Here is a 115343-nt window from a genome sequence, read left to right on the forward strand (position 1 = left end):
CTACGGGCCAATGACGATCCGCAATAGGAGTTGCCATCGTGAAGAGCCTGAGTCTCGCTGTGCCTGAGGAATTGATCGAGTGCGTGTCGGCAGGTTCGCCCCCCACGACGCAGCAACTCACAGCGCTCGCGGCACGAATTTGGCGTGACGCCGGGCAGTATCGATCGGCGTTTTCCTGGGGCGACCTTGCGCCAGAAGCATGTGACCGGGTTTTTGCCCTCCGCTCGGCTGCATTGGCGCTAAACGGCAATTGAAAGCATCAGGTCAGACATATGCCTCGAGATACCCCGGCTGGGCTGTCTTGCTCCATCCGGTAGGCCTGTTGCACATCGCGGAACTAGAGCCGCTAGTCGGCCACTCCTGATACCCCGCGACGGCACACGATGTGGTCGATTTTTGGCGCACAGCGCGGCGATCGGCGCCATCAAGAGATCGGGGGTTATCGACAACGGTAGGAGCGTTCGCGCGGTCCCGGCCATGAGAAGCAGCGGGATGCCCGGCTTCCTTGTCAGGTCAGCCTAATGCCGCGCTCCGGGGAACTGCGGTTACCACCCTGTTTCGACCCGTTTGCTTCGCCCGGCGTAGCGCCGCGTCAGCGGTTTGCAGAAGCTTGTCGGGGGTCACCTGCTCCGGTGCGCTTGCAACGCCCAGCGATACCGTGATCGGGCCAAGATCCCTTCCCTCCCCGCGCACACGAAGCGCTGCAATCCTACCTCGAATTTCCTCAGCACGGCGAACGACTTCGTCGGCGGGAATGCCCGGAATGAAGAGCGCGAACTCCTCGCCTCCATAGCGAAAGGCCGTGGTACCGTTTCGGCTCGACGCTTTCAGCACGGCGCCCACCTCACGAAGGACTGTGTCACCCGCATCGTGGCCGAATTCATCGTTGAAATGCTTGAAGTGATCGACGTCGAGCATGATGCAGCTGATTGGCGCACGTTGCGAGATCGCTTCGGCGAGAAGGCTCTCCACGACCGCGTCCAGCCGGCGCCGGTTTGCCAAGCCCGTCAGCGCGTCGGTCATCGCCAGGTCGCGAAGCGCATCGCGCAGTTGGAGGTTTGCGATCGCCAGGCCTACATTCTCAGCGAGCATCTTCAGGTAGACTTCTGATGGTGCCGACTGCGCAGCCTCCGTATCGCTGAGCGCCTCCAGGTAGATCAGCCCAAGGGTCTCGCGCTGGGCTACCAGCGGTAGACAGATCGTATCGATCGGGTCGTCGGCGGTAGTCAGCAAATGGTCACAAGGGACGTCGATATAGTGGCCGGCGGGCCGATGAAGTGTTCCACGTCCTAATGCCCAGCACGACAACGGGGAAAATTCGCGCTTGGAATGCGTGGGACTATGCCACTCGCTCGCCTCCACCATGATCCTGCGGACTGGGTCGAGAAGATACAGGCTCCCGGCATACCCAGGGGCGATTTCCGGCATGAAGCGTTCGACGACAGCCCGCAGCTCCGCCATCGCTTCGCAGCCCTGCATGCGCTGGGTCATACGCGACAACAGATCGCGCATGATCCGATCAACGTCCCGCTCATTCTCCAGCCGCTGCCGCTCGATCCCGTTTTCCCGAAAGACGCGCAACGCCTGAGCCATGTCACCGATCTCGTCGATCTGGTCGAACTCGGGCGGCTCGGCCGCATAATCCTGAGCGGCCAAGCGTCCAATAACGTCGCTAAGCCTGACTACCGGGTGAAGCACGCGACGTCTGAACACGAAAAAGAGCACGCAGAGGAACAGGAGACCGGTAAGGCCGAGCACAATCTCCGACGTCCGGCGCCATATCTGCGCCAGGCTCCTTGCGGCGGCGACGTCGGTCTCGGTTCTCTGGTCGAGACGGTATTGGAACCGTTCGATCAGTCCTTCGGCACGGTTGAGTTCCCGCTCATATTCGGGACCGAATATGATCTGCTGCGCACGTGCCGCGTCGCCGGACTGTCGCGCGGCGATCGCAATCTTCTGCTCATCATGCAGAGCGTCGACCCAGTGGATCCCTTCTTTTAGCGCGTTCAGCTCGTCGGCTTCGGCGCCGAGGTCCCGTACTCCAGCGATGCGGCGCTCGGCGGAACCCAAGGCCTTTTGCTCGCTTGCATAGAGAGAGGCATAGGACTGATCGCCCGTGATCGCGAACTGCCGCACATAACCTGTCAGGGCATAGATCTCGGACGCAAGCTTCGAGGTGGCCTGATCCAGAGCGTAGCGGCGCTCGACGGCCGCATGTTCTTTTCCCTGCGCGTTCGAGGCGAGGATCATCGTCGTACCCGACGCCAGGGTCAGGGCAACGGTCGCCCCGTAAGCCCAGTTGGTGATGGTCGCCAAACGCATGCGGCCGCATAGCAGCGAACACGTTAAGATGCCGTTGCCTACGATCGGGTGGGCTCGGATCCTTGGAACAACGTAGATGATAAACGCCGGCGTTCGCGACCGTGCTGGCATACACGAGCAGTTCCACGCGTCTTCCTTGACGGTTGATCACCCTACCCCCTCGCAACTCAAGTCGACAAGGACAGGTACCGCATCGCTCGGTCAGGTGCTGCGCGGCTCCTCTCGACACGCTAATTGATCATTCCCTCGCCTTCTGCACCGCGGGCGAGGATCGCGCCCATCGCCTCAAACAGCGCATCCATTGCAACAGGCTTGAAGATCACGTCGTCTCCGCCCGCCGCTAGGCAGCGTTCGCGCAAGTCTGGCGCGCTGTCCGCGGTGACGACGATGATCGGGACCTTCGCTTTGGCATCCCTACGAGAGCGAATATGCTCGATCGCCGTCAAGCCATCCATGCCGGGCATGCGGAGATCGACGAGCACCATCATGAAATCCTGCTCATCAAGGATCTTGAGCCCGCGCTCTGCGCTTTCTGCCTCGACCATGGTCACGCCGGCGACATCGAGCATGTCCTTGACGACCCGCCGGTTCATAGGGTCATCCTCCATAAACAGGACCTTCACAACGGTCTCCGCGATAGTTCGGCAAGCAGGAGTGGATAATGCCACGACCAAGCGTACGCGTCACGCGGCAGGCGATAAAAGGAAACGACGGTGGCAACCTGCATCCAGGCGCAAGTCGTGGCGGATGCCGGTACTGAGGAACGGGGTGACTGCCTAAGGCAGAATATGATTGTAGACTCAGACTACCTCGAGATCTGGGCGTCTAAGTTGTTATTAAGACTCAGTCTCTATTCGTTCGCACTAGGGGAAAGGGGCCGGAATGAGCGAAGAAGGTTGGCTGCACCGCGTTACGGCTCATGCCCTAGGCCTTGGGGGCAAGATACGTTCTCCGGACGATGATGATCGTGCAGCCGCGATAGCCTCCGACGCGCTCGAAAAGATGCCTGATCGATATGTCTATCTGGCCGAGTTTGGGCCGATCATCCCCTGGATGGCGCTCCCGAACGGCACGATAGTGGATGTGGGACCGCGCGGGCTCCAGAAGCTCGGTTTTGCTACGACCGAGGTGTTGCGCGCGCAGTGGAGCAGCGCCATCCACACCGCCGACCGTGAGGCTTTGCAGCGGGCGTGGCGGGCGGCGAACGAGGGTGACTGTGTCCTCGACATCGAATGTCGTATCCGTCTTGCGGATGGCCAGCACCGCTGGTTCCACGTTCGTGCCACCGCGCAACGCGATCCGCATGGCCAGATAACATGTTGGTGCGGGACAGCCGAGGATTGTAACGAGAGGCGTTGTGCGACGGACAAGTTGCGCGCGAGCGAGGAACGCTATCGCCTCGCAACGAAGGCGACAAACGATGTGGTGTGGGACTGGGATTTCGAAACGGGTCAGCTGACCTGGGGCGAGGCGATGTACAGCCAACTGGGCCATGCCCTCAGCCGCCAAACAAACCATGGGGATTGGTGGAAGGCGCAGATCCATCCTGACGACCGAGTCCGTGTCACCGCTAGCATCGAAGCCACGATCAAAAGCGGCTCACCAGAGAGATGGCGCGAAACCTACCGCTTTCTGCGTGGCGATGGACAGTATGCTGATATCGTCGATTGCGGCTTCGTGGTCACAGACGAGAATGGCAAAGCCACTCGCATGGTGGGGGCAATGATGGACCTGACCGAGCGCAACCGCGCCGCAGCTGCGCTTCACCTGAGCGAGGAGCGCTATCGCTATACGATCGAACTAAGCGAGCAAATCGCGTGGGCAGCGTCGCCAGACGGCACGTTGAGGGAGGTCGGACTGGCATGGTCGCGAATGACCGGGCGGCCGCTTGCCGAAGCGCTTGGAACACGCTTCATCCGCGCCGTCCACCCCGACGACGTGACCCAGCTCCGGCGGTGTTGGGAGCGTAGCGTTTCGACCGGCGAGCCCCTCGACTGCATCTACCGTCTCATGCTGCACGACGGATCGTACAGATGGATGCGCTCGCGCGGCGCGCCGTTGCGCGACGACGCGGGCGCAATCCTGCGCTGGTATGGCACGACTGAAGACGTCCACGAGCAGCGCCTGGCGGAGCTGGACGTGGCGTGGCGTGCAAGCCACGACGTACTGACTGAATTGGCCAATCGCGAGACGTTCCAGAACTGCCTAGAGGGCGCATTGCAGCAGGCTGCCGCGCACGGCGGTACGTCGGCGGTGATCATTTTCGACATCGATCGGTTCAAGCTCATCAACGACCGATACGGTCATGCTGCCGGCGACACCGTTCTGCGCTGGATCGCAGAACGATTAGCGGCACTTCAGTTCGGCACGCCTGCGCGATTAGGCGGTGATGAGTTTGCCGTTCTCCTTCAAGACGTTGATCCGGCTAGGGTTGAACAGAAAGCCCATGACGTATTCTCCGCGCTACGTGGTGAGGTGACGGTCGACGATATCGGGGTCGAATGCCAGGTGAGCGCAGGGATCGCGATCTACCCGTGCCATGGCGCGACGGCGGAGGAATTACTCAGAAGTGCCGACCTCGCGCTTTACGATGCAAAGGCCAGCGGTCGCAATTGCCTGCGCCCGTTCAGGCCTGAACTGCGCGCTGAGCTTCAGCGCCAACTGTCCATGCTCGCGGTGGGCCGGGAAGCACTCGGCGCCGAGCTTATCCGGCCCTTTTATCAGCCCAAGATAGATCTTGTCACAGGTGAGGTCGTCGGCTTCGAAGCGCTGCTGCGCTGGGACCATCCCACCCGGGGCGTGCAGACGCCAGATACGTTGGCCGCCGCATTCGACGATCGCGATCTTGGCTGTCAGATCAGCTCTGTCATGCAGCGCCAGGTGATCGGCGACATGCGAGATTGGCTGCAGTCGGGGGTCGCATTCGGCCATGTCGCGCTGAACGCGTCTGGGGTGGACTTACGCCGCCCCGGCTTTGCCGACGAGCTACTGGAGCGTTTGGTGTTAGCGGGCGTACCTGCCACCATGGTCGAGATCGAGATTGTAGAGTCGGTGTTCCTAGGACGCGATTTGGACATTGTGGAGGAGGCTTTTGCAACCCTGAGTCGGGCCGGCATCTCCCTCTCCCTCGACGACTTCGGCACCGGCTATGCCTCGCTGTCACACCTCCAGCGCTTTCCAGTTTCAGTCCTGAAGATCGACCGGTCCTTCGTCGCGCCGCTGCAGTCGGACTGCAGCGATGCGCCGATCGTGAACGCGGTGATCGGCCTCGCAAAGAGCTTCCGAATGAAGACTGTGGCCGAAGGTGTCGAGACGGCAGAGCAAGCGCTACTGTTACGCCGCGCCGGCTGCGATGTCGGCCAGGGCTTCTTGTTCAGCGCCGCACGCCCGGCGGCCGACATCCCCGAACTGACGCGACAGCGCTTCCTGCGCAGCTGCACCAGTGTAGCGGAGCCTGATCGCTGACGAGATCGGCTGCCATGAGTCGATGTCCGCGGCCAGCTACCGAGCTCCCGCACCTCCGCGAACAGATTGGGCTTGATAAGCGTCGAGGTTCGCTCCCGCCCCCCGCCAGCCATCTCATCATAGCAGGCTCAAGGAACAGCACAGCGGGATGAGTGGATTGTCAGCCTGAAACCTGTCGGCCACAATGCTGTGGCAGCTTTCGGCTATAGGCGTAGGGAATAACCAGGGAGGGCCCCATGAGTAATCCATGGACCATGAAGATGGAGCAGTTCACGCCCTTCACCAACGAGCAGCGCGAGCGGCTCGATAGCCTCGTTTCATTGCGCCAGCAGGACTATGCCCGCGGCGAGGATATTCTGAACGAGGGACAAAAGATCGACGAGTGCCACGTGCTCCTGTCAGGGCTGGCAGCTCGATATAAGCTGCTGCCCGATGGAGAACGGCAGATCATGGCTTTTCTCATCCCCGGCGATCTCTGCGATGCTGAAGTCTTTATTCTGGACGAAATGGACCACAGCGTTGCGGCGATCAGCCCCACCAGGTGTGCTGTCATCCCGGCCGGCACGATGCGGGAGTTGCTGCGCGAAATATCACCTATGTCCGAGGCGCTGTGGTGGGGTACAATGACGGACCTGGCCGTGCTGCGCGAGCGCATCGTCGACCTTGGCCGCAGGGAAGCCAGAGAGCGGATTGCCCACCTGATCTACGAGATGCTGGTGCGCTATCGTATCGTCGGCGCGACAGACGATGACGTAATGCCGTGGCCAATCACCCAGGACGAGCTTGCCGATGCGACGGGTCTCTCCCCGCTGCATGTGAACCGCACCTTGAAGCAAATGCGCGAGGAGGGGCTCATCGAGTTCGACAGAAGGACGCTCAAGGTGGTGAATCCTGGCCAACTGCGGGGGGTGGCGAGCTTCAACCCCAACTATCTACATCTCAAACGGACGGCAGAGAGGGACGGTCTCGTTTCGGAGCGAGCCGGCGATCTCGTCTGAATTTCGTTGGAGGCGGCATGGCTTGCTATTTCTTCCACCTCCAGGATCGTAGCGGCCGAACCGAGGATCAGCTTGGGCGTGAGATAGCCGACCTTGACGAGGCCAGCAGGCGAGCGATCAAGGCCGCTCGCTCCATCATCCGGGCGGACGTGGACAGCGGGATCATCGACCTGACCGCGCGGATTGAAGTAACAGATGCAACGGGCAAGCTCGTCCTGACGCTCCCTTTTCACGAAGCAGTCGAACTGATCACCGGCCGTCCCGGCTCATAGCCTGCCGCTGAGAGCGGCTGCAGGGCAAGCAGGTGAGGAAGAATGGTCTTAACATACCATCCTATCATAGAGTTTTCAGGCTTAACCTGAGCTAGGCTGCGCCCATCATCGAACCTCTTCCGGCGTCTCGATGACTGTGAGCCCCGTGCTCTCCGCCAACGGAGAGCCGAGCCATGCAACATCCAGATCAGCCAGCCCTTGCCCCTATGTTGCCGAAATTGGAACGGTGGGCGAAACTCGACGATGCTGACCGCGGGGCATTGCTGGCGCTGCCGCACCGCCTCCGCAGCATAGGCCCGACGCAATATGTTGTTAGGGAGGGAGACGAACCGGAGCATTGTGCCCTCCTTCTTTCGGGGTTCGCGTTTCGCTCCAAGATCGTCGGCGATGGCGGCAGGCAGATTGTCGCCCTTCACATGAAGGGCGACATGGTCGATCTTCAGAACGCGGTCCTCGGCATTGCCGATCACAACGTCCAGGCGCTGACCACGATCGAAGTGGCGCTTATCCCTCGTGCTGCAATCCTTGAGATCACGGCCAGGCTCCCCAACGTCGGTAGGGCCATGTGGCACGACACGCTGGTCGACGGATCGGTGGCGCGTGAGTGGGTTGCCAACGTCGGCCGTCGCAATGCGCGCGCGCGGGTGGCGCATCTTCTCTGCGAGTTTGCGCTCAGGCTGCAAACCGCGGGTTTGGGCGAACAATGCAATTACGAGCTGCCGATGACCCAGGAACAGCTTGCCGACTGCGTAGGCCTGACGCCGGTACATGTGAACCGCACCCTCAAGACACTCGACACCGACAAGCTCATCACGAGGACGATGCGATCTGTGAAGATCGACGATTGGGAAAGCCTCGCAGATGCCGGCGACTTCAACAGCACCTACCTTCATATAGACATGAAGGGCCGGTCCATCGATCCCGTGGTGCCCCGTAGCTAGCGGCTCAGCGGGCTACCCGTTTAGACGCGCGCTTCATTATGCCGCTTCCATAAAGTGGACGGAGAGCTAACCGCTAGGTTCCGCAGAAGGTCGCTAGTACCCGTTCATGCGCTTCCGGCGGGCCAGCGAACTCCGTGAAGTCGGGCTGGTCTTGATACGGACGGGAGAGCAGCTCGAGCATCGTCTCGAACGGGCCGAAATCGTCTCGCTCGACGGCCGCGACGATCATGGCCTCAACGCGGTGGTTGCGGGGAATAAAGGCCGGATTCACCGCTTCCATTGCGGCACGGCGGATGTCCGCGTCCTGCGGTTCCTCCGCCAGCCGAACACGCCAGTCGACCGCCCAGGCATCGAACGCGGTCGGATCGATGAACAACGCCCTAACCGGCTCATCTTCGCCCGCAACGGCCACCCCCAAGCGGCGAAAGAACAGCGTAAAATCCACCTGGTTAACGGCCATCGCATCGAGGATCGTGGCGGCGAGGGCCACATCGCCCTCCCGCGCATCCCGCAGCCCGAGCTTGTGCGCGAGGCCGCCGTGATAAGCGCGTTCGAACCGGGCCGCGAACGCGCTAAGCGCGACCTGCGCCAGCTCCATCGCCTCGGCCTCATCTTCGCTGAGGAGCGGCAGCATCCCTTCCGCCAGACGCGTTAGGTTCCAGTGCGCAATCCTTGGCTGGTTGCCGTACGCATAGCGACTCATGCGATCGATCGAGCTGAACACGGTCCCGGGATCGTAGGCGTCCATGAAGGCGCACGGACCATAATCGATCGTCTCGCCGGCGACGGACATGTTGTCGGTGTTCATGACGCCATGGATGAAACCGACGAGCAGCCACCGCGCGACGAGATCCGCCTGCGCCGCGACAATAGCGTCGAGCAGAGCGACATAGGGGCGCTCCGCCGTCGCAGCCGCGGGATAGTGGCGGTCGATGACATAGTCCGCGAGCAGACGCAGCGCCTGCACGTCACCGCGCGCGGCGAAAAATTGAAACGTGCCGACACGGACATGGCTGGCGGCGACGCGCGTGACGATCGCGCCCGGCAGCGGAGTTTCGCGCATGACCGTTTCGCCCGTCGTCACTGCCGCCAACGCACGGGTGGTTGGGATACCGAGCGCCGCCATCGCCTCGCTGACCAGATACTCGCGCAGGACGGGGCCAAGCGCCGCCCGACCATCGCCGCCACGCGAGAAGGGCGTGCGCCCCGCCCCCTTCAGCTGGATGTCGCGGCGCCTTCCATGTCGATCGACGACGTCGCCGAGCAGGATGGCACGCCCGTCGCCGAGTTGGGGCACGAAGTTGCCGAACTGATGCCCGGCATAGGCAAGCGCGATGGGATCCGCCCCCTCGAGCATTTTAAGGCCTGCGAAGATTGCGGCCCCGTTCTCGCCCGCCAGATGGTCGGGATTGAAGCCGAGTTCGGCCGCAAGCAGCCGGTTGAGCTTCAAGAGCCTGGGCGCGGGGAAAGTCGCGGGTTGAACGCGCCGGAAGAACCGGTCCGGCAGACCTGCATAGCTGTTATCGAGCATCGGAAGACATCTCAATCCTGACTAATTAACCGCGATTGACGGCAACCCTGATGAACACATTCCCGAGTGAAGCGACCATTCGCATCTGAAGGTGCGCCGCTGCGACTTCCGTCGAGGCGCTGGCCGCTTGCGGACGCACTAGACCAACCAATCGAACGCGCGCTGCAACTGCTCAGCAGCTTGCCTGTCGAAGAAGCGTCCGTGAGCGAAAATAGCACGTTCGGGCGCCATTGCTATGAGTTCTCTAATTGCCTGCTTTGCCTTCGGTCCGCCGAGCCGAACGATTGGCCGGAGATAGCGCGCAGTTGTTCCGTTGGTTGCAGCGGAAGCTCGCATCACCAATCTCGCGAGCGGCGGCAGCTTTGCGGGTTCCAAATTCTCGATCAGGTCGACAAGCAATAGCGTGCGGCTGGATCGGTGGAAGAACCAGATTTCATAGAAGCCTGCCCCACCGGCTACCACGCCCTGCGTAATCTCGTCCGCCCAGGCCGGCGGCGCTTCGTCGCCCAACACTGCGTCGATGCGCAAACCGGAGGCGCGGACCTGTGGCCGGTCTCCCAGGCCTGGAGCGGCCCAGACGGTCGTTTCCGGGAAGCGCGCTGCCACTCGGTCAGGAACGTCCAGTGTGCCACGTTGGGCGCAACGAGATGACGTACCGTGCCGAGCGCAGCGACAGCCGCGGCGACGGCGGGGGAGAACTCCGTCGGGGAATGAAGGACGAGGTCGCCGCTCGCCAGCCGGATGATCGTCATGCGGACCGGGAGTTGAAGACCCATTGCGCTAATCGGGCCACTATCGATGATCCAGATGTCCTCGGCCACCGGCTTCGGCGTGTCGAGGGGCGGGTAGGTAGCTTGATCTCGATCCGTCGGATCGTCCGACCGCGCCATCCACCAAAGGCCAGCGGCTGCGATCGCACCGCCAGCGATTAGCAGGTTGCGTGCACGTACGTCGTCTAATCGCGTGGGTTGCAAGGGGTTTCTGAGATGCCGTTGCCGGGAGCATGGTCGTCTTCGCGGTCGACATAAGCCGCCGCATGATGGGGCTTCGCGGGCGACCCTTCCAAGGTTCATCACGCACTTCAATGCCATGAAGGCATAAGGTGCAACGAACGTCGCGGAATGAATCAGCCTACGTCCCGGCAGGACGTCTCGTGGCGCCTTGCGACGCGGACGAGCTCGGGAACTCAAGCTGCGGCGGATTTCTCCCTGAACGGTTCACCGGTGATCAGCATACTGTGCATGATGACGGCGAGCTTGCGGGCGACTGCGACCGTGGCGCGTTTGAAGCCGAGCCTTTCTCGCAGCTGCAGCCCCCATTTGCGTAGATCGCATTCGGATCGGCTGCGCGTGAGCAGGACTGTTGCGGCCTCGTAAAGCAGCCCGCGCAGGTGGCTGTCGCCGCGCCTGGAGATATGCCCGTCATAGTCGATCTCGCCAGACTGATAGCGCCGCGTCGTCAGCCCGACGAACGCTCCCACTGACCTCGAATGCTTGAAGTTGGCAGGCTCCTCGATTGCGCTAACGAACGACGTGGCGGTCACGACACCGACACCGGGGATCGACATCAGCAGCTGGCAGGCGGCGCTACGACGTGCGTCCGCGAGAAGCTTGCGTCCGAGCTCTGCGGCGCGGAGGCGAACTGCGTGCCAGGCTTCAAGCAGCGGACGGATGATCTGGCCCAGATCTCTATTGTGGGAGAGCAGCGCATGAACATGATGTTCGAACTTGCTACCCATCGCAGCGGAAACGACGAGACCAAACGTCTTCATCAGGCCCCGGATCTGGTTCGACAGCTCCGTGCCAATCCGCACGAGGCGAGTCCGTGCCGCTACCAGCGTGCGCGTGAGCATGCTGTCGAAGCTCTTGACCCGCACTTCCTTGTAGAACCCTACCTCAGCCAGATGCGCCAATCCGTCGGCATCGTTGGCATCGTTGGCATCGGTCTTGTTCGCTGCCATGTCGAGAGCGGCTTTGGCATGGCGTGCGTCGATACAGATCGCCGGCACCCCCTCGGCCGCCAGCGCGTGAAAGAACCAGACCGAGAGCGGGCCAGTCTCGAATACTACCCGCTTGGGTGCCGGCGCATGCTTGCGGATCAATGCCGCCAGAAGCTGTGGATCCGAGGGACACTTACCACGCCAAACACGCTTGCCGTCACGCCGAATGGATACGGCAGTCTCTTTCAAGGAAACGTCTAGTCCGATATACTCGTCCATGGCTGTTCTCCATCAGATGCTTGGGCCCGGCTTCCGGTCGTGAGCCCGTACTTCCATCTTATCGGGGAACAGCCACCAGCTTCCATCATGAACGCTAAGGCTTCGCTCCCGCGATTACCCCATGTTCATCGACGGCTTCCTTCCTGTATTCCAGCCTGCGCAGCAGGGCGTGGCCTCTGTGGGTTCCAGCCGGGCAGATACCCGTTGCTGTTGCCCGCACGCCCCTGCCCATCTTTCTAGTGGTTCAGGGCGCCGTGGCGCTGGCGCTATCCTGAATCGCGGCCTCGCAAGTGTCATGGGATTAGCGCAGGGCGACAGCTGAAGTTCCGAGTGAAAGGAGGGAATCCAGGATAACCATGAGCGATGATCGTTACTTCCCCGCGGCGTTGACAGCCGTCCTGCTGACGACCGCAGGAGTTTTCTTCCTACTGGGCGGATGGTTTGTGCTCGCACCCGCCACGGGCGCTCGCATATATGGATTAAGTACGGAAACAGAGTCGGCGTTACTCTATGTCCGGGCAATCGGTTTGCGCGATCTCGCGCTTGCCAGCTATATCGCCGGCCTGACGGTTGGCCGGCACCGACGGGCGTTGGTGATCCTGCTGACGCTGACGACGATGATTCCGGCCGGGGACCTGTTCCTGCTCAGCACGACCAAGACCGCCTCCGCCGTCCACTATCTGCTGCATTCAATCAGCCTTATTGGCTTCGCTAGCATTGCGTGGTGGACGCGTCACTCGGCAACCATAGAAGCTTGATCGCATATTCTGCGGCCCAGCAACCAAGTGACTCGCGGCAGCTTCCGGAGGTTGGCGCGACAGCGAAAGACGTGGATCAACGTTGAAGCAAACTCCGTGAATGATGTGTAAGCTACTACAGGGTAATCAGACTTTGCTCGGCCCGGGTCGAAACAGGCACCGATCCGGGCCCCGATTACAAGGTGGCATTGCGAGCTGGATCAATACGTTGCGCTCCAGTCAGGTGGGGTCCCCGCTCCAACGCCGATCCTCCATGATTACCGGTTAGTCCAGAACTGCATACCGACCCAACGGTGGGGCGCCGTCGAACGGTTCCACCAGATGGTCATATCTTGCACATGGGATTCCCGAGGCACCACGGCGCCGTGATGTACTCGAGTTGAGGATCAGGAGCAGTTCGCCTCGCCAGTGCGGCTACAGCTTTCTCACCTCGTAGGAGCGGATGAGGAGTTCTTCCTGATCAAGAACTTCCTCCAAAGTGCGTCGATAACGTGATCGTGTCCCACCGCGTGGTGTAGCTTCAGCGGCGTAGCCGCTTTGATCTCCGGGCAGGGCCGGGTCAATCACGCCGCCATGGACGACAACGTGACTGCGGGATCATCGCTCAATTGCGTCACGCTTTCCAGCGTCATGTAACGTCCTCGCTGGACCGCCCACTCGTCGTTCTGCTCGAGCAGCAAGGCGCCGACGAGGCGGGTGATGGCATCCTCGTTGGGGAAGATGCCGACCACGCCGGTGCGCCGCTTGATCTCGCCGTTCAGGCGTTCGAGTGGATTGGTGCTGTGCAGCTTGGTGCGATGCTGCGGCGGGAACGACATGTAGGCGAGCACGTCCTCCTCCGCCGTATCCATCAGCTTGGCGAGCTTCGGGACGGTGGGTCTGAGCTGGTCGGCAACCTTTCGCCATTGCCCCTTGGCAGCCTCGGGCGTTTCCTGGGCATAAGCCGTGGCGATAAAAGCTGAGACAACGCGGCGACCGCTCTTTCCAGCATGGGCTGTGGCGTTGCGCGCGAAGTGGACTCGACACCGTTGCCACGTTGCGCTGAACACCCGCGATACGGCTGCTTTGATACCCTCATGTGCATCCGAGATGACGAGTTTCACGCCACGTAAGCCTCGCCGTGCGAGGCCGCGCAGGAAGTCTGTCCAGAATGTCTCGGCCTCCGACGCACCAATCGCCATGCCGAGCACCTCGCGCCTGCCGTCGCAGTTCACGCCGACCGCAATGGTAACCGCGACCGAGACGATCCGGCCGGCTTGGCGGACCTTCAGGTACGTCGCGTCGACCCACACGTATGGCCAGTCGCCCTCGATAGGCCGCTCGAGGAACGCCTTCACGCGGATGTCGATCTCCTCGCACAGCCGGCTCACCTGGCTCTTCGAGATGCCCGACATTCCCATGGCCTTCACCAGGTCGTCGACCGAGCGGGTCGAGATGCCCTGGATGTACGCCTCCTGGACGACCGCGGTCAGCGCTTTTTCTGAAAGGCGCCGGGGCTCCAGGAAGGCGGGAAAGTAGCTGCCCGTCCTCAGCTTGGGGATCCGCAACTCCACCGTGCCGGCCCGCGTCTCCCAGTCCCGCTCGCGGTAACCGTTACGTTGGGCAAGCCGGTCGCTGCTCTTCTCGCCATATCCAGCGCCGGTCAGATTGCCGACCTCCAGGTCCATCAGCCGCTGCGCGGCAAAGCCTATCATCTCGCGCAGAAAATCTGCATCCGCGCTCTTTCCCACCAGCGCCTGCAGGTTCATCGTATCGTCGGTCATCGAAGGTCTCCGTTGGTTGAGTTTCGCAACCCACACCTATCCGAAGATCTTCGATGGCCACCCGTGAACCTGACCGGCCGCTACAGCGCTCGGGGATAGCGCGCGGCCGGTCAGCTTCACTACCGCCGAGCTACACCACCACCCGGGACACGACCCTGGCTTTCGAAGCGTTGGTCGACGATCTGCGCGCGGTGTTGCGCCGGGCGGCAGGCCGCAAGGCCGAGCCGACCGCCGCAATCATCGATAGTCGGACGTTGCGTTCCACGCCCGAGAGCGGCGAGCGTGCCGGCTATGACGGTGGGAAACGTAAGAAGGGCTCGAAGATCCACATGGCCGTCGATACGCTGGGCCATCTGCTGGCGCTTCATGTCACACCGGCCAGCGCAGAAGACCGCGGCGAGGTGGAGCGGCTCACGCGTACCGTGCAGGCCGTCACCAACGACACCGTCGAACTTGCTTGGGTAGACCAGGGCTATACCGGCGAGCGAGCCGCCAACGCCGCAGCCATACACGGCATCACACTTGAGGTCGTCAAATTGCCCGAGGCCAAGCGCGGCTTCGTCCTCTTGCCGCGACGCTGGGTTGTCGAACGGTCATTCGCATGGGCGACCCGTTTTCGACGCCTCGTCAAAGACTACGAACGCTACGCCGAAACACTCGCAGGACTTCATGTCGTCGCCTTCGCCTGCCTCATGATGAAGCAGGCCGTTGCCCTCGCCGCAGGTTCATAACAGCCTCTAGATGCGCGAATTGCTCAGTTACGATCACGAGCAATTAGTCGCAGCAGCATAACGTCGCATCAACAATGCCATCGACCTGCTCATGGGAGCGAGATGGTTACATGGCTCCGACGCAACTACACATTCGCTATGGCCGGCTTCCGAGCGTACAATCCGTATGCCAGGATCAGCGCGTAGCAGATTGCCGGGAGCAGCAGCGCGAAGTGCAGGCTGCCCGACTTGTCCGCGAGCATCCCCGTCAGATACGGGACGATCGCGCCGCCGACGATTGCTGTGGCGATCACGCCCGAGCCTTCCGCCGCGCGCTTGCCGAGACCTTCGGAGGCCAGCGAGAAGATCGTCGGGAACATCACCGCGTTCATCAGGCCGATCGCCAGCAACGCCCAGCCCGACAGCGCGCCCTCGGTGTTCGCCGAGATCAGGATTAGCGCCAGCGTGCCCGTCGCGACGCCCGCGAGGACCTTGCCCGGCGACACCTTGTTCAGCACGTACGCGCCGATGAACCGGCCGACCAGCGCGCCGCCCCAGTAGAACGGCACGTGCTTGCCCGCGGCGACGTCGCTCAGCCCCATCACGCTCGGCTGCATCAGGTAATTGACGATCAGCGAGCCGACCGCGACTTCGGCGCCGACGTACAGGAAGATGCACGCCGTCCCCATCGCGAAGCGCGGGCGCTTGAGCAGCGTGAACGCGTGGAAGATGCTGCCGGTCTGGTCCTGCTCCTCGTTGAGCCGGTTGCGACGGGTCCACACCACCGCGGCGACGATCAGCAGCGCGATCGCGAGGCCGATATAGGTGTGCACGACGGTCCGCGACGATTCGGTCCGGTAGGCGTCGAGCGCGGCGCCGGTGAGGGTCGAGGAGTCGACCGTCGCCAGCCCGCCCAGGATCAGCGCGGAGCCGACATACGGGAAAATGGTGGTGCCGAGCGAGTTGAACGCCTGCGCGAAGGTCAGCCGGCTCGAGGCGGACTTGGGGTGGCCGAGCGCCGAGATCAGCGGGTTGGCGACGACCTGCACCACGGTAATGCCCGCGCCGAGCACGAACAGCGCGAACAGAAACATGCCGAAGCTCGCCTGCCCTGCGGCGGGGATGAACAGCAGGCAGCCCGCGGTCATCGTCACGAGTCCGATCGACGCGGTCCGCATATAGCCCGCTTTGCGCACGATCGCGGCGGCGGGGATCGAGAACAGCGCATAGGCGAGGAAGAACGCCGACTGGACCAGCATCGCGGTCGCGTGGTCGAGCGTGAAGAGCTCCTTCATCTTCGGGATAATGATGTCGTTCAGCGAGGTGATGCCGCCGAAGATGAAGAACAGCGCGAACACGAACACGCGCAGATCGGGCGCGTCGTAGCCGTGGCTGGCATCGCCTCCGGCTGCTGCTGTGGATTTGGTATCGACGTGCATCGTGGTGCGCCCTCTCGCGGTATTATCTGCGCGGCATATGCTGGCGCAGCCGCGCGTGGTAATGCCGAGCGTTCGCTCGGCCTTTGGTGCTAGCGGTAACACCGGATGTGGCGAAGCCGCAGGTCTTCGATGAAGACGGAACTAGCTGTGCGATCGGTGAACGTAACCCAACCGGGTACGGCCGATCAGCGTAGAGACGCGGAGGCGATCCGAGATCAACCGTACCTAAGTGTTGGGTAATTCAAAGACGTAACTCGACTGGCAATCCAAGTCAGTTTCGATCGTGCAAGAGCTACCTCACGCCGCTTTTGTACCTCGCCAGCCGTCGAATGGTCTGCTGCCGATCGCGATTGTTGGTCGAAGCCGCCGACTCACCTGAACAACCTTCCAGTCGCATCGCGCGGCTGCAGCGACACCCTATCGTCGGCGTCGTTCGCCGGATCAGAGCAGCGGGAAACAGCATGGGACGGTGGGTTCGACACGCCGCTCTGCATAGGTCCAAACGATCCAGCCGTATTTTTGATCGAGCCAAACGGTGACGATCACGTCTTTAATTAAGAAAATTGCATTTGCCATCCGGCGGAGGTTGCGGTACCGAGAAAACGCCTTTCAGGCATCCTCTCCTAAATCACTTTACGGGTCGCTTCTGCGACCCTTTTTTTTGGTTCATGGATGGTGTTGGTGCACGATTCCTAGTTTCTTCAGGTCCGAACCGACACGGTCAACTTCCTACGCACAGTGTTCAAGCCGGCACCTCGGTCACCACTTTGGCAACTCGTCCTTGGTGACGTAGCGCTCCGACCGATAGTATTCGCGTAACAATGCGGGCGCGTTCTGCTGGGGATCTTGCAGCCAACGCGTGTGCCACGTCATGAACCACGCCCAGTCCGCCTCGGGACCCAGCGTGGCGGGATCTGGGATCGGCCCGTTCTCGTGCAGGCAGATCGGGATGGTATCCCCAACGATGCGCTTCACCTGCGCGAACAGCCCTGCTTGATTGCTGTGATCGTCGACGTAGATGTCGGCGCCAGCGACATCAACGCAGTCACGGCCGGGATAGTATGCGGGGTCGATGTTCTGCCCTGCCCAGCCGAGCACCCAGATCAGATTGTGCAGTCCGCGGTCCACGACGAAGAAGTCGTACATGGTCCGCCACAGCGCCTTGAAAGCTTTCGGTCCGTGCTTTCCCCACCAGAACCAGTCGCCGCCGAACTCGTGGAACGGCCGCCACAACACGGGTATCCTACGATCACGAAGAACTGCGAGCAGATCGGCGACGTGCGCCATCTGCGCCATCAAGGCGACGTTCTGCGGGGTGCCGGCGATCAGCGCGCGGGCGACGTCGAAGTCCTTCTTGGAATTCTCGTACCCGGTGCCGATATCCGGCGCACCCCAGTGCCAGCAGAGACTGACGATCCCCCCCGAACGATACCACGCCGTTGCGCGCTCGTTCACCGCGACTTGATCCTTCGGTTCGATGTAGTCGAGACCCAGCAACGCAGGCTGACGTCCGGTGACCCTCTGAATAAAGTCCAGTTCGACGCGCGCGCCGGCCGGAGTGAAGTTCTGCTCCTGTTGCCCGGTAAGCGTCTTTGTGCCGTAGATCGACCAGATGTACCGATAGAGCGCCCGCGCTTCCGCCGACGCGCGCGGGTCGCTGAGCGCCCGCGCCGGCACCGCCGCGCCGACCGTCCTAGCGATGGCCGCGTACGGCATCAGTGCGAATGCCGTAGCGCTCGCCACCACTTCACGCCTGTTCACGTGCATCGATTACCCCCTTCTAAGGTCAGCGGACACCGCAGCTGACGGGACCTGGCGGTGCACTGGCGATCCGGATGCTCGAGACATCGATGCCGAGCGCGCCCGTCGTCGCCAGCGTCACGGGCTTGCTGACCTGCGCCATCTCCACCCCGCCCTCGGCAAAGCAACGAAGCGGAACAGCGATCTGCCGCCAGTCACTGCCAGGCAGCTTCATCGCGCCGGTGATCGGGACCGTGGCAGTCTTGCCGCCCGTCATCCCCAGCGTCACCTCGCCAGTTGGTGCGGTCGTGACGCGGTAGTCCATGAGCAGACTCAGCTGACCGTTTGATTCGCGGGTGACGTCGATCGACTTGGCTTCTTCGATCGATGCGCTTCCAGCACCGCCGAAGGTGAACCGCAACGTATCCTCCTGCGCCACCCGGTCGACCCGAGTCTGCCGAACCGCGCCCGCCACGTCGAGCCGGCCGCCAGCAACGATGCGACCACGTACGAACAGCGCGTTCTGATCGGTCACCACGCCCTTTGGCCGTGTCTCGTCCAGTTCGCCAATCGTCCTGGGCGCGGCATAGGTCAGGCCGTACCCGATCGGAAACAGCGGATCGTAGCCGGCGTCGCGTCGGTTCAAGACGTACTGATCGAGGCGCTTGGGCCACGAGAAGCTGAGCGTGCCGCGGAAATCATGCGCCGGCTTGCGGTCCTTGCCCGCAATCAGCACGTCCGCAACGCCGCCGCCTTCGGTACCCGGCAGGAAGGCCGCGACGAACGCGTCGGCCGCGTTCAGTTCCGGGTTCACCCATAGCGGTCGCCCCGACAGGAAGACTGCGACGGTCGGCACCCCGGCAGCCTTGAACCTGCGGAGCAGCGCCAGATCGGACTTGTCGTCGGGGCTGTATTCAAGCGTCGGTCGATCTCCCGTGAACTCGGCATAGGGGGCCTCGCCAAAGACCACGACCGCGACGTCCGGCTTCGCCTGATACTGGCCATCAACGGACAGCGTCGCCTTGCCGCCGCCGGCGCGCATGGTCTGTTCGATGCCGGCGAAGATCGACTCTCCGTTGGGGAAGCTGGCATTGGTCACGCCCGTTCCCTGCCAGGTGATCGACCAGCCCCCCGACTGTCGGCCGATATCGTCCGCGCCGCGCCCGGCGACCAGGATGTTCGCTGACGACCTGAGCGGCAGGACGGCATTGTTGTTCTTGAGGAGGACCAGCGACTCACGGACCGCCTGACGTGCCACCGCGCGATGCGCAGGTGCGCCGAGCAGGTCGAACTTGCCCGCGAGCGGTCGCGTCGACGGCCGACCGGCCTCGAACGTGCCGGCCAGCACCTTCACGCGCAGGATGCGGCGCACCGCATCGTCCAGTCGCGCAGCGGAAATCGTGCCGTCCTTCGCTTCGCGCAGCGTATTCGCGTACAACTGCTTCCAGCCCGGTCCCGAATACATGAACATGTCGAGACCGGCGTTGATCGCCGGCGCACAATCCTCGTTGGTGCACCCCGGTACCTGCCCGTGCGCATTCCAGTCGCCGATCGTGAATCCGTCAAAGCCCCAGCGATCCTTTAGCACCCCTGTCAGCAGACTCTTGTTGCCCGTCATCTTGGTGCCGTTCCAACTCGAAAAGCTGGGCATCACCGTAAGCGCACCGTCGACCAGCCCACTGCGATAGCCCGCAGCATGGACGTCCCGCAGTACGGCCTCGCTGGCGCGCGTGTCCCCCTGGTCGCGACCACCGGTGCCGCCGTCGCCGAGGAAATGCTTGATCGACGCGATGACGTGGCCGGGCTTCATGAAGTCGCCGCCGATGCTGCCCTGTATGCCCTGGACCATCTGCCCGGCATAGGATTCGACGATGGCCGGATCCTCCGAATAGCTTTCGTAGGTGCGCCCCCAGCGATCGTCCTGCACGACCGCGACCGTGGGCGCGAAGCTCCAGTCGATCCCGGTCGCAGCGGTTTCGGCGGCAGTCGCCGCACCGATCCGGCGGATCAGTGCCGGGTCGCGCATGGCGCCCAGCCCGATGTTATGCGGGAACAGCGTCGCACCGACGATGTTGTTGGCGCCGTGCACCGCATCGGTTCCCCAGATCACCGGTACGACCGGCCGGCCGTCGGAGCGTTTGACCGACGCATCGTAGAAGGCGTCGAACAGTTTGAGCCACTCGCCTGCTGGCGCGAACTCGTCATTATTCGGCGCTGAATTCCCGCCGTTCAGGATCGATCCAAGCTTGTAGGTTTCCAAATCCTTCGGCGTAATCGAGGCAATGTCGACCTGCAGCAGTTGACCGACCTTGTCGTCGATCGTCATGCGCTTCAGCATCGCATCCACTCTCGCTTCAACGCGTGGATCCCGGTGACGCTTCAATGGCAGCACGGGCCAGCTCTCTGGGTGCGCCACGGCCGAGAGGGAGGGGACTTTGGTGGACGACACCTGCGCGTGCCCTGCGGTACCGATGGCGACCGACGCCACGGCTGCTGCCGACATAATCTGCTTGATGCGCATATCTCTCTCCCGTTCGCCTACCGCGCTTTTCCAGTCGGTCTGCCGGCCAGAAGGCTCAGCTGTCAACATTCATCTTTCAAATTGCTTTTCTACGGTCGGGCGGCTTACTTCCCTTGGCGACGCCTTACCGGCGCGCGGAGGGGATTGCATGAGCAAGCGCCGAACAATGAAGACCGTGGCACCGCGGGTGCTTCGCAGGATGTTTCTCGCGGCGTGCGCTGTCGTCGCGAGCCAAGCTGCGTTAGCACAATCGTCGCCGCCGCCGACCGTCACGTCTCCTGATGGTCGTGTCGCGGTGACCCTCGGGACGAATCCGCAGGACCAGCCGAGCTATGCCGTCGCCGTCGACGGCCGGTCGGTGATCGCACCCTCCACGCTCGGTTTCGAGTTCGAACGGTATGCAAAGCTAGCCGACGGCCTGCGAGTCGAACGGATCGAGTCCAGCCTGGGGGAGGACCGCTACACGCTTCCGGCCGGCAAGGTTGCGAAGGTCGCACAGGGCTATCGTCAGATCGTAGTGCATTACGTCGAGCGAACAGGTGCGTACCGCAGGCTTGATCTGATCGTCCGTGCCTATGACAGCGGAATCGCGCTTCGATATGCCGTGCCGAAGCAGCCGGGACTGTCCACCTTGCGGATCGTCAACGAACTGACGCAGTTCGCCTTCCCGTCCGACTACGCCTGCACCGGGCTGAACCTTGGCGGAGCCGGTACCAGCCACGAGGGCGAGTATGATCCGGTGCGGGCGTCCGGGATCCGCCCCCACAACTCATACGAACTGCCACTGGTCTGCGATACTGGTGGCGGCCCTGCCGTCGCGATCGCCGAGGCAGCGGTCGAGAACTGGCCTGCGATGTCCCTGACGGGCACCGAAACGGGCGATCTCGGCGTAGCCGCAAGGCTTACACGGCGGATCGACGATCCCTTGGTGGCCGTCGTGGCCGAGGTCGGCGCCGGCATCATGTCGCCCTGGCGCGTCGTGATGATCGCGGCGAACCCGGGCGCACTGATCGAGAACACGCTGCTGACCAGCCTCAACCCCGCACCGGTGGGGGACTTCAGCTGGGTCAAGCCCGGCAAGACCGCGTGGGACTGGTGGTCGGGCCCTTTGCTGCGAGGCGTTCCCGTGGCCGGGTCGAACGACGCGACCGAGCGCGCCTTCATCGATTTCGCCGCGTCGCAGAAGCTCGCCTACACGATGGTGGATGAGGGCTGGTACGTGAACAGCGGCGGTGGTCCCATCCTGTTCCCCGGCGCCGATCCCACACGAACCGTTCCGGAGATCGATCTCCCGGGCCTCGTCCGCTACGGCAGGATCCGAGGTGTAGGCCTTATCGTCTGGATGCACTGGGCTCTGCTTGATCGGGACATGGAGCGCATCCTCGGCTTCCTCGAGCGGACCGGCGTGAAGGGAATCAAGATCGATTTCATGAACCGCGACGATCAGGAGATGATCGCCTTCTATCACCGCGTCGCGGCGGCAACCGCCGGGCATCACCTTCTGCTCGACCTGCATGGCGCGACGCATCCGTGGGGCATGACGCGAACCTGGCCCAACTTCCTGACGCAGGAAGGCGTTCTCGGCGCGGAATACGGCAAGTGGACGAAGCGGATCACCGCCCGCCACAACATCACGCTCGCCTATACGCGGATGCTGGCCGGCCCGATGGACTACACGCCGGGCGGCTATCGCAACGCCACGCCAGCGACGTTCGCCATCGCCGCTACCGGCCCGCAGACGCAGACGACGCGCGCCGCCGAACTCGCCAAATACGTCGTGTTCGAAAGCCCGCTCCAGTCCGTTGCGGACAGCCCCGACGCCTATCGCGGCCAGAAGGGCCTCGATTTCCTGAGCGCGGTGCCGGCCAGCTGGGACGAAACGCGGTTCCTGCAAGGCACGCTCGGTCGGGACATCGCGGTCGCACGCCGTCATGGCACCCGCTGGTATGTCGGGGCGATGACCGACGCACCGCGCACGTTCGCTCTTCCGCTCTCGTTCCTGGGTGCCGGCCGATATACGGTGCGGACGTGGCAGGACGGCGTCGCGCCCACCGATCTCGTCACCGAGACGCATACCGTCGTCCCGAGCGACACGTTGTCGCTCGTCCTGTCCTCATCCGGCGGTGCCGCCGTCATACTGGAGCCCAAACCGTGATCCGCTCGACGACCCTCCCGTCAATGATCGCCATGCTGCTCATGGCGTGCGCCACCCCCGCTTCCGCTCAGGCCGACGATGCCGCCAAACAGCGTGCTGCGGCGGAGGCGGAGGAGCGGCTGCATCAGGACTGGCCGTGGCTCGGTCGCTATCAAGCGGCAAACGCAGCTCTCGAGCCGGCGACGGCCCCGCGTATCGTCTTCATGGGCGACTCGATCACGCAGGGCTGGATCGACAAGGTGCCCGGCTTCTTCAGTGCCGGTCGGCTGGATCGGGGGATCGGCGGACAGACCACGCCCCAGATGCTGCTCCGTTTCCGGCAGGACGTGATCGCGCTGAAGCCCGCGATCGTACAGATCATGGGGGGCACGAACGACATCGCGGGCAACACGGGACCGATGACTCCCGAACAGACCCAGGCGAACATCATGTCGATGACCGAGCTCGCCCAGTCGCATGGAATCCGCGTCATCCTCGCGTCGATCCCGCCGGCTGCGGGTTTTCCATGGCGCCCCGGCCTTGCCACCATCCCGCAAATCACGGCGATGAACGCGTGGCTGAAGACCTATGCGGCCAGCGTCGGCGCGACCTATGCCGACTACTGGGGCGCGTTGCACGACGGCGACGCACTGCGTCGGGAATGGACCTATGACGGCGTGCATCCCAACGAGGCGGGCTATGCGGTGATGGCACCCGTCGCCGAGAGGGCCATTCGCGCCGCAATGGCCGCGTCCCCGAGGAGCCGTCGGTCGTGATCGCCGCGCTGCTGATCGCGCTGGCCGCTGCCGGGAACGAGCCGGTCGTGGGGGATCCGGTCGCGCGGGACCGGGTTGCCGGGGGACCGGTCGTCGTTACCGACGCGGGGCCGGTCCGCGGCGAGGCGCTTCCCACCGGGGGCGGCATCTTTCGCGGTATCCGGTTCGCCGAGCCGCCAATTGGCCCCCTCCGCTGGCGACCCCCGACGCCGCCGAGGTCGCATACCGCGATCGTCGGTGCCGTAGCCGATCACGCCGCTTGCCCACAGCCCGTCTACGGAGACTGGAACCGCGCAGCGTCCGCAGCGGGAGCCGAAGACTGCCTGTTCCTGGACGTCCGGACGCCGCGGATCGCGACGACCGCGTTGCTGCCGGTACTGGTATGGATCCACGGCGGTGGAAATCGTGGTGGAGCCGGCAGCGGCACGGTGGAATCGCACATCACCGACGGCGGCGTCGTGCTGGTGTCGATCCAGTATCGACTGGGCGCTCTCGGTTTCCTTTCGCATTCTGCGCTGTCGGTCGAACAGGGCGGCATATCGGGCAATTACGGTCTGATGGACCAGCAGGCGGCGTTGCGATGGGTGCGTGGCAACATCGCCCGGTTCGGTGGTGACCCGATACGCGTCACGATAGCCGGGGAATCCGCCGGCGCGCAGGACGTGGGACTGCATATGCTCGCACCGGCATCGCGCGGACTGTTCGCGCAGGCGATCGCCGAAAGCGGCACGGCGGGCTTCGGCGTCGCGCCGCGATCGCTTGCTCAGAACGAGGCGTTGGGCGGCATCATCGTGACGCGTGCGGGACTGGCGCCCAAAGCAACCACGGTCCAGTTGCGGGCACTCCCCGTGCCGGCCATACTCGCGGCGCAGGAGGTCGACGCCAAGGACCTGGCGCCGGGGATCGACCCGAGCTTCATCTGGTTGCAGGCCGTCGCCGATGGCCGCGTGCTACGCGAAACGCCCGCGATCGCGCTCGCAGCCGGGCACGTTGCGCGTGTCCCGACGATCATCGGGGTGAACGCGAAGGAGTTCACGGGCTATTCCGGCACGGACCCCCGCCCCGTCATAGTCCGCGAGTTTCCGAACACCACGTCCCGAGTCCTTGCCGCCTACGGACTGACGGGGCCCGGTATGCCAGCGGCCGACCCGCGCTTGGGCGACGTCGCGATGCAGCTCGGCACGGACGTCGTCTTCCGCTGCCCGACGATCGCGGTGTCGAAGGTGCTGGCCAGCCGCGGTGCCCCGGTCTGGCAATATCAGTTCGACTATGCGGCACCCGGTGGCGAAGTCAGCCATGCCAGCGAGGTCCGCTATGTGTTCGACCGCCCCACCGTAGGGCAACCTCCACTTCAGGCCTATTGGCTCGAATTCGTCAGAAGCGGCGATCCGAACGGTGGCCGCCTACCTCGCTGGCCTCGCTACGATCTCGCGCAACGAGCATACCTGCACTTCGCGCAGTCCGGCCCGACGGTTAGGACCGACCTCAGGGGCACCGTCTGCGAGGGACGCGACACTCCCTGACGGCACTATCCGAAGGTATGGGTCCCGCTCATGTCGCATCGAGATCGATGACGAACACGGGACCCAGATCGATGACGGCCTTGGCGCCGGCGAGATGGACGACGACGGTGGCTGCATCGGCGGCCAAATCGGACGGTGCGACGCCCTTGACGTCGTACAGCTTCCACGCCGCTCTGACTTGGGCCGGTCCACTGGCGACGGTCGCATAGCCCGGCGCAGGGCCGATGACGCCGAAGAACGGGATCGGCGTCGTCGCGTCACCGATCAGTTTAGGCGCGCGGGCCCAAACCGCCACGACGATGCGGTGGCCCTTCACGATCGGCTTGCTCAGCGGGGAGACCGCCTGCACTGAGTAGTTTTCGGGGCCCTTCTCGTTAACCTGCACGCGCAGCGCCTGCCCGCCAACGACCCCGGAGTCCTTGATGCGCTTGGTGGTCTGCGCCGCTCCGCTGACGTTGTAGTTTAATCCCGGCTGGTTGATTGCTCTCTTCAGTATGTCGTCCTGCGCCGGCGCAGCGCTGGCTGCGAAAATACCCAAAGCGATCGAGATCGTACGTATCATTTTTCCCCTCCTCATCTTGCGCGTCGGCTTGCCCGACTACGCCGAAACGTTCACGCACCCGCTCAGCCGGAACATGCCGGACGCGGTGGTCAAAAGCCTAAGGCGACGCTTGGCACCCGCAATCAGCAGGCCCGCCATTCCGACTATGACGATAGGTTCGGCTAAGTACGCGCGTTGGCTTGATAAAGACGAACATGATTGCGCGAAATCTGACTAGACAGATGCAAATGTCAAATTGAATTATGTAGTCGCCGGGTTGCCGCCGAGGGGGAAATGCCGGTAGCGTGATGATATGATCATTTACGCAACGAGGGGCGTACCGGCGTGACAAAATCGCGGACCGAGCGCGATTCCCTAAACGCCGCCCCGATGGAGACCAAGGTCGCACGCCTCTCCCGCAGCCTTTCAGGAACAAATCTAGCGCGTGCTGGGGATTATAACCTTCGAACCGTCCTGCAGGCGGTGCGTCTGGCACCCGGTACGACCCGGATCGCGATATCGCAACAGACTGGACTGACCGCACCGACTATCGCCAACATAACTGGGCGTCTCGTCGACATGGGGCTCGTGCGTGTGACCGGGCGTACACAAGGAAATCGGGGCCAGCCGGCGATGCAGCTCGAAGTCGAGCCAGACGGCGCGTTCGCCATTGGATTAAACATTGATCGCGATCACCTAACCCTCGTAACGCTCGATCTCGCAGGAACAATCCGCAGCCGCGTCACCTGCGAAAAATCCTTTGCGCTGCCGGAGGACGTCTTAGGTTTCGTCCGGTCCAACCTTGAGCAGGCTATTCTGGACGGCGATATCAACCGATCGCGTATTCTGGGGATCGGTGTGGCCATTCCCGACGATCTCGGTCGCATACCGTTGCCGCATCGGCCCGCTGCCTACGATCGCTGGAACGACGTTGACCTGACGAAGATGCTCGCGGCCGAATGGCCTTGGCCGATCCACTGCGACAATGACGCGGCCGCCGCTGCCCTGGGCGAGGCCGAATATGGGACGGCGTACGACAACCCCAGCTTTTTCTACATCCTGATCAGTGCAGGACTCGGCGGCAGCGTTGTGATCGATCGAAGCTATCACCGCGGCGCCACCGCACGCTCCGGAGAACTGGGGCTCATGCCCGATCCGGAAGCCGGGGTCGGTGCGATCGTCCAGGATACGGTATCGCTGTCCGCTCTAAACGACAGGCTCGAGGCGGCGGGACACCCGATCGCGGGCGTCGATGAGCTGGAGCATCTAAATGCGGATGCGATGGGTGTCGTCGACGATTGGCTTGCTGACGCAGTGCGATCGCTGACCCAACCGTTGACGGCGGTGAACTGCCTGCTCAATCCTGATGCCGTCCTGATCGGCGGACGCCTGCCGATGGCGCTCATCGAACGGCTGGCGGACGAACTGACGCGGTCGATGAGCGCGTTGCCGTTACCGTCGCAGGCGAAGATCATGCCCGCGGTACTGGCCCGGGACGGACCTGCTGTCGGAGCGGCAATCCTTCCGTTCCTCGACGCGTTGCTGCCTTCGGACGCGATCCTGATCCAGGCGGGTCGGTGAACCCGCTCCCGTCCCGGATAGCATACGCGCTCATTTGCGCATCAAAGGGAGATATCAGGCGATGACGACCATGTTGGTGAACGTCTTGGACAGGGGATCAGCACGGCCGGGCGGCTCCTCGACAAGAACGTCTTGGTGATCACTCGGCATTCGGGGGTCATACGGATCACCCCGCTTCCCGACTGGAAAGGGCAGAGCGATCGGCGGGTCGCTGCAACGACTTCTCCAGGCGTAAAACTATGAACCGAAAGACCATGTTCGGCGCCATTGTTCTGGCGATTGCCGCTCCCGGTTCTGCGCAACGCATTCCGCCGCCTGCCACTACGTGCATCGATAGCGAGAGGATCGTTTCGCGACGCGCGCAGGTCCCTGACGCGATCGACTTCACGCTGACGAGGGGGAAGATCTATCGCAGTCGGATCGGTCCGTCGTGTGCGCATCTGGCCGAACTCGACCGGACGTACCTGCTCGTCCTGGAGGAACAGCAGGGTCGCAGAATATGCGGTGGCGACCGGTTCCGACTGATCGATGCCGTTGCAGCGCGATCAAGCGGCGGCGGTGGCTTCCCCTATTGCCGGTTCGGACCATTCGAACGTGTGACGCCGTCGCGCTAGCCGTTGTCCAGCATGCGCTTCAGAAAGCCGCGTATCGAGCGTGTACGTTGCGGCGACGGTGGACCCAACACGCCGCGCGCCGACGCCGGCAGGTGGTCGGCGACATGGGACGCACCTTCGTCGAACACGTAATAATCGAACCAGCTGCGAACCGCGGCGCGTTCAGCTGGCGGCAGGTCCCGAACTGCCAGGACGGCGTGCATCAGCGCGCCGAACGGAGAGACCTCCGGCTGCCCCCACCAGTAGTTGACCAGCACGTTCAGCGGACCGCTGGCCTTCACGTCGTGCCACCAGAACGCTGGAATGAACAGCGCGTCTCCCGGTTCGAGTTCGGCGACGACCATTGACTCCATCGCCTGCGCGAAGCGGGGATAGCGATCGAGGTCGGGTGCCTCGATGTCGACCATGCTGGTGGGTTGACCCGCGATCGTGTTCTCCAACGGTCCGACGTACAGGTTCGCCGTCTGGTCCGGGGGGAACAGCGCGAAACGCCTGGCCCCGGCGACGACGGCGGCGATGTTGTGCGAACCGTCATAGTGCGTCGACGCCCGGCTCGCATTGCCGATCCACAGGCGCGGCGTCGCATCGGCCAGTACGAACGGCAGCGGGTTGGCTTCCGCCCAGCCGGGATAGTTGTCGGGTGCGGAGGCAGATCCGGCGTACAGCGCGGGCGCGTTCGGATTGCCAGCTTCGGCCACGAGGGCATCGAGCAGCAATGGCAGCATGACCTGCGCATTCCTGAAATTGTAGCCGCTGTGGTCGTCGCTGTAGAAGAACCGACCGGCGACCTGCGGCGAAGCGGCGAACACCTTGGCGGGGCGTCCGCCATCGAAACGCCGGATGTAATCGGCGGTGGCCCGCGGCCCGTGTGACGAGGCGGCTACGGCTGGCCAATCCGAAACGAGACCACGCAGCACCACCGGGCGGTACGCGGGCACGATCTCGCTTTCAAAACGCGCGGGGGTCATGTGTTGGACCTCCTCGACACGGTTGGCACCCGCCAGAACGTCCATCGCCATCACCACCATCGCAATCGTCCTCGGTCCGTCGCTGCAATACCGGGCAGACCGCTGCGTGTCGACGATCGCGCCGTCCTCGTGCGACGTCTGCCGTTCGACGGTGCAGTGCCAATTACGCCGCCAGGCAATGTACCGGCATGAGCGATCCGCCGATGGACCGCCCATGCCGCGTGCATCAGTAGGTCAGGCGCACGCTGAACTGGAACTGCCGGTCGCTCTTGAACGCGGTCCGCGGTGCGGTCAGTCCATCCGCGTTCAACAGGAACCGGGTCTTCGTGGTCGCATCCAGGATGTTGTTTCCCTGGATACCGATCTTGAAGTTCTTGTTCACGGTGTAGAACAGCGACGCGTCGACCTGTCCGGTAGGCTCGCTGTATACGGGAAGGAACGGGAACAGTTCGTCACGGTTGTTCAGCAGGAACTTCGACCGCCAGCTATATGCAACGCGCGCGTAGATGCCATACTTGTCGTAGAAACCCGCCACGTTGAAGTTGTGCTTCGACAGCAGTGCCAGCGGCAGGTTGTTGTACAGACCCGTGATGTCGGTCGGTGGCTGGTTGCCATCGCCCTCGAACGGAGTCGGATCGCTAGAGGCCCGGAAGGCAGGCGGCGAGGTCTGGACGGTACCGGCGTCGATGTACGTGTAGGTCGCCTGCATACCCAGACCGCTCAAGGCGCCCGGTAGGAACTCGTAGGTCTGCTGATACGAGACTTCCGCACCCTTGACGTCGGTCGATCCCTCGGCGTTCGCCGGCCCCGTCAGAGCCAGATCGTAGCTCGACCCGTTGTTCGCGAACGTGCGGACGAAGCCGCTGTTGTTGACGATGACGTCGGTCAGCTTCTTGTAGAAGAGCGTACCAGTCAGCTGTCCGACCTTTGCGAAGTACCATTCCGCGGTGAAGTCGAACTGGTCGGCCTTGATGGGTTTCAGGTACGGGTTCGCCGCCCGGGCCTCGAACACGCCGTTCGAGCCGTTGAAGTTCAACGAGACGAAATTCCGCAGGTCGCCGAAGTTCGGCCGCGTGATCGCCTTCGAACCCGCGAAGCGGACCAGGAACTTCGGTGTGATGTCCAGGCGCAGATTCAGACTCGGCAACCAGTTGTCGAACTTGTTCACCGCGTTCTGCGCGACGGACTGCCCGTTCGCGAATGCGACTGCCGCACCTTGTTGCCCGGCAGTGACCCCTGGGCGGCACAGTGCGGGAACCTGCGAAGCGTTCGGAAGAGTGCCGTCGTCGCGAGGACCGGTCTGCTGCGCGCAATACGCGGCGAAACTGCCGAAACCGGACGGTAGTACCTGCGATGTCTGCGGGAAGTTCACCGCGCCGGCGGCGATGTCCTTGGTGTTGATGTACCGGAGACCGATGTTGCCGACGAGGCGCATTCCCGAGCTTCCGAAATCGGTTCCGAAATCGGCGCGGACGTAGGCCGCACGCGTCTCTTCGGAATTGTCGTAGATCTCGTTCGAGAAGAAATAGCCGTTGATCAGGTTCGGGTTCTGCGTCGTCCGACCGTTGACGACCGCACCGCCACGATCCTCGATCGGCGTGTAGCTGAAACCGTTGAGCGGATCGCGGACGCTGCGCAGAAGCGCGGTCAGCGCATCATGGTTGGTGATGACGGCATCGGACAGGAACAGGGCCGGCGGAACCGAAGAGCCGCCACGGAAGAAGTTGGGGAAGCTGGCCGCTTCCGTGCTGTTCGGCGAGGCGCCCAAGGGGACGGGTCCCTCGTCCGTCCAGGTCGCCGACAAGGAGCCCCAATTGTTGTAGTCGTTGGTCCGCACGGTCTGCGAGCGCTTCGACCAGCGGCCACCGGCACGTACGCCGCGCAGGAAGCTGTCGTCCGACATGTCGTACTGGATGTCGCCACGAAAGGCATATTCATGTCCGTCGTTGATCGCGCGATTGTTGTAGGAATCGTTGAAGAAGACGTTGTTCGGAGCGGTGAAGTACGTCGACGCGTCGAAGCCCGGCGTCACGAACGCGATCTGCGGAGTCTTGCCCGTCAGGTCCAGCGACAGGTTCGAGAACGTATAGCCGTCGACGATGTCGTCGATGCTGCGGGACTTGGCCTCGGTGTACTGACCGTCCAGGTTGATGTGAAGACGATCGGAAGGCGACCACTTCAGATTTAGCGCGAAGTCCTGGGTCTTGGTTCGGGTATCGTTGAAGCGGTTCGTCACGAACGTGTTGTTGCCGTTCGGATTCACGAACTGGCTGTAGTCGCAATAGGTGCTGGTGTAGGGGAAGCCGTTGTTCGGAATCACACAGGCCTGACTGGCAGGCACGTTATGCGCCTGACGGTTGTTGAGCCGCGTGATGGTACCGCTGGTGAACACGCCGTCATCGTCGAACGTGTAGTTGGTGCCTGCGAGCGGGAACGTCTGCCCGATGTCGTTGTAGTAGACCGAGGATTCGATGGATCGGTCGATCCACGACGTGCGCGACTCGGCGCGAAGATACTGCGCCGTCGCGAGGAAGCTGCGATCGGCGCTCTCGAACTGGCCGGACGCCGTGATGCTGTTGCGACGGGTGTTGAACCGCTGCGAACGTACGCCGCCACCGCTCGGAGTGTAGACGGTGTCGACCCCGGGAGGCGTCTGGAAACTGTCGCAGATGCGGATCGCGTAGGGCTGGCCGGCATTGATGATGCGGCCTTCGTTGGGGTTGTTGCCGTCGCAGGTTACGCCGTCGAACTGCGACCCCTGGAAATTGCCGTTGACCGCGTAGCCATCGACCCCGTCGGACGGCGCGTTGAAGCGCGGAAGGAACCCCGAGGTGAAGATCGAGTCTGCGCGGCTGTACTGCTGGAAGTAGCTGCCCCCGACGAGAAGACCGAAGCGACTGCCGCCGCTCGTATCCCACTGCTTGCTGAACAGGCCGACGACCGACGGCGCGGACCGCTCGGCCAGATCGCCATAGCTCGTTCCACCCGCCAGGTAGATCAGCGTATCCTTGCTGTCGAACGGCTTGCGCGTGTTGATGCTGACGGTGCCCGAGATGCCGCCTTCGATCATGTCGGCGGTCAGGTTCTTGAACACCTCAATCGATCCGGCGAGCTCGGCCGGAACGTCATTGTAGCCAATTTCGCGCCCCGCGCTGACCGCGAACGCGTCGCGGCCGTTGAACTCGCCACGCGAATAGGTGAGACCGCGGATCTGGACGCTCGATCCCTCCACGGAGAAGTGCTGCGCGTCTGCGGCGGACGCAAACCGCGTGATCGCCACACCCGGCACACGCTGCAGCGCTTCGTTGATCGAGCGATCGGGAAGTGCGCCGATGTCCTCCGCAGTGATCGCGTCGACGACGGTGTCGGCGTTGCGCTTGAGCGTCTGCGCATTAGCCAGGGACTGTCGGATGCCGGTGACGACGATGTCGTTGCCCTCGCCTTCCGCGGTTGCGGCAGGGGTGCTGATATCGGCCGGCGTCACCGACGACTGGTCGGTCTGGCCCTGAACTGCGATGTTGGTCGAGCCCGAGACGGGCTTCTTGACGCCGCTGCCAGCGGCGGACTGCCCGACGGTCGCCTGCTGTGCGACCTGAACGTCCATCTCGCCTGCCGTTCCGCTGGCCGACTGTGCCAGAGCCGCCTGCGAAGCGCACGTCAGCGCGATCACCGATGCGGTAAGCGCCAGACGTTGGATATTGCGGCCCTCGACCGCACGTACTGCAAAGCTCGACATCACCCCTTCAGTCCCCTCTTCCCGTCCGCCCCCCTACTTGGAGGGTCTGGGTCTTGTCCATTTAACAACGTCTTGGCTCTCCGCTACTGAAGCGTTAAGTCGGGCTCAAGAGAAATATCCCAACTTGAAATAATTAATGGGCGGGGTGGCAAGATTGCAACATCATGACAGCAGCGCGACGATGTTAGGCACTCGTGCCGAGCCGATCCGCGTCGTCGTGCTTGGTGGCGGCACGGCGGGCTGGATGACCGCGGCCGCGCTGGTCGGGCTCGTCGGATCCGCGTGCACGGTCGAGGTCGTCGAGTCGGCGGAGATCGGTGTCGTCGGCGTTGGCGAGGCGACGCTGCCGCACCTGCGTGCCTTCCTGAAGACGCTGGGCATCGTCGAAGCGGAGTTCATGGCAGCCACGCACGCGACCTACAAACTGGGCATTGAATTCCACGACTTCGCCAAGCTCGGCGATCGCTACGTACATCCCTTCGGCACGTTCGGACGACAGCTCGGAGGCGTCGACTTCCACCATTACTGGCTGCGACGACATCATCAGCCTTCCGCATTGCCGTCGAGTCGGACTCCCGCATTCCCGATCGGAGACTATTGCCTGGGCGTGGTAGCGGCGGAGCAGCGCCGGTTCGCCCATCCGGAGGGCGACGCGGACGATCCGACCGCCAGCTACGGCTACGCCTATCAGTTCGATGCCACCCGTTTCGCACCCTTTATGAGCGCATGGGCGCAGACCCGTGGTGTAAAACGAACCGAAGGGATCGTCACGACCGTCGAACGCGACGACGTCGGCGATGTCGCGGCGTTGGTGCTCGCCGACGGGCGCCACGTGGAAGGCGATCTGTTCATCGACTGCTCGGGCTTCCGGTCGCTGATGCTCGGGGGTACGATGGCCGAGCCCTGGGAGGACTGGTCACATTGGTTGCCTTGCGATCGCGCCGTCGCGGTGCCCAGCACAAGCCCGGACGGCCCGATCGAACCGTTCACGCAGGCGACGGCGATGCCCGCGGGGTGGCGGTGGCGGATCCCGCTGCGCCACCGCATCGGCAACGGCTATGTATATGCGAGCGGTTTTCTGGACGATGAGGGCGCACGGGACGCGTTGCTGGCGGCACTGGATACGCCACCACTGGCCGAACCGCGCCTGCTGCGCTTCAGCGCCGGCCGCCGTCGGCGCAGTTGGGTTGGCAACGTCGTTGCCATCGGGCTGGCCTCGGGCTTTCTCGAACCCCTGGAGTCCACCAGCATCCATCTGGTGCAGATGGCGATCACGCAGTTGATCGAGCGTTTCCCCGAGCGTGTCGTCGAGGCCATGGATCGCGACGGATTCAACGCCGCGGTCGATGCGGACTACGACCGGATCCGAGACTTCCTGATCCTGCACTATCACGCGACGACAAGGAACGATTCGCCCTTCTGGAACCACATGCGGACGATGCCGATACCGGACACTCTGGCCGATCGGATCGCCCTGTGGCGGCGCTCGGCGCACGTGCCGCGATATGGGTTCGGCCTTTTTCTCGAGCCGAGCTGGGTCGCCGTTCTGCTCGGCCAGGGCATCGTTCCCGAAAGCTGGGACCAGCGTGCCGATCTGTCCGACGGCGCCGCGCTGGATCGGGCGTTGGACGCGCTACGCCGTTCGATCGACGATCGGGTCGCAGCGATGCCCGATCATGCGGCCTACCTGCAGAGGGCGACGGCATGAGCGATGGAACCGGGTTGCGTTCCATCGCCGTCTTCGGTGGCGGCGTGACCGCGCTGGGGGCGGCGATCGCCTTCGCCCGCGCGCTGCCGCGCTCGACCGTGACGCTGGTGGCGATGCCGATCGAAGCCGCGGCGTTCGCTGATACCATGCCGACGGCGTGGCACGCCGTGCTGCCGATCCTCGATCGCCTGGGGATCGACGACCAGACGATGATCGCCACCGGCAACGCGATCCCCTTGCTTGCATGGCGGTTCGACGACTGGAGTCTGGACGGCCGTTCCTGGTCGACCGTCAACGGACCGCCGATACCCGTTCCCGGTCCCGGCGCCCTGCATCAGCGCTGGCTGGACGCGGCCCGTGCCGGCACGCCGCTCCCGTTCCACGCGTTGTTCCCGTCTGCGGTGCTCGCCGACAGCCGAGCGACGACGGTTCCCGACGGGGTCGAACACGGCTTGGCCTTCGATCAGGTCGCGTTCGGCACGGCCCTGGCCGTCGCCGCGCGCGATGCCGGAGTCCGCATGACGAGGTCAGCGATCGCTGAAGTGGACCGGGGCGACGACGGCAGCATCCGCTCCATCGATCTCATCGACGGTAGGCGGATGACGGCGGACCTGTTTATCGACGCCACTGGACCCGGTGCGCGGCTGGCAATCAGGAATGGCCGGGCTGTAACCGGCCGGGCCAAGGAGGCGCGGGTCGAATGGATCGGCGCGCTGCCGTGCGACAGGCTTCTCCTTCATCGTACGCCAGGCCCCGCCGCGTCGCTGATCGATGCCTACGGCAGCACGGACGCAGGCTGGTCTGTTCGCTGGTCCGATCCGCGGGGCCTGGTTCGTGCAGTCGGCTATCGTGCGGCGACCACCGACGAGGCTCACGTCCTCCGCCAATCAGCGGCCGAAGACCCCGGGTACCCTCCGATCGTCTTCGAGCCGGGCCGAAGCGGGCGAGGATGGACGAACAACGTCCTCGCGCTGGGCGATGCGAGTGTGCAACCGGGACCACTGGGTCGTGGTGGTTTCACGCTGGCACTGGCACAGCTCGACCTCGCCCTCGATCTCTTGCCGGATCGCATGATGGAGCCATTGTTGATCGCCGAATACAACCGCCGCGCTGCTGCTTGCGCGGATCGCATGTGTGATTTTCTCGCCGCGTTCTATTGGACCTTGCCGGATCGCGACGGCGTTCGATCAGCGCTGGACAGTGGCGGTCCGCCGCCAGCACTCGTGGCCACGCTCGCGCAGTTCGCACAGCGCGGCACGCTGCCGCACCATGACGACGAGAGCGTCAGCGCCGATGCCTGGCGCGCCGTGCTGCTCGGTCAGGGGATGCGGCCCAGGCGTCGCGATCCGGTCGCCGCGGCGGTTGATCCGTTAGAGACGCGGGCGTCGCTCGAAGCCGCGGCCGCGGCGCTGCGGAAGGCGGTCGATCGTCTTCCCACTGCGGCGGCGTCGAATGCGCGCCTGGCGGTGCGCCGATGACCGCCGGTCCCGTCAGGCGCGTGGTGATCGTCGGTGGTGGTACCGCGGGATGGATGATGGCAGCCGCCGCCGCGCGGTTTCTCGACGACGGTCAGCGGACGATCACGCTCATCGAATCGGATTCCATCGGGACGGTAGGCGTCGGCGAGGCGACGATCCCGCCGATCCTGGCCTTCAACCGCCTGCTGGGCATCAGCGAGGCCGACTTCCTGCGTGCCACCGGTGGCACCTTCAAGCTGGGGATCGAGTTCATCGGGTGGGATACCGGTGACGATCGATATTTTCATCCGTTCGGTACGCATGGCCGCCCATTCGAAGGGCTGAACTTCCACCAGATATGGCTGAAGCTGCAGGGTCGTCAGGGGATCGGGGGGATCGGAGACTATGCCATGTCCGGTGTCGCCGCCGCGCACGATCGCTATGCCCCGCCCTCTCCCGACGCGCGATCACCGCAGTCCGGTCTCGCTCATGCCTATCATTTCGATGCCGGTCGCTACGCCGCCTTCCTGCGCGAACGTGCCGAGGCGCAGGGCGTCGTGCGGATCGAGGGCCGTATCGCGACCGTGGACCACGACGGGACGACCGGTCACGTCGCCGCTCTCCGCCTCGACGACGGTCGTGCATTGCAGGGCGATCTGTTCATCGACTGCTCGGGGTTCCGCAGCCTGTTGCTGGGCGGAACGATGGACGTACCGTTCGAGGACTGGTCGCACTGGCTACCCTGCAACAGCGCCATCGCCGTCCCGACGGCCCGTACCGAGCCGATCCACCCCTTCACGCGCTCGACCGCACGACCGGCGGGCTGGCAGTGGCGCATTCCGCTCCAGCACCGCACCGGCAACGGCTACGTCTATGCGAGCCGGTTCACGAGTGACGCGGACGCTGAGGCGCTGCTGCTGGCGAACCTCGACGCGCCGCCCGTCGCGCCACCGCGGCGGCTGCGCTTCACCGCCGGACGGCGCATACGGCTGTGGGAGGGCAACGTCGTAGGTCTGGGCCTTGCGGGCGGTTTTCTCGAGCCATTGGAGTCGACCAGCATCCACCTGATCCAGGAGGGGATCTCGAAGCTCTTCGGCCTGTTTCCCGATCGTCGCTTCACTTCGGTGGAACGCGACGAATACAATCGCCACATGGGCAACGCCTACGTCGGGATCCGCGACTTCATCATCCTGCACTATCACGCTACGCGGCGCCGCGACTCCGCCTTCTGGCGGCACGTCGGCACGATGACGGTGCCGGACAGCCTTGCCGCGAAGATCGCCCTCTTCCGCGAGAAGGGTCGCGTCTTCCGCTATGACGACGAGCTGTTCGCGATCCCCAGCTGGGTGGCGGTGATGCTTGGACAGAACATCATGCCGACAGGCTACGACCCCATCGTCGATGCCCTCGACGAAGACCGCCTGGCGGTGACCCTGCGTCAGATGCGCGCGGCCAACCTGGCGACCGCGCGCGCGATGCCCACCCATGCCGCCACGCTGGCGGCGCTGGGGGCGCGCCAGGTCGGTGACGTCGTGACTGCCTAGACGTTCAATTGACCGGCGTGCGTGCGGATCGCCGCCTGCGTGCCGGCATCGCTGTCGAACACGCCGTACCAGCCCTGTGGCTCGTGCGGCGGATCACCCATGTAGGCGAGGTCGCCGCGCTGGAACCGGTGGTCCGCATGCTGCGACCGCGCCTCGCCGTTCCAGGCCCAGAAGTTCGACCCGGCGAGTGGTCCGCCGGCGGCGACGTCCGCTTCGATCGCGTTATAGATCTGGCTGTAGAAGCGGTCCTTGTACGTCGTTCCGATCGACGGAGCGAACGCATCAGCGCCGTCGCGCGGATACCCGAACTCCTCGATGACGAGTGGCTTCTCGAGGCGTCGAGCCAGGCGCACGTGACTGGCGATGTAGTCGGCGACTTTTGCTGCGCCACCATCATAGGTCCCAGCCAGATCGCCCGCCTTCATCCAACTCCAGTTGTTCGGCCAGATGTGCGTCGTGACATAGTCGATCGCCGACGAGCGATGTGCATCCAGCACGACGTCCTCCCGCTCGATCGATCCCTTCAGCCCCTCCGATCCGGTGCAGACCAGATGATTGGCGTCGAGCGTCTTGATGTAGCGCGCGGTGCCGTCGATCCAATGATAGAATGCGGGGAGGTTTGGTACAGCGACCGCATCGGACCCGCCGGGGCGCGGTTCGTTGGCCAGCTGCCACGCCATGATCGTAGGATCGGTGGCGTATGGCTGTTCGGTCACCGTGTTCGTCCGGGAAACGACGGCGCGGATGTAGTTGCGATACAGCGTCTGGGCGGCCGCATTGGTGTAGAACGCCGCATTCCTGTCGGGAAACTCCGGCCAGGGATGCGCGGGATCGTTCATGTTGATGAAGCGCCCACCATTCACCCAGTAGAGGTAGGTCATCATCCCACCTGACCATTCCCAGAAGTTGGTCAGGTAGATGACTGCTGTCATGTCCCGCTTCGCCATTTCCGCAAGCGTCCAGTCGAGGCCCGTCAGAAGCGCTTCGTCGTAGACGGCCCCCTTGTCGCGGAACGCGGGCGTTATCGAATTCTTGAGCGGGGACAGTTCGGCCGAACCGAGGATGCGCAGATTGCGGACGCCCAGTGCTTGCAGACGGTCGAGTTCGCGCGTCAGCCGCGCCCTTCCGCCGGGCGCTGCCGCGCTGCCCAGCCACGCGGCATACCAGATGTTCGCCCCGACAAAGCGATACGGCTTGCCGTGGCGGCGCAGTTGCATCCCGTCGACGCCGACGATCGCGGGATTCAACCGACGCGTTGGCCGCGGCACACGCGTGCTCGCCACGCTCTGGGTTGCGGTCAGTGCCATGCCGGCGGCGATTAAGGTGCGGCGGTTGAGCATTGCTCTGTCCTTGCTTTGGAGATGATTGGGGCCGTCGGGGCCATCATGGTGGACCCGGATGGGCTTTAGCCCAATCCATGGCATTCTGGAGCGTGGTCACCCAGATCGCGGAGCGTTGTGCCTTCAACCAGTCCAGCAACGCGCGGTGGTCGGATGCCGGCACACGCAGATTGTCGCCCCCGACGCCATGGAACAGATATACCGCCATCCCCCCGCCGGCCTGAGCCTGTTGGGCGAAGTCGATGAGTTGGGCGGCCGTGGTTCCCTCGCCGAACCCACGTGCCGGGACATGCATGGGATCGAGACGGCCGACATCGGCCTTCAGATCATCCGCGCTTTCTGAAACACCGCGCGCATAAGTGACCAAGCCCGAACGGCGTAGCGGCTCCAGATAATCGGCACCGCCGGCCGATGTCTGTCCGCACGGCGTAGCGAAACCATGACGTTCGCGACCGTCGATCGCGGTCAACAGCACGTTCTGCTGCTCGATCTCTCTCAGCATGGTCGACGGATTGTACGCTTCGCTCGTGAAACGCGGTTCGGCGGGGAAGCTCGCCGCCGAACAGGGATGGAAGATCGTATGGTTGGCCAACTCGTTTTCCCTGGCCGCGACCGCACGCCAACGGGGGACATCCACCTTCCGCACGCCCGACAGGAAGAACGTCGCCGTGAGCCCGGTCTCATCCAGCGCCGGGACGACCGTATCGAGTTGGGACTGCAGGGCATCGTCATATGTCAGCACGACGACCGAGCGCGTACCGTTCGGCCAAGCCGTCCGCGCGGTGGCCGGCTGGTCAACGACCACCGCGCTGATCAGCACCGCGGCCATCGCGAGGAACATTCTCGTCATGAGCGGCTTCTCCATAGGTCGCACCTTGCTCCGGAGACGCACGGGCCGATCATGCTGGTGGATCTCCCGGCATCGCGTACGCCGGACCGGTCGCTCCGGTCTGCCGCGAAGATCCGGCACTTCCATACGTCGTCGAAGCCCCCGCGGTCGATGATCGCAGGGACGCGGACGCGGGTCCCGACTGCGCGTTTTTCACGGGCACCGTGTTCTATGTTCGCGAGCCGCCCAGGAATGTCGCTGATCGCTGGGCCACGATCGACCGGGCAGGGTCTGCGCACGAATGAGGAGCCGACTGTCGGCATCGAACTTCGCGGCAGCGATCTTGTCGTAGCCGATTCTGTTCCGGTCGGAATCATGGATCTACTTTCTTCATGCGGGCCGGGACGGCATCGAGTAGGGGTGTCTGGACCGACGTGCGACGCTTCAGGAGGACAGCATCGGACGGCAGTATCCGATCGAGCAACGGCAGGATCGCTGCGCCGATCGCCGGCGCATCGCGCGACAGGCTGGCTCGTACGATCGGTGCGACGCCTGTCCTTTTCGGAAAAGCCGCCACGAGCTTGCGGTGCGCCGCAGCGGCAAGGCGGTCCAGAACGTCAATCGGCAGTCGCCCGGCGATAAGCACCGCCGCCGGATCAAGCAGACGGTCTACGGCGGTCAACGCGGGCACGAGAGCGTCCGAGGCGTCCTCCAGCCACGTAGCGACGTGCGGCTCGTACTGTGGGGGGAATGCTCGCGTCGGCTCTGAGAATGCTACGGCGAATCCTGCACTCTCCAGTCGGGTCGACAACGCAGACGACGACACGACGTCCCGCAATACCCTGGCCGGATCGGTACCGAGCGGCACGCAGCCGAGTCCTCCGCTGCGTGCGTTCGCGCCGCGACGATAGGTACCGTCGATCACCATCCCGCCGCCGAGCTCCTCGCCGACGTGAACGTAGAAGAAGCTCGCGCGATTGTGTCCGTCACCGAACTGAGCCTCGCCGATCGCCGCTGCAGCGGCATCGTCTTCGATGTGGATCGACCAGGGGGCGATGAACGCCAGCATCATCCGAATATCGACTTTGCCCCAGTTGTCGTAACCCTGCGAGCGGTGCGGCGGATCGCCGCATCTCAAATCGCCGCGCACCGCGACGCCCATCCCGAGGACCCGGCTCAAGCGGATCGCATCGGCTCGCTTGATTCGATCGATGCCTTCCTTGACGACACTCACGACGTCATCGGGTGATGCGGATGCGAACCGTCGGGTGAATCGGGAACGTACCGTACCGGCCAGATCGAGCGATACCATTGTGACATGGTCGCGATCGACGTTGAGGCCGATGGCGTAGCCTCCGTCCGGGTTGATCCGGAGGCGCATCGCCGGCTGTCCCAAGCGGCCCAGGCGCTGCCCGGACTCGATCACCAAGTCCCTCGCCAACAATCGTGTCACGATGCCGGCGATCGTCGCGGACGACAGGTTGGTCATCGCCGCGACCTCGTTTCGCGTGATGTCGGGATTGCGGCGAATGATCTGCGTCACGACGCGCTGGTTGTAGTCCCCTGCCCGTTCCAGATTGGTCCCCGACAGACTTGCTCCGAACCTGACGGCGCGATCGTCCGAAGCGACGCTGCTCTTGGTCGACCTCGGGAAAACGGTGAGATTGGACGGCCTATGCATCAGCGGCGCGACTCGCCCACCGGAATGCGGGAACAGCAGATGCGGGGGCAAAGGACTTCAGAAACGTCTCGTGCGGTTCGGCGAGCGCGATGGCGTCACGTATCGAACCCTTCATCCGTTCGAACGCTGCCTCGAGATCGGATACGGAGAAGTGATCCGCCAGCGGGTCATGCGCAGCGGCATCAATGCCAAATCCGGCATACATGGAGAGCCAACTTGGGTCCTGAAACGATTCCCATTCATAGCGCACGAGGTGTCCACGAGCCTTGAACAATTTCAGCTTGCGCTCCAGCTGCTCTGGGAGCGCGGTGCCTCGGCAGCGATCCCACATCGGCTCACCCTGCCGACCATTGGCAAAATAGTGCAGGACCAGGAAATCGCGGATCCGCGCATATTCGAGGCCCGTGGTCCGATTATACTCATCCGCCAGCGCCGGATCAAAACTCCTATCAGGCAACAAGGCGAGTAACTTCTCCAAGCCGGTCTGGATGAGCGTGATGCTGGTCGATTCCAACGGTTCCATGAACCCTGCGGCGAGCCCGAGTGCGACGCAGTTCCCTTGCCAGAAGGCGGTCCGACGACCGGTACGGAAACGAATCATGTTCGGCTCGGCCAGCGCTTCTCCTTCGAGCCTGCCTTTCAGAGTCGCGACGGCCTCGTCATCCGAAATGTGGCGGCTCGCATAGACATAGCCGTTGCCGACCCGGTGCTGCAGCGGAATGCGCCATTGCCATCCGGCAGCCAGAGCCGTGCTGCGGGTGTATGGGGTGAGCGGTCCCGCCCGTTCGCACGGCATCGCGACTGCGCGATCGCACGGAAGCAGGTTCGTCCAATCCTCGTACGGTACGCCGAGTGCATCGCCGAGCAATAGCGATCTAAAGCCCGAACAATCGATGAGAAGGTCGCCAGCGATCGTCTTGCCACACTGCGTATCGACACTGGAGATGAATCCCGTGGCTTGATCGACGAGAACATCGGTGATCGTGCCGTCGATGTGCTTGACGCCCCATTCGCCCGCCTTTTTTGCCAAAAACTTGGCAAACAGGCCTGCATCGAAATGTACGGCCCAGTCGAAGAACAGCAGGTCATGCACCGGACTGTCGGTCGGTCGCATGAAGAGGTTACGCTCGGCAAGCGCGGTTGCGAGACAGAAGTCGGACAGCGGCGTCGTTCGCCCAGCCGCGTTCAGCTTGCGCCAGTAATGGTGGAACGCCACCCCGCGCGATCGCATCCCGTACAGGCCAAATGGATGGAAGAATCGTTCACCCTCGCGCTTCCAGTCGACGAACTCGATCCCGAGCTTCACCGTGCCCTGCGCAGCCGCCATGACCTCCTGCTCGGTGACGCTGATTTCTCGAAAGAAATCCCGGATACCTGGGACGGTCGCTTCGCCCACCCCCACCGTGCGGATATCGCTGGATTCGACGACCGTGATGGTCACGGGCTGACGATCGAGCCTGCGCGCGAGGAGCGTCGCTGCCATCCACCCCGCAGTGCCGCCGCCCACAATCACGATCGAACGCAGCGGTCCTGAGCCACGCGTTGATCCTGCTGCGTCCGTCATACTCATCTCCTCATCCACTGCGTCCGGACGCAAACGCCCGCCATCCCATGTATAGGATGACGGGCGCCAGCAGTGTCACCGCGGATCAGAACTTGAAGCGGGCACCCGCCATGAACCTGCGCTCGTAGATGTTATTGTAGGCCTTCTCGTCCGGGAACGTGAGATAGTACTTCTCATACTCGCCGGTCAGGTTTGACCCTTGCGCATACAGCGTCAGGTTTTGCGTGAAATCGTAGCTGATCGAAGCGTCGATGTAGTTCGTAGGCTGCTGATAGAGTTCGAGGCCTCGGATGCCACCGAAATCCTGCTGGACCGCGCGCTTCGATCTGTAGTTCCAGGCGACGCGTGCTTGGAAATGATCGTCCTGGTAGAAACCCGCGAGGTTCGTCTGGATCTTCGAATTATCCTGGAACGGGATGGAGTCGCCCTTCAGATCAACTGCACCCGAATCTGATGGGGAGTAGGTGATGTTCGCGTCGATGCCGAAGTTGGAGAGGACCGTCGGGATGAAACCGAAGTCGTTGAACGCGAGTTTGGCACCCGCTTCGACACCCTTGAGCGTACCGCCGTCGCCCTGAACCGGGGTGCTGATCGACACGGTCCGGTTGCGGACCACGCCGTCGTTGTCCGGCAGGTCGGTCCGCACGATGTTGCCGGACTGGATGAAGCTGGCGACGTCGATGTAGAAGGCGCCGAGGCTCAACAGGCTGCTGCGCCCGATGTAGTATTCCAGCGAGCCTTCGACGTTCGTGGCGCGCCAGGGATCAAGTTGTGGGTTGCCGTTCGAGCTACCGCCGGTGACGCGGAACACGGGCGATCCCGGGTTGCTCGTGTCGATCGCGTAATTCGGATTGAGGCCACCACCCCACTGGTTGAGATCGAGGAGCGTCATCGTCTTGGAATAGGCGACGCGCAGCTTCAGGTTGTCGGCGAAGCTGAACGCCACGTTGAATGCCGGCAGGAAGTCGGTGAAGCTCCGCTTGGTCTCGACCGTGCCGTTGACCGTGTTGGCGACGCCATAGGGGCGCGGCGAACCGGTGACGAACTGGGTGATGTCGAGCTTGGTGTTGATGACCTTGAGGCCGGCGTTGCCGGATACCGGAATGCCGAACACGTCGCCCTTGACGTTGAGCTGTGCATAGCCCGAGATCTGCTTCACCCCGACGTTGAACGACGCACCCGGGTTCTGGATTTCGACGTTGCCCGGGTAGAAGCTGTTCTGGAACGCCAGCGCGTTGTCCATGACCTTGGGATCGAGCACGTAGATCGGCGGCAGCCCGGCCCCCGGCAGGTTGAACTGCTTGACCTGGCCGTTGAAGATCGGGTCGCTGGCCTTGCGGACCACGCCCGACGTATAGGGCCTAAAGCCTGGGGTATCGAACGTGCCCGAACCTGCGTAGCAGGACTTATCGCTCAAAGGCACATCGAACGCCTTCCACTTAACGAGGCAACCGCCCGGCTGCGACGCTTGCCCTGCATACAGCGGTGCCGCCCGATCGAACTCGAAGTCGTCGACCGAGCGCTCGCTGTACCTACCTCCGGCGCTCAAGCTGACACTGTCGTTGGCCTCGTACGAAACATCACCGCGAATGATCTTCAGGTCGCCCTTGCGGCGATAGTTACCCTCCGAAGACGTGGTCTTCATCGTGTAGCTGTCGATGTTGCCAAGCCTTGTTGTCAGCGCCGATGGCAGGGTAAACACAGGCTGGTTACCGGTGAAATCGACCGTCGCCGGCAACGATGCCGTACCGGCGATCGTGTTGACCGCATAACCACCCGGATTGAACGCCACGTCGCCGGTCGGATAATGACCGATCCCGCCCGGTTGCCACTGTGCGCCGTTCGATGGGCTGAACTGCAGATAGCTCTGATCGTAGTTCGAGTAGGCCTTGCCGTATACACCGCGCAGGCTGGCTTTGAACCGGCCGCCATTGTCGTACTTCAACTCGGCATTGTAGTTCTGCGACTGAGACTTAAACTTGTCATTCTGTGCGTAGGAATCGAAATTACCCAAGTCGTAGTTATAGACCTGGGTCGTGTTAAGATCATAATCTCGCGTTACGCCGCCATTGCTAAGCGACACGGTCGACCCCGTGTTGCGCGACTGGCCTGGTACGAATTCACCGGCCTGCCAGTTGACGTTTTGCATCTGGATGCCGGCGGTGCGATCATTCTCGTTCTGCCGGGTGAAAAACGCATCTGCGTTCAGCGTCAGGGCGTCGCTGATCTCCCACTGAGCCGAGGCGTTGATGCCGATCCGCTCACGCTGGTTGACCTTGTCCCAGGCGGTGAAGCCCTGAGGAACGATGAATGCATCGTTCGCGTCGCCGTCGCCATTCACGTCGCGACCGGTTCCTACGATCGTCCCCTTGGGACGATTTGCGGGTGAGAAGCCGTTGCTGAGGTTGACGTCGCCAGTCGGGTTGGCCGCGGTATTGAACTGCTCGTTGTGCAGCGCGGCCCCGTAGCCTTCCTGGATCCCGTTGTGAGAGTTCGAAAGATGCAGGTTCGAATACGCGCCCGAGACGAGGAACCCGAACTTCTCGCCGCGGAAGCCGAACAGCCCGTTCAGGTTCGGATCGAACTCCTTAGTCTTGTCGCCGTAAGCGCCCTCGGCAGCGGCAGCGACAGTGAAGCCCTTCTTCAGATCGAACGGACGGCGTGTGCGCAGGTTTACCGTGCCGGTGATGCCCGCGTTGAGCAGATCGGCCGTGCTCGACTTGATGACGTCCGCGCCCGCGAACAGCTGCGACGGGATGTCGTTGAAGTTCGGCTGGATCGTCGTAATCGACTGTGCGCCAAGATACGCTTCCCCGTTAAGAAGCGTCGTCACCTGCGGCAGGCCACGGATGTTGATCGCGGCGCCCTCACCGGCGTCACGGCGGATCTGCACACCCGGAATGCGCTGAAGAGAGTCCGAGATCGTAACGTCGGGCAGTTTGCCGATATCTTCGGCCGAAATGGAGTCGGTGACCGACGCCGCGTCGCGCTTGAGGTTGACGGCGCGTTGCTGCGATCCGCGGATGCCGGTGACAACGATGTCCTGCGTTTCGGCAGCTGCATCGCTCGCGGGAGCGGTCGGATTCTGTGTTTCGCTGGCCTGATCCGCAGCCGCGGCGGACGGCGATGCGGCCTGATCGGTAGGCGCGTTCTGAAGCACCCCCTGGGTCGTTGACGTTTGTTGAGCGACTGCCGTCCCACTGGTCACCAGCGCAGTCACAGAGGCCGCAACCATCAGCATATTCTTGGAACGTACACACAACATTCGACCGTCTCCCTCAGCACCCGAAATCGCCAAACTGGCGAACGTTTTAGCATGCTAAGATCAAGTCGATCGGCGTCTCGACGCCCCACCCTCTCCTGCCTGCCAGTCGCAACTTACCGTTGTCTCGACATGGGCGTTCTAGTCTTCCCTGTGATATCGTCAATAACAAAATCAATTTGCGTTTTTAGTGATCACTGGCATGGATGGATGATGACGATCGGGTAGCGATCGCAAGAGTGAAGAGAGGAAGAATGTTTTGCAGAACGGTATTGCTGCTCTCGCGATCGAGCCGGATTTGGCAACCATACCGGCTCTAGGTATCGATTTCGGCGGCACGAAAATCGAGGCCGTCTTGCTCGGCCCAGACGGCGAAACGCTTTGGCAGCAGCGGGTTCCTAATCCTGGGACGTATGATAGCGCGGTAGCCGCGATCGCCGACTTCGTTGTTGCAGCCGATGTCGCGGGGGGCACGGCGTGTACTGTAGGCATCGGCGCGCCCGGATCGCCGTCGCCGCGTACCGGCGTGATGCGCAACAGCAACTCGCTGTACCTAAACGGCCGATCGTTCGGCGACGACCTCACCGCGGTTCTTGGCCGTCCGGTACGGCTAGTCAACGACGCGAACTGCCTGGCGCTGTCCGAGGCCACCGATGGCGCCGCAGCCGGCGCGCGCAGCGTGTTCGCACTCGTGATCGGCACAGGAGTTGGTGGCGGCATCGCGCTGTCTGGTGCGTGTCTTGACGGCGCGCACGGCATTGCGGGCGAGATCGGGCATTTACCATTACCCTGGCCGAGCAGCGGCGAGCTTTCCCCACCGAAATGCTGGTGCGGCCTGACGGGCTGCATTGAAAGCTGGGTCTCCGGCACAGGGTTTGCTCGCGCCGCAAAGGCCGACCACGGTCCGTCGCTCAGCGCGCCTGAGATTATTGCAGCGGCCCGCGCTGGCGACCACGCCGCTCGTGCTGCGCTGGATGCGTACATCGATCGGCTGGGGCGCGTACTGGCCATGGTTGCCAACCTGCTCGACCCCGAGGTCTTCGTATTGGGCGGAGGCATGTCGAACGTCTCCGAAATCTACGCAGATCTTCCTGCCATCGTCCGTCGCTATGCCTTTTCGGATCTATGGGAAGGTCGCATCGTACCGGCGCGCTGGGGCGACGCATCCGGCGTGCGCGGCGCGGCACGACTGTGGGCCTAAGACGACTGACCGATACAGGTCGGCCACGACAAACGTTGAAAACCAACCGACCGGTTGAACCCCGAGTCCGGTATTCCAGGAGAGCCCGTCCATGCGATCGTTGCCGCTAACTGCCGCCCTGCTGCTTGGTGCAGCCTTTCCCGCCGCGCTTGCTGCACAAGCCGTGATGCCGACCACGCAGCCGGCGATCGCCAACGCTGGACCCTACAACGTCGCGATACTTGCTGGCGGGACCGGGGTGGAGCGGGATCTGACGGGCGCCGAGGCAGCGGTTGCCGCGAACGCCCCATGGACGCTGTCTGCCTGGGTCAAGCCCGACGCGACCGCCATGGATGGTGCACTACTCACGATCGGCGATCCACTAGCCAACTGTCGCTGCCTCACTCTCGCCAACGGTCGCGCGACTGCCATCGACGGTAAGAGCAAGGTCACCGGTGGAGCGGCGTTGGCCGCAGGTAAATGGACCCATCTCGCTGCGGTAGCGGACGGACGAACACTAACCCTGTATGTCGATGGTCGCGTCGTCGCGTCCGTTGCGAACCACCCTAGCGAAGTCGCGCCCCGTCTGGCCGTTGCGCCGGTGACGAACAACGGTAAGGAGCCGCGCCATTTCGGCGGATCGCTGGTTGCCGCGCAATTCGACGCCGCAGGACTGAACGTCGGTGAGATCGCCGCCACGGTCCGTGCCCGGCCCGATTTCGACCTCGTGCAATTCTGGCAGGTCGGCGTCGGATGGCCGTTCCAAAAACAGGCCAATATCGGCCTTACCCAGCAGCAGGACGCCTGGACCTTGCCCAAGGCTCGCGTCAGCGCGACCTCAGCACCGGCTGAACACATGCCGTTGCCTCCAACAGGGCTAGCGCGCGAAAGCGACGGTCGCTGGATGGTCAACGGCTGGCAGCTCGCTGCAGCCCCCGAAGTGCGCGAAGATGCCGCCACCTTATCGCGTCCAGGCCTAGCCAGCGGCACATGGCGCGCGGCAACGGTACCGGGCACAGTCTTGACGACGCTGGTCGACCGCGGCGTATATCCCGACCCCTATTACGGGCTTAACAACCTCAAGATCCCGGAAAGCCTGGCCAGGCAGGACTATTGGTATCGCACGAGCTTTACAGTGCCCGCTGCAGCTGCGGGCAAGCGCCTGACGCTGGTCTTTGGTGGCATCAACTACGCGGCTGATGTCTGGGCGAACGGTCGCAAGCTCGGCGACACCCGCGGCGCCTTCATCCGCGGCCAGTTCGACCTAGTGCCCGTCGCGGGCGAGAACGTCATCGCGGTCCGCGTTTCGCCTCCACCCCACCCCGGCATCCCTCACGAGCAGTCGATCAGCGGGGGCGTAGGAGAGAATGGCGGGCAGCTCGCCATCGATGGCCCGACCTTCGTCGCGACCGAGGGCTGGGACTGGATACCCGGCATTCGCGACCGTAACACGGGTCTTTGGCGGCCGGTGGAACTGCTCGCGCATGGCACCGTCCGGTTGCTTGATCCGCAAATCGTCACCAACCTGCCCCTACCCCGCACCGACAGTGCAGACGTGTACATAACAGTACCGGTCCAGAACGCCGGCGCTACCGCCAGCCGCGTCACCGTGCGCGCAGCATTTGGCAGCGTCCGTGTCGAGAAGACGGTTATGGCGCCACCCGGGGAAACCAAGGTCGCCTTCACGCCCGCTGACTTTGCGCAGCTTCGCGTGGCCAATCCCAAATTGTGGTGGCCGAACGGCTATGGCCAGCAGGCGTTGTACCAACTGTCGCTCGAAGCGTTGGCCGACGGGCGGCTTTCGGACACCCGAACCGACAAGTTCGGTATTCGTGAAGTCAGCTACGACCTGTCGCTGTTCAATGCGGCGGGCGCTCTTCGCCGAGTCAATCTCCAGTTTACCGACGGCAGCCTGCGCGGCGAACGCCTGATCGATGTCCGCCATCAGGCCATCAAACAATCGCCAAACGGCTGGGCGGAATCGCTGACGCCTCAAGGCGAGCGCTCCCCGGCGGTAACGCCGGTCAAGTCGACGATGCCCGAACCGCACCTCACAATCCGCGTAAACGGTGTGCAGATTGCTGCACGCGGCGGCAACTGGGGCATGGACGACGCGATGAAGCGCATCGGACGCGAGCGCCTCGCACCCTATTTTCGCCTCCAAAAGGAGGCGCACATGAACGTCATCCGCAACTGGATGGGCAACAACACCGAGGAGGAGTTCTACGACCTCGCCGATGAGAACGGCATGATGATCCTCAACGACTTCTGGCAGTCGACACAGAATTTCCAGGTCGAGCCGCAGGACCCGGCGCTGTTTCTCAAAAACGCCGACGACGTGGTGCGCCGCTACCGGAACCACCCTTCGATCATTCTATGGTTCGGCCGCAATGAAGGCGTGCCCTACCCTGCCCTCAACGAAGGCCTCGACGATCTGATCGCGCGGGAGGACGGAACGCGCTGGTTCACGGGCAGCTCCAACGTGGTGAACCTGCAAGGCTCGGGCCCTTATAATTACCGTCCGCCAGTCGGCTATTTCACCGGACTGGCTACCGGTTTCTCGGTGGAGACGGGATCGCCCTCGCTGTCCACGCTCGAATCCGTCCGCGCCAACATGCCCGACAGCGAGACCTGGCCGCTCAGCGACACACTGGCGTACCATGACTGGCATTTCGGGGGGAACGGCGACACCAAGACGTTCATGACAACGCTCGATACGATGTTCGGGCGCGGTACCAGCTTTGCCGATTTCGAGCGCAAGGCGCAGATGATGAACCTCGAGACGCACAAGGCGATGTACGAAGGGTTTCTTGGCCATCTGTGGACCAGGAACTCCGGTCGACTGCTATGGATGACCCATCCTGCATGGCCGTCGAACACGTGGCAGATCTACAGCTGGGACTATGACACCCAGGCTTCCTATTATGGTGCCAAGAAGGCAGCGGAGCCGCTTCACGTCCAGCTCAACTTGCCGGGCAACGAGCTCGTTGTGCTCAATACGACCCGCGAGGCGCAACCTGGACTAAGGGTCCGCACGCGTGTCGTCGGGCTCGATAACGTCGAACTCTTCACGCGTGAGGACAAGGTCGATGCGGGCGCCAACATGGCCACGCCGCTGGCCCCGGTGCCGCTCGACCGATTGTTCGCGTCAAACCCGATGCTCCTGGTCAAGCTCGAATTGATCGATCGCGCCGGCAAGACGGTTGCCGACAATTTCTACTGGCGCGGGAAGGACGAAGCCGCATATCAAAGGCTCAACACGCTTCAGACCATCGCCCTGACCGGCTCAGTGGAGGCGCAAAGGGTAGACGGGGAGGACAGCGTCGTGACGGTGTTGCTCGCCAATCGTACCGCAGTTCCAGCCCTCAATGCGAAGCTGACGTTGGTCGATGCTCAGGGCAAACGTGTCCTACCGGCGTACTACAGCGAAAATTACGTGGCGCTTCTGCCTGGTGAGGAGAGGCGCATCGACATTCGCTATCCTAAAACCGTGGGCGAGGCGCCGGCAGCGCTGACGCTGCGCGGATGGAACATCGCTCAGTCGGACCACTTCATCACGCTCGCGAAGCAGACTGCCCGCTGAGGGAGGGACGACGACGAATGAACGGCGTGACCAAAGATCGCGCCGTTCATTCGCAAGCCTGATCATCCTATCAGCGCACTTCCCACCCTCGGTCAGCCGGGTTTGCGGGTCATGGGCGTCGTTAGCGGACTGAGGCCTTCAGCTATCTGCGCCGTGAAGCGGGCGTTCCGTAGGTCAGACGGCGGGGCAAGCACGCCCAACGCATGGGCGGGCAGGTGATCGCCGGCGTGCGGCGCCGCGTCGTCGAACACGTAATGATCAAACCATCGCCGCCAGGCCACGCGTTGCGCGGGCGCCAGATCGCGCATCGCGAGAATGGCATGGTTCAAAGCGCCCATGGGTGAGATCGCGTGCGGTTCGCCCCACCAATAGTTCACCATCACGTTGAAGGCGGCAGTCGCCTTTACGTTATGCCACCAGATTGGTGGGATAAAGAGCGCATCGCCGGGATCCAGATCAGCCACGAGCCCGTGCGCCAGCGCTTCTGCGAATTTAGGGTAGCGCTCAAAATCGGGATTCTCGATATCCACCATGCTAACCGGGGGGCCTGCGATCGTATGATGGAAAGGGCCGACGTATAAATTGCTGACCTGTTCGGGCGGGAATAGCGTGAAGCGCCGACGGCCAGAGACCACCACCGCAACGTTGCTCGCCTCATCGAAATGGGTAGAGACATGTGTACGATTGCCGACCCAAATGCGCGGCTTGGCGCCTGGTAAGACGAACGGCAGGGAATTATTGTCGATCCAGGCAGAGAGGTGATCATCCGCAGCCGCAGCGCCCGCGTACAAGGCGATTGGCTCCGCCTCACTGCGTAGCGAGAGGAGCTTGTCGAGCAGTCCACTGAGAGAACCGAACCGCTTCTGAAAATTGCAGCCCTCAATCGCCGCGTCATAGAAGAACCGACCCCCTATTTCGGGTGGACCGATCAGCACCTCGGCCGGCCGGCCCCGGTCCATGGCCTTGAGGTAATCGACAAGTGCCTCGTCGGAGCGGAGCCCTGCTACGACCGAAGGCCATCGCTTCGCCTGACCGCGCAGTACGATGGGCCGGAAGCGCCTAGCAATCTCGTCGGCGAAGCGTGCCGCATCTGCCGGGCCTGTCTCCTCGACACGGACTTGGATTGTCATACGCAATTCTCCTAAACGCTCTTCTAGCGTCGGGCACTGCGGCCCTAAAGCCCATTCGACGTTTTTGGTCTCTGTTTAGAGCGACTTGATCGCCCACCTATCAAAGTCGCCGCCGCAACGACAGGGTGCAGGTCAAGCTAACCCACGCACTCTGGGCTGAGGACGAGGGCTCGTGTTGCGACGCAGCGCTGTTGTCGCATTTGAGGGCACTGACATTCTGTTGCTACCATCGGGCCCTACCGTGACGCGGCAGCCCAGATCGGGTCCTGACCCTCGCGGTATAAGAGCCTGTTGATCGCTTTGGCGAAGTGTTAAACACGCTCAAACCACGCGCGATGTTCCGACTTCAACATCAGCCGCGCTTTGGTGGATTGGTTAATGCATGACGAGAAAATGCACTTCGTTCGACGTCGCCGAGAAGGCCGGGGTATCCCAATCTACCGTCTCGAAAGCTCTGCGCAACAGTGCAGGCATCAGTGCGAACACTCGCAAACGTATTCTGGAGGTTGCGGCCGCGCTGAACTATCGTCCGGATCAGCGCGCAGTTGGCCTGCGCCGCAATGCCGTTGGTCGTATCGCAGTCGTCATCTTGGGCGATCCCGATGCTCGTGGTGCTCCGATAAATTCTTTTTATATGGACCTGCTAGCGCATGTTGCAGCCGCTGCGGCGGGTCACGACAACGCTGTTCTGGTTTCCTTCCAGCATAACCCGGCGAACTTTTTCGCCAGCTACTGCCAAGATCGCCTCGCAGATGGGATCATCGTCATCGGCACCGCGAAAAACGCGGCGGGCTGGAGATATTTTGCGGAAGCGCAATCTCACGGCGAGAACGTAATATGTTGGGGAAGCCCGGACGACGTCCTTCCGACGCTGAGATGTGATAACCAAGCTGGTGCTGCGACCGCTGTTCGACACTTGGTCGCGACTGGTCGCAGACGCATCGTCTTTCTAGGCCCAGACTGGCGTCGCCAGCATGCATACCGCGACCGCCGCACAGGCTATATCAGCGTCATAAATGAGCAGGGGCTTCCAATTCTTGAGGCGCAAGGAAATTCGGCAAGTACCCGCGAGGCTCAAGGGTATGATGCAACATTAGATCTCATTAATAACGAGATTTCGTTTGACGCTATCTTTGCAGCGTCTGATGGCCTTGCGGTGGGTGCGCTACAAGCGCTTCATAAATGCGGCCGCGCCATACCGCAGGACGTCGCCGTCATTGGTTTCGACGGTATTGGCTCTGCTCCATACACCGCTCCCCCGTTGAGCACGATCGAGCAAGACGCTGCCATTGCCGGCAGCTACCTTGTCGATGCCCTTCTGCTGATGATAACTGGCGAGGACTACCGATTGCCGGTAGTGCCTTCGAGCTTAAAGAAGCGGGCAAGTAGCGGCGCGCCGTATCCAACAGAATAATCGTCCATATATGACCGGCCGCGGATTGTAAGTGGGCATGATGCGTCTCTGCATGTTGAGCCGGACGCGATCCTTCAACTGACGCCTCGTGGGAAAATCGCGATCCCCATCCAGATAATCAGCCATGCCGTGCTTCACTCGTCAATCGGCTGGAAAAGCCGGGGTGAGCGACACTCAGCAGCGACATGCATAAGAGAAAGCGCTTTCCAGCACGACGGATTCCCACTTCTCAATCCGTCGGAAAATTCGCTTTCGCAACTACGTGGCCGGCTTCCCTCGCGGTGATCGTCGCGAGGGTACCGGTAAGCGCCCTCCTGGTGCGTGCTACTTCAGCGGCACAATCAGACCAGACGTTGGGCAGGTGCGGCAATTACGGCTTCGTCATCATCAACTTCGTTGAGCTGGCCCAACTCACCTGACGCGCGTGCTTTCCTGCCATAGACAAGCTCGAACAGTGGCGACGCCATCAGCGTTGTGACGATAGCCATAATAACGAGCATCGAGAACAACGCAGGGCCAATGATGCCCTTTTGCAGGCCGATGTTGATGATGATGAGTTCCATCAGACCTCGAGCGTTCATCAATGTACCGACCGCCATGGCGGTCGCATTGTCCTGCCCCGTGGCCCGCGCTGCCGCCCAACATGCCAACCCCTTGGCTGCAACCGAACCGACCAGGATTACGGCAGCGATGGCTGCTAGGTTGAGGCTATTGACCATCGTCAGCTGCGTGTTGAGACCTGAAAAGGCGAAGAACATCGGTACGAGCAAAGCGGTAGTGAACGGTTCGACCTGCTTCCTGATCTCGATGGTTAACAGCCCGCGTGGCATGGCGACCCCGAGCAGAAATCCACCAAAAACTGAGTGAAGACCGGCTGAATCCATTGCCCAGGCGCTTAGCCCGAACAGCATGACAACAACCGCGAGGATTTGCGGGGTAACCTTGCCCTCGCGCTCAGTCCAGCGGGCGAGCGGTGCCAGGAGCTTGGGGCCGAAGACAATCATGAGGGCGGCGAATAAGCCACCTCCGACGATGGCCTTGATTGCAACCTCAGGACCTCCGCCGAAGCTTGCCAGCACAATCGCCAGCACCGTCCATGCACCGGCATCGTCGATCGCACCGGCGGACAGCGCCAGCGAGCCGAGCGGCGTTTTGGTAAGCCCGCGTTCTTGGATGATGCGTGCCAACACGGGGAATGCCGTGATCGAGATGCAGGCCCCCATGAACAGCGTCGCCTGGACGCTGGTGATGCCTTTCCCGAAGAGATCGAGGCTAAGCAGCCACGGCGTAAGCGCGACCGCCACCAGGAACGGTGCTGCCATGCCAGAGAGGGAAACAGCAACCGCACTTCTGGCGTTCAGCCTGAAGTGATCGGCTCGGAAGCCAAGGCCAACGAGGAACATGTAGAGGCCGACGCCTAACTGGGCACAGACATACAATACTGGTTTTGCGTCCTTGGGAAAGATCATTGCCTGTAGCTCAGGCGCAAGCAGGCCAAACAATGATGGCCCCAGGATCACACCGGCGATCATTTCACCGATGACCTGAGGCTGATCAAAGAATCGCTTCATGATCCAGCCCATCGCGCGGCAGGCGGCGACGATGACGAAGACCTGCAAGAAAAACGCTACGCTCAGCTCTGACAGAGCCATAATCCCCTCCCTGTGCACCGATTGGTCGATCGCGTACTGATCGTGTTCTCATTAACGGGATCCCGCGCGGAAGAAGACGTAACTGACGTTTAATTACAAGCCCTATATGTCATGTCCAATGCGACATTGTACGGAGCTTCTCCAAGGGCGTTTCGCCATTTTTTCTAATAAGGTTCCAGTTCGCTTGCCGATCGCTATTCCCAAATTACTATCGCTTCTTTGAAAATCCCCGTTTACCGGATGGCTTGGGCCACTGGCGTACCGGTTTCCGCCTACTCTAGCGCGGAGGCAATCTGCTCGTCTGTGTAATAGGACTTATTCTTGCCCCGCAGCAGCGCCATCCATCTCTGTCCGGTACTGACTCGGATGGCAGCAGCCGTCGGCCCAAGCGCGGTAAAGATCACCCCTGAGGGGAAACCTGGTCGCATCAAGCGAACCGCTCTGCGGCGTGATCACGAAACGCCTCCTGATCACGCACATATTCGCTGAGCATCTCGAGCGACTTGTGCCGGCTATGCTCCTTCATCTTGAACAAATTGGCGCCCTGCCGCCCCGCTTCGGTCAGGAAGCCGGCGCGCAAACTGTGGCCGGCGAAGAGGGCGGGATCGTAACCCGCCGCAGCCGCGCGCGCCTTCACAACCAGCGCCACTGTTTGCGGACTGAGGCAGTGCGCGGTCAGACGCCCATGCGGAGTCAGCCGTCGAAAAAGGGGCCCGCTGCTGATCCCCGCGGCCTCAAGCCAAGCGCGGTAATGCCGCACCGGCTCCATGCGACGACCATCGAGAATGGCGACCGACTGCCCCCTGCCCTCCTGGTCGCCCTTCGACACCGGGATATGGATGATCAACCCGCGTGGATCCTCGCTGACATGCGCGACGTCGATCGCCACCAGCTCGGACCGCCGGAACGCTCCCATCATTCCGAGACTGAGCAGTGCCCGGTCGCGATAATCCTGTAGACTGACGCCGGTGATGGAGCGGACCATGTCGCGCAGCACATCGCCGTCGGCGGGCCGCTTCTTGGCGGGCCGCTCGCCGCGCTTGGTATTGCGGATACCGCGCATGACTTTCTCAAGCGCCGCAGCGCCAGCCTGTGTCGTGGGCGGTTCAACCCCAGCGGCCCGGTGCGCAAACACGATCGCCGCCAACCGTCGTCCGATCGACGCTTTCGAGAGTGACCGTCCGTTCGAATGGCTGCTGCCGGTGGTGGCGAGTTCGGTGAGGAAGGCGGCGGTGACCTGGGGGCTGGCCGGCAGCGCCTGGTAGATGCGCGTTTCGCACCACGCACAGAACAGTCGCCAGTCGGAGCGGTAGGCGCGCAGCGTGGCACTGGCCGAGGCGCGGGTAATGAAGTCGTCGACGCGGGATTGATCGTCGACGGTGAGATCGGGCAGCCATGGCTGCACGGCACGATCGCCGATCAGCGCCAGACTCTGCTCGTCCGCCTTATCATCCAAAGAGCCGCCTTCGATCATCGACGGCGCGATCCGGCATCGGACTGTTTCGACATCGCCATGCGCATTTCTTACTCGATTTCGTCGTTTCGATGACCGAGCGGTAGCGGCTCGACTAGCTAGTGGGAATACAATTTATCGCTAGTAACTATTATGGCAGATAGCGCGAAGTGGCCTCTAACAGAGCCCCTCCCCCTTTGACATGTTTTGTGGTATCTTAACTCCGCGATGCCAATCTTGACGGATAATGCCTATGACCCTCCAAGTGAACATCACGTCTAACGGGCGCATGAGCCTTCCTGTTGGTATTCGCAAACGTCTAGGGCTCGAAGGCGGAGGCGCGGTGCTCGTCGAGGAAACGCCTGACGGCGTCATTTTGCGTACGGTAGATCAGGCGGTGGCAAAGGCGCAGGCGATTGCCAAACGGTACGCTCAGCATCCCGACGCTTCAGTCGAGGCGTTTCTGGCGGGGCGCCGCGCGGAGAGCGGCGAATGACCCATGTCGTGCTCGATGCCTCGGCGATCCTGGCGCTCCTCAAAGGCGAGCGCGGCGCCAGCAAGGTTGCCGGCGTGATTGCGGACGCGTTGGTCTGCGCGGTCAATCAAGCCGAGGTGATCAGCCACTTTGTCCATCTTGGCGCGCCGCTTGAAGACATCCAGGCCATGCTGGGTGCGCTCCCCTATATAGTGGTGCCTGCCGACGATGCGCTGGCGTGGGAGGCTGGGGGCCTGCGATCGGTGACTGCATCCGCCGGGCTGTCGTTGGGCGATCGCTTTTGCCTGGCGCTGGCCAAACGCGTTGGCGCGCCGGCCTATACAGCGGACAAGGCCTGGAAGGATATTGCCGGCGATGCCGGTGCCAAGGTCGTGGTCATCCGCTAATCACGTCATGCGCTTGGGTGGTCTCCGCCGCGCGAGAAGAGGCAGTTCGTGACAACCGTACTGGATTGAAACGCTCTGAAAGCCGTACGACCATAGTTCGCCTTCAAGGAGCAATCATATGCGACCGTTGATCCTGCTATCCGCGTGCTTCCTCGCGTCTGCCTGCGGCGTCGGCGCCAGCGCGCCGACCGTTATCGACGGGAGCAGCGCTGCGACCTTTGATCAGACGCTACGCGCGGCAAAGGCTGATCTTGGCCCCAAAGATCGGCTCAAGTTTGAAGCCGCGCTGTCAGAATTCAAGGCCCGGACATTTGCGAAGGCTGATTCCCGGCAGGAGTATCAGCGGCTCCTGCGCAAGGGGCTCGACGGTCTGACGGCACCGGGCATCGCCGACCAGTTTGACCGGGACGTAGACCGGGTTGGTGGTCAGGCCGCGGATGCCGTCTTCGAGGCCAAGCGAGCTTTGAACCGCAAATAGCCTTTAATTTATGTTGGACGCTCACGACTTACCAAACCAATGGACCGCATTCCGCGAAAACCAAAAAAGCGACATTCGTGGCTTGCATCAAGCTTTCGAACTTTGGCCGTCCTTTCGTATCGGCTGCGCGACTGATCGGAACCTGACCGGCGCGCCGCCCGCTTATGCGGACGGGAGTTTACTCAAACCTGGATCGGGCAAAAGGTTCGACCACCACGACGAACGCATGTGAGTAAAGGAAGCATTCACCAAGTGATGGTGTAAGGCGAATGGTTCTTTCTGACAGGATCCCACCCACTTGGCCAACTCACTGTTTACCCGTCGCGATCTTGTTAGCGGTGGAGTAGCCGCGCTCGTGATGACCGCACTTTCGGAGCGCGTTTCGGCGCGCACTCCTGAGCGGCGCCTGGCACTGACTAACGCGCATAGTGGTGAGCGATACGACGCGTGCTACTGTGCCAACGGGCGCTATCGTGCGGAGGGACTTGCTGAACTCAACCACGCCATGCGGGATTGGCGTACCGGGGCTACCCGGCACATGGATCCTGCGCTCCTGGACCTGCTAGTGCGCGTCCGTGACAAACTTGATGTGTCGCCGCAGAACCACGTCCGACTGGTGTCGGGTTACCGGAGCCCGAAGACGAACGGGGCTCTCCACGCTCGTTCGCATGGGGTCGCGAGCAACAGCCAGCATATGCTCGGCAAGGCAACTGACATCGCAATCCCCGGCGTACCGCTGAACCGCCTCCGAGATGCAGCGCTTTCGATGCGCGGTGGAGGAGTCGGCTATTATCCACATGATGGATTCGTACACATCGATACGGGCGCCGTTCGTCATTGGAGCTGAAGCTGGTCACCGCGGAAGAGATTTTGGCGATGCAACGGACCTACTTAGAACCCGTGGCCGGATGTTCGCAACGCCGCCCCGGATCCCTGGCCGCCCCTCGTGCAGCTGTCGGCATATGCGCTACACCCATGTGATGGAACCAATGGCGCGCCGTTGGCGCCTTGGATATAGCCGTGGGTATGAGCTCCTTCCCACGTGTCTTGCACCGTCTCGTTATTGCCGTTGTCCTGCCGTTGCTGGCGGCACCGTTACCTGTCAGCGGGGCAACGGTTCGTAAAGTGAGGCCGCGCGCCTCGGTGCCTGCGCCGGTTACGGCGAGCAATGCCATCATTGCACTGCCCTTGAATCCGGTAGTGCCAACGGAGCAGCGACTGTGTTCGGCACGGACGCCTTCCGGGCTGGGATATACGATGCTGCGCCCTGGATCTGGCGCGAAGCCCACCCAAGGTGATGTCGCGCTAGTGAATTACATCGGCTATCTGGCGACGACTGGGGCGGTGTTCGACCAGGGGATACGGTCGCCGTTGCCTGTCAACGGCGTGATCCAGGGCTTCTCTCAAGGATTGCAGATGTTAGCCAAATCGGGCGTTGCGCGGTTCTGTATCCCCGCGACCATGGGCTATGGGTCGCAAGCGTCAGGCCCGATCCCTGCCAACTCTGATCTCGTGTTTCAAGTCGAGCTGGTAGACTTCAGGACGGCCGCTGAGGTGGAGGGCATGAACAGGGCGCAAGCAGCCGAACCGCCTGCACGGAAGGACGCCGCGCCACAGCCATAGAAGGACAGTTCGTTTGAAATCGATATGTTTGGCGCTGTTGAGTTCGCACCTTCGCTAAGCGGAGATTTGACTATCACGCAGCAGTAGGTGAAATCTTCGGCCGGCTACCGCGGCGATAGGAAGAATGATGGCAACCCAAACCTCAGGTGGCTTGATCGTCGCCTGCCCGGTCTGCGCCACCCTGAACCGCGTACCGCGTGACAAGCTGGGCACCGGCGGGACCTGTGGCAAATGCAAGAACGCCTTGTTCTCGGCCAGGCCGATCACCGTCACGGCGGCCAACTTCGATGCCCACGCGTCACGATCTGACCTCCCGCTGCTCGTCGACTTCTGGGCTTCCTGGTGCGGCCCATGCCGCCAGATGGCGCCGGCGTTCGAAGCTGCGGCTAAACAACTCGAGCCATGGATCCGCCTGGGTAAGCTCGACACCGAGGCGGAACAGGCGATTGCCGGACGCTATAATATCCGATCGATCCCGACAGTGATTCTGTTCCGCAAGGGCCGGGAGGTTGCGCGACAGGCGAGCGCCATGCCGGAGCGCACGATCGTCGATTGGGCGCGCGGCGCAGCGCGTTGACCTCGCGCCGGTGGCCAACCGTGAAGCGTCAATTGTACGAGAGGCCGGAGCCACGAAAGTGCCCCCGGAGGGGGCACCCTTTTCCGTTAGGCTGCCCTGGATGGAAACGCGATGACGTTGCTCGACGTCGACACCTCCGGCGCGTTCTCTACGACCAATCGCCGCAGTGGGGCGAGCACGAGCTGCTCCCATAATGTTGCGGTGATTTCCTCAAGGCGCGACTTTAGGTCGATGCGTTCTTCGAACCAATCGGTGAGATCCTTGATCACGCGCGATTTAAACCCTGGCCCTGCACCCCAGTGCGCCGCGCACTTCGTCCAAACCGGCGCTTTTGCCAACGGCTCGCGGTAGACTTCGGCGCCGGCTCTCTGCACCGCCTCTAAGAAGGCGGTCCTTGTAGATGCAGCGCTTTTTTCCAGCTGATCGATTGTCCTAGATGCCAACAGCAAATCGGAGTCGTTCTTGAGGACGGCCAGATAGTCCTTCAACGAGTTAAACCAGCGGGCGCTTCGTAGGTTAGCGTCGCGAGCTGCGCCAACGCCAAGATGATGAACCACGTTCAGCCCTCCATAGTCCCCATTTCGCCGCGTCGCAGCCCAGAGCGTCGAAGCGTATCTAACGTCCGCAACCGTTCTAAGTGCCTCGATATAGGCGTGGCGCTCACGGGCACCGAGCTCGTCATGGGTTGAAAGAAAGGTGTTTAGCTTTTCGGCTACTTCCTCCATCGCCGCGAGAAGAGCCTGCTGCTCATGGTTCTTCATCACGTCGTCAGCCGCGGCGCACAAGTCGAACAATCTCGCCTCGACCGTTGCGCGCATCCGACTCAGCTGTCGGAATAAGTGGTCCCTCGCTTCAGCTGGCTCGTCAGACTGGACGTTGAAGAACATCATGGGGACCCCTGCCAGGTCGTCAGCCGCGAGCTCGTTTTCGACTTGCATCTGCTTGAAGGCGTACCCCTCAGCATCGTCCATCGCGAGTTCGCCGGAATCGTCCTTCATCGCGCGCGCTTCATCCGCACGAGGCAGCGCCAGGATCGAGACCTTCCCGGTGTTGACGGGCTCGGAATACGTCTGCCGCATGTGCTGGAGAAGTGCTCGGCTCGTTACACCCGGTGCATCATTGAAGCGTGAGCAGAATACGACCGCAGTGCGCGGGTCCTTCAGCCGAAGATCGAGATCCTCGCGAACCGCGACGTCGTCGATGCCCTTTGTATCGATGACATTGATCTCGAGCTCACCAAAGTTCTTTCCGAACTCGGGTATGATCAGGTCGATGCTGGCAGGCATCGAGACATCCTGCAGCCGCCCGTTGTTGACCTCCTTGAAGACCTTCGTCACCCATTCCATTGGGTTCTGCCGCGTGGCGCTGTCGTACCACAGCTCGCGCCGGGTACGTTCCGGAAGCCTCATGCTTTCCAAGACCCGAGTGCGGAACTCCTCCTCGCTCACACAGGACACGACTAGGTCCACCACCGGATCCATCGTAATGCGTTTCCCGTTTTCGGTGTTAGTGCGTCGGACCAGACCAGACATGTTCCGGATCGCGCGCTCGACCTCGCGGCTAACGTTGATCGATTCGGTCCCTTCCTTTTTCTCCCCCCGTAGTGCGAACCAGCGACCGGTGCAGAAATCCGATACCTTGGCGCGAAGCTCGGCATTGCTCATTGGAAGGATGGACAGGCCGAATTCGGGCCCGGGTTTGACGTGCACTTCGCAGATCGTGGTGCCGCCGGCCCCGGTTTCCAGCACCGGTCGATCGATCGGTTTTGGCGCCAGGTTGGCCGGCACCAGGAGATCGAACAGAAAGCTCAGGCCAGTTGACTTGCCGACCCCAATGTCCCCGATGAACGCAACGCTGTGGTTTAACCGCAGCAAATAATTCGCCCCCTTCAAGAGGGTTTCACGATGCCGTTCGATCTGACGGCGAAGCGGCCAAGGACGGCTTTCGTCGGCAAGGAAGGCGGCGATGGTGCCAAGGCTCTCGTCCGCAATCTCAAGACAAGCACGTTCCGGATTGAAGAAGCTCGGGGGTGCGATGTGCTCCCACTGCCGTTTGTTGAACTCCTTCAAGTCAGCAGCATCGGGCGAACCGAGAGCTACAAGTGCATCGAGCACCTTCTCGACCTCTAAATCGGGAGCCGGCTCGCCCTTCTCGATCCGCGAGACGCGGCTTTGATCAATGCCTGCCTGAGCCGCCAATGCTGCCTGAGTGGCTCCTATGCCACTTCGTAGCCGCCCGATTATGGATCCGACAGCCTGTGGTGAAATATCCATCAAGAATCACTCCCGCTAACTGCAATCCATGTAGCATGCCACTCTTCATATGCATGTGCATATATGCAAGTGTTTATGATTTTTTCGCGGGGGTAGACTCTTGCGTGGAGTAGCATTGCCTCGCCAAAATGCCCGTTCCGTTGACAGCTCGACTGGACGCTCTGCACAGGCTACATAATCAGCGACATTTTGGAGAAGATAGCTTTGTCGCCACAAGGACGCTCCCCGGCGGCGACGCAGCGGAACGGAGGAGAAGGACGTCAATGGCGTTGAAGCTGTCTGACGTGGATGAGCGCGCGCTTTGGTAAACGACCTCAACGTTAGGATAGATTCGGTCTGAAAGCGCTCTACGTGAGTAGACTACTATCCCCGGGAACGTCTGAGGCCTGATATTCAGGTTCTTTGGTGTACCTTAAGAGGACCAAGCTCTTTTCTAGCTTTTTCGGCCCAAACGACGGCACCCGTCGATTAACTACCTCGATATGTCGTAACTCCCGGTTTCACGACAGCCGATGTGTAAGCCTGACATCCTATGATTCGTTCCTACGGCGGTACCCCGCCTTGGACGCCTTTCAAGCTCAGGCTATCGCCCGCCAGATTCCCCTTGCCAGATGTAGGCGGTTGAGCAGAGAGCGAGTACGATTTAGCCTGGCTCAGCAGACGGCCAAGATGCTCCCGCTGGTAACGAACACGACCATGCCTTTTGGAACACCTGTCACTTTAAGGTAGCTCCGGACTTGCGACCGGTAATGCTCCGAAGCTGCAGCACTCGGGTTAACATCACTCTTCCAGTCGATCACCAGCTCGGGCTTGCCATCTTCGCCAATGCAAAGCGCATCGACGATGCCAAAAGTGGCAAGTTCGACGCCATCTTCCTGGCCCAGCCCATAGACCGGCAGCTCGGGCAGAAGTCTCCCCCGGATTGCGGCGATCTGGGGCAATGCCAGCGTCTTCGCGACCGCCTTGCCCATCTCGTCCGGCGATAGGCTTTTGGCTGGGTCAGTTCCGGGCTCACGGCCCAAGTCACGGATCAGGTCCGCAGCTCGTCCGACGAGCGCTGTGACGTCGTCTGCCGTCTCGCCGCTCAGTACCTCCTCGAACAGCTTGTGAATGACGAGACCGCGCTCACGGCCACCCTGAACGACGACCTGCTCGTCCGCTGGTGGTTCGTCATCGCCGGCAACTACGATCTGCGGCTCGGATGCGACAACCAGCGGACCAGTCGAATCCTCGTCCCTGCTTGGAGCAACCCAGCGTAGCCTAGTGGTCGCCGCCACGACGGCCGCCGCCTCATTTGCGAAGACCTCGCGCGTCTGCCCATTCTCCGGATCGCCGTCGATCGTCTCGAACCCCGCCGGATGCTGCTCGATGTCGATCAGCGGAAGGCCATCGAGATCGAAGTCCATCAGCGCGTTCCAGCTGCTCTTTGAGGCGGCCACGTCTAGCTTTGGCAGGACGAGTAGCTCGCGGGCGCGAGTCGCCGCCACATACCAGAGCCGCAGCCGCTCACGCTCACGCTCGGCGACTTCTGCTGCCTTCGCATCCTCATAGCCGGCAGGCGCGACGCCGAGGATAGGCAGGAAGATTGTCTTCGTATCGCTGTTGATGATTGGGTCGCGCACGTCGTTTCCGGCCGTCATCGTGTTGATCGGAACGACGATCGGCCATTCAAGCCCCTTAGAGGCGTGCATGGTCACCAGCGACACCGCTTCCTCCTGGGCGTCGGGGCGCCCCTCTGCCGACCGTGTCTTGCCCTCCCAGGCTGCGGTCATTGCATCTGCGAATGCCTTCAGCCCGCGCACGCCATAAGGTTGGGCGAGGCTCAGATAAAGATCGACATTGGCGAGCGGACGCTCCGCCTGCCCGCCATGCCGTTGAAGGAGGATAGGCCGGACGCGCAACACATCGATCGCCTCTGCAAGCATTTGGTGCGGCGTGGTGCCATTGATCCCTCGGCGCAGCGACTGAAGCTTTTCGACTATATCGCGGGCGTGGCTATTCTCGATCGCTCCCGGATCGAGGTGCATGGTGAGCCGCGGCCTAGCATCAGGTCGCTCTGGATCGCGAGGCTGGCTCCAGACGAGGTCGAGCAGTTGCTCCTCGGTCAGCCCGACCAACGGTCCACGGAGCAGCGCGATCAAAGCAAGAGTATCGCGACTGTCGGCCAGCACGCGCGTGATCGCGATAAGGTCCTGTACCTCCTGGCGACGATAAAAGCCCTTTCCTGCCTGCGTTGCGACCGGTACGCCGCGCTTCTCAAGCGCCTCCTCGTAGCGCCACAATTCGGTGCCGCCCGGCGCCAGCAGGGCAATGTCGCCTGGCCGGCAAGGCCGACGCGTGTCGGTCTTGCGATCGACAATGATCTGGCTGCCGATCAACCGGCAGCACATCTCGGCCACTGCCTCTGCTTCGCAATCGCGCTGCGCACTCGCCTTGGCCTTGCCGTCCTCGCCCGCGCAAGGAACGGCAAGTGCTGCAACGCACAGCCCCTCGCCATGATCGGGGTGGAAACTGTCGAGCGCTGTGAACCCCGGCTGCCCCAGTTCGACCGACATATGCGGTGCAAAGCGCTCGTTTACATAAGCGAGGATCGCGGCGCACGAGCGGAAATTGGTCGAGATCGACAGCAGGTCATTGGGGCTCTGCGCCCGGATCGCTTCGCGAGCGCGGATGTAGGCGGCAACGTCTGCACCGCGGAATCGGTAGATTGCTTGTTTCGGGTCGCCGACGAGAAACAGCGCTCCCGGCCTGATCCGGTAGTTAGCCCAGTCCTGCAGATCAGCGCCATCGACCGGATCACCGCAGAGCCGCCAGAAGATCTCGGTCTGGAGCGGATCGGTGTCCTGAAACTCGTCCACCAAGACATGCGCGTAGCGCTTTGCCAGCGCTTCGCGCACCGCCGGATGATCGCGCAGCAGATCGCGCGCCGCGAAGATCAGATCATCGAAATCGAGCAGCGCTGCCGAGCGCTTATAATCGCGGAAGTTGTCGACGATCGGCTGGATCGCACGCATCAGGTCGGCCAGCACGCGCCCTGACACAGCTTGCAGTACAGCGGTCCAACCCTGGCAACAGGCGAGATGGAATTCTTCCGCTTGGCCGTTGAGCAGGCCGCCGTCCGCCTTGGAGAGACCGGCAGCCTTTGCCGCCGCCTCCCATTTGCCCTTCTTCTTGTAGACGCTGAACGTGCCCTTGGCAGTGCACAGCGATGGGTGCGGCACCGAGGAAAGCAGACGGACGAGTGTCCCCGGGCTTTCGTTCTCAGCCGCAACCGCGACCGCTTCGCCCATCTCTCCAAAGGCAGACGCGGCAGCGATGCTCTCGGGCTCCCGCGCTGCCGTCTCGACGACGAAGGCACGGTAAGCATCCGCCGCTGCACGATAGGCTGTCACCAACGGCCCCAGTGCGCCGACCTCGGGCGCCACAAGCACGCGATTGTCGCGCAGCGCGCCGGCCGCGGTTGCAATCAACTCACTCGCCTTGGTCGGGTTGAGGAAGACAAGCTCGGACACGAGGCTCTCTTCGCCGGAGTTGAGAATGTCGCGTAGCCACCGATCGACGGCATCGCCAAACACGAGGTCGGCTTGCGCCGGATCCATCAGGGAAGCGCCGGGATCAATGTCGGCCTCTACCGGATAGGGCTTGATAAGCCGCTGACAGAAGCCGTGGATCGTCGAGCAGGTGATCTCGTCGATCGCGGAGGCGGCTTGGTCGAGGTTCGCCCGCTGCGGGTCCGATAGGCCGCTTGGCAGCGCGATCCGAAGCTCGCGTGGAACATGCCCGTCGAGTAACTCATCGACGAATTCGCGAACACGCGCCAGAAGCTCGCTCGCGGCCAGCTCGGTGAAGGTGACGGCTGCGATTGCCTTGGGTGCAGCGCCGCCTGCGAGCAGCAGCGCGAGCCTTCCGGCCATGACAGCGGTCTTGCCTGAGCCGGCGCCGGCTTCGACCAGTACAGAGCGATCGTGCGCGGTCATCGCGATCAGACGGGCGGCTTCATCGCGGAGGATTGGAGTCGCAATGTTCATCAGATCGCCTCCCAGACGAGCGCTGCGTCGCCCAGCGCCACACGAGCCGGCTCCGATTTGCGCGGACAATAGCCGTTGGCGGCATTGGCCGGCAGCGCGAAGCTCAGATCGTCATAGTCGCCGCCATTGTCGGGACCAATCACGGCGCTCCCGGCGAGCAGGCTCGCCCGCGCTGCGCTCAGATGTCCAGCCAACTCTTCCAGCACTACGCCCGGCTCTTCGAGATGGCGGGCCTCGGTATCGCGCGGATAGAGAAGCGCCGCGTCAATCTCGACGCCTTCGCCCAGCAGCGCCTTCACCGCATAGGCGTAGAGGCAGCGCTGCAGCTCCTTCCCGCCCTGCAGGGTCACTGGCTTTGATGGTAGCCTGCCGCCCTTGTAGTCCAGCACCCTCGCCTGTGCGCCATCTCCGGACAGATCTAGCCGATCGATGTAACCCCAGATCTGGAAGCCTGTGTCGGCAATCTTCACCGGCGTGGCAGGGTCCCAGGGTAAGGCTCCATCGTACTTAGCCTCCTGTCCGCCGAAGGGAACTTCGGTGTAAGATTTCTGACCGTCGAGAGCCGCTTCGGGATGCTGGAGAGCGTTCAGCGCGGTCTGGCGAGCCTCCTTGATCGTGCGTCGCCAGACGACGAGAGGCGGCACCGCCTGCTCGGCCTGCCATTGCTCGGCGACAATCCCAGATGCCTGCTCAATTGCGGCAGTGAGTTGATCCGATCGTGCGCTGGCGAGGCTTCCCTGTCCTTCCAGCAGCCGCACCGCATGATCGAGTGTCTCATGGAGCAGAATGCCGCTCTGGCGCGCATCCAGGACCAAAGCCTCCTCGGCGCTCTCCGGGGCCCTGATGCCGAGAGCATAGCTCCAGGTAAAACCGAGCGGATTGCGCAGCAGTTTGGCGAGCGAACTTGCAGACTGCACCCGCTCCAGTGCCGCCAGGAGCGCAGGATGATCGGCACGAACCATCCCGTCATGAGGCGTGACAGCGGCCCGCTGCCAGTTGCTCCAGCACGCAACAGCCGAGCGTGCCTGATCGCTGGTACCAAAGTCGGCGGGACGCGCCAGCAGGCGATCGGTCTCGCTCATCGCATGTGCCGGTCGCCGATTGCGGCGGACATAACGAGGTTCGGGATGCCCACGCAGCAGCGGGCTTTTGCCGAGCAGCCGCCCTTCGTTGTCACGCCGCGCGCGTGACAAAACGACTTGCCCGGTCGTCGTACGCAGGATCGTCTCGAAGTCGCGGCGATCGGCTGCAGTGACGGGCAGCGGATCGAGCTCCGCGACGGGCACGATATGGTCGGACAGCAACCGGTCCTCGGAGATCCGTCGCGGCCAACCTGTAGAGGTCAGGCCGAGCAGGCGCACAAACTTGCGGGGCGACGCGGCCAGCGCCGACGCCGGCATCCACGCGACGGACACGCAAGCTTCACAAGCATCTTCCTGGCGCAAACCGTCGATGGTCACGTCGATTGCCGCCGCACTGCCCGCGAGCAGGGCCTTTCTCCAGATACGCAGCGAACCACCCGACAGGAACGCTCGGCCAACCTCCTCGGCATCGCGGGGCCCGCCGCTGAGTTTTTCGACGATCGTGCGTAGCTGGCCCGTATGATCGATGCCATCGGGCCAACGATCGGCAGCTAGACCAATCAGAAGGCGCTCCCATGCGTCGGCAGACGACAATGGCGCATCGGGCGGCAGTACACGTTGCCAGCCATCCGGTAGCGCTTGGAACGCTCCTGAGCCAGACAGCAGCGTGGCAAGCCGGCGAAGACGGCCTTGTGAGATCCCGCGCACCAATAAGTCGGCTAGCGCCGCCGCGGTTTGACCATCCCGGGTGGTCACCACGCGAACGCTGTGGACGAAGTGAAGATCGATGTTGGCGTCCGCACGGAGCGCCATGAACTCGTCGTCATAGGCCGCCGGGGCGGCAGCCGCGATCGCGATCTCCGACGGTTTAGCGATCCCGCTGGCGATCAGCTCACGCGCCCAGCGCAGCGCCTCGGTCGCCTCATGATAACCGCTGGCAGCACTCATTGCCTCCACCTTCGGTGTGGTAGGTTCAGAGCGGATGATCTGGACTGCGGAGCCTTTTAGCCATTTTGGTACAGAGCGCGGACCGGCGTACCAGCGCACGGGCATGGTGTCTGCCAGCGCAAGCAGCAGATCGCGCCAGCAGGGCGAAAGCTCGCTGATGCCAACGATTTCGATATCGCCAAAGAGCGCTGGCGCATGGCGGAGCCGCGCCATAGCTCTGCAGGCAAGATCGCCCGGTCGCAGCATTGATGATGGCAGATGCCCAATGACGGCTTGCTCGAGCGTCGCCATAGCGGCCAGCCGTGGATGATTGTCCGCCCTCCCCGAGAGATCGATGCCGGTACGCCAGACCTTGTGCAGAGTGTCTGCCGCAGCGCCTACCATCCCTGGTAGAAGCTTGATGTCGTCCAATTCGCCCAAGTCTGTCTCGGGTAGAGCCTGCTGGATCGCATCGCGCAGCGCTTCAGTGTCGATTGCTTGCGCGAAGCCGCCAGCGAGCCGCGCCGCCAACTGTTCAAAGGCCAACACTTGTACGCCGTGGCGCTGGTTGCGGGCGGCATCGAGCCGGATCTCACGAGAGACGAGGCGGCCGTGCGCTATGTAGGTCTGCCGCTTCATAATTTGCATCCATTGCAGCTCATCGATTGCGAACTTAGATGGCGGGGGAGTCGGGATCAACGGCACCACCGGCTCAGCACTTTCACCCTCATTTAAGCTAGGTCGCGGACTGGGCTGTGTCTGTCCACGGTGCGGGTTGCGCACCGAGCAGTACCTGAGCAGCATGTCACTCGCAAATAGCGGCTCGATCGCGCTTCCGTAAGCATCGAAATCTGACTCATGTTCATCTAATGGCTTGGTCTTCGAGGCTTAATAGTTAAGCTCAGGCGACCGCGGGGGTGCCTCGCAATCGAAGAACGCCAGGGCGGGAACGTATTGGACAAGCTGCGCGACCAAGGTCTGTTTCTCCTGCGACTTGTCTGCTCCTGCCGCTGGGTGGTGCCCTTCGTGGCCCTTGGGACCATTCTCGCAATGCCAGGACTGCTCCGTTGGCGCGCCGGACGTACCACGCGCCCGTTCATCGCATCTGCCCGGCGCCGAGCGATGGGACAATGAACGTCGACGCCACGAATCCAGCGATCGGCTGGTTCATGCTCTCCGAAGCAGACCGCGCCGCGGCGTCGCGGCACCTCGCGAAGCTCGCTTCAGACGGTACGCGCGACGAACTCGGCTTCGCGCCGATCCACTTCGCGTTCGCCGACCGCTTCTTCCCAGGCACCTCCGTCCAGCACGCCCAGCTCCGCTACGTCCTCTTCGTCGCCTGGGCCTACCAGGAGCTTCTGGAGGCCGATCCGGGAGCCCGCTTCAGCGAGGAGCATCTGCGCGAGATCGAGCGCCGGTACTCGCGCCGCCTCATTGACACGGCTCCCCAGCTTCAGAACTCCGGGATATCGGGTTGGATGAAGTACGAGGCCGGAACGCTTCCCGCCGTGCGCGCGAGCACCATTTACTGGACCGCGCTCCGCTCCTGGGGGCTGGTCCGGTCGCCGATCACCGGCGAGCCGCCATCGGAGGCGGAACTGCGGAACGCCTGGCCGCGGCTCGTCACGCGGGCGGAGACGGACAACGGGAAGGCGGCGGCGATCGACATCTTCGAGGGAATTCCAAAGCGCCCCGCCGACTGGACCCGCAAGACCGGACCGCTGGACTTTGACCTGAGGCCAGCTGAGGCCAGGTTCCTGCAGGCACGCTGGCGAACGGCCGGTCACGGCGGAACGCAGCCGCTCATGAGCAAGGTAGCCGATGCCGGCATCCATACCGGACCGCTTTGGTCCCGGGAGGTCCGGCGCGTCGCCAGCGAGCGTGAACGCGTCTCCCTCGACATCGCACGACGCGCCGCCTCTATGGCGTGCATCGCGCGTGCCGCACACGCCGCGCTGATTGAGGCCCGCCGCAACCAGGACCTCGGACGCGATGACGCCCGACACCGCGACGCACTGCCGAAGCTCGTCGAGGACCATCGCCAAGCCACGCTCGAACTCGACGTCGAGGCGCTGAGGGCCGAGACCGGGATGGACCACAGGCTCGCCGCGTTCATCGAGCGGATCAAGGCCTGGACCACTGATGGCGACAGGCTCGCGGCGCTCGAGGACACGATCGTCCGGCGGGAGCATGAGCTGAAGGGCGGTCGTGCATATCTTTCCAATGAGAGGCGGCGGGTGGACTGGAGTAAGGGGGTCGCCGAGCCCCTAGACTACAGGTGGCCCACGGTGACCCATCTGGTCGCCAGCGTCCTGGAGGTCGCATGAGCTTCGAGCCGGGCGACGGGGCGTCCGTGTTCGCCGCGATGCGACCACGCAAGGGACAGATGCTAACCCGCGCGGTCATCGCCACCTATTCGCTGGACATGGTCGCGCTGCTGGGGCTGGTGCTGGCACTCGGCGGAGACGACGAGGCCGACTTCGCAAGCTCGCCGCTCAGCTTGGTCAAGGCGTTCGAGCAGGTTCGTGGCAAGCTCGTCGTCATGCACCAGCTCGGACGCATATCCGCGCCTCGCGCGCACCGCTCGATCCTCCCGCTCCTAGACACCATGCTCCACGGCGTGGCCACCGACGAACGGTCGGCGAGCTGGCATCCCAAGATCATGCTCGCGCGGTACAAGGGCGATGGTGGCCCTGAGTGGCGGTTCTGGATCGGGAGCCGGAACCTCACGGGCTCGACCGATCTCGAAGCGGGTCTGCTCCTCGTATCGGGCACCGGCCGCGGGACCAGGCAAATCGCCGACGTCCACGACCTAGCCGCCGAACTGCTTGCAGGCAGCCTGCAGGAGGGAGAGCTCGCCGAGTTGCGGGAGGCCAAGTGGTCCGCGCCATCCGGCGTGACGGTGCGCCGGCTGCTATGGCGCAGACCAGGAGAGGATAAGTCGTTCCTCGACGAGTGGGAGAACCGTCGCCCCGAGAGCATTCGCGCGCTGAGCCCGTTCATCGACAGGACCGGGGTCGGTGCCATCCTCGGGGTGATCAGTGGGCCCATGACATTGATGACGACACGGGAGGCAATGTCGAGCTGTGGGCCGTTGGGGCGGGTCGAGTACCGCACGGCCGCCGCGCCCGATCCTGAGGCCGAGGTCCGGGTTGAGGACCAGCAGGAGGAGGCTGCCGGAGACTTCTCCGACCGACCCACCATCGGGGTGCACGCCAAGCTGCTGATGACGACGCGCGGACAGAAGGCGGAGATGATGCTGGGCAGCGCGAACCTCACGCGACGCGGCCTTCGAGGACCCAACGCGGAAGCGGTCGCGCTCCTGGACATTTCCGATCCCGCAGTATCCGGGCCGCTCGCGGGCTTCATTGACCAAGGGGTCCAACTCTCGGCGGAGCAGCCGGACGAGGAGCGCCAGACGCGTCTGCAGATCGAGCGGGAGCTCGACCACGCCATCTACGCGCTGCTCGAGCGACCCATGGCGCTCCGGCTCGACGGTGCCGGCCTGCGTCTCTCGATCGACGGGGGGATCGACGATCTGCTCGCCACCGCCACCGTGTCGGCCGCGTCGTTCAGCGCGAGCGAACGGCAGGTGCCGTGGCCCCCCGGAGCATCCGAGGTCGTGCTGCTGGAGCGTCCGCCTCCGCTCGAGGAACAGAGTTCGCTCGTGATCCTGATGGCCTCCAGCGTAAGCGACCCGGCGGTGCAGCGCAGCTGGGTGCAGCAGGTGGAGCTACCGGGTCTCGACAAGGAGCGTCGCGACCGCGCCCTGCTCGCGCGATACGTGGGCGTTTCTCGGTTCAGGGCGTGGCTCCGTTCCCTTCTAGACGGCTACGACGCCACCGGAGGCGAGCGTTGGACGGACGACGCCGCAGATCGTAGGAAGGGCGCATCCCTCCCCATCTCGCAGTTCGAGCATTTCGCGCTGGAAAACATGCTCGCGAGCTGGGCGCGCGACCCGCTCAGGTTCGAGGCACGGCTCAAGGGCGTGACCGCCATGCTCGACACGTTCGAGGAGACGTTCGGGAGCCTCCCCGAGGCCGACGAGCGCTCGGCGGCGCTGCGTGAACTGGGCGAGGTGCGACCGTTCATCGCGGCCGTGACGCTCGCGATCGGACAGGAAGCAGTATGACCGAACTCGCCCCCTTCCAGCGCGCCACGGTCGACGCCGCCGCTCGACGTCTCTCCGGCGACCGGCCTCGGCGCTTTCTTGTCGCCGACGAGGTGGGGCTCGGGAAGACGGTGATCGCACGCGCCGTAGCGGAGCAGCTCAAGGGCAGGTCGAAGCGGTTCAACGTGATGTATCTCTGCCCCAGTCTCGAGATCGCCGGGCAGAACCGGCCGAAGTTCGTGTCGCTGACGGGCATCGAGGAAAAGGCCTACCTTCCAGGTGGAGACCGGCTGGCGCTCGTCCCGGGTTCGCCTCCGAGTGAGGGCAACGGCTACCGCATCTTCGCCTTCACGCCCGAGACGAGCCTACCCGGTTGGAAGCCCGGGCCACGGACCGGCCGCAAGGCCGAGCGCTGCCTGATCCGTTCCGTCCTCGCACGCTATCCCGACATCGAGGAGGCGGTGCTCGCCCTCGACGCCGAGCGCGACGCCAGACCCCTCCTGGAGGACTCCGCCGCCCTTGACGGCTTTACACACGTCGGAATCGACCGCGCGCTCCGCGACGTCTTCGCGTGCGGCGATGGCGAAGCGCTCGGACCCAAGGTCACCGGATGGCTACAGCGCGACAACACCGGGCTGGCGGAGTTCATCGCGCGGGCGCGGTCGGCGCTGGCGCTGGCGACGCTCCGGTCAAAGACGTTCAGGCCCGACCTGGTGATCTTGGACGAGTTCCACCGTTACGCCGACCTCATCCTTCCCCGGCCCGTGGTCGGCGGCAAGGACATCGAGCGCGAGCGGGCCGCGGTGCATAGGCTCCTCGTGGACGAGCTCACCGCGGGCCCCGAGGCCCCAGCCCTCCTCCTGTTGTCGGCGACCCCCTACAGGCTGCGGCGGCTGGACGGCGAGGAACTGCACGCCGTCGAGCACTACCGGGCGCTGATCGACCTGGCAGGGTTCCTCACGGACGATCAGGGAGCGAGGCAGCAGGTGGAGGAGGCGATGCGTGCCTACCACGACGCCCTCCTCGAACCGGACCCAGAAAAGGTGAGGACATCGCTACGCGCCGCCAAGCAGCGCATCGAGACCATCCTCCAACCAGTGGTTTCGCGGACCGAGCGCGCGCTCGTGCATGAGGAGGATCTGTTTGATCGCCCGGCGACGCCAGTCGTAGTCGAACCCGATGACCTCAGGGTGTTCCGCCACTTCGCGAAGGCTGCCTGCGCCGTGGACGCGAAATGGGCCGGCTGGACGCCAGCGATGTGGAGTTCCATCCCCTACCCGACCCAGACACTGCACGGCTACGCGCTATGGCCAAAGCTGCGCCACGCGACCGGGCAACCCGCGCTGGCAGGATCGGGCCGGGGGCAGCTGGCGCACCCCCAGCTCAGGAAGCTAGCGGAGATCGCCGGGGATCCCAGGCAGCTCAGCCTGCCATGGCAGCCGCCGACCGCCCCCTGGTGGCGGCTGGAGGGACCTTGGTCCGCCGCGAAGCGCCAGCCAGGAAAGACGCTGCTGTTCTCCCGGTGGAAGGCCGCACCGACCGCGATCTCCGCGCTGCTCTCGCTCCAGATCACCGGTGGGATGCGCAAGCCTGGGAGCAAGCCACCCGTCCCGCTTCTGAGGCCAGGCGGCGGCGAGGCGGGACCACTGCTCGGCCTGTTCATGCAGTGGCCGACACTGTCGCACGCGATCGAGCCCACCAAGACGGGCGGAGGCTCGATCCGGGCAGTGCGCACCAAGGCGCGAGACGACCTGCGGCAATTCCTCGACGAAAAACGGATAACCCTGACCGGGAAGGGGAAACGCGCGACCTGGCTGGTCGCCTGCGCTCTCGAGAGACACCTCTCTCGCCAAGGCTTCAACCGCATGAAGAGCGCCGTCCTAATCGCGAACACCGGGCGCGGCGGCCTTGCCTGGGATGACATAGAAGCCACAACGAGCATTTCCCCGGGCGAGCTGTCGGCGCTCGCCGATCTCCTCATCTCCTCGCCTGGCGCGATCGTCGCACGGTGCGCTCGGCGACACAGCGTACCTTTTGATACTGCCAAGGAGGCAAGAGCGGTATTCGCTTTCGCCTGGGGTCGGCTTCGCAGCTACCTCGGACACCGCACCTTCGCGGACACGATCCTGTCAGCCTCAGACCGAAAGCGCTATCCCGACGCGCTTTGCGACGCGATGCTCAAGGGCGGCTTCGAGGCTGTGCTCGACGAGCAGATGGGGATCCTTGGCCAGCTCGGCGATGCGAAGGGTTTACAGATCATCGACCGGCTGTCAGCCAGCTTGATGGATCGTCCGGGCCTTGTGCGCCTGCGCCGTGGCAAGGCAGATGCGCGCATACCTGTGCAGGCGGTCGTGCCGTTCTCCGGAGGTGAGCAGCGCCGGACCTCAAAGGGAAAGGGAGGCAAGCTGCGAAGCGATGGTCTTCGCCAAGCCTTCAACTCGCCCTTCTGGCCGCACATCCTATGCACCACCTCGGTCGGGCAGGAGGGACTGGACTTCCACCTCTGGTGCCGCAGGCTGGTCCACTGGGACCTTCCCTCGGACCCCGTCGACTTCGAGCAGCGCGAGGGCCGGATCGCGCGCTACGGCAGTCTCGCGGTGCGTCAATCTCTCGCCAGCGCCCACGGCCGCCAAGCCCTGGCAGAGGCCAAACGTACGAGCCCGTTCCTGGGCATTTTGAGGATCGCCCGCGAGCAGCCCGCCGGCGGGACCGGGCTGGAACGCTGGTGGCTGCCTGCGAACGGTAGACCCGAGAGCATCAGCTTCGATTGGAAGTTCAGCCTGCGATCCGTCCGCAAGGAGCGGATGCTGAAAGACCTCCTCCTCTACCGGCTGGCGCTTGGGCAGCCTGAGCCGGATGCGTTCGTGACGATGTTGCGGCGTATCGATGCCGACGCCGCCGAGGCCCGAAGCTTGGCGATCTGCCTAGCGGCCATATCGAGGGTCGACGCCGCCGCGTCCGCGGTCACCGTGACCGGAACGTCGTCGCGGCCGCATGTCCCGTCGGTGGACGCCTAGAAGCTGCTTCCGATTCATCTACCCGTGTGTGGCGCGCCGAGCGCCCCGAAGGCGCCCGTCATCCCATCATCTCGTACTCCGCTGGCTCGCTCGAAGACGTAGGGTCGGAAGAGGCTATTCGGGCGCAGACGGTCAAATTGCTGGAAGGCGGACGAAATCACTTCAAGACGAGGGAGACGCGGTATGCATTCCCGGCGTAATCCAGTTCATTACAGTGACCTGCTGACGAAGAACCTAGACTAGACTATCGAGATAGATGAAGCGCTAACGACTTCAGTCAATGATTTTGTCCAGATCACAATGCAGGAGACGACATCAGACATTGGCGTGGCAGTACAGCAATTGACGCTTAGCTGCTCGTCTATCTCATGGAGGGTTACACCCTCGGTGGCCTCCGCCAACGCCCGGACGAACGCCATTGGACGATCGAGTTTCACCATCCGCTCGGTCAACATTCCTTGCTTGGGTCCGGATGTGTGCGAGCTTGGGCACGACCTATGGAATGACAAGCATGGATATATCCGTCTTTGAATCGGTTGCCCTATTGACCCCAGTGCATCTCGTGCCGAACAGCATCAAAGTTCGCGACGCGATAACCGAGGCGGACGGGCTGCTTCACAAGACAGCGGGAGCCGGAATGTTTGCCACTGGAACGATAGTAAGGTTGCGTAACGATCCCGCCTGCGCAGGTGAGATTACCGGCAAGTCTACCACCCGTGGAGGGAGGGTCTATCACGAGGTCAGGCTAGCTGACGGCAGTGGTCAGCGCATGCTCCCCGAAAGTCAGTTAAATGCTGGATCGATCGCGCCAGACCCACTTGGGGATCTCGCTGCAGGACGATATGCTGACCCTGCCCTTTTACGACGCATGCTCTTGCATCATCGGCTTACCGGCCGTTTGCGAGACGTAATTTACAGCATGGACGTAACCGATACCGAATTTCACGCCTATCAGTTCAAACCGGTCGTAAAGCTCTTGGGCTCTCCTGCACAGGGATTGTTGATCGCGGATGAGGTGGGCCTTGGTAAAACCATCGAGGCTGGGCTGATCTGGACGGAACTAGTTGCGCGATTCGACTGTCACCGCCTCCTCGTAGTATGCCCGAAGTCGCTGACGGAGAAATGGCGATTAGAACTTTGGCAAAAGTTCTCGGTCGATGCCAAAATTGTTGATGCGACTGAATTGCTGGACTACCTGCGCCGTGAGGGCGAACGGTCGGACGGCTTCGCATTAATTGTTTCGCTATCGGCCGTGCGTCCGCCCCGTGGCTGGCAGGACGAGGGCGATGGCGCACGTGCTAAGCTCTCCCGCTTCCTCGCCGAACGGCAAGGCCAAGAGCCGCTAATTGATTGTCTCATTTTCGATGAAGCGCACCATCTGCGCAATGCCGACACAATGAGCCACGCTTTTGCAAAGGTTGCCATGGATGTGGCGGACTACAAGCTACTGCTGAGCGCAACACCCATCAACCTGCGTAGCCGCGACCTGCAAAACCTGCTCGCACTGCTCGATCCCGATACGTTCGATAATGCGTTTACCTTTGAATTGTTGGCCGACGAGAACCGACCATTAGTGGCGGCGCGCGATTTGACGCTACGGCCTCAAACTTCCTTTCCCAAACTTCTGGAGGTTCTCCGGGAGCTGCCGCGAGGAGCGCTGCTAAAAATCGACCGTCAGCTAGACAATTTGCAACGTGAGCTGACTGATCCGGATCTCGCAGACAGCCCGGCATTGCGGACGCGTATCGCCGCTCAGCTAGAAGAGATGTCGCTGCTAGGTTCGGTCGTGAACCGTACCCGACGCCGTGACGTCAATGCGCTTCAGGTCAAGCGCGAGGTTGATCACCTTCGGTGGGCCATGAATGAAGAGGAACGGCGATTTTACGAGGAGGCGTCCGACGTCGTTCGCAATCATGCCTGGTCCTTGAATGCATCGGAGCGCTTTCTGCTTGCAACGCCCCAGCGGCTGATCGCGTCGTCACTTGCGGCGGCACGCAGGCATTGGGCCCGCCGCGTCGTGAACCTCTCACTCGACGACGCAGACGATGATGCGGACGCAGCCGGCCCCCTCGTATCGAAGCTAGCCATCCTTTGTAACGATCCCGCACGGGCCGCCAAGCTAGAAGGTGGAGACACCAAATACGGTTGCCTTGCCGACGCTATTATCCGCCAGCAGGCCGCCGGCGACGACAAGCTGATCGTGTTCTCCAGCTTTCGGGTAACGCTCGACTATTTAGCCGAACGGCTACGCGCCGACGGGATCGTGGTCGAACTGATGCATGGCGGCGTGAGGGAAGATCGGACCGTAATCCTCGCGCGGTTCGCCAGCCGTAATGACGCTTGTGTCCTACTGACCTCTGAAGTTGGCGGCGAAGGCCTGGACATGCAATTCTGCCGTGCACTTATCAACTACGACTTGCCCTGGAATCCGATGAAGGTCGAACAACGCATCGGCCGAATCGATCGCATCGGTCAGCGCGCCGCCCGCATCAACATCGTATCGCTGATCGCAGCCGGTACGATCGAAGAACAGGTCTATGATCGACTGTATCGTCGTCTATTAGAAATCGAGCAAACTCTCGGAGCGTTCGAGGCGATATTAGGGGCCGAGATCACCGGTCTGGAGCAGCGCCTTCTAAATCCAGAATTGACGTTAGAGGAACAAGCGCAAGAAGTCGAACGTAGCGCGATGGCTTTTGTCGAACGGCAACGCCAGACGATTGCTCTGGAAGAGGAAGCGCCGGGCCTGATTGCTCATGGCGACATGATCCTCGCTCAGATTGCCGACAATCATCGCCCCGAACGCCGTATCGCTGCCGGCGAACTTGCCGATTATGTCCATGAGGCATTGGCCGGGCGTTATCCGGGAACCCGGATCGACGACGCGCCTGGAACCAACGGTCTATTTGATGTTAACTTGAGCGAGGCCGCGCACTTGGCCCTTAAACGCATTCTCATCCGCGGCGGACGTTTTAGGACGCGATTGACCCGTGAGACCCGATTGCGTGCTGCGTTCGAGCGTCGTGCGGATCTGCCGAAATCGGTCGAGTTAATCACGACCGTACATCCGCTGGTCCGCCTTGCGGCCGCGGTTCGCAAGGAGGCTGCGGAGGGTATCACGGCAGAGCCTGTCGTCCGCATCGCGCTGGCTATATCCGCGACGAATGTTCCCCCAGGCGCCTATGTCGCCGCGATGGAGCATTGGTGGGTCGATGGTGCTGTTCGCGTTGATCGCATCGCTTTCGGCGTGCAACACGCTAATGGGCCTGCATTCGACCCGTCCTTGGCAGAACAGTTCGTTCAGGTAGCGCTGCGTGCAGGCCGCCACGATGTCGGCGCTACGGCGCCGGGATCGATGCTCACTGCGATGCAGGCGCTTCGTGATCAAACTCTTTCCGCCGAGTTCGACGGGTTCGTTGATGAGGAGGAAGCGCGCCATTTTGATCGTGCCGAAACCGGGATCGCGAGATTGGAACGCCAGCATCAAAAGAGGGTCCGCGATACCGAGGAGAAACTTTGGTCATGGAAAATGAGCGGCGATGCCCGCAAACTAAAGCTGGTCCCCGCGGAACAAGGAAAGCTTAACAAGCTCCTCGCACGCCTGGATCTTCGCCGTGACGAGCTATCGGCTGCACGGGACCGCTTTTCCTTCCAGCGCAGCCTCGTAGGCCTCGCGGTCATCACGGTTAGTTGAGGGTAAACGGACGATGGCGATTCGGGGCGGCGGTGGACGACTGGGTGACGCGAAAGGCGCAGATGCCTTAGCGTCGTTGTTAAAGAGGATGACACCGGCTCCGCTCGCGAATTCGCAACCACAGCCGGCTACTAGCGAGGATCTGGCGGCAGCATTGGTACGACGAAGCCGAATAGCTGACCCTAAGATATCACGGCCGCGCGATCCCGTGGCAAATACAAAGCAGAAGGAGGTCATTAGGCTTCCTCGACACGTGATTGAGCAAGCGATCCGACAAGCTGACGTAATGAGCGAGTTGGCAACGCCATCTCCAGCGCCTCTCGTCCTGAATGACTTCGGTGGTGCTGCGTATCGTCGCGTCTCGATGCTGCGGTCGGAGCTTGAGCGTTTCGTTGCCGACGCCCGCGCGCCGAACAGCGTAGATGAAACAACCCGTGCATCAGTGGCTCGCCTCGTCGGACTCGGCAGCTTGGCACACGAACGAATTATCGACCCCGACGCGGACGGATATATCGGTCATGATTTTGGAACCAGCTCCACGAAGGCGGTGGTGCGGTGGCCGTATGATCGCGCACTTGGAGCATTCGGAGTACCCGTGCCGGCGGGCTGGTCCAGTGGCGGAATCCCGCATATTTGGCCAACCGTCGTCCATCTCCACCCGGCGACGAGCAGGTTCACGCTTTTGCCGGAGACACAATCGCGAGCGCTGTCCGGTTTTAAATCGGCCCTGATAGAGGGGCGAGGTCATCGCATTTGTGCGGGATCGCAGGCGACAATGGCTGACGCAGCCACCGCCTTCCTCGCTATGCATCTCGCCTACGTGCTCGGCACGGTGCTGGATCGAAGGACGGATGCCAAGATCAGTGGGGTCAACATCGGCGTGCCAGTCGCCGCGCTTGCTGATAGCAGCACCTATAAAGCGTTTTCTACCATCGTACGTGCCGCCATCCTATTGATCCCAAATGCGGCGAGCCTGACGCTGGATGACGTGAAAGTTGCCCTCGCGGTCGATGATGAGGGAACGCTACCGTTCGAGATCCACACCGAATTGGCAGGAGCAATTGCCGGTTATTGCGCTGGGCCTCGCCCATATTTGGGGCCGCACATGATAGTTGATTGCGGATCGGCGACGCTCGACATCGCGAGCTTTCATTTGGGCAACGGACTTTGGCCTATCGCGATCCACGCTGCAGGTGTCGATCCACTTGGCGCTGATGCTTGCGACGCCTATCAAAAAGCAGGCGTAACCGAGGAAGACTGCCGCGACGCCGCGCGCCACCATGAGCATCGGATATTCGTTGCGACTCTAGAACAAGCGCCGATCGCCTTCGGACAGGACGAAGATCGATGCTATCGATACCAGGTCATCGCGATCGGTGGCGGCATTTTCAGCCCTGTACATCGCCCGCTACTCGAAAGCATGGAAGCCGCCTTCCAGCGGCCGTTTCATCGTCCCAACCTTGATCCCTCGCTACTTTGCGAGCCTGGCACACATCCTGGACGTCTGATCCTTGCGGATGGGTTGGCTCGCGCGCCCGTTGATCTGCGCCAAGTAGCAATGCCAAGCGATCGTCCCGCATCGGTAGCGCCTTCTCGATCTGCTTTTATATCGAAGGATCAAATGTAACGGGAAGCGGCTCCAGTCCTCTGACTGCTCACGACACTTCGCCTTCCTATACAAGAGCGTTGCCAAGTTCCGTTATCAAAGCGCCGTGCGATAACCCTAATCGGGGACTGCCGTCGGAGGTAACAGTTAAGGCGTTGGCGATGGTTCGTCCGATGCGTAGGTCTCGAAATGGAGGCCGCAACTGGGGCAGGCAATGTTGGTAATCTGGGAAGCCAAAGTGCGGTGGTACGTCATTTGTACGCCATTCTTGAAGAGGGGATAGTAACAGTTATAGCAGTAGGTTCTCCACGAGATCGACTGGCACGAACGACATTCTAGGTCCCAGCCCGAACGGTTCAATGCCTTGCGCAAGTCGCCCGCGCCGTGTTGCGCCCCGCACTTTATGCAGGGCTGGCGGCAGGCGAGTTCATCCCGTGTGACCTCGTCATCGTAGTCGGACGGCATCTCCATAAGAAACTGAAGCTCCATCGCGATCAGACGCTTCAAGTTTAGGCGTGACGCCGGCCCGTGAATGCCAGCCGCCAACTGAATGCTACCATGCCGATGGCTGAGCTTGTCGTGGCCATAGTCGCAATCCCGTCCCCAACTAAGCGGAGAGGTGGGAGCCGGAATCATAGCGGCTATAGGATGCAGAACGAACACCCGGTCGCCGTGGATGCCGTAGCCCTTGTCACGCAGCAGGGTCTCGACAATATTTGGAACTTCGCCTGGCTTCCAGCCTGTGCGAAATTTTGCGTCGAGCACGATTCCCTTAGGCCAAGGCGTGGAAGCGTTCTCCAGGCGCCGGAAGCTAACGGCGAAGTCTGGCCGGCGACCGTTACGAAGGGTTGGCTGAAACCTGATGAGCGCTGCGATCCCTACATCCGGGCGGCACAGTTCGAACACGCTTTCGCTAGCGCGGTCGAGGATCGACCTGACTAGGCAAGTCTGCCAATCGGGCGGCGGCTCGAAGCGATAGTCCTCGACGAGCACAGCTATGATCTTGACGAGGCACCAGCGCTCGTACAGCGCGCTTGCATGTAGGACCCCGACCGTCTCTAGCCGTTCGAGAGTGTCGAAGCCGATACCGCTCTGGGCTAACGCCGCCTCGATTGCGCGAAAGGCCGCCAGACCCGCCGCATAACGCGGGCTCTGCAGATAGCGCTGCCCCATCGGCATTACTGCCCTGCTGCGGACGCGCCCCGCCTCCAGCTTCCGATCTAGTACCTGCAGCACGTGGAGCACCCCTTCCAGCTTCCCTGCGGCGTCGCTGATCTCCTGCGATCGGTGGCCTAGCGCTGCTGACCGCATGGCTGCGGTCTTTGCTTCGTTCGTTAGTTCGCGGCGTTCGGTAGCGCTAATTGGCGCACGCCAAGCGTCCGCCTCCAGCTTGCTGCGGTACCGCCTCTGGTTGCCGATCACGTCGGTGCGCATCCGGACGGCGTAGACGCATGTGAAGTTCAACTCGTGATAGAGCTTGCCCCCGCTGGTCCGGCGTCGGTGAGCCTCGGCGTCCGCGACGAAAGCGAACTCGCGGTTGAAGGGCTGAACTTCCGCGATCAGACGATTGAGGCGCGGCTTCCAGGTCGCGACAGCGAATGCAGCGCCCTCAGCCTTACCCGCCCGGTTGTTTATCTTATCGTAGAAGAAGCCACCGGCCCAGTAGCGCTTCGTGAGCTTTAGCCCGTATTCTGCTGCGCGCGAAGGGCACTCTGCGTCGCTGTACGCCTTAAGATCTTCAACAAGACGAGCGCGCTGTGCGAACTGGCTGTCGAGAATCTCGGGGTCAACATCTCGCCACCGCGTGGAGGCGAGCGTCTCGGCCCGTGCTTCTTCTTCTAGCGCACTGGCGCGGAGACGCTCGGCACTGCGGGAGAAACTCAAGGCTGCCTCGCGAGCGAGGCGTAGGGCATTGCCGATCATGTGCCGCAGATAGCGGTTCTCGGGTGTGTCGAGCATCTCCACCGACTTGCGCCCCGGCAGCAAGCGGGCGCCCGGGTTGCGCGAATAATGGCGGAAGGTCGCCGCTGTCGGTCGTATGCGATCGATCGAACAGGCTTCCACCACCTCTTGAACCTGCGTCGCGGGCCGGTCGACGACGGCTCGAGCGGCCATGGCGAAAGTGGCCAGTGCCTCGACAAGTTCGATGTTCAGTCCGCCGCCGGCGGCGACCAGACCGCTAGTTTTGCTGCTGGCATTGAGAGCTAGCCAGATGAACTCAGCGCGGAAGTCCGCAAGGTATTCATCCAATCGTCCCGCCCCGCCCATCGTATGGTCGAGCGCGATCCGTGTGCCGACCTTTTCGATGATCGCGCGCCCGCTTTCCCGGTGAAGCGCGCTAAGGTGGCGATGGCCTTTGGAATCCCAAGGCCCTTGTTCGACCCAGAATGCCACCTGCCCCGGCACCGCTACCTTCAGCATTCGTTCGCGCCGTCCGGAAGGCAGGACGATCGCCGGATCACCATCGCCGCCCTCGCCGGCGAGCAGCCCGATCCAGGGCAGGTTATCAAAGAACACCTGCGTTTCAGCCACCCAGGTTCCGTCAGTGCCGCGTTCCACGACGATCGGCTCCGGTGCGACCGTAACACGCGCCGCTTGCCCAGGCGCCGCCCACTCGATCGCTAGGTAACGCAGATGGGGAGGCATCAGCGAGACCAGAAGTTGATGATCCGGTTGTCGTCTTCGGCTGCTTGGATCATTCGCTCCAGCACAGCTGACGCATCCTCAGTGACGCTTGCGGGATCAAGGTCTTGGTTTAGCTCTCGCAGCAAGGCAGCGAAATTCCGGAGCACATCCAGTCGGGTATCACCGCCCGAGGTCCGACGCCCCGCATCGAAGGCTAGCTTTGGCAGAATTTTGTGCAGCATCACGTTGTTGCGGGCTGCCGCGACCGGTATCCCGGCCGTGCCTGCGTGGTCAATGTAGCTGCGCGACTGCCGAATGGCGCGAAGGCCGAACTCGACGCCCAGTGGGTCCAGGAAGTCGCGAGCGATACGCAGTAGGAGCGCAGTCTCCGGATCAGCGGGGTCGAACGAGTTGTAATCGGCGCGCGGCGTGAAGGTGTCCGAGCTTATCATCACCGGCTCGTCGATATCGGGCACGTCTTCGACTTCATCGGCGACGGCCTTCCAGTCCAACAGCGCGGGATTTCGAAAGCGCATGACGTGAACCCGGTCAAGCACCTTGGGCGACAGGGGATGAGTGGTCTCATCCATGTTGACAGTGCCGACAATCCGGACGTTGGGCGGGAAGGCGAAGCGCGTGGGGTGGCGTATCGCGGCGGTCAGCGAGCGGCGCAGGCGTCCGTGATATTCAAGTACCGATTGCGCATCGGCGAGCCCGCTCAATCGGTGAAGTAGGGCGTTCGCGGTCTCGTTCCGCAGCATGTCTTCAATTGTCACGGACTCCGGCAGCCCGGTCTTGCGCCGCACTTCTTCCTCGACGGCCACGAACAGGCCAGTCTCAACAACGGCATGCTGCTCTTCGTCTGAAGCGTAAAGTAGGATCTCTGCCGTCCCAGTACGGTCTTCGAGCAGACTAAGGAAGTCCGCGAAATAGTATTCCACCCGGGCAAGGTTCATCTCGTCGAGGCATATCAGGTGTAGGACTTCCGGCTCTGCCGATGCGGCCTGCAGCGCCTTGAGGAAGGGCGTGGCCTGGTAGGCGCGCTCGATCGGATTGTAATATCCCAGGAGATCCTCAGGCCCGGTCCAGTTGGGCTTCACCGGGATGACTTTGTGCCGCGCGCCTATGGCGTCGGCCACCTGACGCACCATGCTTGTCTTGCCCGAGCCGGAATCGCCGGCAAGTATAATAAGGTCATGCGTGCGCAGCAGCGCTAGAAAATCGCGCAATTGTGCCTGCGAATACCGAATTCCACGCTGCCAGAGCCGGGCCTGCACGAACGGCGCGACCCGAGTGAAATCCCCGCCAAGAATATCGTGGTAGGATCGCCCCGCCGGAGCTCCGGTTCCTGCCGTGTCAGGCAGGAGGCGCGCCAGTTCGTCTGGATCCAGCAAGCCCAGCGCCTTGAGGCGGTGGCCCTTGCTGGCAGCCAACTCGGCCATCGTCCGCAATCGTTCCTGCATTGATATGATGTCCTGTTGAAGGCCCGCGCCGGCCTTACTAAGTTCGAGCAGCCGTGCGTTGCCGGCAGCGCAGGACGCACGGATTTGCTTTAGTCTATCTTCTTCCTGCGCCTGCTTGACGCGGGACTCGTCCGTCTGCGCATCAAGACCGCGACGCACTGTCTCCGCTTCTCGACGGATCCGGTCTGCGATAGCGTCGTGCGCCACCGTAAAAATGCGGCGCGCATTGACCCGGCCGGTCACGCCGACTGACCATTCTTCGGGAACCTCGGTCAAGAGTTTAAGCGAACCAGGCACGGAATTCAGTGCATAGGGATCTCTCCGCTGCTCCCGGATTTCGAACGGCGACAGCTGCACCTCCGCCAAGGCCCAGACGTCGCCATCGGCATCCTGCAATGCGGTCCGTACGCCTGCCATCTCGGGAGGGGGGATGAATGCGCGAGCAGGGTGCCCGGACATTGGAGACACGAGCTTGCGGCCTGAGAAATCCTCAAGATCAACGAGGAAGCCAAAACGGCTAGCGTCGCTGTCGGCCGGCGACAAACGACCTACAACCGCCAAGGGGCTATCACCGGAGAAATTCCATATGTCGCGAAGATGAGCGATTACGTCGTCGTCCGCGTCCGCGTGTGGGGAAGAAGGGTCAGGCAAGCTTCTTTAATCCAAACGACTGGTAATAAGCCGAGCTCAAGGCAGAGCTTTCTTTAATATCACAAGTCACTCCAAGTAACGGTTCGACCACGCTATCCAGCACGGCTTCCCATAGCGAAGCTGCCGCGACCAGCGAAAATGCTGCTGGACAGACGCAGATCGTCGGTCACAGTCACCACGCCTTAGATCTTCAGGAGCCTCCGATGCCCCATCTCCCCGTGCCGTGGGCGCGCCGCGATATCATGACGGCGATCGATCGTCTGGCGGTGTCTGCGGACGCCAAAGTTCTGCTGGCACGCCTTGAAGGCATGACCGTCTCGATCGGTCAGACCATCGTCGCGGTCGGGCGCCAAATCCTGTCGTTCGCCTTCGAAGCTCTTAAGATGTTTCCCAATACCGCGTTTGGGCTGGTGATCGGCGCGGTCATGGCAGCGCTGATAGGGTCTATAGCGATATTAGGTGGCATCCTCGCGCCCGTTTTAGGACCGCTACTCATAGCGTGTGGCATTGGGGTCGGCGCGGTCGCCGATATGCGCAACGATGGGCTTCGCACCCGTATTAGCGCGTTCGAAGCCCATCTTAAGGTGGCGATCGATGGATGATGGCTCGTCCGAACGGGCAGCTGGAATGGACGGTGTTACCTGCGTCATCACCAACCCCGAACGCTTCAAGGCACGTCTTGCGATCGGCGAGAATGTCTATGCAACCCGCCGCGCGCTTCGGTCGCTCGGTTCGCTATGGGATACGGGCGGGGCGGCGGGAACTGGGGTAGGCTTTGCTAAGTCGGCGCTGGTTGCAGGCACGTTCTTTGCGCCTGCAGCGTCCGTCAATCCCTTGGTCTGGGCCGGGATCATGGCACCCGCTGTAGCGGTGACACCGGTCGGCTGGGTAGTCGCTGCTGCACTCGCTGCAGGCGGGGCATGGTACGGCGTATCGCGCTGGATGGCATCCGGTCCGGACGCGTATGTCGATGTAATCCCCAAATTTCTCAATACCCCGATCGACGTGCTAGCGATGCGGTTGCTCGATCTCAACGCTGCGCTCGCGTTTCGCATCGCAGCCGCAGACGGGAGGGTGGATGCCACTGAACGCGACGCTATCCGCGACCATTACACGCACGACTGGGGATATGATCCCGCTTATCTCGCCACGGCATTGCCAATGATCGAGGCTGATGTGCTGTCCCGTGGTGAGGACACCAGCATCGACCGAATGGCCTCTGCGATCGTCGACTTCCACGCGCGCAGTCGCGATTGCGCTCCGGACGCAATGCAGAAGGAACTTCTCACCTTTCTTAACGAGGTCGCGGCAGCCGACGGTATCGACGCGCCAACGGAGCGCGACGCCCTATCAGCCGTCGAGCGCACGTTGTCGGGTGCTAGGGCACTATCGCTGAAACGAGCTACCACGGACTTTAGCGAGTGGACTCGCACGCTTGGTGACGCGGCGCATGATGCGGCTGGCGACGTCCGGGCAGGCGTCGTGCAAACATTCGTGATCGGTCGCAAGGGATTAAACGAAGCAGGGACTGTGGCATCAAACATGATCGATAGTGAAAGACTTTCTCGCGGTCTGGAGACCGTGCGCTCGGCATCCGATCAGGCGGCGCAAACCGTAACGTCAACAGGCCGATCCATCGGCAGAACAATCGGAGGGTTCGCTGCGCGGATCAGTTCTGCCGCACGAGAAGCGATTGTCGGCGATCCGAACAGCGGGTCAGCCGAAACTCGCGATTATGCAGCCGCGCGTGGTGACGCGGATGACGAGATTGGGCGTATCAACGTCCTGATCGCGGGCAACACGGGTGTTGGCAAGAGTACGCTGGTAAATGCCGTGTTCGGTGATGCCGTAGCGCCGACCGGTGCCGGATTGCCCGTAACGCAGACCGTCACGCTTTACGAAGCACCGAATGCTCCGCTCAACCTGTGGGACTCCCGCGGGTTCGAAGCGGGCGACGACGAAGCGGTTCGCGCAGTCGACTCGAAGCTAGCGGAGATGCGTGCCACAGGGGATGTCGCGGCACAGATACACGTTGCTTGGCTGTGCATCTCCGCGATGTCGAACCGCGTGGAGCCGGTCCACCGTCGATTTCTCGCCGACATGAAGGCACGCGGCATTCCGGTGATCGTGGTCTTCACGCAAAGCTATCGTCCGATGCCGACCGAGGCGCGGGTACAGGCAGAACCCGCTAGTGCCCAGATCGACGTGCTGGCTGTTGACGAACCAAGTTTCAATCGCACCGCCTTTGGGCTGGAGGCGCTGGTCGAGGCGACGGATCGTGTTTTGCCGGAGGCGCGCAAGACCGCCTTCGCCGCGGCACAGCGGGTGCAATGGTCGTTAAAAAAAAGTGCCGCTAGGCGGGTCGTCGCGGCAGCCTCAACCACCGCAGCCGGTACGGCGATAGCACCAGGACATAGCATCGTCCTGTCGCTGATTCAGGTCGGTATGCTAGCAAAGATCGACAGGGTCTTCGGCCACTCGATGCTCGCAGACGGAGGCGCGGCAAAGTTGATGATCGGCACCGGCGCGTCGCGCGGTGGCCAATGGCTGTTTGGCACCCTTCTCAGCGACGGCCTGAAGGCAAGCGGCATTGGCTATGCCGCAGGCGTCGCGATCGGCGGTGCAGTTGGCAGCACGATCACCAGCGCGATGGGGCTTGGCTATATTGAGGCGCTTTCCCGATACCTGGAGTCCGGTAGCGACGTGAACCTAGATAAGGTCGCGGAACTGGTGACGACCGCGACCCGCCACGCCGCGAAGGTTCGGGCATAGTGACGACGCGCACTAATGGACCCCTTTCCTGCAGTTTGCCTCCGGCGTGGTTAGGTGTTGGTCCCACGGTTTAGGTCCATCAGCTAGTTGCGGCGGCAACGCACCACCCGACTTTACCAGTTTAAGTGGGTATGATACCCGCTTGCGTATAGACGCGGCGGCAGTGAAAGATGGTTATGCATTTGGCGAAAGCCGGAGAGGTTCAGCGGCTGACTGGGCTGACTGCCGATCAGCTACGTGAGTGGACCACCCGCAGGGGGCTGATCGAACCTGACGCCAAGCCCAATGGGCCTGGTTCGAGGGCACGATACTCCTGGCAGACTGTGCTCTTGCTCCGTGTCGCAGTCGTTCTCAAGGAGGGATTTCACATCGAGCTTCAGGCGCAGCGCGAGGTTTTCGCGGCCCTATCCCGACGTCTCTTCAAGGCCTCCTTCCCAGCCCTGCGCGGCACCGCGCTCGCGCTCGGTGCAGATGGCGTATCTGACATTGTATCCGTCGGCGAGCTGGGTGCGCTTGCGCGCGACGTTCTGATCCTGCACCTCGACCCGCACCTGGATGTTTTGGCTACGGAATTCGGTCTTGCAGAGCCGATGCGCCAGTTGCCGCTCTTCCCAATACGGGCCGTCGCGTAATGTTTCACGGCGTTATATTGCGGGACGCGGTCCAGTGACTGGCTTCAACAGCTGGCTGGAAACGCTTGCCTATACCGATTTTCCGGATGAACTTTTCCGCGCTGGGGTTAGCGCGGGTGCGCGGCCCTACGCGGCAGAGATAGAGGAGATGTTGGCCCCCGACCGCGGGATCGGCGCATCGGCGGTCTTCTGCGTCGAAGAACAGCCCACGGTCTGCCTTATCGACAGCACGACCCTAGGTGAGGATCCTGACAAACGTGTAGAGCAGATCCGGCAGAAGGTCTGGAATCAGAACCTGGCTTCGGTGGTCCTCGTGCTGGCACCGAACGCGCTCGCGGCTTATTGCGTCAATAACAGGGAAGCCGAACCCGACACCCTCTTACAGAGCAATGTCGCTGCGCGCGGCGCTTGGTCAGCGTATGAAATCCAGTCTGGCTTTATCAAGGATCGGTTATCGGAATGGTTTTCTCCCGAAGCTCGGGTTGATCAGCGTCTATTGATCAACCTGCGCGACGTCGTGAAGGCGCTCGTGCGGGCAGGATTGAACACAACCCAGGCCGAGGCACTCATGGCCCAGGTGATCTTCCTGTGCTACCTCGAGCAACGTGGAATTGTAGGAGAGGCTTATCGTACCCGGCATAAGCTTCGAGTTCTGGAAGCCTATGTTTCCCGTAAGGACGGAGCCGGTATTGACGCGTATCTCAAGCGCCTTGGTGATGATTTCAACGGCGATTTTCTAAGTTCCAGTGGTGGCGGCGCGCCAAGATGGGCTGGCGTTAGTGACGGCGTATTCCGGGCCGTGCGGCTTTTTCTTCAGGCAGTTGACTTTGAGACCGGCCAAGGTGCGCTGTGGCGCTATGATTTCAGCCATATTCCGGTCGAGCTAATTTCAGGCATTTATGAGACCCTGCTGAAGGAGCGTCAGGGAAAACTCGGCGCCTATTACACGCCGCGCCACCTTGCCAACCTCGTCGCTGAACAGGCGTTTGAGGGATTTGCCGATCCAGCCGCTTGTTCGGTTTATGACGGAGCCTGTGGCTCGGGTATTCTGCTCACTACCGCATTTCGTAGAATGCTCCGCCACGCCGAAGTCGAGCGTGGGCATCGCCTCCGCTTTGACGAGCGCGTAGGACTTATGAAAGCAAAGATATTCGGCAACGATCTCGATGAGACAGCCTGCTGGATCACCGCCTTCAGCCTGTACCTCTCACTTCTGGAGGGGCTTGAGCCGGTCGACATTTCGCTTCTGCAGTCTGATGCTAATCAAAAGCTGCCGAACCTGATCGGCCCAGGCCTCAACATTCAGAAGGGTGACAAGGCCGGCGACTTTTTCTCAGCCGGCAATCCCTTTGCAGGCAAAGCCAAGTTCGACATCTTTCTCTGCAATCCGCCTTGGCGCGAATCCGATGACACGGAGACGCCGAGTTGGGAAGCGTGGTGCCGCGATCAAACGCCGTCCTATCCGATCGGCAGACGTCAAATCGCAGCCGGTTTTGCATATCGTGCGACGAGTTGCGTCAATCCTGATGGCGTGATCACCCTCATCATGCCTTTAAATCTTGTTGTGGGTGCGACGAGCCAATCCTGCGAGTTCCGTCAGCGTTGGCTGGAGGATGTCAGAATCGACAGGATCATCAATTTCGCAGATGTCCGGCGTCTTCTATTCGCAGCCGCCAAGCATCCTTGCGCAGTCGTGCGGGTACGTCCTAGGCCAAAGGTTGAGGGCGTCATTGAATTGGCATCTGAGTCGGTCGAGTATTGGGCACCCAAAACGGATGTAAGCCTGGCGCTGGGCCGTCTGGCACTGCATCCGCTCGATCGAAAAATCCTCAGTGCGCGCGAGATCTATAGTAAGCCATATTTGCTTATTTCGGCATATTGGGGTGATCAGCGCGACCTTGATCTGCTGCGCCGACTTCAAAAAAGCGGTTCGCTCGCCCGCACCATGGACGAGCGCACGATGCCCTGGATTGCAGGAAAAGGATTTCATGCGCCAAACCAGAGCAACAAAAGCCGGTCGCTCGGGATATTGGATCAGTTGAGCTATTTGCCTGCCGATCGGATACCGCGCGACCATTCGATCATCGCGAAGGACGCGCAGTTCGACACGGTCAATGCGCACTTTAAGATCGTTGCGAGTCCGGGCGGGAAAAATGGACAGCTATACCATGGGCCGCGGATCGTCTTCACCGATGGCCTGAACGAAGACTATTCGGTGCGCGTGGCGTATACCGAGGAGAGCTTTGCTTTTACCTCGTCTATAGGTGCGATCGGCGGCGCTCTCGAGGACACTGCGCTACTAAAATTTTTGGCGGCCTATCTGCGTTCGCCGCTAGCCACTTTTCTTCTTATCATGACCGGCTATTCGGTGATTGGTGAACGCCCAAGGGTCGCAATTGAGGATCTCAAAGGCTTTCCTTTTTGCCCACCCGACCGCCATCCGGACAAAAAGCGCGCGTACGCGATTATCGGCGAGGTATCAGCGATCTATGACACGCTTTCGAGAACGGACGAATGGCTTCGCGATCATGCCTATGCCAATCATACCCAAACGCTAAACTCACTGATCTTTGAATATTTCCGGCTCACCCATAGTGACCGCCTTCTCATCGCAGACATGGTCAATACAGTTGCGGCCTCGATCCAGCCGCAAGACTATGATCGGCTCGCGACGCCTCTCCTCAATCGGCCGCTCGATGAGGAAGTCGGCCGATATGTCGAGGTCCTGACCCTAGAGCTGGAAACGCTGCGCGGCCAATCCGGTGGCAAGGGCGCTTTGCGTGTCGATGCAGTCGTCGATGGAGCCAAAGGCTTCTTCGGCGCGGTTCGCATTGCGCTTGGCAACGGCCGCAAAGACGTTTCCGCGATCACTCATTCACAGAAGGCGTTTCAGATACTTCTCTCCGAGCTGGAGACGGGTTTCGTTGCACATATTGAAGGAATCCACCGCGACGAACTATTCAAAATGCCTAATGTGATCATAGTCTCGGGCGACTCCTTCTACTTCATTAAACCAATGCGGAGGCGCTTTTGGCTTGCCCGCACCGCTCTTGCCGACGCTGATCTGATTACGCGAACGGTGCAGGTTGCCGCTTGGGAGAAGCTAACTTCATGAGCGAGACGCCCTCGGAAGCCTGGTTCAGCGTCTTTCCATCCCCTCGCATCCCTGACGTCCTCGCATATGTGGGCCGTACCTGGGGTTATCTTCGTTCGGCCTATCCCGATCAAGTTAGCTTTGCAGCCGATGAGCCCACATTGACCGATAATTTGTGCGAGGCTTTGGCGGATCAGGACCGTCGTCGCACGGCCCAAATGGACTGCGATTTTCAGTCGGAGACCTGGGAGTTGCGCCGTGCGGCGGACGGCTCGACGTCGCGGATCGCGCGCGCAGATATTCGTGTCATTTTGGGTGCGCCCGGAACGCCCCATTTTGTTATCGAGTTTAAAAAGCTGGATGGCTCAAGCGGAGCACGCTGGCGATATTGCCATGACGGGCTTAATCGCTTCGTTGAGGGTAAATATGCCATTGGGCACGCCTATGGCGCGATGTGCGGGTTTTCCTCCGTCGATCCGGCAACTGAAGCCACTGCAATGGCAGCCTACATCTGCGACCCCAAACGTGCGGCCAAGCTTGAATGCATTGCGGACACGGCGGGCACCATCATCACTAGCCCGTCGGTGGCCGATTCAGGGAACGCGTCGTTTGACACCGATCATGGTCGCCCGAAGGTCAAACCCTACGCCCCGATTACCGTGCTACACATCTTCCTGAGGTGCGATTCTGTCGCATCGAACGATGACGCGCTGGAAGATGAAGGCGGTCAGCAAGGGGTAGCTTGAGGAGAAACAAATGCTGGGCGAGGCAGCAGTCGCCATGACCTACGTTCGCCGCTCTGTTGGCGGCCTCCTGATAACGCGCTGGCTTTATGGCAAAATCGTCGGGAAGCGTGTTGTGTCCCTCGCCGCGGCCAGTTGGCGGACCTATTGCGTTTCACTGCTTTTTGGCACCTGCGGCTGAAACGGACAAACCACTACGATCCCTCTGATCCGGCTACTAGTCAGCTTTTCGGCCCTTCGAGCATCGCGGGAGACGGCTCCGGCCTCTAGTCGGCCGAGAAACGGACGGACCCGGTTGAAGTCTACCAGCGGTGCTCGGCAGCGGTCTTGGCGTACGAACAAGGGGAAAGAGCCCATTCGACTTTGCAAAGTGACCAGTCCGGTTTTCACCGCTTATCCCGACGACCAGACGGACTGCATCTCGCCAGAGAAGCCCTCTGCCCTACCCTTCTAGCCTGACGGGGGCTTATCAGGTTCTCGTTGGGTATTCCCTCAGCGCACCTCTCCAGCCTGGTCCCTTTTGCATGAGAAAGAGGCGTATAAGAGTCTGGTCAGTTCGCTCGCCTGATCCTGCTAGAGTCTTAAACAAAGAGGACCATACCGTACCCATCCAAACGGCACCGTTGAAGCTCCGTGCGGGGTAACTGTAACGCGCACGCTATTTGGCGGCGTTTAATCGCGCGATCTGTCATCGCAGGGACGCCGCCTTTCTCACAAAAAATCGAGTTTCGGGAAAGTTGCGTTAGCCCGTCTGCATGGCGCGTGCTTGTCGATAAGCCCCTTGATGGTCTAGAAGAATTGCCTTGGGGGTGAGCTTGAATATCTTTGAACTCGATGCCGCGCTGATCCGCGACTACGCCGAATTTGCTCGCTCGTTCAGCCAAATCCGCGCGCCAGATATCAAGGCTAGCGTTGACCATCTCTATGAGAAGGGCCGCTTTTGGCCAGAACCGCTGATCTCCATAAATCCGCGCTACGAGCGCGGTGAAGCCGTTGATGCGCTTGCTGAGGGCGGCACCCTTCACCAAGAAACGGCCCGCGTCTTCAGGGCCGGCGGGCAAGGAATCCGACTCCATCGCCACCAGACGCAGGCGGTAGTTAAGGGAACGACCGGCAAAAGCTTCGTGGTGACGTCTGGTACCGGTTCAGGAAAATCACTTTGCTTCTTCGTCCCTATCATCGACGCAGCGATCAGGGCACGAGCAGCGGGGAAACCTCAACAGACACGCGCAATCATCATCTACCCGATGAATGCACTGGCCAACAGCCAGCTCGAGGAAATTAACCGGTTTCTCTCTCAGTCAGGTCTAGCCCCACATCTGAGGCCGACGGTCGCGCGTTATACCGGTCAGGAGGATCAGGCTGCCCGAGCCCTTATCCGCGAAACCAAGCCGGACATCCTCCTCACAAACTTCATGATGCTCGAACTGCTTATGACACGGCAGAAAGAGGACGACCGTGCTGTCATGGCCAATGCCGAAGGCCTTGAGTTTCTGGTCCTCGACGAACTACACACCTACCGCGGCCGTCAAGGCGCCGATGTAGCCATGCTGATGCGCCGTGTGCGTGATCGACTTTGCCCAAACACGCCGCCCGTTTGCATTGGCACATCAGCTACGATGTCCTCCGAAGGTGACGCGTCGGAACGTGCCGCTGCCGTTGCCAAGGTCGCCTCGAAGCTATTCGCAACGCATATTCCGGCTTCGTCGGTCATCGCCGAAACGCTGGAGCGGGCGACGCTGGCATCGGTTGACGTCACTCGCACGTCGCTAGCGTCCGCTACCGACGCCTTTTCTTCGAGAGGCCTGACGGACGTCGCACTGGCAGCTCACCCACTAGCTGCATGGATCGAAATGTCCGTTGGCTTGAAGGACGAGCAAGGGCTCGCGCGGCGGACACCGATGACACTGCACGCAGCCGGCCACCTGCTCGCCGAAGCGACGAACAGACCGGTTACGCGGTGTGCTGAGGTTTTGAAGGAACTGCTGACGGTCGCGGGCAAGCCGGAGCACGAACGCGGTGGCGACGGTGACGGGGCGTTTCTGGCGTTCAAACTTCACCGATTCATATCGGGTGCTGGCCATGCCCATGCGACCCTGCGCGGCGCAGAAACCCGCAGGGTCACCGTCGAGGGTCAGGTATTCCACCCTGAAGACGTTGAGGCACGGCTTTATTCGTTGTTTTTCTGCAGAGCCTGTGGACAGGAATACCATCCGGTCACGGTTATCGAGGAGAGTGGCGGCAAGAGAGTTCTCGCACGGTCGATCGACGACGTGCCGACTGACGATCCGTCAAATGATGATGAGGCCGGCTATCTAATGCCTGAGCCGGATGACGCGGATTTCAATTTCGCCGGCGAGCCAGAAGATTACCCCGAAGACTGGATCGAAAGCACCGCGTCAGGCCAGAAGCGACTGAAATCCAAATCGCGATCACGGTCGCCGCGTGCGCTCCGTGTCGACGCGGGCGGCCAAGTCGGTTCTGGGCGAGCAATGTGGTTCTTGCCTGGAAAATTCGGGTTCTGCCTCGCGTGCGGTGATCAACCGGCAAGCCAGGCGCGCGAAATCAACAAGCTCGCGGCTCTTTCGGCCGAAGGCCGAAGCTCGGCGACGACCCTACTCGTGTCGAGCGCATTGCGTTGGATGCACAAGACCAACGCGATGACGCCCGACAAGCGCAAGCTGCTTGGCTTCACCGATAACCGCCAGGACGCGGCACTGCAGTCTGGGCACTTCAACGATTTCCTGTTCGTGTCGCTGCTGAGGGCCGCTATTCTGACTGCCGTCGCTGACGCCGGCGATGAAGGCCTGTCCTCGGACGAATTCGGACGTCGCGTACAACAGGCGCTCGGCTTTATTCTCGAAAACGAAAACCGGCGTCAGGAGTGGATGCTCGATCCCGCTGGCAAAGGCGTCGCCCGCACCGACGCGAGCGCAGCACTGGTCAAGGTGCTTGCCCATCGGGTCTGGGTCGATCAGCGCCGGGGCTGGCGGTTCACTAACCCGAACCTTGAAGAGCTCGGCCTTGTGGAGGCGCGCTATCAGGACCTGGACACGCTTGCCGCTGACGACGAGGAGTTTGCAGCTGCGCCGATGGTCGTGCGCGTGGCCAAGCCCGCACAGCGGCGCGAAGCTCTCCAGCTGATCCTCGAAACGATGCGCCAAGGACTGGCGATCGACGTCGGCTCTCTCAACCGAACCGAGCTCGACAGCATTTCGGAACGGTCGCAGTCGCTTCTTCGAGACCCTTGGGCAATTGGCCGCCTGGAAGAGCCGCGTGTCGCCGCCTCGCTTATGATCGACGCGCCGAAAAAGGCCGAGGCCGGCAAGAGAGGCGAGACCCAACTGCTTCGCGCGGGGCCTCAAAGCGGCCTCGCCAAGCGGCTCCGCTCGCCAAAAATCTGGAACATGAAGCTCGACGCCAAGACCTACCTCGAGGTCATCGCTTCCCTACTTTCGGCGGCCAAAACCTATGGCCTTGTTGCTGAAGTTGGCACAGAATATGACACGCCGGGTTGGCGCCTGCGGCCAACGAGCTTCCGCCTAGTTAAGGGCAAGCCGGGCGCTGGCAAACGCCCGAACCGCTATTTTGCCAGCCTCTATCTGTCACTTGCTGAGACGCTGAAGGCCGGTGGCGATGGCTTGTTCGGTCTCGAAGGACGCGAACATACCGCCCAAGTGACGCCAGAGAAGCGCGAATGGCGGGAGTGGCGTTTCCGGTATGGCGAACAGGACCGAGCCAATATCGTCAAATATCGTGCGGATATGCTTAATGAGAGCGAGGGCGACTCCTTCCTCCCCGTCCTGTTCTGCTCTCCGACGATGGAGCTTGGCGTCGACATCTCGGCACTGAACGCCGTCTACCTGCGCAACGTACCACCGACGCCGGCAAACTATGCGCAGCGATCCGGCCGCGCCGGCCGCTCGGGGCAGCCTGCACTGGTGCTGACGTATTGCGCGGCACAAAGCCCGCACGACCAGTATTACTTTACCAACCGCACCCAGATGGTGGCGGGCATAGTCCGCCCGCCCTCGCTTGATCTTGCTAATCGCGATCTAATTTACTCACATCTGCACGCAGTCTGGCTGGCGGAAGCCGGTGCGCCGCTCGATGCATCGATCGCTGGCGTACTTGATCTCTTCGGTAAGGATTTGCCTATCAACACCGATCTCGCCGCAACGATTGACGATCCCGCATTGCTGCCGCGCGCTGCAACAGCAATTCATAGACTTTTGAAGACCGTCGCCGGCGAGTTTGGTGACGAATGGCCGAGCGACCTGGCGAAACTCGCGCAAGATGTTGCTCGGGAGGCTCCTGACGGTTTCCGGGAGACATTTGACCGCTGGCGCGAGCTATACCGCGGCGCGCTCGACCAGTTGAATGACGCGAACCGGCGCCAGAGCATCCCGGGCCTTTCCCACAAGGAACGCATGGCCGCCAAAGCCGAATGGAACCAGGCCTCTGATCAAAAGCAAATGCTTGAAGCCGGCAAGGATAGCGGTGGGTCGGATTTCTACACCTACCGCTACCTTGCCACCGAAGGCTTCCTGCCCGGCTACAACTTCCCGCGGCTTCCGCTGTATGCCTTCATCCCAGCCTCTGGCTTGCCCGGTGCACGCTCCGCCTTTCTCCAGCGTTCGCGCTTCCTGGCGATTGCTGAGTTCGGTCCGCGCAGTCTCATCTATCACGAAGGCCGCGCCTATCGCGTGCACAAGGCGCGCCTTCCTGCTAGTGCGCGCGAGAACAACGGCCAGCGCCTGACCACCTCTCCAATCTGGATCTGCGAAGCATGCGGCGCAGGTCATTCGCCACACGAGCCCGAGCGTTGTCACGCGTGCGGCGCACCTTTGGCCGGCGTTTTGCCGGTCAAGGACACCATTCGCATCGAGAATGTCGAAACGCTGCCCACCGAACGGATTACTGCCAATGACGAAGAACGTCAGCGTCAGGGATTTGAGATCCAGACGGTGTTCGCCTGGCCGCGCCGTGACGGTGTGCTCGACGTAAAACGCGCCGCCGCCATTGACGGCGATGGCGAGATCTTGGCGATCGACTATGCGACCGGCACCGAAATCAGTCGGCTCAATAAGGGGCTGCGTCGACGCGCCAACAAGAGCTTGTTCGGATTTGGTATTAATCCCGCCACGGGCCGATGGGAGAAGGCGCCTGAGGAAGAAGGAGAATCCCAGCCCGACCCCGACAAGACGCCGACCCAACGCGTCGTTCCGATTGTCCGCGATTCGAAGAACGCTGCTTTGCTACGCCTTGCCGGCGAGGGGCTGGCGCAGACGTCGATGGCGACCGTGCAGCACGCCCTCAGTCGTGGCCTCGATCTAGTGTTTCAGCTTGAGCAAGGCGAAACGCTCGCTGAACCGGTTCCTGAGCGGGCCGATCGCAAGGCGATTCTGGTCTATGAGGCGACTGAAGGCGGGGCCGGGGTGCTCAACCGGCTTATCGCCGACAAAAAAGCAATCGGCCGAGTGGCACATGCGGCGTTGGCGATGATGCACTACGAGAATATCGATGCGGCCGTTACCGCCGCTGACCCAACGCTCCTGAAAGAAATCGAGCACGCTGACTGCGTTCGGGGCTGCTACCGCTGCCTACTTTCTTATTACAATCAGCCCGATCATGAGCTGATCGACCGGACCGATGATGCGGCTCTCGTTGCGCTGCTTCGGTTAGCCCGCTCAAGCGTCGAGCTTCGAACGCCACATGTAGAAGATGAAACCGGTAATCAGTGGTTAGCGGCCGCCAAAAAATGGAAGCTGCCCGCCCCTGATGCGGGCCCGGCCGCGTTCGACGGGAAGATACCCCTGAACTGGTCTGAGTCCTATGTAGCGGCAGGCCCGAGCGCAGTTATTTCCGAATACCAACCGGTGGCCGACAAACTCGGCTTCCTGTTGATCACGCTCGACGACCCATACGAACCGACACCACCTGCGGCGCTCGTCGCTGCTCTCAAGGGCTCCACATGACACTCAGTTTTGGGCCCGGCGACCTGGTCCGCGCACGTGGCCGCGAGTGGGTTCTTCTCCCCGAAGACGCTACAGGCCTGCTAAAGCTGCGGCCGCTTTCTGGGTCGGAAGACGACATTCAGTGGATCGACCCGCAGCTAGAGCGCAGCGAGGTGCGGGCCGCCAGCTTTGACGCACCGGTCATCGATCCCGAAAGCCCTCCGACCTTCGCTACTCAGGATGCAGCCCGGCTACTCGCCGACGCACTACGCCTATCGATGCGCCGGGGCGCTGGCCCCTTCAGATCAGCAGCTCGTCTCGGCTTTGAGCCCCGGGCCTACCAGCTGGTGCCGTTGATGCTGGCGTTGCGGCTCCAGACCATCCGCCTGCTCATTGCAGATGACGTCGGCATCGGCAAAACGATCGAGGCGGGCCTTATCCTACGCGAGCTGATCGATCGGGGCGAGGTCTCACGCTTTACGGTGTTGTGCCCTCCGCACCTCGTCGAGCAATGGGTCGGTGAGTTGGCTGAAAAATTCGATATCGATGCAACGGCGGTCACCGCTGCGTCCGCCCCCCGGCTCGAACGCGACCTTCCGCCGGGCATCAGCCTGTTTGAGGCCCATCCGTTCACCGTCGTCAGCCTCGACTATATCAAGGCCGATCGCCGGCGCGATGAATTCGCGCGTGTCTGTCCCGCCATGGTGATCGTAGACGAGGCGCACGCGTGCGTCGGCACTGAAAGCGGTCGTCAGCAGCGGTTTGGCCTACTGCAGCGTCTATCTGCAGATAAAGACCGCCATCTGGTTTTGCTAACGGCGACGCCGCATTCCGGAGATGATGTTGCCTTCGGCCGTCTTCTCGGCCTGCTCGATGCTGCGTTCAGCTCCGAGACGCTGGACAGCGACAACGGCCGCGCCCGCCTTGCCCGGCATGTGGTCCAACGTCGCCGCATCGATATCGTCGAGCCAGGATCCGACGGCCAAGGTTGGGACGAGGATCGCGCATTCCCGAGGCATGAAGCCGCCGAGGTCGCTTATTCGCTGACGCCCGCGCACAAGGCATTCCACGAAGCCGTCCTCGATTGGTGCCTCGGCGTTGTCGAAGGTGCTGGCTCTGACTCCACGAAGCGTCGCCTCGCCTTTTGGGGGACGCTTGCTTTGATGCGATGCGTTGGCAGTTCGCCCCAAGCCGCGATTAGCGCCCTGCGTAACCGCGTAGCAGCCCTCCCCGACCAGCTCGAATCCGGCGTGTTCGACCTCGACGATGATGAGGCGCAGGCCGATGACATCACACCTGACTGGCGCTCCGACGAGGGTGATACCCTCGCGGTTCTGATCGAACAGGCGAGCACGCTTGGCGCCGATCCGAAGCTCGCCGCGCTGATCAAGGTCCTCGGCGACCTCGACAATCCCGTTGTCTTCTGCCGCTTTATCGCAACCGCCGAAGCGGTCGGCACGGCCTTGCGTGCAAAATTCCCCAAAGCGCGCATCGAAGTTGTCACCGGCGCTCTGCCCTCCGACGAACGTCGCCGCCGGGTCGAGCAGATGGCCAGCGATGACGGCACCAAGCGCATCTTGGTGGCAACCGACTGCCTGTCGGAAGGTATCAACCTCCAATCTCTGTTTGACGCTGTCGTCCACTATGATCTGAGCTGGAACCCCACTAGGCACCAGCAACGCGAGGGCCGCGTCGACCGCTTTGGACAGCCCGCCAAGCTGGTCCGGTCGGTGACGCTTTATTCGCCAGACAGCGCGATCGATGGCGCGGTCCTGTCAGTGATCCTACGGAAGGCTGAAGCCATCCGAAAGGCTACCGGGGTAACCGTTACAATGCCGGAAGATACCGCCGCTGTGACAGGCGCGCTCATGCAGGCCGTACTGCTCCGCAAAGGTGGCGGCGGGCGCGCCCAGCTCAGCCTCGACTTCGGCATGTTCGAGGCCGACACGGCCACCATCAACGCCGTCTGGCGCGATGCTGAAGAGGGTGAGAAGCGCAGCCGCGCTCGCTTCGCCCAACGAACCTTGTCTCCGCAGCACGTTATTCCCGAATGGCGGCGCTGGCGCGAACTACTCGGCACCTCTGCCGACCTCGAACGCTTCGTCACGCGCGCAATGATCCGCCTCGAAGCTCCGCCCGAGCGACTGAAAAGCGGCGTTCTGCGCGCTCCGTTGATGGCTTTGCCTCCGGCTTTACGCAGCCGCCTTGACGCCCGCGGCCTCGAAGGCAGCGTCAACCTGGCCTTTGACGAACCGCCACCTCGCGGCAGCACGATGGTAAGCCGGGCTCACCCCCTGGTTGCCACACTGGCCGAAGCACTACTCGAAAGCGCTCTCGACCCGGAAAGCGCTTCGGTCAGTCCACTCGGTCGCGCCGGCGCCTGGGTCTCGCAGGGCGTCACCCAGCTGACGATCGTCGCTCTCGTCCGTATCCGCTTCAAGCTGACCGTTCGGAGCGGTGGTCGGGAAGTGATGCTACTTGCCGAGGAAGCAACCACCTTGGCATGGACGCCAACCGATACCGCGCCAGGCATTACCGGCGCGGACGCCACCGCACTGTTGGAACTCGCATCCGCCGCCGCCCTACCCGATCCAGTCCGCCTCCGTATCCTCAGCAGCGCCGTCACCCGGCTCGGAAGCGACGCCGTCCAAGGTGGGCTCGCCGGCTACGCCAAGGCGCGCGCCGATGCTCTCTCCGCCGACCACGCGCGCCTGCGCGAAGCTGCCCGCATGGCCGGCGAGGTCCGCGTCGAACCTGTTCTTCCCCTCGATCTCATCGGCGTCTTCGCGCTGTTGCCGAAAGTCGCTTGATGGCCGCGAATTCTTCTCCGTTTGCCGCAATGACCGCGATGGGCGCCCTCATCGCGCCGGCACAACTCGCCCGGATCGCTGCAGCTGAACATAAGGACCAGACCGCCGCCGACTATGGCATCCCCAAGGGGCTATCCCTTCGTGATGAACTGGCGCGCTACTTCCGCATCGGTCAGGCTCAGTGGCGCGCCTTTAATTCCGCCACCGCCCCCGGTCTCGACGCCACCGCGCGCTTCATCGAAACGCTGCTGAGGGACATCCTTGGCTTTGACGACATCGCTCGGCGCCAGGTCGCCATGGACGTCAGCGGCCGCACCTTCCCGATCGCGCTCACTGCCGGCAACATCCCCATCGTCACCGCGCCGTCCGCTGATTCTATTGATCGCGCCTCTGATGCGCTCAGCGCGCCCGGCCGCCGCCGCTCCGCGGCGACGCTGGTGCAGGAATATCTCAACGCTGAACCGGCCGCACTTTGGGGACTAGCAAGCAACGGCCGGTTTCTTCGTCTCATCCGCGACAATCCTAGCCTCACCCGGCCCGCCTTCATCGAGTTCGATCTCAGCGCCATCTTCGATGATGAAGCTTATGCCGATTTCGCCGCGCTGTTCTTGCTGCTTCACCGCAGCCGTTTTGCCGCAAATGATGCCAATTGCGCGCTCGAACTTTGGCGCAACGATGGCGCCAAGGCTGGTACCGTCGCCCGAGACAAACTGCGCGGCGGCGTCGAGGCGGCACTCGAACTTCTCGGCCAAGGTTTCCTTGAACACCCCGCCAACACAGATCTCGCGGGCAAGCTGCACTCCGGCGCCCTGCCCCTGCCCGATTATTACGCCGCTCTCCTCCGACTCGTTTACCGGCTGATCTTCCTGCTGGCGGCCGAGGACCGCAACCTCCTCCACCCCGCCGGGGCTACTGCCGCCGCGCGCCAGCTCTACGCCCGCGGCTACGCTGTCGGCCGGTTGCGCGATCGTGCCGTCCGCCGCGCCGCCTGGGATCGGCACCATGATGCATGGGAAGGCCTGTGCGTCGTCATGGACGCTCTCAGCCGCGGCGAGCCCCGCCTTGCCTTGCCGGCGCTCGGAGGCCTGTTCGATCGTGATAGCCTGACAGGCCTAGATAATGCCAAGCTGTCGAATGCTAAGCTGCTTGAAGCCATTTACCGGCTCGCCTGGTTGCGAGAAGCCTCCGGCCCGGTGCCGGTCAACTGGCGCGACATGGAATCCGAAGAACTCGGCTCAGTCTATGAAGGCCTGCTCGAACTTGTTCCGCGGCTCGAACGCGGCGGTGCCGTCTTCACCTTCGCCACCGAAGCTGCCGAAACCAAGGGCAACGCCCGCAAGGTCTCCGGCAGCTACTACACGCCGGACAGCCTGGTTCAGGCGCTACTCGATTCCGCCCTCACCCCGTTGCTGGACGCAACAGAAGCCGGCTCCGAAGATCCCGTCGCGGCGCTGCTCGCCCTGCGCGTCGTCGATCCTGCCTGCGGCTCCGGCCACTTCCTCCTCGCCGCCGCCCGGCGCATCGCGGCGCGGGTCGCCGCCGCCCGCACCGGCGGCGCGCCGTCGCCGGATGATTACCGCCACGCTCTGCGCGATGTCATGGGTTCCTGCATTCACGGCGTCGATCGCAACCCGATGGCCGTCGAACTGACCAAGGTAGCGCTGTGGATCGAAAGCGTCGAGCCTGGCAAGCCGCTCGGTCTGCTCGATACCAACATCCGCTGCGGCGATGCCCTGCTCGGCCTCGATGATCTCAGCGTCCTCGAAAAGGGTATCCCCGATGCCGCTTATGCGCCGTTGACCGGCGACGACAAGGCGACAGCTCGTGGCCTGCTGGTGCTCAACCGCGCCGAACGTGACCGGCCCTTGCTGTCGGCCGCCATCCGCCCGGCGCGTCTGGCGCGCGAGGCGGCAAAGGTCGCCGCCATGCAGACCGATACGCTTGCCGAGGTTGAGGCCAAGCGCAATGCGCACGCCGCGCTGTCCAATTCTCCCGAGGGCTGGAGCTTGCGCCGCGCCGCCGATGCCTGGGTTGCGGCGTTTCTGGCGCCCAAGCCAGCGATGGCAACCTCGGTGGAAAAGTCGTTGGTGCCCACGACCCGCCACGTCTGGGAAGCGCTTGGCGGTCGGCCGCCGCAGGGACCGATCGCCGGCGCCATAGATGCACTCGCCTTCGCCGCGCGTATTTTCCACTGGCCACTTGAGTTCCCAGCGATCCTCGCCGGCGACAATCCTGGTTTCGATCTGGTGATCGGCAATCCACCATGGGAGGTTATGCAATTGGGAGAGGAAGAGTATTTCGCTCAGCGATTACCCGAGATTGCCGAACTTCCTGGCGCCGCACGGAAGCGGGCGATAGCTGCACTGGAGGCGGAAGCGCCACTGGCCTTTGCACAATATCAGATGGCAAAGCGCATTTTTGACGCGAGCAATGTGTTCGCAAGGCAATCTGGTCGCTTCGACATGACCGCACGCGGCAAAATCAACACCTATGGCCTGTTTGCCGAAAACTTCAGCCGGCTCGCCGGGCAGCGTGGACGTGCCGGCGTGATTGTCCCAACGGGCATCGCCACGGATGCGACTACCGCACCGTTCTTCGCGCAGCTTGTTGCAGGAAATCGCATCACAGCGCTTTTTTCGTTCGAGAACGAAGAGATGGTGTTCCCTGGTATCCACCACGCCATGAAGTTCTGCATGCTATCGCTACGGCCGGCAGGGAGCACCTTACCGACTGATTTTGTTTTCTACGCCCGACAAACTGCTGCACTGCTCGAACCGCAACGCCGCTTCACACTTACTCCGGTCCAGATCGCCGCCATCAACCCCAATACCAAGACCGTTCCAGTGTTCCGCGCCCGCGCGGACGCCGATCTTACCGCGCAAATCTACGGCCGAGTGCCAGTCTTTATCGACGGGAGTAAGGGAGCCGCTGGCAATCCATGGGGAGTAGAATTCCGCCAAGGCCTTTTCAATATGACCAGCGATTCCGGCCTTTTCCGCACGGCGGCGCAACTCGCCACCGCCGGCATAGACCGAGACGGCAGCGACTGGCGCCTGCCGGAGCGTCTGGCCCCGCTTCCCGGTGCGCTGGCGCTTGCCAGCGGCCGCGACGCCGCCACTCTGGCGCTCGAGGAACTTTCGCCCGCAGCCGCCACTGCGCCCGATGGCACCTATATTCCACTCTATGAAGCAAAGCTGATCCACCAGTTCGATCATCGCTGGGCCACTTATGCGCAAGGAGTCGGTGGGGGTGACGACGACGGCAGCCGCGAAGCTACCGTATTCGAAAAGGCCGACCCCGGCTTTGAACCAACCCCGCGTTATTGGGTCTCAACATCAGATACTGCCGCCCGCCTTGCCGCGAAAGGTTGGAAGCACAACTGGCTATTGTCGAGCCGAATGATTTCGCCAGCAACTAATGAACGAACGCTGATCGCCGGCTTTATGCCGGCGGTCGGCATTGGACACAGCGCTGCTGTATGGCTGCCAGATGGGCAGATTGTTGAGAAGATTGCGGCTCTTTTGGGAAATTTGAATTCACTGATGCTTGATTATGTAGTTCGCCAAAAGGTTGGCGGCTCGAACTTAAACTTCTTCCATATTGAGCAATTTCCCGTACTCCCGCCCTCCACATACACGCCCATCGATCTCTCGTTTATCGTCCCCCGCGTCCTCGAACTTACTTACACCAGCCACGCCATGGCCCCGTTAGCGCGCGATCTCGGCTTCACCGGCCCGCCCTTCGGTTGGGACGATGCTCGCCGCGCTCAGCTCCGCGCCGAGCTCGATGCCTGGTACGCGCGCGCCTATGGCCTGACCCGCGACCAGCTCCGCTACATCCTCAACCCCGCCGACGTGATGGGCGCCGACTACCCAAGCGAAACCTTCCGCGTCCTCAAAAAGAACGACATCGCCAAACACGGCGACTACCGCACCGCCCGCCTAACGTTGGCGGCATGGGATGCTCAGGCTCGATGATATGGCGCTGGCTCGCGGGACGCCTGCAGCCACATTTGGCTACAACATCTTCTGCCGTCGTCTTTAGCAATCCCGCGGCAGAAGTAGTGGTGCCCGCGCCGGCACCACGGGCGTCCGATGAGCAAGTTGCCGATAGCGAGCCGACGCCAGAACGGCTTCGCGAGCTGATGGGGCAGGCCCTCTCGATCCCCACACCAAAAGTCATTCTGACATTCGTGGACTTCGCCCATCGGCTTCGCCACATGGGTCCGTACAACATCCTCATGGTGTTCACGCAGCGTCCGGGCGCAAAAGCCATCGCATCGCGCGACGACTGGGCTAGGGTTGGCCAGACTGTCCGCGCTGACGCCATCCCTATCCTGATCCTCAGGCCGAGGGGGCCAATCACGCAGGTTTTCGAACTGCTCGGTACCTGGCCTTCACAAGAGCGCGACCCACGATCCGACGCGCTCGCCGCTACAGGCGCCTACGACCCGACCCGCCTTGCATTGGCAATCGCCACATTCAAGGGTGGCAACGCAAATTGCTAGTCGACGACGCCTTGGCGGAATTCGGCGCCAATCTCGCCGGGAGGATCACTAGCTATGGCTTTAAGAGCCCAGGCTCTGAAGAAGCGGAGTTGCTCGGGGCGACCGATCCGCGCGCGGCCATCACGCGACATGGCTCGGTCAAATGGAGCATCAAGCTGAATGCACGGATGACCCCGGTTGAGCAGTTTGCGACGCTAATGCACGATCTCGGTCACCTGTGCTGTAGTCAAGTCGGCGGATTTTATCGAGAGACCCCAGAGACCGATGAAGATGGTTGGCCGGACCGAAGCAATGTTCCCCATGCCGCCAAGAATATCGAAGCAGAACTGGTCGCGTGGCATCTGTGCGACCGCGAAGGCCTTGTCACGGGATCGCCGATCTATCTGAAGCATCATCTTAACCATGCCGAGAAGAACGGCTCACTCGCGAAGGTCAAGCTTGATCGAGTCATCCGAGCGATCGCTCGCATAAGGGGTCACATCGGCGATCCGAAACCGCAGGCGGTGGCCAAATGACTATTGTTTTTCAATCCCCTCCCGGATCTATCGTGCGGACCCTTGCGCAGAAGGCGGCATGGGACCGCGGCTTTAGCGTCGAGCTTGCGGTCCAGGGCCCATGGCTCGGATTTGCCTCATCAACGGTGCCCGGTCACATATGGATATCCGGCGCGCCACCGCATGGCCCGTTCGCACTCTCAGTAACGCATGCCGGCGTCGCTGCCGATCTCGCAGCCACCTACCCGCTCCGCGGGCCGTCAGGGCCCGGAGCGACGTCAATCTTGCTTTTAGACGATGAAGAGTTGACCCAAGCGGTCGACCGCGCCTGGAAACTAGCCGGCAGTTTGCCGCCGACGCCGCTGGCTGCTTTCGAAGCCGCGACCGCAACCTTGCCGCGTACAACCGAGGCCGAGCGTCTCGTCATTCAACGTATTGGTCAGGATAAATTTCGTGATGCCCTGATGCTATACTGGGACGGCCGCTGTCCCCTGACGGGCATTAGTGATCCAGCGTTGCTTCGGGCATCGCATATCATTCCGTGGGCAGAATGCGCCAACGATGCTGAACGCCTCGACGTAACTAATGGGCTGCTGCTCTCCTCTCTTTGGGATGCAGCATTCGATGCGCATTTGGTAACATTTAATGACGACGGGTCAGCTGTTGCAGCGCCGAGATTGAGCCCGGCTGCTGCGTCTGCCTTGGCAATATCTTCGACACCTAGGCTCCACCGATTGGGCAGTGATCACAAGGCCCGCCTGTTTCGGCACCGCACCCGAGCTTTACTATAAGCCTGACCCCAACCCTTGGCTCCCGCCGGCCAGGATTGTCGAGCACGAGACTAACCATCAGTTGCAGCCGGCGTCGTGCATCCTGGAAAGTGCTTGAAGGAGCAGGCGGTTGCCCGGCTCGGTTTAGCCGTGCTCGACCAAGCACCGTGCTGCGAGATCGGATTACTTGGGGCATCTCACCCGGTCAGCCATGTTATCAACAGCACGTACGACGGGTGCGTTTTGAGTATGCCTTTCGCAGACCTCTCAATATGTGGTACTTTAATCCGGCCCTGACGGCGTAAAAAGGACTAGACTAATAAGCACCACATATAGCAGACTACGGGATGTTCATCCGAGCCTATCTTCGCGCGTCTACCTCCGAACAGGACGCGTCGCGCGCCAAGCGTGCCCTCGATGTGTTCGCGGCCGAGCACGGGCTTCGGATTGCGGCCCGCTATGTCGAAAACGAAAGCGGAGCCAAGCTTCACCGGCCAGAGCTGTTCCGCCTGCTATCGGATTGCGAGCCAGGAGATGTGCTCCTGGTCGAGCAGGTTGATCGGCTTTCCCGCCTCACCTCACCAGACTGGATCAAGCTGCGTAATCTAATCGACGCCAAGCAGGTCCGGGTTGTTGCACTCGACCTGCCGACGTCGTGGATACTGACGGCACCGACGGATGAGTTCACCGGCCGAATGTTCGCAGCGGTCAACGCCATGATGTTGGACGTACTCGCCGCGGTTGCTCGTAAAGATTATGAGGATCGCCGTCGTCGACAAGCCGAAGGCACCGCAAAAGCCAAGGCAGCGGGGCTTTATAAGGGGCGTCCCGAGAACAAGACCCGCAACGCTGCGATCTCGAGCCTTCTCCGCGATGGCCGAAGCTGGCGCGATATAATGGATGCGATTGGGTGCAGTCGAACACTGCTCGCCAAGATCGCTCGTGATCGCCGTCGACAGGCAGAGGCTGACGCAGCAATGTCAGACGCGCACCCCAAATGTGTTCAGGCAGACTCTAGACCGTCATAATGAGGTGTCCGATTTCTCTGCTACCGACCCTGATTGAACGGGTTTTGTGTACCAAAGCCCATGCTCACTCAGGGTATACCCAGACAGACAGATCGGGAGTGATAGATTAGGCCCGGTGTCAGAGCTCGTATTGTGTCGCATCCCTTAAAGTGGCACATGTTCCTTAGAAGCATTGAGGAGGAGCACCGCGATGGCTACGCAATCCATAGACGTTAAAGTTGCCAGTAACGGTCGGATGATTCTGCCAGCATCGGTTCGCAAGGCGATGGGGCTTCACGGAGATGCGAAGGTCATTTTGACGCTTGAGGACGATCAGGTCCGCCTGTCGCCGATCGGTCACGGGGTTTCTCGCGCTCAGGCGCTTTATCGAGAGCATGCCAAGCAGGCCCGAACAATCGACGACTTCCTATCTGATCGCAAGAGAGAAGCCGTCACCGAGGCAGGCGAGTCTTCGCATTCGGACCGGCACGGAGATCCGGCATGACATCTGTTGTAATGGATGCATCTGCGGTGCTGGCGCTGGTTCGGGATGAACCAGGCGCCGACAAGGTCACACCTCACGTCGGACGAGCAGCGATTTCCGCCGTCAACCTGCAGGAGGTTATCAAGGAACTCCTGCTTGGTGGTTTGGGCGCAGCCACCATCCGCGAGATCCTAGACGAGCTTCGTCTCGATGTACGTCCTCACGATGTGGAGGCCGCGTATGCGGCCGCTGAGCTGCACACTCAAACGAAGGAGTTTGGGCGCGGCCTTGGTGATCGCTCCTGTCTAGCGCTTGCGATCCTACTTGGCGTTCCCGCCCTCACCGCAGATCGCGAGTGGAAGAAGGTAAAGGCCAAAGGGCTCAAGATGGAGCATATCCGCTAGCAGCCGTCGCCAAAACCGGTCAGCTAAGGATTCCCGTTTTCCCGTGTCGTTTAGGCAATTTCGAGAAAATCGATTTGGGAACAGATTTTGAGAAAAAGGCACCCAACAGTAGTGCTTGCAGGGCGTTGAACTGGGGATTCCCCACTCGACCTTGGTTTACGGGAAAGGCGACTTCGCCGCTTCAGATGCTTAGGCAGCGATTAGATCGGCAAGTGTCGCAGGTTGTTCGTTATGCACAAAATGACCAGCGTCCGGCACGGTCACCAGCTTGCCACCGATGGCAACGACAGCAGCAATCTGTTCGGGACTAGTGACATGGTCGCCGGCCCCGCGGACCAGCAGTGTCTTGCCCCTCCACTCAGCTAGCCGTGTCAGCATCGGTGCGTAGAAGTCCGGCGATTGCATCAACGCCATGCCGGGTACTTGCCCTTGTTCCCACCGTTCCCTCGACAAGCCGGATCGCGCCGCTAGTCGGGACAACATGCCGAAATTCTTCCGCTGGGCAACGTAGAGTTCCTGTCGGCGTTCGCCGAGGCCCGACATGGCCTTGCTCATTGCTTCCACGAAGCCGGGACCGACCGTGGTTGCCGGATCGGCGAGCCGATTGGCAGCAAGTGCCGATGTAGGATCATTACCGTTCAACAGCTGTGCGGTTGATGCCGACAGCCAATGGAGCGAGCTTGCGGCGTCGTAGGCCGGGCTCTCCAGCGTCAGGCGGGTGACGCGATCTGGATAGGCCAGCGCGTAGTGCAGAGCGATCATTCCGCCGAAGCTATGCCCAATTACTTGCCAACGATCGATCCCGAGCTTCATCCGCAGCGTTTCAAAATCTGCAACGATATCAGCAACGCTAACCTTGGCAGTCTTCGGGATCGGGTCCGAACGGAGCACTCCACGCTGATCGACGGTTATGAGCCGAACCCTGCCAGCGAGCGCTGGCTTCATAGCATCCTCAAAATCCAGTGCTCCCGCTCCTGGGCCGCCGTGCATGTAGACGGCGACCGGCGCGTTTCGTGATCCGCTTTGATCGACCCACAGTCGTGTTCCGTTGACTGAGATCAACGCTCCGCTGGCAGAGGTTGCTGCCACACTCGCCGTCGCGTTGAGCAGGGGCGCGGCGAGGATGCCGGCCACGACGTCGCGTCTTCTGATCATCTCGCATTCCTTCTGTCGTTCGCGTGCCGACTTATGACTACGACTTCGAGACCAACCCCCCGATTTAACAACCAGTAAAGTATGCTCAATGAGCAGCAAGGGTCGCGTTCCCAAAACATCACATTGGTACGTTACGGAAAAGCCGCTGCATTCTGTTTTCTCGATCCTTTTCGGGAAACGCGGCAGCTGCCCAATGTCGGCTATCGCCACCCGCCTTCCCGAAAGCAGTCGGTCCATTTTCCTTCCAACCCGGACATCCACCGACAGCGGATACCCCCGCCGCACAGCTATCGACAGCGCGGGGGGCCGCAGAAGGTTGCCATTGCCAAGCATCCTCTGCATGGCCGAAATCCGGCGATAGACGTCCTTTACGCCATGGCGCCCCTGGAAGACACGTGGCGAACACATCGACACGCAAGGTTACCATGCACATCACCAATCGAAGGACGGCCATCATTTCTGCCGCGGTAACCCTTGCCGGAATGGCGCTGGGAGGCAGAGCAAGCGCGGGAAAGGCCATGATGACTTCTGGCATCTTCGACGCTTCCAAGAACCCCAAACCGGAAAAGATACCGCCCTATCAGCCGCGGTTCGGTCGTACGAAGCCTCTCGTCGCGGTCGTCGGTCTGAACGAAGGCACGATCATCAGCGACTTTTGCATCCCGTTCGGCGTGATGGCACGCTCGGGCGTGGCCGATGTCATGTCGGTGTCAGTCAAACCCGGCCCCGTAAAGATGCAACCGCTCACCTTCCAGCTCCAGGCCACCGTTGCCGAGTTCGACAGGCGGCATCCCGAGGGTGCCGACTACATTTTCGTGCCGGCAGTAGAGAACGACAGCGATCCCAACCTGCTGGCATGGATCAAGGCGCAGGCCGGCAAGGGCTGCACGGTCATCAGCATCTGCTACGGCGCGATGGCTGTTGCCAATACCGGTCTGTTCGATGGTCACCGGGCGACCTCGCATTACAGTAACGAGGGGTTCCGCGCGAAGCGCTTCCCAAAGGTGATATGGCAGAAGAACATCCGCTACGTCGCCGACGGAAAGGTTGTTTCCAGCGCCGGAGTCAGCGCATCGATGCCGACGTCTATCGCGCTGGTCGAGGCGATCGCCGGCGCTGCTAAGGCTGCGCAGGTCGCTCGCGACGTTGGCATCGACGACTGGAGTTCTCGCCATAACAGCGACGCATTCCAGTCCGATCCCGGCAATGCAGACATGCCTGCCCGTAATGCGCGACCCGACGTCACGCTGGGTATCCCGGTCAAGACGGGCGACGACGAGATCGCACTCGCGGTGACGGCCGAAGCTTACAGTCGGACGGGCAACACCTTCGGTTATGCCGTGGGCCCGAGCAAGGCACCAGTGCGGTTGGCGCACGGCCTGGTTGTATTGCCTGACATGGTTGCTGGCACGGCGAAGGTCAGTCGTATGCTGGCGCCGCTCGAAGCTCAGCAAGCGACCCGCGCGCTGGATATCGCGCTGGCGGATATCACGAAGACTTACGGCCCGAAGGCCGCCCGCAACGTCGCGCTGTTCATGGAATATCCCGGCAAGATCGAGTGATCACGCACAGCGTCAGGCCGCAGTCCCCTTCCCCGAAGAGAACCGCCGCCGATAGTCGGATGGGGACAAGCCAACGATGCGGTTAAAGACCTTTCGGAACGCGCTCGGATCGGTGTAGCCGACCTCCCACCCGACCTGATCGGCGGTCAGGCCCGTCTCGCGCAGCTTCGTTTTGGCGTTGGCGACCCGCAGGCGCTGCCAATACTCAGTGGTGGTGTGGCCAGTCGCCTTTTGGAAGCGGCGCAGGAACGTTCGGTCCTCCAAACCGGCCTTGGCCGCCAGCGTCGCGACCTCGACGATCTTGCCGTCTGTCTCGTGCAGGAAGTCCTGCGCTTTCGAGATCGCATCGTCCTTGTGCCCGGTATGGGGGCGAAACCCGCTGTAATAGCTTTGCTCCCGACCCGGCGGGTCGATCAGGAAGCTGCCGGCGATCTCCATCATTACCGCATCTCCGACGAAGCGCTGGATGATCGTCAGGCACAAGTCCGTCCACGCCATCACCCCGCCCGCGGTGATGATGTCGCCGTCGTCGATGACGATGCGGTCTGTATCGATCCTCGCCCGTGGAAACTGAGCGCGGAAGCGGTCCTCGTACGTCCAGTGCGTCGTGACGGTCCGACTGTCGAACAGACCTGTCGCCCCGAGCACGAACGCGCCCGAGCAGATCGAGGTCAGTACCGCGCCATCGGCATGTCGCTCCTGCAGCCAGCGCGTCACCGCCGGGTTCGCATCGTCGCGCGGGCCGCCCAACGCAGGCGGCAGGATGCAGATCGATGGCGTCGTGCGGCAAGATTCCGATGAGTGGACGCGAGTCAGCTCGCCTTCCTTACCCGCAGACGCCCAGTGGCTGATGACCAGGACGGGAGAGCCGTCGTGACCCGGCATCGCCCGTGCCGCGCGATCGGCCGCAACCAGCACGTCCGTCATTCCCAGCACTGCCGCCTGCTGCGCGTCGTCGTAAATCAGAATGGCAATCTCGATCATGGCGTAATCGACCCGGTCTTTGTCACTACCGCCACTGATATAACGCTTCTTCCCGCGGTAGACATGCTTAGCCAACATGGAGGCAAGAATGACCAAGCGCGCATTGATCGTCATCGATCTGCAGAATGAATATGAGGCCAACGGCAAGCTGCCGCTAGAAAAGCTGGATCAGGCGGTTACGAACGCGACGCGCGTGATCGGTGCGGCGCGCGACGGCCACGAGACGATCGTTCATATCCGCCACGAGACGCCCGGTTCAGACGACGCCCCCTTTGCGGTCGGCACGAACGGCACGAGAATCATCGAGGCCGTCGCGCCAATCGATGGCGAGACCGTGCTGACCAAGCATTACCCGAACGCGTTCCGCGACACCGGCCTGAAGGTGCTACTCGACGAAGCGGGCGTCGAGGACGTCCTGATCGTCAGCGCGATGAGCCACATGTGCATCGACGCGACCGCCCGCGCGGCGTTTGACTTCGGCTACGGCGTGACGGTCGTCGGCGACGCCTGCGCGACCCGCGCCCTGTCAAATGACGGGGTCGAGGTGCCCGCCGAACAGGTGCATACCGCGTTCATGGCCGCGCTTGCCTTTGCCTATGGCTCGGTGGTGTCCACCGCCGACCTGTTGTCTGCCTGAACCAGGCCGTGCTGGTCGATGACCAGCACGGGAACAGGCGGGACGATGACCGTGTTACTTGCTCACCGAAAAGCCGCCATGAATGGACGTGCTTCTGAGGGGCGTACCCCGCAACATGCGCGCGAGTGCCTGGCCAGGAGTCAGGCGCCCTTTGGCCGGTGCGGTCTTCATGGTCCGGGTGGGGCGGCCCCTCACCTGATCTGTGTCGATAGACACCGGGCAGCGCGTGATGCTGGTGAACTTGGCGAGCGCCTTGTCGAGCGTCATGGGCGCGATCGCTATCCGAATGCGATCATTCTGACAGTCGTAGAAGCTGGCATCCTGCGCGCTGGCGGGATGTGACAGGAGTGCGGCGAAACCAAAGGTCGCCGAAAGCAGGAACGTGCGCATGAAATCTCCGTGTGTCGATGGCAGGTGCGAGGTAGAGGCGTTCGTCTGGATGGCAGGGGGATTAGTGGCTGTGCTGAGCGATGATCGGGCCGACCATGCCCTAAGCTGTTTCCAGTATCTGCGCTGATGCAATCCCCTCCGTGGCTCTACGGGAAGCGGATGTGGGTCATATTCGACCGCAAACTTCGCTGGCTCGCGAACCGGGCGGCGAATAGAACAAGAATATGCACCCGACGCGACGAACCGAGGCGATACGGTGTTAAGATCTATGATCTTGGGAGGGGCACGTAGTCTGATGTCCTATTCGGAAGTACGTCAATTACCTCACTGACCTTAGCTGCGACAAGATGCTCTTCTATCAGATCAACCTCTTTTAGAATCTGCGTTAGCCGCTCACGAATGTCGCTTAAATGGTCGGTCATTGATCGAGCTCCGATGAGAACGATGTGCATTAATGTCTTGGAGGCCTTTTATCGGAATGATCATCTAACTATTGTGGCATTCCGGATTCGAAGGCGACGTCGGGTGTTTGGCGCTGTCTGGACCTTCATCGGCATGACGCCGGGTTCGGCATGGTTGCCGCATGGAGCGGACCCATACACTTGAGATGTAGCGAAGCGAGCAGGCCTTCGTGTGAGGTAACTTTCATGGATGAATACGCAGGGATAGCCGCGTCGGGACTCCCATGATCTACGCGTCCCCGACACGAGACTGTAGGGCATTGATCCCTCGATTTCGGCCATCGGCTGATTTTGCGGATGCGCCTGACAGCAACCGGCCTAGGAAGTGATTTCAGCAGCTTCAGGACGGAGTGCCATGTCAGCGTCATTCGCCTTCTACCTGTGCGAAGGCTTCCAACTACTGGACCTAGCCGGGCCAACGGCGGCTCTTACCGCGGCGAACCGCCTGTTGGGGTCTGAGCACTACCGGATCGAACTTGTCTCCCAAGGCGGGGGTGTTGTTCCGGGTGACGCAGGCCTCGGACTGATGACGCGTCCTGCAGTATCATCGACGGCCGAGACGCTCGTTGTGGTTGGCGGCAGGGTCGAGCCGATGCTGGAGGCGGACAACATCGCAGGAATCCGCCAGGCATCTGCCGGAGCTTCGAGTATCGCGAGCATCTGCACCGGAGCCTTCCTGCTCGCCGCTGCCGGCTACTTGGACCGTAAACGGGCGACGACCCACTGGCAATTTGCGCAGAGATTGCAGTATCTGTACCCGCAGGTGACGGTCGATGCAGACCGGATTTTCATCAACGATGGCGCGATCTGGACGTCAGCTGGCATGACCGCTGGTATTGACCTGATACTGGCGCGGATTGAAGTCGATCATGGCGCAGAACTCGCCAAGGCGGTCTCGCGCGAACTCGTCGTTTATCATCGCCGACCAGGTGGGCAATCGCAGTATGCAGCGATTTCTCAGATGGAACCGCAGACCGACCGCATCCGCAAGGCGCTGACCTATGTTCGCGACCATATCTCCGAACCATTGCCAATCGAGCGGCTTGCCGAGGCCGCATGCTTAAGTATCCGCCAATTCGCCCGCCTGTTTCGGAA

The 115343-nt window shown here is 62.1% G+C and carries 73 protein-coding genes and 1 pseudogene (1 of these 74 cut by a window edge); 46 read left to right on the forward strand and 28 right to left on the reverse strand.

Going from position 1 to position 115343, the window contains the following annotated elements; translation table 11 throughout:
* Positions 1–513: 513 nt before the first annotated feature.
* Positions 514–2322 carry a sensor domain-containing diguanylate cyclase gene (locus AC1MLZ_RS20170; RefSeq protein ID WP_480961770.1) on the reverse strand — a complete coding sequence of 603 codons (1809 nt, stop codon included), beginning with the start codon at positions 2320–2322 and terminating at the stop codon, positions 514–516.
* Between the two features lie 230 nt (positions 2323–2552).
* Positions 2553–2945 (reverse strand): response regulator, encoded by a 393-nt coding sequence (locus AC1MLZ_RS20175; RefSeq protein ID WP_480961771.1) that lies wholly within the window; start codon positions 2943–2945, stop codon positions 2553–2555.
* A 259-nt stretch (positions 2946–3204) separates the two neighbouring features.
* On the opposite strand from AC1MLZ_RS20175, the gene AC1MLZ_RS20180 reads away from it, so the two are divergent.
* From AC1MLZ_RS20180 to AC1MLZ_RS20195, 4 genes are all read left to right on the forward strand, one after another.
* Complete coding sequence (locus tag AC1MLZ_RS20180) at positions 3205–5787, forward strand: sensor domain-containing protein (RefSeq protein WP_480961772.1); 2583 nt, start codon at positions 3205–3207, stop codon at positions 5785–5787.
* Positions 5788–6023: 236 nt separating this feature from the next.
* Positions 6024–6785, forward strand: a complete 762-nt coding sequence (locus tag AC1MLZ_RS20185) for a Crp/Fnr family transcriptional regulator (RefSeq protein ID WP_480961773.1) — start codon at positions 6024–6026, stop codon at positions 6783–6785.
* 17 nt (positions 6786–6802) lie between these two features.
* The gene (locus AC1MLZ_RS20190) at positions 6803–7057 is read left to right on the forward strand and encodes a DUF6894 family protein (protein WP_480961774.1); all 255 of its coding nucleotides are present in this window, start codon (positions 6803–6805) and stop codon (positions 7055–7057) included.
* A gap of 260 nt (positions 7058–7317) precedes the next feature.
* Complete coding sequence (locus tag AC1MLZ_RS20195) at positions 7318–7998, forward strand: Crp/Fnr family transcriptional regulator (RefSeq protein WP_480961775.1); 681 nt, start codon at positions 7318–7320, stop codon at positions 7996–7998.
* 73 nt (positions 7999–8071) lie between these two features.
* Here the strand turns inward: AC1MLZ_RS20195 and AC1MLZ_RS20200 are convergent, their stop codons facing one another.
* The 3 genes from AC1MLZ_RS20200 to AC1MLZ_RS20210 all read right to left on the reverse strand — a co-directional run bounded on the left by AC1MLZ_RS20200 (position 8072) and on the right by AC1MLZ_RS20210 (position 11747).
* Entirely contained in the window at positions 8072–9529 is a 1458-nt protein-coding gene (locus AC1MLZ_RS20200) for a protein adenylyltransferase SelO (RefSeq protein WP_480961776.1), read from the reverse strand.
* Between the two features lie 138 nt (positions 9530–9667).
* On the reverse strand, positions 9668–10039 hold the full coding sequence (locus AC1MLZ_RS20205; protein WP_480961777.1) for a DUF4336 domain-containing protein: 372 nt from the start codon (positions 10037–10039) through the stop codon (positions 9668–9670).
* A 676-nt stretch (positions 10040–10715) separates the two neighbouring features.
* Positions 10716–11747: an IS110 family RNA-guided transposase gene (locus AC1MLZ_RS20210; RefSeq protein ID WP_480961778.1), complete on the reverse strand. Its 1032-nt coding sequence runs from the start codon at positions 11745–11747 to the stop codon at positions 10716–10718.
* Between the two features lie 356 nt (positions 11748–12103).
* Between AC1MLZ_RS20210 and AC1MLZ_RS20215 the strand changes: the two genes are divergently transcribed.
* A complete protein-coding gene (locus tag AC1MLZ_RS20215; RefSeq protein WP_480961779.1) occupies positions 12104–12505 on the forward strand; it encodes a DUF4267 domain-containing protein in 402 nt (133 codons plus the stop codon).
* A 563-nt stretch (positions 12506–13068) separates the two neighbouring features.
* Here AC1MLZ_RS20215 and AC1MLZ_RS20220 read toward each other — a convergent pair.
* Complete coding sequence (locus tag AC1MLZ_RS20220) at positions 13069–14268, reverse strand: IS256 family transposase (protein WP_480958293.1); 1200 nt, start codon at positions 14266–14268, stop codon at positions 13069–13071.
* A gap of 161 nt (positions 14269–14429) precedes the next feature.
* On the opposite strand from AC1MLZ_RS20220, the pseudogene AC1MLZ_RS20225 reads away from it, so the two are divergent.
* Positions 14430–14999, forward strand: a pseudogene (locus tag AC1MLZ_RS20225) (IS5 family transposase); the annotation flags it as partial.
* A gap of 125 nt (positions 15000–15124) precedes the next feature.
* Here the strand turns inward: AC1MLZ_RS20225 and AC1MLZ_RS20230 are convergent.
* From AC1MLZ_RS20230 to AC1MLZ_RS20240, 3 genes are all read right to left on the reverse strand, one after another.
* On the reverse strand, positions 15125–16417 hold the full coding sequence (locus tag AC1MLZ_RS20230) for a sugar MFS transporter (protein ID WP_480961780.1): 1293 nt from the start codon (positions 16415–16417) through the stop codon (positions 15125–15127).
* A gap of 759 nt (positions 16418–17176) precedes the next feature.
* The gene (locus tag AC1MLZ_RS20235) at positions 17177–18184 is read right to left on the reverse strand and encodes a glycosyl hydrolase (RefSeq protein WP_480961781.1); all 1008 of its coding nucleotides are present in this window, start codon (positions 18182–18184) and stop codon (positions 17177–17179) included.
* Positions 18185–18203: 19 nt separating this feature from the next.
* Positions 18204–20678 carry a glycoside hydrolase family 3 protein gene (locus tag AC1MLZ_RS20240; RefSeq protein ID WP_480961782.1) on the reverse strand — a complete coding sequence of 825 codons (2475 nt, stop codon included), beginning with the start codon at positions 20676–20678 and terminating at the stop codon, positions 18204–18206.
* Positions 20679–20826: 148 nt separating this feature from the next.
* On the opposite strand from AC1MLZ_RS20240, the gene AC1MLZ_RS20245 reads away from it, so the two are divergent.
* From AC1MLZ_RS20245 to AC1MLZ_RS20255, 3 genes are read left to right on the forward strand one after another with little or no spacing between them, the layout of a single operon-like run.
* Positions 20827–22833 (forward strand): glycoside hydrolase family 97 protein, encoded by a 2007-nt coding sequence (locus AC1MLZ_RS20245; protein ID WP_480961783.1) that lies wholly within the window; start codon positions 20827–20829, stop codon positions 22831–22833.
* Between the two features lie 23 nt (positions 22834–22856).
* Entirely contained in the window at positions 22857–23588 is a 732-nt protein-coding gene (locus AC1MLZ_RS20250) for an SGNH/GDSL hydrolase family protein (RefSeq protein ID WP_480961929.1), read from the forward strand.
* Positions 23585–25111: a carboxylesterase/lipase family protein gene (locus AC1MLZ_RS20255; RefSeq protein WP_480961784.1), complete on the forward strand. Its 1527-nt coding sequence runs from the start codon at positions 23585–23587 to the stop codon at positions 25109–25111. Before AC1MLZ_RS20250 ends, AC1MLZ_RS20255 begins: the two co-directional genes overlap by 4 nt.
* 28 nt (positions 25112–25139) lie before the next feature.
* Here AC1MLZ_RS20255 and AC1MLZ_RS20260 read toward each other — a convergent pair whose 3' ends face one another.
* Positions 25140–25673: a hypothetical protein gene (locus tag AC1MLZ_RS20260; protein WP_480961785.1), complete on the reverse strand. Its 534-nt coding sequence runs from the start codon at positions 25671–25673 to the stop codon at positions 25140–25142.
* A gap of 369 nt (positions 25674–26042) precedes the next feature.
* Between AC1MLZ_RS20260 and AC1MLZ_RS20265 the strand changes: the two genes are divergently transcribed.
* Positions 26043–27233, forward strand: a complete 1191-nt coding sequence (locus AC1MLZ_RS20265) for an ROK family protein (protein WP_480961786.1) — start codon at positions 26043–26045, stop codon at positions 27231–27233.
* 239 nt (positions 27234–27472) lie between these two features.
* Positions 27473–27847, forward strand: coding sequence for a hypothetical protein (locus AC1MLZ_RS20270; protein WP_480961787.1), 375 nt, complete (start codon positions 27473–27475; stop codon positions 27845–27847).
* On the opposite strand, the gene AC1MLZ_RS20275 is transcribed toward AC1MLZ_RS20270, so the two are convergent.
* Both AC1MLZ_RS20275 and AC1MLZ_RS20280 read right to left on the reverse strand, forming a co-directional pair.
* On the reverse strand, positions 27844–29031 hold the full coding sequence (locus AC1MLZ_RS20275; RefSeq protein ID WP_480961788.1) for a cupin-like domain-containing protein: 1188 nt from the start codon (positions 29029–29031) through the stop codon (positions 27844–27846). The two genes, AC1MLZ_RS20270 and AC1MLZ_RS20275, sit on opposite strands and share 4 nt — an antisense overlap.
* A 10-nt stretch (positions 29032–29041) precedes the next feature.
* Positions 29042–32551: a TonB-dependent receptor gene (locus AC1MLZ_RS20280; protein ID WP_480961789.1), complete on the reverse strand. Its 3510-nt coding sequence runs from the start codon at positions 32549–32551 to the stop codon at positions 29042–29044.
* Positions 32552–32732: 181 nt separating this feature from the next.
* Between AC1MLZ_RS20280 and AC1MLZ_RS20285 the strand changes: the two genes are divergently transcribed.
* From AC1MLZ_RS20285 to AC1MLZ_RS20295, 3 genes are read left to right on the forward strand one after another with little or no spacing between them, the layout of a single operon-like run.
* Positions 32733–34259 (forward strand): tryptophan halogenase family protein, encoded by a 1527-nt coding sequence (locus AC1MLZ_RS20285; protein WP_480961790.1) that lies wholly within the window; start codon positions 32733–32735, stop codon positions 34257–34259.
* Positions 34256–35737 carry a tryptophan 7-halogenase gene (locus AC1MLZ_RS20290; RefSeq protein WP_480961791.1) on the forward strand — a complete coding sequence of 494 codons (1482 nt, stop codon included), beginning with the start codon at positions 34256–34258 and terminating at the stop codon, positions 35735–35737. The genes AC1MLZ_RS20285 and AC1MLZ_RS20290 overlap by 4 nt, the downstream gene beginning before the upstream one ends.
* Positions 35734–37260 (forward strand): tryptophan halogenase family protein, encoded by a 1527-nt coding sequence (locus tag AC1MLZ_RS20295; RefSeq protein WP_480961792.1) that lies wholly within the window; start codon positions 35734–35736, stop codon positions 37258–37260. Before AC1MLZ_RS20290 ends, AC1MLZ_RS20295 begins: the two co-directional genes overlap by 4 nt.
* Here the strand turns inward: AC1MLZ_RS20295 and AC1MLZ_RS20300 are convergent.
* From AC1MLZ_RS20300 to AC1MLZ_RS20320, 5 genes are all read right to left on the reverse strand, one after another.
* Positions 37257–38600, reverse strand: coding sequence for a glycoside hydrolase 5 family protein (locus AC1MLZ_RS20300; RefSeq protein WP_480961793.1), 1344 nt, complete (start codon positions 38598–38600; stop codon positions 37257–37259). The two genes, AC1MLZ_RS20295 and AC1MLZ_RS20300, sit on opposite strands and share 4 nt — an antisense overlap.
* Positions 38601–38643: 43 nt before the next feature.
* The gene (locus AC1MLZ_RS20305) at positions 38644–39450 is read right to left on the reverse strand and encodes a polysaccharide deacetylase family protein (RefSeq protein ID WP_480961794.1); all 807 of its coding nucleotides are present in this window, start codon (positions 39448–39450) and stop codon (positions 38644–38646) included.
* Positions 39451–39802: 352 nt separating this feature from the next.
* Positions 39803–41110: an ROK family transcriptional regulator gene (locus tag AC1MLZ_RS20310; RefSeq protein ID WP_480961795.1), complete on the reverse strand. Its 1308-nt coding sequence runs from the start codon at positions 41108–41110 to the stop codon at positions 39803–39805.
* Positions 41103–42674, reverse strand: coding sequence for a tryptophan halogenase family protein (locus tag AC1MLZ_RS20315; protein WP_480961930.1), 1572 nt, complete (start codon positions 42672–42674; stop codon positions 41103–41105). Before AC1MLZ_RS20315 ends, AC1MLZ_RS20310 begins: the two co-directional genes overlap by 8 nt.
* Before the next feature lie 85 nt (positions 42675–42759).
* Positions 42760–45834 carry a TonB-dependent receptor gene (locus AC1MLZ_RS20320; protein ID WP_480961796.1) on the reverse strand — a complete coding sequence of 1025 codons (3075 nt, stop codon included), beginning with the start codon at positions 45832–45834 and terminating at the stop codon, positions 42760–42762.
* A 361-nt stretch (positions 45835–46195) separates the two neighbouring features.
* On the opposite strand from AC1MLZ_RS20320, the gene AC1MLZ_RS20325 reads away from it, so the two are divergent.
* Together AC1MLZ_RS20325 and AC1MLZ_RS20330 are read left to right on the forward strand one after the other, a co-directional pair.
* Positions 46196–47137, forward strand: a complete 942-nt coding sequence (locus tag AC1MLZ_RS20325) for an ROK family protein (RefSeq protein ID WP_480961797.1) — start codon at positions 46196–46198, stop codon at positions 47135–47137.
* Positions 47138–47228: 91 nt separating this feature from the next.
* Complete coding sequence (locus tag AC1MLZ_RS20330; protein ID WP_480961798.1) at positions 47229–50699, forward strand: glycosyl hydrolase 2 galactose-binding domain-containing protein; 3471 nt, start codon at positions 47229–47231, stop codon at positions 50697–50699.
* Positions 50700–50791: 92 nt separating this feature from the next.
* Here the strand turns inward: AC1MLZ_RS20330 and AC1MLZ_RS20335 are convergent, their stop codons facing one another.
* Positions 50792–51829 carry a cupin-like domain-containing protein gene (locus AC1MLZ_RS20335; RefSeq protein WP_480961799.1) on the reverse strand — a complete coding sequence of 346 codons (1038 nt, stop codon included), beginning with the start codon at positions 51827–51829 and terminating at the stop codon, positions 50792–50794.
* A gap of 382 nt (positions 51830–52211) precedes the next feature.
* Here AC1MLZ_RS20335 and AC1MLZ_RS20340 point away from each other — a divergent pair, with 382 nt between their 5' ends.
* Complete coding sequence (locus AC1MLZ_RS20340) at positions 52212–53243, forward strand: LacI family DNA-binding transcriptional regulator (protein ID WP_480961800.1); 1032 nt, start codon at positions 52212–52214, stop codon at positions 53241–53243.
* Positions 53244–53584: 341 nt separating this feature from the next.
* On the opposite strand, the gene AC1MLZ_RS20345 is transcribed toward AC1MLZ_RS20340, so the two are convergent.
* Together AC1MLZ_RS20345 and AC1MLZ_RS20350 are read right to left on the reverse strand one after the other, a co-directional pair.
* The gene (locus AC1MLZ_RS20345) at positions 53585–54895 is read right to left on the reverse strand and encodes a cation:proton antiporter (protein WP_480961801.1); all 1311 of its coding nucleotides are present in this window, start codon (positions 54893–54895) and stop codon (positions 53585–53587) included.
* Between the two features lie 427 nt (positions 54896–55322).
* Positions 55323–56351: a site-specific integrase gene (locus AC1MLZ_RS20350; RefSeq protein ID WP_480961802.1), complete on the reverse strand. Its 1029-nt coding sequence runs from the start codon at positions 56349–56351 to the stop codon at positions 55323–55325.
* Between the two features lie 250 nt (positions 56352–56601).
* On the opposite strand from AC1MLZ_RS20350, the gene AC1MLZ_RS20355 reads away from it, so the two are divergent.
* The 6 genes from AC1MLZ_RS20355 (at position 56602) to trxC (ending at position 59908) form a co-directional block, all read left to right on the forward strand.
* The gene (locus tag AC1MLZ_RS20355; protein ID WP_480961803.1) at positions 56602–56844 is read left to right on the forward strand and encodes an AbrB/MazE/SpoVT family DNA-binding domain-containing protein; all 243 of its coding nucleotides are present in this window, start codon (positions 56602–56604) and stop codon (positions 56842–56844) included.
* On the forward strand, positions 56841–57230 hold the full coding sequence (locus AC1MLZ_RS20360) for a type II toxin-antitoxin system VapC family toxin (protein WP_480961804.1): 390 nt from the start codon (positions 56841–56843) through the stop codon (positions 57228–57230). Before AC1MLZ_RS20355 ends, AC1MLZ_RS20360 begins: the two co-directional genes overlap by 4 nt.
* A 118-nt stretch (positions 57231–57348) precedes the next feature.
* On the forward strand, positions 57349–57708 hold the full coding sequence (locus tag AC1MLZ_RS20365; protein WP_480961805.1) for a hypothetical protein: 360 nt from the start codon (positions 57349–57351) through the stop codon (positions 57706–57708).
* A gap of 298 nt (positions 57709–58006) precedes the next feature.
* Positions 58007–58555 carry a peptidoglycan L,D-endopeptidase MepK gene (gene mepK, locus AC1MLZ_RS20370; RefSeq protein WP_480961806.1) on the forward strand — a complete coding sequence of 183 codons (549 nt, stop codon included), beginning with the start codon at positions 58007–58009 and terminating at the stop codon, positions 58553–58555.
* A 410-nt stretch (positions 58556–58965) separates the two neighbouring features.
* Positions 58966–59331, forward strand: coding sequence for an FKBP-type peptidyl-prolyl cis-trans isomerase (locus AC1MLZ_RS20375; RefSeq protein ID WP_480961807.1), 366 nt, complete (start codon positions 58966–58968; stop codon positions 59329–59331).
* A gap of 127 nt (positions 59332–59458) precedes the next feature.
* Complete coding sequence (gene trxC / locus AC1MLZ_RS20380) at positions 59459–59908, forward strand: thioredoxin TrxC (RefSeq protein WP_480961808.1); 450 nt, start codon at positions 59459–59461, stop codon at positions 59906–59908.
* Positions 59909–59994: 86 nt separating this feature from the next.
* Here the strand turns inward: trxC and AC1MLZ_RS20385 are convergent, their stop codons facing one another.
* The 3 genes from AC1MLZ_RS20385 to AC1MLZ_RS20395 form a co-directional block, all read right to left on the reverse strand.
* On the reverse strand, positions 59995–62181 hold the full coding sequence (locus AC1MLZ_RS20385) for a helix-turn-helix domain-containing protein (RefSeq protein WP_480961809.1): 2187 nt from the start codon (positions 62179–62181) through the stop codon (positions 59995–59997).
* 653 nt (positions 62182–62834) lie between these two features.
* On the reverse strand, positions 62835–66209 hold the full coding sequence (locus AC1MLZ_RS20390) for a UvrD-helicase domain-containing protein (RefSeq protein WP_480961810.1): 3375 nt from the start codon (positions 66207–66209) through the stop codon (positions 62835–62837).
* Positions 66209–68866 (reverse strand): PD-(D/E)XK nuclease family protein, encoded by a 2658-nt coding sequence (locus AC1MLZ_RS20395; RefSeq protein ID WP_480961931.1) that lies wholly within the window; start codon positions 68864–68866, stop codon positions 66209–66211. The genes AC1MLZ_RS20390 and AC1MLZ_RS20395 overlap by 1 nt, the downstream gene beginning before the upstream one ends.
* Before the next feature lie 482 nt (positions 68867–69348).
* Between AC1MLZ_RS20395 and AC1MLZ_RS20400 the strand changes: the two genes are divergently transcribed.
* From AC1MLZ_RS20400 to AC1MLZ_RS20420, 5 genes are all read left to right on the forward strand, one after another.
* Positions 69349–70545: a DUF6361 family protein gene (locus tag AC1MLZ_RS20400; RefSeq protein ID WP_480961811.1), complete on the forward strand. Its 1197-nt coding sequence runs from the start codon at positions 69349–69351 to the stop codon at positions 70543–70545.
* Entirely contained in the window at positions 70542–72350 is a 1809-nt protein-coding gene (locus tag AC1MLZ_RS20405) for a phospholipase D-like domain-containing protein (protein ID WP_480961812.1), read from the forward strand. The genes AC1MLZ_RS20400 and AC1MLZ_RS20405 overlap by 4 nt, the downstream gene beginning before the upstream one ends.
* Positions 72347–75346 carry a DEAD/DEAH box helicase family protein gene (locus AC1MLZ_RS20410; RefSeq protein ID WP_480961813.1) on the forward strand — a complete coding sequence of 1000 codons (3000 nt, stop codon included), beginning with the start codon at positions 72347–72349 and terminating at the stop codon, positions 75344–75346. Before AC1MLZ_RS20405 ends, AC1MLZ_RS20410 begins: the two co-directional genes overlap by 4 nt.
* Before the next feature lie 511 nt (positions 75347–75857).
* On the forward strand, positions 75858–79040 hold the full coding sequence (locus AC1MLZ_RS20415) for a helicase-related protein (RefSeq protein WP_480961814.1): 3183 nt from the start codon (positions 75858–75860) through the stop codon (positions 79038–79040).
* Positions 79041–79326: 286 nt separating this feature from the next.
* Positions 79327–80667, forward strand: coding sequence for a hypothetical protein (locus AC1MLZ_RS20420; protein WP_480961815.1), 1341 nt, complete (start codon positions 79327–79329; stop codon positions 80665–80667).
* A gap of 126 nt (positions 80668–80793) precedes the next feature.
* Here the strand turns inward: AC1MLZ_RS20420 and AC1MLZ_RS20425 are convergent, their stop codons facing one another.
* Both AC1MLZ_RS20425 and AC1MLZ_RS20430 read right to left on the reverse strand, forming a co-directional pair.
* Positions 80794–83292 carry a hypothetical protein gene (locus AC1MLZ_RS20425; protein ID WP_480961816.1) on the reverse strand — a complete coding sequence of 833 codons (2499 nt, stop codon included), beginning with the start codon at positions 83290–83292 and terminating at the stop codon, positions 80794–80796.
* On the reverse strand, positions 83292–85295 hold the full coding sequence (locus AC1MLZ_RS20430; protein ID WP_480961817.1) for an McrB family protein: 2004 nt from the start codon (positions 85293–85295) through the stop codon (positions 83292–83294). Before AC1MLZ_RS20430 ends, AC1MLZ_RS20425 begins: the two co-directional genes overlap by 1 nt.
* Before the next feature lie 332 nt (positions 85296–85627).
* Between AC1MLZ_RS20430 and AC1MLZ_RS20435 the strand changes: the two genes are divergently transcribed.
* The 15 genes from AC1MLZ_RS20435 to AC1MLZ_RS20505 all read left to right on the forward strand — a co-directional run bounded on the left by AC1MLZ_RS20435 (position 85628) and on the right by AC1MLZ_RS20505 (position 109059).
* Positions 85628–85987 (forward strand): hypothetical protein, encoded by a 360-nt coding sequence (locus AC1MLZ_RS20435; RefSeq protein WP_480961818.1) that lies wholly within the window; start codon positions 85628–85630, stop codon positions 85985–85987.
* 25 nt (positions 85988–86012) lie between these two features.
* Positions 86013–88157: a TerB family tellurite resistance protein gene (locus tag AC1MLZ_RS20440; protein ID WP_480961819.1), complete on the forward strand. Its 2145-nt coding sequence runs from the start codon at positions 86013–86015 to the stop codon at positions 88155–88157.
* A gap of 176 nt (positions 88158–88333) precedes the next feature.
* Positions 88334–88789: a MerR family transcriptional regulator gene (locus AC1MLZ_RS20445; protein ID WP_480961820.1), complete on the forward strand. Its 456-nt coding sequence runs from the start codon at positions 88334–88336 to the stop codon at positions 88787–88789.
* A 34-nt stretch (positions 88790–88823) separates the two neighbouring features.
* Positions 88824–91904, forward strand: coding sequence for an HsdM family class I SAM-dependent methyltransferase (locus tag AC1MLZ_RS20450; protein WP_480961821.1), 3081 nt, complete (start codon positions 88824–88826; stop codon positions 91902–91904).
* Complete coding sequence (locus tag AC1MLZ_RS20455) at positions 91901–92629, forward strand: hypothetical protein (protein ID WP_480961822.1); 729 nt, start codon at positions 91901–91903, stop codon at positions 92627–92629. The genes AC1MLZ_RS20450 and AC1MLZ_RS20455 overlap by 4 nt, the downstream gene beginning before the upstream one ends.
* Before the next feature lie 10 nt (positions 92630–92639).
* Positions 92640–92807: a hypothetical protein gene (locus tag AC1MLZ_RS20460; protein ID WP_480961823.1), complete on the forward strand. Its 168-nt coding sequence runs from the start codon at positions 92640–92642 to the stop codon at positions 92805–92807.
* Positions 92808–93435: 628 nt separating this feature from the next.
* Positions 93436–98604, forward strand: a complete 5169-nt coding sequence (locus AC1MLZ_RS20465) for a DEAD/DEAH box helicase (RefSeq protein ID WP_480961824.1) — start codon at positions 93436–93438, stop codon at positions 98602–98604.
* Positions 98601–101393, forward strand: a complete 2793-nt coding sequence (locus AC1MLZ_RS20470; RefSeq protein WP_480961825.1) for a helicase-related protein — start codon at positions 98601–98603, stop codon at positions 101391–101393. Before AC1MLZ_RS20465 ends, AC1MLZ_RS20470 begins: the two co-directional genes overlap by 4 nt.
* Positions 101394–101422: 29 nt before the next feature.
* The gene (locus AC1MLZ_RS20475; RefSeq protein WP_480961826.1) at positions 101423–105370 is read left to right on the forward strand and encodes an Eco57I restriction-modification methylase domain-containing protein; all 3948 of its coding nucleotides are present in this window, start codon (positions 101423–101425) and stop codon (positions 105368–105370) included.
* Positions 105367–105900 carry a hypothetical protein gene (locus AC1MLZ_RS20480; protein WP_480961827.1) on the forward strand — a complete coding sequence of 178 codons (534 nt, stop codon included), beginning with the start codon at positions 105367–105369 and terminating at the stop codon, positions 105898–105900. The genes AC1MLZ_RS20475 and AC1MLZ_RS20480 overlap by 4 nt, the downstream gene beginning before the upstream one ends.
* On the forward strand, positions 105894–106415 hold the full coding sequence (locus AC1MLZ_RS20485; RefSeq protein WP_480961828.1) for a hypothetical protein: 522 nt from the start codon (positions 105894–105896) through the stop codon (positions 106413–106415). The genes AC1MLZ_RS20480 and AC1MLZ_RS20485 overlap by 7 nt, the downstream gene beginning before the upstream one ends.
* Positions 106412–107185, forward strand: coding sequence for an HNH endonuclease (locus AC1MLZ_RS20490; RefSeq protein WP_480961829.1), 774 nt, complete (start codon positions 106412–106414; stop codon positions 107183–107185). The genes AC1MLZ_RS20485 and AC1MLZ_RS20490 overlap by 4 nt, the downstream gene beginning before the upstream one ends.
* Before the next feature lie 326 nt (positions 107186–107511).
* A complete protein-coding gene (locus AC1MLZ_RS20495; RefSeq protein WP_480961830.1) occupies positions 107512–108192 on the forward strand; it encodes a recombinase family protein in 681 nt (226 codons plus the stop codon).
* Between the two features lie 190 nt (positions 108193–108382).
* Positions 108383–108676: an AbrB/MazE/SpoVT family DNA-binding domain-containing protein gene (locus AC1MLZ_RS20500; protein WP_480961831.1), complete on the forward strand. Its 294-nt coding sequence runs from the start codon at positions 108383–108385 to the stop codon at positions 108674–108676.
* Entirely contained in the window at positions 108673–109059 is a 387-nt protein-coding gene (locus AC1MLZ_RS20505; protein WP_480961832.1) for a type II toxin-antitoxin system VapC family toxin, read from the forward strand. The genes AC1MLZ_RS20500 and AC1MLZ_RS20505 overlap by 4 nt, the downstream gene beginning before the upstream one ends.
* A gap of 189 nt (positions 109060–109248) precedes the next feature.
* Here the strand turns inward: AC1MLZ_RS20505 and AC1MLZ_RS20510 are convergent, their stop codons facing one another.
* The gene (locus AC1MLZ_RS20510; protein ID WP_480961833.1) at positions 109249–110451 is read right to left on the reverse strand and encodes an alpha/beta fold hydrolase; all 1203 of its coding nucleotides are present in this window, start codon (positions 110449–110451) and stop codon (positions 109249–109251) included.
* Between the two features lie 188 nt (positions 110452–110639).
* Here AC1MLZ_RS20510 and AC1MLZ_RS20515 point away from each other — a divergent pair, with 188 nt between their 5' ends.
* Complete coding sequence (locus AC1MLZ_RS20515; RefSeq protein WP_480961834.1) at positions 110640–111776, forward strand: DJ-1/PfpI family protein; 1137 nt, start codon at positions 110640–110642, stop codon at positions 111774–111776.
* Between the two features lie 12 nt (positions 111777–111788).
* Here AC1MLZ_RS20515 and AC1MLZ_RS20520 read toward each other — a convergent pair whose 3' ends face one another.
* Positions 111789–112760, reverse strand: coding sequence for a GlxA family transcriptional regulator (locus AC1MLZ_RS20520; RefSeq protein WP_480961932.1), 972 nt, complete (start codon positions 112758–112760; stop codon positions 111789–111791).
* 88 nt (positions 112761–112848) lie between these two features.
* On the opposite strand from AC1MLZ_RS20520, the gene AC1MLZ_RS20525 reads away from it, so the two are divergent.
* Positions 112849–113397 carry a cysteine hydrolase family protein gene (locus AC1MLZ_RS20525; protein ID WP_480961835.1) on the forward strand — a complete coding sequence of 183 codons (549 nt, stop codon included), beginning with the start codon at positions 112849–112851 and terminating at the stop codon, positions 113395–113397.
* A 54-nt stretch (positions 113398–113451) separates the two neighbouring features.
* Here the strand turns inward: AC1MLZ_RS20525 and AC1MLZ_RS20530 are convergent, their stop codons facing one another.
* The gene (locus AC1MLZ_RS20530; protein WP_056067004.1) at positions 113452–113787 is read right to left on the reverse strand and encodes an STN domain-containing protein; all 336 of its coding nucleotides are present in this window, start codon (positions 113785–113787) and stop codon (positions 113452–113454) included.
* An 816-nt stretch (positions 113788–114603) separates the two neighbouring features.
* Here AC1MLZ_RS20530 and AC1MLZ_RS20535 point away from each other — a divergent pair.
* Positions 114604–115343 carry the 5' portion of a GlxA family transcriptional regulator gene (locus AC1MLZ_RS20535; RefSeq protein ID WP_480961836.1) on the forward strand. It continues 244 nt past the right edge of the window, so the window shows 740 of its 984 coding nt (coding positions 1–740); its start codon is at positions 114604–114606; its stop codon lies beyond the right edge, outside the window.

It is taken from the genome of Sphingomonas sp. PEI4, assembly GCF_056679955.1.

Bases quoted from the DNA above. Each gene is read 5' to 3' on its own strand.
- AC1MLZ_RS20170 (WP_480961770.1), bottom strand. From the start codon at position 2,322: ATGCGTTTGGCGACCATCACCAACTGGGCTTACGGGGCGACCGTTGCC.
- AC1MLZ_RS20180 (WP_480961772.1), top strand. From the start codon at position 3,205: ATGAGCGAAGAAGGTTGGCTGCACCGCGTTACGGCTCATGCCCTAGGC.
- AC1MLZ_RS20185 (WP_480961773.1), top strand. From the start codon at position 6,024: ATGAGTAATCCATGGACCATGAAGATGGAGCAGTTCACGCCCTTCACC.
- AC1MLZ_RS20190 (WP_480961774.1), top strand. From the start codon at position 6,803: ATGGCTTGCTATTTCTTCCACCTCCAGGATCGTAGCGGCCGAACCGAG.
- AC1MLZ_RS20200 (WP_480961776.1), bottom strand. From the start codon at position 9,529: ATGCTCGATAACAGCTATGCAGGTCTGCCGGACCGGTTCTTCCGGCGC.
- AC1MLZ_RS20210 (WP_480961778.1), bottom strand. From the start codon at position 11,747: ATGGACGAGTATATCGGACTAGACGTTTCCTTGAAAGAGACTGCCGTA.
- AC1MLZ_RS20215 (WP_480961779.1), top strand. From the start codon at position 12,104: ATGAGCGATGATCGTTACTTCCCCGCGGCGTTGACAGCCGTCCTGCTG.
- AC1MLZ_RS20220 (WP_480958293.1), bottom strand. From the start codon at position 14,268: ATGACCGACGATACGATGAACCTGCAGGCGCTGGTGGGAAAGAGCGCG.
- AC1MLZ_RS20230 (WP_480961780.1), bottom strand. From the start codon at position 16,417: ATGCACGTCGATACCAAATCCACAGCAGCAGCCGGAGGCGATGCCAGC.
- AC1MLZ_RS20235 (WP_480961781.1), bottom strand. From the start codon at position 18,184: ATGCACGTGAACAGGCGTGAAGTGGTGGCGAGCGCTACGGCATTCGCA.
- AC1MLZ_RS20240 (WP_480961782.1), bottom strand. From the start codon at position 20,678: ATGCGCATCAAGCAGATTATGTCGGCAGCAGCCGTGGCGTCGGTCGCC.
- AC1MLZ_RS20245 (WP_480961783.1), top strand. From the start codon at position 20,827: ATGAGCAAGCGCCGAACAATGAAGACCGTGGCACCGCGGGTGCTTCGC.
- AC1MLZ_RS20250 (WP_480961929.1), top strand. From the start codon at position 22,857: ATGATCGCCATGCTGCTCATGGCGTGCGCCACCCCCGCTTCCGCTCAG.
- AC1MLZ_RS20260 (WP_480961785.1), bottom strand. From the start codon at position 25,673: ATGATACGTACGATCTCGATCGCTTTGGGTATTTTCGCAGCCAGCGCT.
- AC1MLZ_RS20265 (WP_480961786.1), top strand. From the start codon at position 26,043: ATGGAGACCAAGGTCGCACGCCTCTCCCGCAGCCTTTCAGGAACAAAT.
- AC1MLZ_RS20270 (WP_480961787.1), top strand. From the start codon at position 27,473: ATGAACCGAAAGACCATGTTCGGCGCCATTGTTCTGGCGATTGCCGCT.
- AC1MLZ_RS20275 (WP_480961788.1), bottom strand. From the start codon at position 29,031: ATGGGCGGTCCATCGGCGGATCGCTCATGCCGGTACATTGCCTGGCGG.
- AC1MLZ_RS20280 (WP_480961789.1), bottom strand. From the start codon at position 32,551: ATGTCGAGCTTTGCAGTACGTGCGGTCGAGGGCCGCAATATCCAACGT.
- AC1MLZ_RS20285 (WP_480961790.1), top strand. From the start codon at position 32,733: ATGTTAGGCACTCGTGCCGAGCCGATCCGCGTCGTCGTGCTTGGTGGC.
- AC1MLZ_RS20290 (WP_480961791.1), top strand. From the start codon at position 34,256: ATGAGCGATGGAACCGGGTTGCGTTCCATCGCCGTCTTCGGTGGCGGC.
- AC1MLZ_RS20295 (WP_480961792.1), top strand. From the start codon at position 35,734: ATGACCGCCGGTCCCGTCAGGCGCGTGGTGATCGTCGGTGGTGGTACC.
- AC1MLZ_RS20300 (WP_480961793.1), bottom strand. From the start codon at position 38,600: ATGCTCAACCGCCGCACCTTAATCGCCGCCGGCATGGCACTGACCGCA.
- AC1MLZ_RS20305 (WP_480961794.1), bottom strand. From the start codon at position 39,450: ATGACGAGAATGTTCCTCGCGATGGCCGCGGTGCTGATCAGCGCGGTG.
- AC1MLZ_RS20310 (WP_480961795.1), bottom strand. From the start codon at position 41,110: ATGCATAGGCCGTCCAATCTCACCGTTTTCCCGAGGTCGACCAAGAGC.
- AC1MLZ_RS20315 (WP_480961930.1), bottom strand. From the start codon at position 42,674: ATGACGGACGCAGCAGGATCAACGCGTGGCTCAGGACCGCTGCGTTCG.
- AC1MLZ_RS20330 (WP_480961798.1), top strand. From the start codon at position 47,229: ATGCGATCGTTGCCGCTAACTGCCGCCCTGCTGCTTGGTGCAGCCTTT.
- AC1MLZ_RS20335 (WP_480961799.1), bottom strand. From the start codon at position 51,829: ATGACAATCCAAGTCCGTGTCGAGGAGACAGGCCCGGCAGATGCGGCA.
- AC1MLZ_RS20340 (WP_480961800.1), top strand. From the start codon at position 52,212: ATGACGAGAAAATGCACTTCGTTCGACGTCGCCGAGAAGGCCGGGGTA.
- AC1MLZ_RS20345 (WP_480961801.1), bottom strand. From the start codon at position 54,895: ATGGCTCTGTCAGAGCTGAGCGTAGCGTTTTTCTTGCAGGTCTTCGTC.
- AC1MLZ_RS20355 (WP_480961803.1), top strand. From the start codon at position 56,602: ATGACCCTCCAAGTGAACATCACGTCTAACGGGCGCATGAGCCTTCCT.
- AC1MLZ_RS20360 (WP_480961804.1), top strand. From the start codon at position 56,841: ATGACCCATGTCGTGCTCGATGCCTCGGCGATCCTGGCGCTCCTCAAA.
- AC1MLZ_RS20365 (WP_480961805.1), top strand. From the start codon at position 57,349: ATGCGACCGTTGATCCTGCTATCCGCGTGCTTCCTCGCGTCTGCCTGC.
- AC1MLZ_RS20375 (WP_480961807.1), top strand. From the start codon at position 58,966: ATGCTGCGCCCTGGATCTGGCGCGAAGCCCACCCAAGGTGATGTCGCG.
- trxC (WP_480961808.1), top strand. From the start codon at position 59,459: ATGGCAACCCAAACCTCAGGTGGCTTGATCGTCGCCTGCCCGGTCTGC.
- AC1MLZ_RS20385 (WP_480961809.1), bottom strand. From the start codon at position 62,181: ATGGATATTTCACCACAGGCTGTCGGATCCATAATCGGGCGGCTACGA.
- AC1MLZ_RS20390 (WP_480961810.1), bottom strand. From the start codon at position 66,209: ATGAACATTGCGACTCCAATCCTCCGCGATGAAGCCGCCCGTCTGATC.
- AC1MLZ_RS20395 (WP_480961931.1), bottom strand. From the start codon at position 68,866: ATGCAAATTATGAAGCGGCAGACCTACATAGCGCACGGCCGCCTCGTC.
- AC1MLZ_RS20400 (WP_480961811.1), top strand. From the start codon at position 69,349: ATGAACGTCGACGCCACGAATCCAGCGATCGGCTGGTTCATGCTCTCC.
- AC1MLZ_RS20405 (WP_480961812.1), top strand. From the start codon at position 70,542: ATGAGCTTCGAGCCGGGCGACGGGGCGTCCGTGTTCGCCGCGATGCGA.
- AC1MLZ_RS20410 (WP_480961813.1), top strand. From the start codon at position 72,347: ATGACCGAACTCGCCCCCTTCCAGCGCGCCACGGTCGACGCCGCCGCT.
- AC1MLZ_RS20415 (WP_480961814.1), top strand. From the start codon at position 75,858: ATGGATATATCCGTCTTTGAATCGGTTGCCCTATTGACCCCAGTGCAT.
- AC1MLZ_RS20420 (WP_480961815.1), top strand. From the start codon at position 79,327: ATGAGCGAGTTGGCAACGCCATCTCCAGCGCCTCTCGTCCTGAATGAC.
- AC1MLZ_RS20425 (WP_480961816.1), bottom strand. From the start codon at position 83,292: ATGCCTCCCCATCTGCGTTACCTAGCGATCGAGTGGGCGGCGCCTGGG.
- AC1MLZ_RS20435 (WP_480961818.1), top strand. From the start codon at position 85,628: ATGACGGCGATCGATCGTCTGGCGGTGTCTGCGGACGCCAAAGTTCTG.
- AC1MLZ_RS20440 (WP_480961819.1), top strand. From the start codon at position 86,013: ATGGACGGTGTTACCTGCGTCATCACCAACCCCGAACGCTTCAAGGCA.
- AC1MLZ_RS20445 (WP_480961820.1), top strand. From the start codon at position 88,334: ATGCATTTGGCGAAAGCCGGAGAGGTTCAGCGGCTGACTGGGCTGACT.
- AC1MLZ_RS20455 (WP_480961822.1), top strand. From the start codon at position 91,901: ATGAGCGAGACGCCCTCGGAAGCCTGGTTCAGCGTCTTTCCATCCCCT.
- AC1MLZ_RS20460 (WP_480961823.1), top strand. From the start codon at position 92,640: ATGCTGGGCGAGGCAGCAGTCGCCATGACCTACGTTCGCCGCTCTGTT.
- AC1MLZ_RS20470 (WP_480961825.1), top strand. From the start codon at position 98,601: ATGACACTCAGTTTTGGGCCCGGCGACCTGGTCCGCGCACGTGGCCGC.
- AC1MLZ_RS20475 (WP_480961826.1), top strand. From the start codon at position 101,423: ATGACCGCGATGGGCGCCCTCATCGCGCCGGCACAACTCGCCCGGATC.
- AC1MLZ_RS20480 (WP_480961827.1), top strand. From the start codon at position 105,367: ATGATATGGCGCTGGCTCGCGGGACGCCTGCAGCCACATTTGGCTACA.
- AC1MLZ_RS20490 (WP_480961829.1), top strand. From the start codon at position 106,412: ATGACTATTGTTTTTCAATCCCCTCCCGGATCTATCGTGCGGACCCTT.
- AC1MLZ_RS20495 (WP_480961830.1), top strand. From the start codon at position 107,512: ATGTTCATCCGAGCCTATCTTCGCGCGTCTACCTCCGAACAGGACGCG.
- AC1MLZ_RS20500 (WP_480961831.1), top strand. From the start codon at position 108,383: ATGGCTACGCAATCCATAGACGTTAAAGTTGCCAGTAACGGTCGGATG.
- AC1MLZ_RS20505 (WP_480961832.1), top strand. From the start codon at position 108,673: ATGACATCTGTTGTAATGGATGCATCTGCGGTGCTGGCGCTGGTTCGG.
- AC1MLZ_RS20510 (WP_480961833.1), bottom strand. From the start codon at position 110,451: ATGGACCGACTGCTTTCGGGAAGGCGGGTGGCGATAGCCGACATTGGG.
- AC1MLZ_RS20515 (WP_480961834.1), top strand. From the start codon at position 110,640: ATGCACATCACCAATCGAAGGACGGCCATCATTTCTGCCGCGGTAACC.
- AC1MLZ_RS20520 (WP_480961932.1), bottom strand. From the start codon at position 112,760: ATGATCGAGATTGCCATTCTGATTTACGACGACGCGCAGCAGGCGGCA.
- AC1MLZ_RS20525 (WP_480961835.1), top strand. From the start codon at position 112,849: ATGACCAAGCGCGCATTGATCGTCATCGATCTGCAGAATGAATATGAG.
- AC1MLZ_RS20530 (WP_056067004.1), bottom strand. From the start codon at position 113,787: ATGCGCACGTTCCTGCTTTCGGCGACCTTTGGTTTCGCCGCACTCCTG.